General features: G+C 67.4%; 88 protein-coding genes and 2 tRNA genes (1 of these 90 only partly in view). 27 read left to right on the forward strand and 63 right to left on the reverse strand.

Annotation, left to right across the window (positions count from 1 at the left end; genetic code table 11):
* From SPF06_RS10700 to SPF06_RS10720, 5 genes are all read right to left on the reverse strand, one after another.
* Positions 1 to 1100 carry the start of a non-ribosomal peptide synthetase gene (locus SPF06_RS10700; RefSeq protein WP_323279045.1) on the reverse strand. Its footprint begins 2929 nt before the window's first position, so only the first 1100 of its 4029 coding nucleotides appear in the window; it begins with the start codon at positions 1098 to 1100; its stop codon lies off the left edge, out of view.
* Positions 1097 to 1405: an acyl carrier protein gene (locus SPF06_RS10705; protein WP_323279046.1), complete on the reverse strand. Its 309-nt coding sequence runs from the start codon at positions 1403 to 1405 to the stop codon at positions 1097 to 1099. Before SPF06_RS10705 ends, SPF06_RS10700 begins: the two co-directional genes overlap by 4 nt.
* Before the next feature lie 30 nt (positions 1406 to 1435).
* Positions 1436 to 3283 (reverse strand): acyl-CoA dehydrogenase family protein, encoded by a 1848-nt coding sequence (locus SPF06_RS10710; protein WP_323279047.1) that lies wholly within the window; start codon positions 3281 to 3283, stop codon positions 1436 to 1438.
* Between the two features lie 16 nt (positions 3284 to 3299).
* On the reverse strand, positions 3300 to 5018 hold the full coding sequence (locus SPF06_RS10715) for an AMP-binding protein (RefSeq protein WP_323279048.1): 1719 nt from the start codon (positions 5016 to 5018) through the stop codon (positions 3300 to 3302).
* 411 nt (positions 5019 to 5429) lie between these two features.
* Positions 5430 to 6209 carry a glycoside hydrolase family 16 protein gene (locus SPF06_RS10720; protein ID WP_323279049.1) on the reverse strand — a complete coding sequence of 260 codons (780 nt, stop codon included), beginning with the start codon at positions 6207 to 6209 and terminating at the stop codon, positions 5430 to 5432.
* Between the two features lie 228 nt (positions 6210 to 6437).
* Here SPF06_RS10720 and SPF06_RS10725 point away from each other — a divergent pair, with 228 nt between their 5' ends.
* The 4 genes from SPF06_RS10725 (at position 6438) to SPF06_RS10740 (ending at position 12468) form a co-directional block, all read left to right on the forward strand.
* The gene (locus tag SPF06_RS10725; RefSeq protein ID WP_323279050.1) at positions 6438 to 8930 is read left to right on the forward strand and encodes a glycogen/starch/alpha-glucan phosphorylase; all 2493 of its coding nucleotides are present in this window, start codon (positions 6438 to 6440) and stop codon (positions 8928 to 8930) included.
* A gap of 187 nt (positions 8931 to 9117) precedes the next feature.
* The gene (locus tag SPF06_RS10730) at positions 9118 to 10317 is read left to right on the forward strand and encodes a pyridoxal phosphate-dependent aminotransferase (protein WP_323279051.1); all 1200 of its coding nucleotides are present in this window, start codon (positions 9118 to 9120) and stop codon (positions 10315 to 10317) included.
* On the forward strand, positions 10314 to 11276 hold the full coding sequence (locus SPF06_RS10735; protein ID WP_323279052.1) for a 2-hydroxyacid dehydrogenase: 963 nt from the start codon (positions 10314 to 10316) through the stop codon (positions 11274 to 11276). Before SPF06_RS10730 ends, SPF06_RS10735 begins: the two co-directional genes overlap by 4 nt.
* 118 nt (positions 11277 to 11394) lie before the next feature.
* Entirely contained in the window at positions 11395 to 12468 is a 1074-nt protein-coding gene (locus SPF06_RS10740; RefSeq protein ID WP_487399475.1) for a DNA polymerase IV, read from the forward strand.
* 52 nt (positions 12469 to 12520) lie between these two features.
* Here SPF06_RS10740 and SPF06_RS10745 read toward each other — a convergent pair whose 3' ends face one another.
* From SPF06_RS10745 to SPF06_RS10770, 6 genes are all read right to left on the reverse strand, one after another.
* Positions 12521 to 13621, reverse strand: a complete 1101-nt coding sequence (locus SPF06_RS10745) for a D-TA family PLP-dependent enzyme (protein ID WP_323279053.1) — start codon at positions 13619 to 13621, stop codon at positions 12521 to 12523.
* A 351-nt stretch (positions 13622 to 13972) separates the two neighbouring features.
* Positions 13973 to 15112, reverse strand: a complete 1140-nt coding sequence (locus SPF06_RS10750; RefSeq protein WP_323279054.1) for an NAD(P)/FAD-dependent oxidoreductase — start codon at positions 15110 to 15112, stop codon at positions 13973 to 13975.
* Positions 15105 to 16196 (reverse strand): Gfo/Idh/MocA family protein, encoded by a 1092-nt coding sequence (locus tag SPF06_RS10755; protein ID WP_323279055.1) that lies wholly within the window; start codon positions 16194 to 16196, stop codon positions 15105 to 15107. The genes SPF06_RS10750 and SPF06_RS10755 overlap by 8 nt, the downstream gene beginning before the upstream one ends.
* Positions 16196 to 16939 carry an amino acid ABC transporter ATP-binding protein gene (locus SPF06_RS10760; protein WP_323279056.1) on the reverse strand — a complete coding sequence of 248 codons (744 nt, stop codon included), beginning with the start codon at positions 16937 to 16939 and terminating at the stop codon, positions 16196 to 16198. The genes SPF06_RS10755 and SPF06_RS10760 overlap by 1 nt, the downstream gene beginning before the upstream one ends.
* Entirely contained in the window at positions 16936 to 17712 is a 777-nt protein-coding gene (locus tag SPF06_RS10765) for an amino acid ABC transporter permease (RefSeq protein ID WP_323279057.1), read from the reverse strand. Before SPF06_RS10765 ends, SPF06_RS10760 begins: the two co-directional genes overlap by 4 nt.
* A 25-nt stretch (positions 17713 to 17737) precedes the next feature.
* A complete protein-coding gene (locus SPF06_RS10770; RefSeq protein WP_323279058.1) occupies positions 17738 to 18568 on the reverse strand; it encodes an ABC transporter substrate-binding protein in 831 nt (276 codons plus the stop codon).
* 130 nt (positions 18569 to 18698) lie between these two features.
* On the opposite strand from SPF06_RS10770, the gene SPF06_RS10775 reads away from it, so the two are divergent.
* Positions 18699 to 19784: a LacI family DNA-binding transcriptional regulator gene (locus SPF06_RS10775; protein ID WP_323279059.1), complete on the forward strand. Its 1086-nt coding sequence runs from the start codon at positions 18699 to 18701 to the stop codon at positions 19782 to 19784.
* On the opposite strand, the gene SPF06_RS10780 is transcribed toward SPF06_RS10775, so the two are convergent.
* From SPF06_RS10780 to SPF06_RS10825, 10 genes are all read right to left on the reverse strand, one after another.
* The gene (locus SPF06_RS10780) at positions 19765 to 20733 is read right to left on the reverse strand and encodes an aldose 1-epimerase family protein (protein ID WP_323279060.1); all 969 of its coding nucleotides are present in this window, start codon (positions 20731 to 20733) and stop codon (positions 19765 to 19767) included. The genes SPF06_RS10775 and SPF06_RS10780 overlap by 20 nt on opposite strands.
* A gap of 21 nt (positions 20734 to 20754) precedes the next feature.
* A complete protein-coding gene (gene araA, locus SPF06_RS10785) occupies positions 20755 to 22269 on the reverse strand; it encodes an L-arabinose isomerase (RefSeq protein ID WP_323279061.1) in 1515 nt (504 codons plus the stop codon).
* A gap of 20 nt (positions 22270 to 22289) precedes the next feature.
* Complete coding sequence (locus SPF06_RS10790) at positions 22290 to 23012, reverse strand: L-ribulose-5-phosphate 4-epimerase (RefSeq protein ID WP_323279062.1); 723 nt, start codon at positions 23010 to 23012, stop codon at positions 22290 to 22292.
* Positions 23009 to 24676 (reverse strand): xylulokinase, encoded by a 1668-nt coding sequence (locus SPF06_RS10795; RefSeq protein ID WP_323279063.1) that lies wholly within the window; start codon positions 24674 to 24676, stop codon positions 23009 to 23011. The genes SPF06_RS10790 and SPF06_RS10795 overlap by 4 nt, the downstream gene beginning before the upstream one ends.
* Positions 24677 to 24758: 82 nt before the next feature.
* Complete coding sequence (locus tag SPF06_RS10800) at positions 24759 to 25766, reverse strand: LacI family DNA-binding transcriptional regulator (RefSeq protein WP_323279064.1); 1008 nt, start codon at positions 25764 to 25766, stop codon at positions 24759 to 24761.
* Between the two features lie 110 nt (positions 25767 to 25876).
* On the reverse strand, positions 25877 to 26887 hold the full coding sequence (locus SPF06_RS10805; protein WP_323279065.1) for an adenosine deaminase: 1011 nt from the start codon (positions 26885 to 26887) through the stop codon (positions 25877 to 25879).
* An 80-nt stretch (positions 26888 to 26967) separates the two neighbouring features.
* A complete protein-coding gene (locus SPF06_RS10810; protein ID WP_323279066.1) occupies positions 26968 to 27249 on the reverse strand; it encodes a glutaredoxin family protein in 282 nt (93 codons plus the stop codon).
* Positions 27246 to 28016 carry an SDR family NAD(P)-dependent oxidoreductase gene (locus SPF06_RS10815; protein WP_323279154.1) on the reverse strand — a complete coding sequence of 257 codons (771 nt, stop codon included), beginning with the start codon at positions 28014 to 28016 and terminating at the stop codon, positions 27246 to 27248. The genes SPF06_RS10810 and SPF06_RS10815 overlap by 4 nt, the downstream gene beginning before the upstream one ends.
* 82 nt (positions 28017 to 28098) lie before the next feature.
* Complete coding sequence (locus SPF06_RS10820; protein ID WP_323279067.1) at positions 28099 to 29766, reverse strand: flavin-containing monooxygenase; 1668 nt, start codon at positions 29764 to 29766, stop codon at positions 28099 to 28101.
* Between the two features lie 13 nt (positions 29767 to 29779).
* The gene (locus SPF06_RS10825) at positions 29780 to 30751 is read right to left on the reverse strand and encodes an alpha/beta hydrolase (protein ID WP_323279068.1); all 972 of its coding nucleotides are present in this window, start codon (positions 30749 to 30751) and stop codon (positions 29780 to 29782) included.
* A 197-nt stretch (positions 30752 to 30948) separates the two neighbouring features.
* Here SPF06_RS10825 and SPF06_RS10830 point away from each other — a divergent pair, with 197 nt between their 5' ends.
* From SPF06_RS10830 to SPF06_RS10850, 5 genes are all read left to right on the forward strand, one after another.
* Positions 30949 to 31128: a hypothetical protein gene (locus tag SPF06_RS10830; RefSeq protein WP_323279069.1), complete on the forward strand. Its 180-nt coding sequence runs from the start codon at positions 30949 to 30951 to the stop codon at positions 31126 to 31128.
* Positions 31129 to 31160: 32 nt separating this feature from the next.
* Positions 31161 to 32297: a substrate-binding domain-containing protein gene (locus SPF06_RS10835; RefSeq protein ID WP_323279070.1), complete on the forward strand. Its 1137-nt coding sequence runs from the start codon at positions 31161 to 31163 to the stop codon at positions 32295 to 32297.
* An 84-nt stretch (positions 32298 to 32381) separates the two neighbouring features.
* Entirely contained in the window at positions 32382 to 33101 is a 720-nt protein-coding gene (locus SPF06_RS10840; protein WP_323279071.1) for an SDR family NAD(P)-dependent oxidoreductase, read from the forward strand.
* Positions 33102 to 33129: 28 nt separating this feature from the next.
* Positions 33130 to 35670 carry an ATP-binding cassette domain-containing protein gene (locus SPF06_RS10845; protein ID WP_323279072.1) on the forward strand — a complete coding sequence of 847 codons (2541 nt, stop codon included), beginning with the start codon at positions 33130 to 33132 and terminating at the stop codon, positions 35668 to 35670.
* Entirely contained in the window at positions 35667 to 36683 is a 1017-nt protein-coding gene (locus SPF06_RS10850) for an ABC transporter permease (RefSeq protein WP_323279073.1), read from the forward strand. Before SPF06_RS10845 ends, SPF06_RS10850 begins: the two co-directional genes overlap by 4 nt.
* Before the next feature lie 65 nt (positions 36684 to 36748).
* On the opposite strand, the gene SPF06_RS10855 is transcribed toward SPF06_RS10850, so the two are convergent.
* Positions 36749 to 38410, reverse strand: coding sequence for a sigma-54-dependent Fis family transcriptional regulator (locus SPF06_RS10855; protein WP_323279074.1), 1662 nt, complete (start codon positions 38408 to 38410; stop codon positions 36749 to 36751).
* Positions 38411 to 38613: 203 nt separating this feature from the next.
* On the opposite strand from SPF06_RS10855, the gene SPF06_RS10860 reads away from it, so the two are divergent.
* From SPF06_RS10860 to SPF06_RS10905, 10 genes are read left to right on the forward strand one after another with little or no spacing between them, the layout of a single operon-like run.
* Positions 38614 to 40056, forward strand: coding sequence for an NAD-dependent succinate-semialdehyde dehydrogenase (locus SPF06_RS10860; protein ID WP_323279075.1), 1443 nt, complete (start codon positions 38614 to 38616; stop codon positions 40054 to 40056).
* Positions 40056 to 41303, forward strand: a complete 1248-nt coding sequence (locus tag SPF06_RS10865; protein WP_323279076.1) for an iron-containing alcohol dehydrogenase — start codon at positions 40056 to 40058, stop codon at positions 41301 to 41303. The genes SPF06_RS10860 and SPF06_RS10865 overlap by 1 nt, the downstream gene beginning before the upstream one ends.
* A gap of 11 nt (positions 41304 to 41314) precedes the next feature.
* Complete coding sequence (locus SPF06_RS10870) at positions 41315 to 42289, forward strand: 3-hydroxyacyl-CoA dehydrogenase (protein WP_323279077.1); 975 nt, start codon at positions 41315 to 41317, stop codon at positions 42287 to 42289.
* A 34-nt stretch (positions 42290 to 42323) separates the two neighbouring features.
* Positions 42324 to 44609 carry a molybdopterin-dependent oxidoreductase gene (locus tag SPF06_RS10875; RefSeq protein ID WP_323279078.1) on the forward strand — a complete coding sequence of 762 codons (2286 nt, stop codon included), beginning with the start codon at positions 42324 to 42326 and terminating at the stop codon, positions 44607 to 44609.
* A gap of 50 nt (positions 44610 to 44659) precedes the next feature.
* Positions 44660 to 44863, forward strand: a complete 204-nt coding sequence (locus SPF06_RS10880) for a hypothetical protein (RefSeq protein WP_323279079.1) — start codon at positions 44660 to 44662, stop codon at positions 44861 to 44863.
* Positions 44864 to 44871: 8 nt separating this feature from the next.
* Positions 44872 to 45345 (forward strand): creatininase family protein, encoded by a 474-nt coding sequence (locus SPF06_RS10885; protein ID WP_323279155.1) that lies wholly within the window; start codon positions 44872 to 44874, stop codon positions 45343 to 45345.
* Complete coding sequence (locus SPF06_RS10890; RefSeq protein ID WP_323279080.1) at positions 45257 to 46393, forward strand: Gfo/Idh/MocA family protein; 1137 nt, start codon at positions 45257 to 45259, stop codon at positions 46391 to 46393. Before SPF06_RS10885 ends, SPF06_RS10890 begins: the two co-directional genes overlap by 89 nt.
* A complete protein-coding gene (locus SPF06_RS10895) occupies positions 46390 to 47625 on the forward strand; it encodes a dihydrodipicolinate synthase family protein (RefSeq protein WP_323279081.1) in 1236 nt (411 codons plus the stop codon). The genes SPF06_RS10890 and SPF06_RS10895 overlap by 4 nt, the downstream gene beginning before the upstream one ends.
* Entirely contained in the window at positions 47622 to 48461 is an 840-nt protein-coding gene (locus SPF06_RS10900; protein WP_323279082.1) for a sugar phosphate isomerase/epimerase family protein, read from the forward strand. Before SPF06_RS10895 ends, SPF06_RS10900 begins: the two co-directional genes overlap by 4 nt.
* Before the next feature lie 10 nt (positions 48462 to 48471).
* Positions 48472 to 49527, forward strand: a complete 1056-nt coding sequence (locus SPF06_RS10905; protein WP_323279083.1) for a hydroxyacid dehydrogenase — start codon at positions 48472 to 48474, stop codon at positions 49525 to 49527.
* Between the two features lie 556 nt (positions 49528 to 50083).
* Here the strand turns inward: SPF06_RS10905 and SPF06_RS10910 are convergent.
* Entirely contained in the window at positions 50084 to 51040 is a 957-nt protein-coding gene (locus SPF06_RS10910) for a family 43 glycosylhydrolase (protein ID WP_323279084.1), read from the reverse strand.
* A 139-nt stretch (positions 51041 to 51179) separates the two neighbouring features.
* On the reverse strand, positions 51180 to 52184 hold the full coding sequence (locus tag SPF06_RS10915; protein ID WP_323279085.1) for a LacI family DNA-binding transcriptional regulator: 1005 nt from the start codon (positions 52182 to 52184) through the stop codon (positions 51180 to 51182).
* A gap of 190 nt (positions 52185 to 52374) precedes the next feature.
* Here SPF06_RS10915 and SPF06_RS10920 point away from each other — a divergent pair, with 190 nt between their 5' ends.
* Entirely contained in the window at positions 52375 to 52647 is a 273-nt protein-coding gene (locus SPF06_RS10920) for a hypothetical protein (protein ID WP_323279086.1), read from the forward strand.
* A 21-nt stretch (positions 52648 to 52668) separates the two neighbouring features.
* Here SPF06_RS10920 and SPF06_RS10925 read toward each other — a convergent pair whose 3' ends face one another.
* The 17 genes from SPF06_RS10925 to SPF06_RS11005 all read right to left on the reverse strand — a co-directional run bounded on the left by SPF06_RS10925 (position 52669) and on the right by SPF06_RS11005 (position 78118).
* Complete coding sequence (locus SPF06_RS10925; RefSeq protein WP_323279087.1) at positions 52669 to 53574, reverse strand: hypothetical protein; 906 nt, start codon at positions 53572 to 53574, stop codon at positions 52669 to 52671.
* Positions 53547 to 55118, reverse strand: coding sequence for a glycoside hydrolase family 2 protein (locus SPF06_RS10930; protein WP_323279088.1), 1572 nt, complete (start codon positions 55116 to 55118; stop codon positions 53547 to 53549). The genes SPF06_RS10925 and SPF06_RS10930 overlap by 28 nt, the downstream gene beginning before the upstream one ends.
* Before the next feature lie 51 nt (positions 55119 to 55169).
* Positions 55170 to 57632 (reverse strand): glycosyl hydrolase family 95 catalytic domain-containing protein, encoded by a 2463-nt coding sequence (locus SPF06_RS10935; RefSeq protein WP_323279089.1) that lies wholly within the window; start codon positions 57630 to 57632, stop codon positions 55170 to 55172.
* Positions 57633 to 57654: 22 nt separating this feature from the next.
* Positions 57655 to 58590 (reverse strand): glycoside hydrolase family 43 protein, encoded by a 936-nt coding sequence (locus SPF06_RS10940; protein ID WP_323279090.1) that lies wholly within the window; start codon positions 58588 to 58590, stop codon positions 57655 to 57657.
* A 426-nt stretch (positions 58591 to 59016) separates the two neighbouring features.
* On the reverse strand, positions 59017 to 60021 hold the full coding sequence (locus SPF06_RS10945; RefSeq protein ID WP_323279091.1) for a hydroxyacid dehydrogenase: 1005 nt from the start codon (positions 60019 to 60021) through the stop codon (positions 59017 to 59019).
* Positions 60021 to 62147, reverse strand: a complete 2127-nt coding sequence (locus SPF06_RS10950; RefSeq protein WP_323279092.1) for a glycoside hydrolase family 36 protein — start codon at positions 62145 to 62147, stop codon at positions 60021 to 60023. Before SPF06_RS10950 ends, SPF06_RS10945 begins: the two co-directional genes overlap by 1 nt.
* Entirely contained in the window at positions 62144 to 63115 is a 972-nt protein-coding gene (locus SPF06_RS10955; RefSeq protein ID WP_323279093.1) for a carbohydrate ABC transporter permease, read from the reverse strand. Before SPF06_RS10955 ends, SPF06_RS10950 begins: the two co-directional genes overlap by 4 nt.
* Entirely contained in the window at positions 63112 to 64086 is a 975-nt protein-coding gene (locus tag SPF06_RS10960) for a carbohydrate ABC transporter permease (RefSeq protein ID WP_323279094.1), read from the reverse strand. The genes SPF06_RS10955 and SPF06_RS10960 overlap by 4 nt, the downstream gene beginning before the upstream one ends.
* Before the next feature lie 31 nt (positions 64087 to 64117).
* Positions 64118 to 65455, reverse strand: coding sequence for an ABC transporter substrate-binding protein (locus SPF06_RS10965; RefSeq protein WP_323279095.1), 1338 nt, complete (start codon positions 65453 to 65455; stop codon positions 64118 to 64120).
* Between the two features lie 249 nt (positions 65456 to 65704).
* Positions 65705 to 69109: a putative Ig domain-containing protein gene (locus SPF06_RS10970; RefSeq protein ID WP_323279096.1), complete on the reverse strand. Its 3405-nt coding sequence runs from the start codon at positions 69107 to 69109 to the stop codon at positions 65705 to 65707.
* Between the two features lie 835 nt (positions 69110 to 69944).
* Positions 69945 to 72236, reverse strand: a complete 2292-nt coding sequence (locus SPF06_RS10975; RefSeq protein ID WP_323279097.1) for a beta-L-arabinofuranosidase domain-containing protein — start codon at positions 72234 to 72236, stop codon at positions 69945 to 69947.
* A gap of 79 nt (positions 72237 to 72315) precedes the next feature.
* Positions 72316 to 73920, reverse strand: coding sequence for an alpha-N-arabinofuranosidase (locus SPF06_RS10980; RefSeq protein WP_323279098.1), 1605 nt, complete (start codon positions 73918 to 73920; stop codon positions 72316 to 72318).
* Positions 73921 to 73949: 29 nt separating this feature from the next.
* On the reverse strand, positions 73950 to 74957 hold the full coding sequence (locus tag SPF06_RS10985; RefSeq protein WP_323279099.1) for a LacI family DNA-binding transcriptional regulator: 1008 nt from the start codon (positions 74955 to 74957) through the stop codon (positions 73950 to 73952).
* 19 nt (positions 74958 to 74976) lie between these two features.
* On the reverse strand, positions 74977 to 75153 hold the full coding sequence (locus SPF06_RS10990; RefSeq protein ID WP_323279100.1) for a hypothetical protein: 177 nt from the start codon (positions 75151 to 75153) through the stop codon (positions 74977 to 74979).
* A 193-nt stretch (positions 75154 to 75346) separates the two neighbouring features.
* Positions 75347 to 77125, reverse strand: coding sequence for an ABC transporter ATP-binding protein (locus SPF06_RS10995; protein ID WP_323279101.1), 1779 nt, complete (start codon positions 77123 to 77125; stop codon positions 75347 to 75349).
* Positions 77126 to 77166: 41 nt separating this feature from the next.
* On the reverse strand, positions 77167 to 77571 hold the full coding sequence (locus SPF06_RS11000) for a glycoside hydrolase family protein (RefSeq protein ID WP_323279102.1): 405 nt from the start codon (positions 77569 to 77571) through the stop codon (positions 77167 to 77169).
* Positions 77572 to 77809: 238 nt separating this feature from the next.
* Entirely contained in the window at positions 77810 to 78118 is a 309-nt protein-coding gene (locus SPF06_RS11005) for a glycoside hydrolase family protein (protein WP_323279103.1), read from the reverse strand.
* 157 nt (positions 78119 to 78275) lie between these two features.
* Here SPF06_RS11005 and SPF06_RS11010 point away from each other — a divergent pair, with 157 nt between their 5' ends.
* A complete protein-coding gene (locus tag SPF06_RS11010; RefSeq protein WP_323279104.1) occupies positions 78276 to 78521 on the forward strand; it encodes a LacI family DNA-binding transcriptional regulator in 246 nt (81 codons plus the stop codon).
* A gap of 1333 nt (positions 78522 to 79854) precedes the next feature.
* On the opposite strand, the gene SPF06_RS11015 is transcribed toward SPF06_RS11010, so the two are convergent.
* Complete coding sequence (locus tag SPF06_RS11015; RefSeq protein WP_323279105.1) at positions 79855 to 81810, reverse strand: hypothetical protein; 1956 nt, start codon at positions 81808 to 81810, stop codon at positions 79855 to 79857.
* A 507-nt stretch (positions 81811 to 82317) separates the two neighbouring features.
* On the reverse strand, positions 82318 to 82602 hold the full coding sequence (locus SPF06_RS11020) for a hypothetical protein (RefSeq protein ID WP_323279106.1): 285 nt from the start codon (positions 82600 to 82602) through the stop codon (positions 82318 to 82320).
* Positions 82603 to 83366: 764 nt separating this feature from the next.
* On the opposite strand from SPF06_RS11020, the gene SPF06_RS11025 reads away from it, so the two are divergent.
* From SPF06_RS11025 to SPF06_RS11035, 3 genes are all read left to right on the forward strand, one after another.
* The gene (locus tag SPF06_RS11025; RefSeq protein ID WP_323279107.1) at positions 83367 to 85013 is read left to right on the forward strand and encodes a hypothetical protein; all 1647 of its coding nucleotides are present in this window, start codon (positions 83367 to 83369) and stop codon (positions 85011 to 85013) included.
* Positions 85010 to 85834, forward strand: coding sequence for a hypothetical protein (locus SPF06_RS11030; RefSeq protein WP_323279108.1), 825 nt, complete (start codon positions 85010 to 85012; stop codon positions 85832 to 85834). Before SPF06_RS11025 ends, SPF06_RS11030 begins: the two co-directional genes overlap by 4 nt.
* Before the next feature lie 67 nt (positions 85835 to 85901).
* Complete coding sequence (locus SPF06_RS11035) at positions 85902 to 90527, forward strand: hypothetical protein (protein WP_323279109.1); 4626 nt, start codon at positions 85902 to 85904, stop codon at positions 90525 to 90527.
* A gap of 337 nt (positions 90528 to 90864) precedes the next feature.
* Here SPF06_RS11035 and istB read toward each other — a convergent pair whose 3' ends face one another.
* Both istB and istA read right to left on the reverse strand, forming a co-directional pair.
* The gene (gene istB / locus SPF06_RS11040) at positions 90865 to 91674 is read right to left on the reverse strand and encodes an IS21-like element helper ATPase IstB (RefSeq protein ID WP_323279110.1); all 810 of its coding nucleotides are present in this window, start codon (positions 91672 to 91674) and stop codon (positions 90865 to 90867) included.
* Positions 91671 to 93245, reverse strand: a complete 1575-nt coding sequence (gene istA, locus SPF06_RS11045; RefSeq protein WP_323279156.1) for an IS21 family transposase — start codon at positions 93243 to 93245, stop codon at positions 91671 to 91673. Before istA ends, istB begins: the two co-directional genes overlap by 4 nt.
* Before the next feature lie 344 nt (positions 93246 to 93589).
* Here istA and SPF06_RS11050 point away from each other — a divergent pair, with 344 nt between their 5' ends.
* Positions 93590 to 94309: a Wadjet anti-phage system protein JetD domain-containing protein gene (locus tag SPF06_RS11050; RefSeq protein ID WP_323279111.1), complete on the forward strand. Its 720-nt coding sequence runs from the start codon at positions 93590 to 93592 to the stop codon at positions 94307 to 94309.
* A gap of 360 nt (positions 94310 to 94669) precedes the next feature.
* Here the strand turns inward: SPF06_RS11050 and SPF06_RS11055 are convergent.
* From SPF06_RS11055 to SPF06_RS11120, 14 genes are all read right to left on the reverse strand, one after another.
* Positions 94670 to 94742 (reverse strand) — tRNA-Ala (locus tag SPF06_RS11055).
* Between the two features lies 1 nt (position 94743).
* Positions 94744 to 94816 (reverse strand) — tRNA-Ala (locus SPF06_RS11060).
* Positions 94817 to 94955: 139 nt separating this feature from the next.
* Positions 94956 to 95624, reverse strand: coding sequence for a histidine phosphatase family protein (locus tag SPF06_RS11065; RefSeq protein WP_323279112.1), 669 nt, complete (start codon positions 95622 to 95624; stop codon positions 94956 to 94958).
* 8 nt (positions 95625 to 95632) lie between these two features.
* A complete protein-coding gene (rsfS, locus tag SPF06_RS11070) occupies positions 95633 to 96022 on the reverse strand; it encodes a ribosome silencing factor (RefSeq protein ID WP_323279113.1) in 390 nt (129 codons plus the stop codon).
* A gap of 34 nt (positions 96023 to 96056) precedes the next feature.
* Positions 96057 to 97313, reverse strand: coding sequence for a hypothetical protein (locus tag SPF06_RS11075; protein WP_323279114.1), 1257 nt, complete (start codon positions 97311 to 97313; stop codon positions 96057 to 96059).
* Positions 97314 to 97321: 8 nt separating this feature from the next.
* Positions 97322 to 98029: a nicotinate-nucleotide adenylyltransferase gene (gene nadD / locus SPF06_RS11080; RefSeq protein ID WP_323279115.1), complete on the reverse strand. Its 708-nt coding sequence runs from the start codon at positions 98027 to 98029 to the stop codon at positions 97322 to 97324.
* Between the two features lie 3 nt (positions 98030 to 98032).
* A complete protein-coding gene (locus SPF06_RS11085; RefSeq protein ID WP_323279116.1) occupies positions 98033 to 98284 on the reverse strand; it encodes a hypothetical protein in 252 nt (83 codons plus the stop codon).
* A 103-nt stretch (positions 98285 to 98387) separates the two neighbouring features.
* On the reverse strand, positions 98388 to 99722 hold the full coding sequence (locus SPF06_RS11090) for a glutamate-5-semialdehyde dehydrogenase (RefSeq protein WP_323279117.1): 1335 nt from the start codon (positions 99720 to 99722) through the stop codon (positions 98388 to 98390).
* A gap of 17 nt (positions 99723 to 99739) precedes the next feature.
* Positions 99740 to 100891, reverse strand: a complete 1152-nt coding sequence (proB, locus tag SPF06_RS11095; protein WP_323279118.1) for a glutamate 5-kinase — start codon at positions 100889 to 100891, stop codon at positions 99740 to 99742.
* Positions 100872 to 102479, reverse strand: a complete 1608-nt coding sequence (gene obgE, locus SPF06_RS11100; protein ID WP_323279119.1) for a GTPase ObgE — start codon at positions 102477 to 102479, stop codon at positions 100872 to 100874. The genes proB and obgE overlap by 20 nt, the downstream gene beginning before the upstream one ends.
* A 193-nt stretch (positions 102480 to 102672) precedes the next feature.
* Positions 102673 to 102927, reverse strand: a complete 255-nt coding sequence (gene rpmA / locus SPF06_RS11105) for a 50S ribosomal protein L27 (RefSeq protein WP_323279120.1) — start codon at positions 102925 to 102927, stop codon at positions 102673 to 102675.
* Positions 102928 to 102980: 53 nt separating this feature from the next.
* The gene (rplU, locus tag SPF06_RS11110) at positions 102981 to 103292 is read right to left on the reverse strand and encodes a 50S ribosomal protein L21 (RefSeq protein WP_323279157.1); all 312 of its coding nucleotides are present in this window, start codon (positions 103290 to 103292) and stop codon (positions 102981 to 102983) included.
* Between the two features lie 291 nt (positions 103293 to 103583).
* Positions 103584 to 105095, reverse strand: a complete 1512-nt coding sequence (thiD, locus tag SPF06_RS11115; RefSeq protein WP_323279121.1) for a bifunctional hydroxymethylpyrimidine kinase/phosphomethylpyrimidine kinase — start codon at positions 105093 to 105095, stop codon at positions 103584 to 103586.
* Positions 105096 to 105097: 2 nt separating this feature from the next.
* Positions 105098 to 108295: an Rne/Rng family ribonuclease gene (locus SPF06_RS11120; protein WP_323279122.1), complete on the reverse strand. Its 3198-nt coding sequence runs from the start codon at positions 108293 to 108295 to the stop codon at positions 105098 to 105100.
* A gap of 401 nt (positions 108296 to 108696) precedes the next feature.
* Between SPF06_RS11120 and SPF06_RS11125 the strand changes: the two genes are divergently transcribed.
* Positions 108697 to 109341, forward strand: a complete 645-nt coding sequence (locus tag SPF06_RS11125; protein ID WP_323279123.1) for a vitamin K epoxide reductase family protein — start codon at positions 108697 to 108699, stop codon at positions 109339 to 109341.
* Positions 109342 to 109450: 109 nt separating this feature from the next.
* Here the strand turns inward: SPF06_RS11125 and ndk are convergent, their stop codons facing one another.
* Genes ndk through ileS form a run of 4 tightly spaced genes read right to left on the reverse strand, consistent with a single transcriptional unit; the run spans position 109451 to position 115106 of the window.
* Positions 109451 to 109870 (reverse strand): nucleoside-diphosphate kinase, encoded by a 420-nt coding sequence (gene ndk / locus SPF06_RS11130; protein ID WP_323279124.1) that lies wholly within the window; start codon positions 109868 to 109870, stop codon positions 109451 to 109453.
* Between the two features lie 39 nt (positions 109871 to 109909).
* Positions 109910 to 110380, reverse strand: coding sequence for a DUF4233 domain-containing protein (locus tag SPF06_RS11135; RefSeq protein ID WP_323279125.1), 471 nt, complete (start codon positions 110378 to 110380; stop codon positions 109910 to 109912).
* Entirely contained in the window at positions 110380 to 111753 is a 1374-nt protein-coding gene (locus SPF06_RS11140; protein WP_323279126.1) for a bifunctional folylpolyglutamate synthase/dihydrofolate synthase, read from the reverse strand. The genes SPF06_RS11135 and SPF06_RS11140 overlap by 1 nt, the downstream gene beginning before the upstream one ends.
* Entirely contained in the window at positions 111750 to 115106 is a 3357-nt protein-coding gene (ileS, locus tag SPF06_RS11145; protein ID WP_323279127.1) for an isoleucine--tRNA ligase, read from the reverse strand. The genes SPF06_RS11140 and ileS overlap by 4 nt, the downstream gene beginning before the upstream one ends.
* Between the last annotated feature and the right edge of the window lie 237 nt (positions 115107 to 115343).

Below are 115343 nucleotides of genomic sequence, written 5' to 3' on the forward strand. Positions count from 1 at the left end.
GGCAGCCTGTCCCACGCGAGGCCCGCCTGGGCGAGGGGCGCGTGGCTCGGATCACGGGGCGGGGACAGCTCGCTCACAAGCCACGGGAGCGGGGCCCGCTGGTCCCGCAGGCCATCGACGACGCGGTCGCGCGTCGCGGCGAGGAGCTCACGGAACGTCTGGGCTTCGTCGACCTCGCCGGTGAGCACAAGAGTGTTGACGAAGCTGCCGAGCGCGTCGCGGAAGCGCCGGTCGGTCCGCCCCGAGCTGGGCGTTGCGACGTTGACCGCGGACTGGCCGCTGATCCGGCTGAGGAAGAGCTCGTACGCCGCGAGGACGGTCATGAACGGGGTCGCCCCCGCGCCCATCGCGAGCTCGCGGATCCGGGTACTCGTGGCGGCGTCGAACGCTACCGGCACGGACCCGCCGTCGTACGACTGCGCGGGCGGCCGGGACCGGTCCGAGGGCAGCTCGATGCAGGCAGGAGCCGGGGCGAGGCGCTGGGCCCACCGATCGCGGAGCGGCAAGCTCGCCTCGCGGTCCGAGAGCTCCGCGGCCTGGGCCGCCGCGAACTCGGCGAACATGGATCCGTCGAGGGCGCGTCGAGGCGCGCCCGGGGTGAGCCGCGCCTGCACTTCACCGAGGAGAAGCCCGAGCGACCAGAAGTCGAGCGCGAGGTGGTGTGCGACCACCGCGACGACGGCCGAGCCCTCGCGGGCGAACACCTGGACGCGCCAGAGCGGCGCGCGGGCAAGGTCGAAGGGAACGCGGGCTGCATCTCGGACGAGCGAGCGGAGCTGGGCGTCGTCGAGGGCGCGCGCGTCGACGACCCGGATGTCGGGCTCGATCTCGGGCACGATCCAGAGGGCGGGCCCGTCGCTTTCCTCTGTGACGCAGACCCGCAGGGCCTCGGTCTCCGCGACGAGGTCCGCGAGCACCGTGCGAGCGTGCTCGGCGAGCTCGGCGTCCCCGGCCACCTCGGCCGTGAAGGCGAGGTGGTACGCGCCGCACGAGGGTTCGGTCTTCTGGATGATCCACAGGCCGCGCTGCTGTTCCGAGAGCGGGACTCGGCGGGCGCCGTGGACGGGCGCGGCACCGGTCACGAGCGGCGCGGCGGTCATGCCGCGGCCTCTTCGGGCGCCTGCCCCTGCGCCTCGCGGAGCGCCTCGAGGGCCGGGACAAGCTGGTCGACCGTGGGCGCGTCCCACATGAGGGTGGGCGGGATGTCCCGGATGCCGAGTGTGTCCTCGATGACGACGGCGACGTACATCGCCGTGATCGAGTCGACGCCGTGGCTCGCGAAGGTGCGGTCGGTCGCGAGCTCGTGCGGCGCGATGCCGAGCTCGGTGCTGATCGTACGCACAAGCAGCTCGCGGATGTCGTCGGAAGCGTTGGTGCTGGAGGAGGGGTTGATGGGCGTGGACATGGTGGTCTCCTAGGCGGGGTGGGGATGCGGTCAGGCGGGCTGGGGCGAGGGGGCCTGATCGAGCGGAAGGATCGAGAAGTAGCGCGACGCGTCGAGCTGCTCGACGAGCCGGTCGAACAGGTTCTCGGACATCGCCGGGGTCAGCGAGCCGGGATCGGGCCGCTCGGCGGACGCACGGTGGAGCGCCGCCTCGAGCCAGGCGCCCGAGGCGAACCACGGGCCGAGGTGATCGCGGTTGTGGAGCCACACCCCGACCGTGACCACCTTCGCGTGGAGCCCGCACAGCGCCGTCGCGAGGCGGACCATCCGCGCGGAGGTGCGCTTCGTCGACGTCGTCGGCGCGGCGGGGCCGAACGCCCCGGCCACGCCCACGCGCAGGCCCTCGACCTCCGCGAAGAGATCATCGAGCTCGTGCCGGAGCCGCGCGACCCCTTCCCGGAGGCGCGCGAGCTGCTCGGCTCGGCAGTCGCGATCCGGGACGAGCGCAGCAAGCCCGGCCTCCAAAGCCGGCAGGCTCGCGAGGACGGCGTCCTCTCCGCGGCCGAAGACGACAACCCGCTCGGGGCGGAAATCCTCGAGGAGGACCCTGAAGTCGTACAGCGCTGACCACTCCTCGCCACGCCTCGCCTTCCGAGCGCGGGCCATGAGGGGAAGCTGCGCAGCAAGGGCGTCGAGGCAGACGGGCTCGCTGCCGTCGAAGAGGGAGACGACGGCGCTGTCCCGGAGCATCTTCTGGAAGATCGCCTCGGGGCCCTCGGCCCGCATGTAGTACCGCGCGCCGAGGACGCGGGCGAGATTCCTCGACGAGTCGTCGACAAGCCGGGTGGACTGCACCTTGGCCAGGCTCGACCAGGTGCTCGCCTCTGCCGGGAAGAGGTGAAGCCCCCGGGCCGCGACGAGTCCAATGCACTCGGCGATGAGGAGGCTCAGGTAGGCGTTCGCGAGCGTCTCCCGGACGTGCGGGATGTCCGTGGCGGGCCCGTCGTAGAGGCGCCGGTCCCTCAGGTAGCGGGTTACGACGCGGAGCATCGTGTCGGCCGCGCCGAGCGAGAGGCCGCCGCAGAACGTCCTCGTGATGAGCAGCCCCCGGAGCGCGAGCTCGAGCCCCTCGCCCTCGGCGCCGATGCGCGAATCTGCAGCGAGCGATGCGCTCTCGAAGCCGATGCCACTGATGTCGCACCCGCGCAGTCCGTAGACGGCGACGCGCGGCAGGTCGACGATCCGCTCCCGCGGCAGCTCGGCCTTGCGGACGAGGAAGAGGGACTGGGAACGGCCGTCGCGGCCGGGCGCTGTTCGGGCCAGGAGGATTGCGTGGGTCGAGGTGACTGCGCGGTTGATCGGCCATTTCGAGCCGTCGAGGACGTACCCGGTGGGGGTCGTCGTCGCTGTGAGGTCGTTCGCCGTGAGGTCGGCGCCGTGGTCGCGCTCGCTGTAGGCGAGGCACGGGATGACCTCGCCGCGCAGGGCCTCGTCCGCCAGCCGCCGCCGCTGTTCGGCGTCCCCGCCGAGCCACACGAGCACGGACCACAGCTGCGTGCTCTGGCTGATCGCGACCGTGAGGTCGCGGCGGGCGAGGACCCTGGCCTGCATGAGGAACTGCTCGCACCACCGGAGCCCTCCCCCGAGCTCGGCCGGCACGCAGTATCGGTGCCAGCCGAGCTCGCGCAGGAGGCCGAGAGCGCCGTGCGGGAGTTCCTCGCGCTCGTCCGTGGCGAGGGCCTGCGCGAACGAGAGGACGCGCGCGGGATCCTCGGGCGAGCCGAGCTCGCCCTCCATCCGGGCGACATCCGCGAATTGCGGCAGGCGCGCGGCTGAACTGTCGAGTGTTGCGCCGTCGAACGCGGCGCCGTCGAGCCTTGCCTCGTCGATCGTCGTCATCCGTCTGCCCCCGGCCTCAGTGCGCCGATGCCTGCGCTGCGACGGCCCGGCGGGCGGGAAGCCCGTGGCCCCTGGACGCGAGCAGCACCTCGCCCGCGAGCTCGCCGTTGCGGCACGCGCGGATGAGGGCCCGACGGCGCGGCTTGCCGCTCGAAGTCCGCGGGATGACGCCGCGGTTCACCCGGACGACCGTGAGCGCGAGCTCCGCGTCGGTCGCCGAGCGGACGACGGCGGTCGCCTCGCCGAGCCACGTGCCGCCGTCGGACTCGACGACGACGATGGCCTCGTTGCCATCGGGCGTCGCCGCGAGAGCGACGGCAACGTGCCCGGCCGCGATGCCCTCGACTTCCCACAGGAGCTGCTCGACGTCCTCGGCATGGACGACCCGGCCGCGGACCTTGAGGCTTTCCCCCCGCCGGCCGACGACGTAGACCTCGCCGTCGAGCATGAACCCCGCGTCGCCGGTCCGCAGACCGGCGTCCGTGAAACCGCTCGACGCGCCAGGCTCAAGGGCCGAATACCCCTGCGCAACGCCCGGCCCCGCGACCCGGAGTTCGCCGAAGTGCCCCTCGGGCACCGTCGTGCCCGACTCGTCGACGACGTCGACCGAGGCCCCGGGCATCGGCCGCCCGCAGGACGCGAGCCATCCGGACGTGTCCGGGACGCGCGTGCCGAGCACGGCCTCCTCGATGATGCGGACCGGCTCGCCCGGGACCAGCTCACCGTCGTGCCGGACCATCCGGCACGGACTGCCCGGCGTGATGCCCGAGACGGCGAGCGTCGCCTCGGCCATGCCGTAGCACGGTGTGAAGGCCGTCGGCCGGAAGCCGAAGGGCTCGAGAAGGCGCGTGAACGTCGCCGTCACCGAGGGATCGACGCGTTCGGCACCGCTCATCGCGACGCGCCAGCTGGAGAAGTCCATGCCGTCGAGCTGTTCGGGGCGGACCTTGCGGTTCACGAGGCTGTACCCGAAGTTCGGCGAGGCGGTCGTGGTCGCGCCGCGGCGGCCGAAGAGCTCGACCCAGCGCAGCGGCGATCGGAGGAAGTCGGTCGGGGTCATCATCCAGAGGTCGATCTGGGCCGTCACGGACCCCAGGAAGGTCCCGACCAAGCCCATGTCGTGGTACGTGGGGAGCCACGAGGCGGTCGAGTCGTCTGGCCCGACGCCGAGCCAGGAGAGGATGCTCGTGACGTTCGCCGCGAGGTTGGCCTGCGAGACGCGAACGCCCTTCGGCGTGCCGCTCGATCCGGACGTGAATTGGAGAAGCTGGAGGCTGTCGCTGTCCACGCGGGCGATCTCGCCCGGGGCGGCGCCTCCGGGGTCACCGGCCGCTGCGATCTCGGCTCCGCTGCCCGCGAGCCGCAGCCCCTCGCGGCCGAGGTCGAGGAGTTCGGCGTCTGAGAAGAGCGCGCGCGGCCGGGCGACCTTGGTGATCTGGGCGATGTGCTCGGCATACCGATCCGACGCAGAGGTGAGCGGCGAAGCGATCGGCGAAGCGACGGCTCCGGCGGCGAGCGTCCCCAGGAACCACGGCACGAAGCGCCTGGGCTCGCTGATGACGAGCGAGACCACGTCCCCTGGGCGGACGCCGTGCTCTCGCTGCACCGTGGCGATGCGCCGGGCTTCCTCGGCGAGCGATGCGTATGAGCGGTACGTCCACTCGTCGCCGCGTTCGGCAAAGCGGATGCCTCGGTTCGGCTGCGGATTGTCCATCCAGTCAATGACAGACTTCATGATTTCCCCGTTGATCGTGATTCTGACGACGCTCACGCGCCGTGAAGGCGAAGGAAAGGTCGGGACGGCGCGAAGTGGCCGGGAAGGGCGTGGCCGGGGTTGGCTCCCGGTTCCGCTCGTGAAGACGGCTCGCCTGCTCGCGAAGCGCCCGTGGGCCCTGATGTCGACCCCACGCGGAGCCGGACTGGGCCTCCTGACTGAGGTCTCCACGTCCGACGCAAGCCACCAGACCGTCCTACATATGTTTCGGTCGTGTCTCTTCTACGGGCGTTTGAGCCACAGGAGCTCATACCCAAGGACTAAATCGATAGTACATCGACTTGATTTATAGGACAAGAGGTGTCTGCTCAGGTGAGCGATCGTCGCAGCCGACTGCGGAACCGGAAGCTTCGCTCCACGTCCCGCTGCCAGCTAATGCCAGACGCGAACGTAGTCGACTCGAACGGCATTGGCATCTCCGAGGCCTTGAATTCCGTCCGTATAGCCGAGAGCCAGGATGAGGTATTCGGGAGACTCGTGGTCGGTCGTGGCTGTGGTCCAGACTTTGGCGCCATCCACGTAGATGTCGATGGAACCGACCTTGCGGTCAATGGCGTAGGTGTGCCAGCCATTCGACCAGCATCCTGAGAACGTCCCCGACCCGGCCTTCTTGTTCGGACCGTGATAGTTCGCCGACAAGAGATAGTCTGCGCCGCTGCCGCCCCAGCCAGCAGCTTCGGCGATGTCGATTTCACCGGTACTCGGCCAGGATTGGCCGTCCGTCAGCCATGCGGGCCAGTTGTAGATGGTGCATGCGCCGGCCGGGCCTGGGAACCAGATGCGCGCTTCCGCGTAGCCGGTCGTGAACTGGAACCCAGTGTGACCGACCACGCCATCGCGCGGGTTCGTGGACAACAGCGCGCCGTGGGTCGAATCCGAGAGCTTGAGGTCAACTTCGCCATTGCCGTAGGAGACGTTCGACGAACATGTGTGGACACTGTTCATGGTGGACGCGCCCACGCAGTCGCGCCTCCAGTACGGTGTCCAGACGGTCCGATTCAGGGACGTGCCGTTGAACTCGTCACGAAACGCGAGCATCCGGGCCGCGCCAGTCCAGCCCACGGGCTGAGGATCGGTGTTGACCGCGGCCGCCGCAGTGCAGCCAGTCAGCAGCAGGACTAGCGCGACGGCAACGGCGGTGATGCGGCGCATGCGGCACGTCTCTCTATCGGAAGACCGGCGAGCGTTGAGGCCCGTCCTGGATCAGAGACATACAGACCATTCTGAACGGATTCGGGAAAATGTGAACATCCTGCCGCACGGGCCGGGGCGGCGGTGTGTCTCACACTCGCCGCCCTCCGTCTGTGACGGGCGTGTAAATTTTCGGTCGACGGGGCAGATCTGTCGTCAGGCGTCGGCGGCATTCGCTACCGTGGCGTGATGGCCCCCGAACGCATCTCCCCCGCGAAACACCCCCTGGCGCTGGCCCCGGTGACCGCACCGCCGAGCACGGTCGACGGCTTCGTGCGCGAATTCCTGAACAACCTCAACTTCCGGCAGGGCGTGGCCCTCTCCTTCTCGAGTGGGAACGACAGGTATCTCGCGCTCGCAGAGACCGTGCGCGACTACCTCATGGCCCGGTGGCTCGAGGACCAGCGCCGCCAGCGCGAGCGCCAGGCGAAGGGCGTGTGCTACTTGTCGGCGGAGTACCTGCTCGGCAAGCAGCTCGACAACAATCTGCTCGCGAGCGGCCTCACTGAGATTGCCACGGAGGCCCTCGCGTCGTGCGGCATCGACATCGATGAGCTCCGCCGTCTCGAGCTCGAGCCCGGCCTCGGCAACGGAGGCCTGGGCCGCCTCGCCGCCTGCTTCATCGACTCGCTTGCCACCATGAGCGTCCCGTCCATCGGCTACGGCCTCCGGTACGAATACGGCATCTTCCGGCAGACGTTTGTCGACGGCCAGCAGGTCGAGCAGCCCGATCGGTGGCTCGCAATGGGCTCGCCGTGGGAGTTCCCCCACCCCGAGGCCGCGCAGACGATCTCCTTCGGCGGCCATACCGAGAAGTACGACGACGACGGCGTCGAGCGCACGCGCTGGATCCCCGCGTGGAACGTGCAGGCGGTGCCCTTTAACTACATGGTGCCCGGCTATCAGAACGGGCGCGTCAACACGCTGCGCCTGTGGAGCGCCGTCGCGACGAACGCGTTCGACCTTGGCGTCTTCAATGCGGGCGACTACGCGGAGGCGGTGCGGGCGCAGACGTTCGCGTCGAACATCTCGAAGGTGCTCTACCCCGAGGACTCCACTCCGCAGGGCAAGGAGCTGCGCCTGCAGCAGCAGTACTTCTTCGTCGCGGCGTCCATCCGCGACTTCCTCGACAACCAGCTGTCCGAGGGCTACGACCTCGCGAACCTGCCGAACCGCGTCATCTTCCAGCTGAACGACACGCATCCCGTGATCGCCGTGCCCGAGCTCATGCGCGTGCTCGTCGACGAGCGGCACCTCGAATGGGCTGACGCGTGGGCCATCACCCAGGGGTGTTTCGCCTACACGTGCCACACCTTGCTGCCCGAGGCACTCGAAGAGTGGTCCGTGGACCTCCTTGGGCGGCTCCTGCCGCGGCACCTGGAGATCATCTTCCGCATCAACGAGGAGTTCCTCGCCGCGGTCCGCGAGCAGTTCGGCGACGACGAGCTGCGCATCCGGAACATGTCGATCGTGGGCGAGTACCCCCACCGGTCGGTGCGGATGGCGTACCTCGCCACGGTCGCGGGCGCGAAGGTCAACGGCGTCGCCGAACTGCACTCGCAGCTGCTGCGGGACAAGGTGCTGCCCGACTTCGCCGAGTTCTTCCCCGGCAAGTTCACCAACGTCACCAACGGCGTGACGCCGCGACGCTTCCTGCGCCTCGCGAACCCCGGCCTGTCGTCCCTCATCACGGATGCGCTCGGCCCGCGGTGGGTCACCGATCTGGAGCGCCTCCGCGAGCTCGAGGCCTACGCGGCGGATCCTGAGTTCCGTGCCGCGTTCGCGGCCGTCAAGGCTCACAACAAGGTTCGGCTCGCGACTGAGCTCAAGGCCCGCGACGGGCTCGAAGTCGGTGACGGCCACCTCCTCGACGTCATGGTGAAACGCCTGCACGAGTACAAGCGGCAGATGCTCAAGGTCCTCCACATCGTCACGCTGTACGAAGGCATCGCGTCCGGACGCGTCGCGGCATCCGAGATCACGCCGCGCACGTTCGTCTTCGGAGCCAAGGCGGCGCCGGGGTACGCAATGGCCAAGCGCATCATCCACCTCATCAACGCGGTCGGATCAGTCGTCAACGACGACCCGCGCGTCGAAGGACGCCTCAAGGTGCTCTTCCCGCCCAACTATGACGTCACACTCGCCGAGTACGTCATCCCGGCCGCCGACCTGTCCGAACAGATCTCCCTGGCCGGCAAGGAAGCCTCGGGCACCGGCAACATGAAGTTCGCGCTCAACGGCGCGCTCACGATCGGCACCGACGACGGCGCGAACGTCGAGATCCGCGAACTCGTCGGCGACGACAACTTCTTCCTCTTTGGCATGACGGAGCCGGAAGTCGAGGCGCTGTGGGCCAAGGGCTACCGGCCGAGCGAGTACTACCAGACGGACGCCGACCTGCGGCGCGCGATGGACCTCATCGCGTCCGGCGCGTTCTCGGGCGGCGACCGCTCCACGTTCGAGCCGATCATCTCGAACCTGCTGTACGACGACCGCTTCATGGTGCTCGCCGACTACGCGTCCTACGTCGCGGCGCAGAAGACCGTGGATGCAGCTTACGCCGACCAGGACGCGTGGACCCGCTCCGCGATCCTCAACGTCGCGCGGTGCGGCTACTTCTCCTCCGACCGGTCCATGCGCGACTACATCGACCGCATCTGGCACACGCCGCCGACCCCGTAGTTGTCCCAGTAGCAAGAGGCCGTACCCCCAAGCCGGGGTGCGGCCTCTTGTCATCGGACGCTCACGTATGTCAGATCGATCCGCACCTCAGTCTTGATCCCACACAACGGATTCTAATATATTAGTCCTATACTAGAGTGGCATCCGCCTGAGGATCGAACGTCAACTCGATGAGGAGTGGAACCGTATGCAACAACTCGCGAACCGGCTTGAGCGTCTAGGCACCGAAACGGCCTTCAGCGTCGCCCAAGCCGCCGCCGCATGGAAGGCCCAGGGGAACCGCGTGTTCCCCTTCCACCTTGGCGACATCAACATCCCGACGGCCCCGCATATCGTCGAGGCCATGAATCGGGCCATCGCCGACGGCTACACGGGCTACTGCCCCGGTCCGGGGATCCCGCAGCTGCGTGAGGCCCTCGCCGAGGATCTCGGCTCGCGTCGCGGCATCAGCTTCTCTCCCGACAACGTCGTCGTGATGACGGGCGGCAAGCCGGTCATCACGAAGTTCCTCCAGGCGGTCATGAACCCGGGTCAGGAGGTGCTCTACCCGAACCCCGGCTTCCCGATCTACGAGTCGCAGATCGAGTACCTCGGCGGCACAGCCGTGCCGTATCGCTACCTCCCCACGAGCGAGGGCTTCGCGATCGACCTCGACCAGGTGCGCGCCTCGATCACGCCCAACACCGTCGCCATCATCTACAACGACCTTCAGAACCCCATCTCGGCCGAGTCGACGGCGGCCGAGCGTGAGGCCATCGCGCAGCTCGCCCAGGAGCACGATCTCTGGGTCCTCTCCGACGAGGCCTACTTCGAGACGCGCTACGAAGGGGTTTCCAGCTCCATCGCGTCGCTCCCGGGCATGGCGGAGCGTACCGTCATCCTCTACACCTTCAGCAAGAAGTTCGCGATGACCGGCTCACGCCTCGGCTGCGCCGTCGCCCCGCTCGAGATCGCCAAGGTGCTCAGCACGCTCAACACCAACGACGAGTCGTGCACGACGCACTACGTCCAGTGGGCTGGCATCGAAGCACTCCGCGGTCCGCAGGAGCCTGTGCAGCACATGCTCGACATTCTGCGCGGGCGCCGGGACGCCGCCTGCGAGCTCGTGAATTCCATCCCGGGCATGCACGTCGCCGTGCCGCAGTCGACGTTCTACCTCTTCCCCGACGTCACGGACGCCATGGAGCGCATGGGGTACACGGCGGTCGGCGACTTCGCCACGGAAGCCCTCTACAAGACGGGCGTCTCCTTCTGCACGCGTGAGCACTTCGGCCGGCGCCAGCCCGGCGAAGAGCGGCAATACATCCGGCTCGCCTACTCGGGCATCGACGTCGCCGACATCCGCGACGGCCTCGGCCGCCTGCGCGAATGGATCGAGACGGCATGAGCCGGGTCGTCGTCACGGGGCGCGTGCCCGACGCCGCAATCGAGAAGCTCCGCGCCGAGCACGAGGTGGATGCCTGGCCGGGTCCGGATTCGATTGGCCGCGAAGAACTCCTGCGCCGCGTAGCCGGCGCTGACGCCGTCGTGAGCCTGCTCACCGAACGCATCGACGCGGAGCTGCTCGACGCCGCCGGCCCGCAGCTCAAAGTCGTGGCGAATGTCGCCGTCGGCTATGACAACATCGACGTGCCAGCCTGCGCCCAACGGGGCGTCGTCGCCACCAACACCCCCGGGGTGCTCACCGAGGCGACGGCAGACATCGCGCTCAGCCTCATCCTCATGGCGACCCGCCGACTCGGCGAGGGGGAACGGCTCATCCGCTCCGGCCAGGCCTGGAAGTGGGGCATGTTCTTCCTGCTCGGCAGCAGCCTGCAGGGCAAGACCCTCGGCGTCGTCGGCATGGGCGGCATCGGCCAGGCAACCGCGCGCCGGGCCAAGGCCTTCGGCATGGAGATCGTCTACCAGTCACGCCGGGAGATCGACCCCCAGATCGCCGCCGAGCTGGGTGCCCAGCGGGTCGAGCTCGACGAACTGCTGGCCGTCTCCGACGTCGTCTCGCTGCACTGCCCCTACGGACCCGCCACGCACCATCTGATCGGCGCGGAGCAACTCGCGGCGATGAAGAGCTCGGCGTACCTCGTCAACACCGCCCGCGGGCCGATCGTCGACGAAGCAGCGCTCGCATCCGCCCTTCGCGAGGGTCGGATTGCTGGGGCCGGACTCGACGTCTACGAGCACGAGCCCCGCGTGCACCCCGAGCTGCTCGAACTCGAGAACGTGGTGCTGGTCCCGCACTTGGGCTCCGCCACCGTCGAGACGCGCACCGCGATGGCGATGCTCGCCGCAGACAACGCGCTGGCCGTGCTCAGCGGCGAGCGACCTCCCACCCCGATCGGTCAGTAAACGGTCGTTTGGGCAACGCGAGTACGAGCTCCGTCTCACCGGGCGGAGCTCGTACTCGTTCGTACTTCCTCACACGGCCGTCGACGCCGAACCCGATGAGGAGGGGCAGACTGGTGGCGTGAGCGGAATCCGGTGGGTGCTGCACGTCGATCTCGACCAGTTCATCGCGGCGGTCGAGGTGCTGCGGCGGCCTGAGCTTGCCGGCAGGCCGATCATTGTCGGCGGCCGGGGCGATCCGACGGAACGAGCTGTGGTGTCGACGGCGTCCTATGAAGCCAGGGCGTTCGGCGTGGGCTCCGGAATGCCGTTGCGCATCGCGGCCCGGAAGGTGCCCGACGCCGTCATCCTGCCCGTCGATCACGAGGCCTACCTCGCGGCGTCGGAAACCGTCATGACCACCCTGCGAGCGCAGCCCGGTGCCACCGTGCAGGTGCTGGGGTGGGACGAGGCCTTTGTGGGCGTGAAGACGGAGGACCCAGAAGCCTATGCCCGGCAGGTGCAGTCCGCTGTCCTGGAGCGGACACAGCTGCATTGCAGCGTGGGCATCGGCGACACCCTGGTCCGGGCCAAGGTCGCCACGGGCTTCGGCAAGCCGGCCGGCGTCTTCCGTCTCACCGCGGCGAACTGGCTCGACGTCATGGGCGGCCGGCCCACCAAGGATCTATGGGGCGTCGGAGCCAGGGTGTCGGCCCGGCTCGCCAAACTCGGCATCGATACCGTCGCCGAGCTCGCCGCAGCCGACCCGCAGGACCTAGTCCCCGAATTCGGCCCGAGGATGGGCCCGTGGTACGCGCAGCTCGGGCGCGGGGACGGCGCGAGCGTCGTCGACGACACCCCGTGGGTAGCCCGCGGGCACAGCCGGGAGACCACCTTCCAGCGCGACCTCACCGATCCGGCCCAAGTGGACGACGCCGTGAGGGAGCTGACCGCGCACGTTCTCGATGATGTCGCGGCCGAGGGGCGGCCCGTGATCGGGCTGACCCTCAAGGTCCGCTATGCGCCGTTCCTGACCAAGACTCACGCGAAGAAGATTCCCGAGACCTTCGACCGGGACGAAATCCTCGCGCGCGCCCTCGACCTCGCAGCCGACATCGAAGCAGGCCGTCCAATCCGCCTCCTGGGCCTGCGGGCTGAAATGACTATGCCCGACGACGCCCGAAAGGGGCATACACCCACGCGCGGCGGCTGGTGACGGCACGGGCCATCCGGTGACGGCGCAGGGCATCGACGCCGTCGAGCGGTGACTACTTGTTCTTGCCGCGGGCTGCGACACGCCAGCGGTCCACGACCTCTCCGTTGCTGAGCACGGCCACGTCGTCGACGAGGTTCATGGCAAGGCACACGTGGTTCGGGATGACCCGCACCCGCTCGCCGAGGGCCGGAAGGTCGCTCTCGTCGGGCCAGACGACAGTGGCATGGTGCTCGGAGAGGGCTGTGATGCGTGCTTCCGGATGGTCCATGAGCCGTCCGTAGCCCGTGGCCCAGGCAGGGCGGTCGCTGCCCATGGTCTTGCTGCCCGAGTCGAGAATGATCCTGCGCGGGGTGAACTGGTCTCCCTCGTGGCGGCTGACGACGGTTGCGGCGATCGTCAGGGCGATGTCCTCCATGGTGCATCTCTCGAGTTCGAGCTGCTGGGCGTCGCCGAAGACGTAGACGCCCGGCCGCACCTCGGTCGCGGACGCTGTTCCGGTGAGGAATGCCGTAGGAGTCGACCCGCCGCTCGCGCGGCTGACGTCGAAGCCCGATGCGGCCAGCAGCCTGGAGGCCTCGTCAAGGGCCTGTTGTTCCTGCTCCGCGGCTCTGATAGGCATCCCCGGCGCGTAGCTGTGACCGGGGAAGGTGAAGACTCCGGCAACGCGCAGTCCCGCGCGCTCGGCAGCCCGGGCGACCTCCAGGGCGCGGGTCGGGCTGACCCCGCTGCGGTGGTGACCGCTGTCGATCTCGATGAGTACCTCGATGTGGCCCGCGGCATCAGCGAGGCTCGCGCCAAGGGTGCTGGCTGCTTCACTGGAATCTGTGCCGACCGCGACGCGCGCCCTGCTGCTGAGGCGGCGCAGCCTGGCTGCCTGGCGCGGGCCGACCCAGAGCGGGTAGGCGATGAAGATGTCCTCGGCCCCGTGCTCGACGAAGACTTCGGCCTCGCCAATGGTTGCCACGGTCAGCCCGACAGCTCCCGCGGCCAGCTGGAGCGCCGCGATCTCGGGGACCTTGTGGGTCTTCACATGTGGACGGAGCTGCAGTCCCTTGGACCGGACGGCGGCGGCCATCCGCTCGACGTTCCGCTCGAGCACGTTCCGGTCGATCATGATCTCCGGGGTGTCGATGCCTTCTGGGACCGCAGTCATCGGCTTCCTCTCCTGTGGGCGCGTCGGGTTCGTGAACGCCATCATGCCCGTGGGCCACTCCGACCGCCAAAACCCGCGGAAGCACGCCCGCCTCGCCGTCAACTCGTTCGGTGGCCCCATCACCCAGCAGCTCGCAGGCCGCGGCCTCTCATCCGCCTCGGTCGCTATCGATAGTGCGCTTCCGGTGTGCTGCCCCTCCCCCTCTCGGCGTTGACGAGCGCGTTCCCCGTCCTCAGGAATCCGGCGAACCGCAAGGCTGCCGCGCCACCACGGTCTACCCGGAAGGCAGGGCGGGCTGGAGAACTCTGGCCCGCCCTGCCTTCATGAGCCCGCACCGCCGTTGAGAGCAGGTCAGGCCTCGAAGCGCTCCGGCCGGAACGTGGCCAGCATGGGATGCCGGCTCCCGGTGAGGACCTCGTCGGCGAGGAGCTCGCCGGCGATGAGGGCGAGCGTCGCGCCCGAGTGGGTGAACGCCACGAAGCACCCCGGGACCTTCGCCAGCTCCCCGAACACCGGCTCGCCGTCGCCCGGGATGGGCTTGAGCCCGAGTTTCCAGGACCCGGCCTTCAGCTCGGGCGTCCCGTCGATGAGACGGCCAGCCTTCTTGAGGAGTTCGTCGACGACGGGCTCGGGGATCGAGTACTCCCCCAACGCGTCCCGCACGATGTGCTCCTCGTACCAGTCGTGGTCGATGGCGATTGTGCCGCCGGGGTTGGGGCGAATCGCCGCGTGGGGCGTGTTGAGGACGGCCTTCACGGTGTGGTCGAGCGGCTCGGTCACCACGAGCATCGAGACCGGTGAGCCGTTGTCAATCTGTACTCCGAGCGGCGCCACGACGTCGGGCGTATGCGCACCACAGGCGACGACGACGGCGTCCGCACCGAGGGTGCCGACCGCGGGGGCCATCACTCCAACGGCGCGGCCATCCTCCACGACGACCTCGGCCCGGCCGGCGTTCGCCTCGAGGACGCCGCCGCGCCGCATGAACTCGGCCACGAGGTGCGCGATGAGATGCGGGAGGCTCACCCACCCCTCGCCCGGGTTGTAGATGGACGTCTCGGCGAGGGCGTCGGCGTTGAGGCCAGTTGTGAAGTCGGCAATGGACTCTGGCCCGACGAGGTGTGAGTCATAGGCGTGGGAAAGCTCGTACTCGTGCCGTCCCATGGTCGACGTGCCGTCGTCGCCCTTGTCCCAGTAGACCCCGCCGCCGAACTGAAGCCACTCGCGCGACGGGTCCTCGGCGAACAGCGTCCGGTAGCGGTCGATGCCCGCCATGCGCAGCGCGTGGTACTCGCGGCTGCGTGTCCCCGCCGAATTGAGCCAGGACAGCGAGCGGCCCGAGGCCCCCGAGGCCAGCTCGCCTTCCGTGACAAGGGTGACGTCCGCACCGGAGCGGAGGAGATGGACGGCGATGGAGACGCCGAGGACGCCGCCGCCGATGACGACGATGCGCCGCTGATCTGCACTATCGGACTTCTGGCTTTCAGACATTCGCGGGTTCTTTCTGTGATGACCGAAGGGGGGTGGTCGCGTGGAGGACGCGGATGATCCGCAGGGTTTCGAGGGCCTCGGCCGGTTCAACGGGAAGCGGCCCGTTGCGGTGCACGGCGTCGGCGAGCAGGCGGTAGAACGCGGGGTAATCGCCGGGCAGGAGGCCGACGTCGATGGCCGAGCTTCCGTCGGACAACCGTGCTGGCTCCCGCGACGGGACAGCCCCATAGCCGGGCTTGCGGGGATCGGCGCCAGTGGCAAGGGCAGCCTCCTGGCCGTCCAGCCCCCAGGACGTGAATCCGGCGCGACTCCCGAGGACGTGGAACCGCGGGCCACGAGCCGGCGCGAGGCCGTTCATCCAGAGTCGGCTCACGACGCCCGAAGCATGGCGCAGTTCCGCGAAGCTGTCCTCGTCTCCCCCTAGGCCGTCGCTGTGCCGCCGAAGGTCGGCCCGTGCGTCCTCGACCTGACCGAAGAGCTGAGTCGCTTGGTCGATGAGATGACTGCCGAGATCCGTGAGGAGGCCCCCGCCGTCGTCGGCCGCGGCAGCGTCGCGCCAGTTGCCGAAGCCTTCGGGGCGCCACCACTCGAAGCGGGACTCGAAGGTGCGCACCTCGCCGAGCCTTCCCGCGCGCACGAGGTCTGCGACGGTCAGGAAGTCCCCATCCCAGCGCCGGTTCTGGAAGACCGTGAGGACGACGCCGGCCGCGGCCGCGGCGTCGGTCATCGCCTGGGCATCCTCGAGCGACGGCGCGAAGGGCTTGTCGACGACGATGTGAAGTCCGCGCTCGACGGCGGCGATCGCCTGCTCGCGGTGGAGCGCGGGCGGAGTGCCGAGCACCATGAGGTCGAGCTCGAGGGTACCGTCGTCGACCAACTCAAGAAGAGCGGCGTAGTCCTTCACGATGAAGGCCCGGGGGAACCTCTTGCGGGCCGCCGCCACGCGCTCAGGGTTCCCAGTCACCACCGCCTCGACGGAGTACGACCGGTTGGCCCCGAGGAGGGGGCCATGGAAGACGCCACCCGAAACGCCGAATCCGACGATGGCTGTTCTGATTCGGGTCGCTGACTTGATCCGGGGCATCACAGGACCTCCGAGAGGAAGCGCTGCAAGCGCGCCGACTGGGGCCGGTCGAAGATGTCGTCGGGCGTTCCGGTCTCCACGACCTGCCCCTCGTCCATGAACACGACCTGGTTCGCGGCCCGCCGGGCAAAGCCCATCTCATGGGTGACGACGACCATCGTCATCCCTCGGCCACTCAGACTGGCCATGAGGTTGAGCACGCCGTTCACGAGCTCGGGGTCGAGCGCGGACGTGGCCTCGTCGAACAACATGACCTGGGGCTCCATGGCGAGCGCCCGGGCGATAGCCACGCGCTGCTGCTGGCCGCCGGACAGGTCGCGCGGCTTGTGGTCCGCCCGTTCGCGCAGCCCGACCTCGTCGAGGCGTTCCCGGGCAACCCGCAAGGCCTCCTTCTTGGAAAGGCCCTTGACCTTCCACGGAGAGAGCGCCACATTCTCGAGCGCGGTGTGATCCGGGAAGAGGTTGAAGTGCTGGAACACCATGCCGACCTTCCGGCGCAGCTGATCGGGGTGCTGCCCCAGAGTCGAGGCGCCGTCCAGGAGCACGTCCCCGGATTTCGGCTCGTGGAGGCGGTTGATTCCCCGGAGCAGGGTCGACTTGCCCGAGCCTGACGGGCCGATCACGCACGTCGTGGTCCCGGGTTCGACGCGGAGGCTGATCTTCCGAACCACGTCGATGTCACCATAGGCGAGGGTCAGATCCTTGAGTTCGAGCCCGGCGCCCGAATATTCGTGCTTTTTCATGGTCTTGCGCTTTCTACGATCTCGAGCTCGGCGATCTCGCGGAGACCGGAGACCGGCGGCGCCGGCTTGCGACGGCCAGTCCGGAACCGCTGATCGATGTAGTTCACGAGGTGGGTCAGCGGGACGGTCACGATGAGATAGAACAAGCCGGCGAGGACGAGCGGTGAGAGGTTTCCGCTGAGCACCGCCGCGTCCTGCCCCACGCGAAAGAGCTCGCGCTCGGAGACCAGCAGGCCGAGGAAGTACACGAGGCTTGAGTCCTTCACGATCGAGATGAACTGGTTGACGAGCGCGGGGAGAACTCGCCGCACTCCTTGGGGGACGACGACTAGGCGCATCGCCCGCCCGTAGCCCATCCCCAAAGCGCGGCACGCCTCGAGCTGGCCCTTGTCGACGGCGAGGATCCCGGCTCGGAAGATCTCACCGATGTACGCACTCGAGATGAGGCTGAGGGCGATGATGCCGAGCGGGTAGGGGCTCGGCCCGAAGACCTGCTGGCTGAACCGGGCGAACCCCTGGCCGATCAACAGGATGGTGAGGATGGCCGGGAGTCCGCGGAAGAGGTCGGTGTACACACGTGCCGGCCAGCGGAGCCACCCGGAGGGCGAGATGCCCATGAGGGCGACGACCATGCCGAGGACGCAGCCGATGACCGTAGCTGCGATCGAAATGACGAGGGTGTTGACGAGGCCGACCTGCAGGAGCTGGGGCAGGACGTCGGCCATGGCCTGGACGTCGAAGAACGTTTTTCCGAGATTGTCGAGCAGATCCATGACGGTGCCTTACTTGATCTTCGACTTACTGATCCGAGGCCGGCAGGTACTGCTTCGGCATGGGCGAGCCCGGGAACCACTTCTGGTACAGGCGCTTCCAGGTGCCGTCGTCCATGGCCGCCTTGAGGGCCTTGTTGAGCGCATCCTTGAGCGCGGGCTTGTTCTTTGCGATCGCGAACCCGGCGGGCGCGTCAAACGACGGGATGTCGGCAGCGTCCACGAGCCCGAACTTGGAGACGTAGTCCTTGGCGGCCTCGTAGTCGAGGAAGTGGGCGTCCACCGTGCCGGAGTTGAGGGCGGAGACGGCCGCGTTGTTGTCCGGGAAGCGGACCAGGTTCGAGTTGGGGAAGTTCTTCATGGCGTACGTTTCCTGGAGCGTGCCCTGCACGACGCCGAGGCGCTTGCCCTTGAGGCTGTCCGCGCTCGTGACCCCTGACGTCTTCGTCGTGAGGACCGTGAGGTAGCCGGCGAGGTAGCCGTCAGAGAAGTCGACCGTCTGCTTGCGCTTGTCGGTGATGCCGATGGCGGCGACTCCGACGTCGAACTGGCCGTTGGCGACGGCGGGAAGGATCGCCGAGAAGTCTTGGCCGGTGAAGACGACGTTGTCGATGCCGGCTCGGTGGGCGACGTCGGTGAAGAGCTCGACGTCGAAGCCCGTGAACTTCCCGGACGAGTCAGTGAACGTGTAGGGCTTGGAGTCGCCGACGCTCGCGACGCGGAACTGCCCGGGCGTGATGAGGCCATACGGGTTGTTGGCCGACGACGTCGAGGAGGCACTGCTCGAGCCGCCGCATGCGGACAACGAGAGGGCGAGGGCGGCTGCGGCTGCGAGAGCGGCTGCTTTGATGCTTTTCATGGTCGATCCGTTCTTCGGGTGAGACCGGTCTCAGCGCCTTAGGTTGAGACCGGTCTCAATTTGGGGGATGATGTGACTGTACTTACGTCACGGTGTGGCGTCAATCTCTTTTATCGGATCGGATGGGGATGTGACGAAGCGCGAGCAGTCAGCGAAAGAGGCCACCGTCGCCGATGTGGCGCGCGCCGCCGGGGTGTCGAAGGCACAGGCGGCACGGGCCCTGGGCGGCTATGGCGCGGTGAGCGAGCAGGTGCTCTCCCTCGTGATCGCTGCGGCCGAGGGGCTCGGCTATCGGCCGAACCAGCTCGCCAAGAGCATGACGACCGGCCGCTCCAACTCGATCGGTGTCGTCGTCGGCGATATCGAGAACGCCCACTTCGGGCTCGCGCTGCGCGGCATCTCTGACGAAGTCCGAGACGCCGGCTACACCGTCGTCCTCGTAAACACCGACGAAGACCTGGCCAACGAGGTGGCGGCCGTCCAGGAGTTGCTCCAGCAGCGGGTGGCCGGCCTCATCGTGGCCCCGTGCTCGAGCACGGACACCTCCCACCTCGAATCGGCGCAGGCCCACGGGCGCGCCGTCGTCCTCTTCGACCGCGGCGTTCGCGGCCTGGCCCTCGATACCGTGCGAGTCGACTTCGCCGACGCGGCCCTTGAGGTCGGGCGCCTCCTCCTCGACACGGGCCACCGTCGCATCGGCTATGTGTCGAGCCAGCGCGTGAAGGCCGCGTACCAGCGCGGGATGGACCTCGGCCTATCCCCGGTCGCGGACCGTGTGGACGGCATCGAAAGGGCGTTCACGGAGGCCGGCTCGGAGTGGGACCCTGCCCTCGTGAAGCTCAACGCGACCTCTGACGACGCCCTCGCCGCCGCGTGCGCCGAGTTGCTCGATCAGGCGGAGCCCGCGACCGCCGTCGTCTGCTCGGACAGCCTCATCGCGCTCAGGGTGCTCGGACAGATCAAGCGCCGAGGCTTGCGAATCCCGGAGGACATCTCTGTCGTGGCGTACGACGACTTCGCCTGGACCGAGCTCATTGAGCCTCCCCTGACTGTTGTGGCCCAGCCGGTCTACGACATGGGGCGCGAGGCTGCCAGGGCGCTGCTCCGCAGGCTCGGACATCGAGTTCCCGCGGAGCAGCTCCCGCTCCGGGCACACCTCATCGAGCGGGCATCGGTAAGCGCCCCAACCGTCTCGTCTACGCTTCCAGGGCGTTGATGCCCCATCGAGCGGTGTGCTGTTCTCCTGGCGCCAAGACGATGAGATCGGTCCCGCTGTTGAAGGCGTCGGGCGGGCAGGTCATGGGCTCCACGGCCAAGCCGATCCGGCTGGGGGCGGGGGCCGCCTTGTCGGCAGTGTGGATCTGCAGCCAGCGGCACGCAGCCTCCCACGTCATCACCACCCCCGTGCCGTGTGCCGGGTCTCTGACCGTGACGCGGGCAGTGCCGTCCGCGTCGAAGCCGAGCCCCGTGAACGCGTGGTCGATTTCGACTGGGCCAATCGGCCGGGCGGAGCGGAAGTCGAAGGCGTCGCCTCCGACATGCCGCTCCTGGATGGGCAGGAGCCTATCCGGAGTGACCTCCAGGAACCGGTTCGCGGGGACCTCGAGCTCCCAGTCGTCCAGTGGCGCCTTCCCCGCGACGAGGTATGGGTGCGGGCAGACTCCGTAGGGGGCTGCACGGTTCCCCGTATTCCGCGCGCGCACCTCCCATTGCAGGCCGCAGTCGGCATCGAGGATGTATGAAGCCTCGATGTGGAGGGCGAATGGGTACCCTGCGTCTGGTTCGAGTTCGAGCGAGAGGGTCACAGAGTTCCTCCCAGCGGCGGAGACCGACCATTGGCGGTCGAACACCAATCCGTGCAAAGCGCAGCCGCGTTCCGGTTCGTTGACTCCGAGACGGTGTTCCTCGCCGTCGAACCTGTAGAGCCCGTCGGCGATGCGGTTCGGCCATGGCGCGGCAATCACTCCTCGGTAGTCCGGGATCGGCTGCCCTGCCGGGGAGGGGACAACAAGGTCGCGGCCCTCGTGGGTCAGGCTCCTCAGTGCGGCTCCGTGTGTCGTGATGACCGCAGCGTAGCCTCCGGCCGATATCTCGTGCAGTCCTGCGGCCGAGACGCGGGCCAAAGCTGCCGCATCGGACGCGAGGGAGGTGGCGCTTGCATCCATAGCTGTAGTTTGCACCCTCTCTCACAGGCCCCGCGCGAGGCGGTGGTAGGCGGCGTTCCATTCGAGCTCGCGGGTGAAGCCGCGCACGGTCGTGTCCTGGTCGATGACGAGGAGCTCGGTTCCGGCCATGCGGGCATAGTCCTCGAAGGCCTCGATGCCGAGGGCGGTGCTCATGACGGTGTGGTGGGCGGCGCCGGCTTCGAGCCACGCGGTGGCGGAGGTGTGGAAGTCGGGGGCGGGCTTCCACACCGCGCGCCCGACGGGGAGTTTGGGCAGCGGCGCGGAGGGCTCGACGACGTCGACGGCGTTCGCGACGAGGCGGAACCGATCGCGCAGATCGGAGAGGGCGACGACGACGGCGGGGCCTGGGTCGGCGGTGAAGACGAGCCGGACGGGGTCGTCCTTGCCGCCGATGCCGAGCGGGTGGACCTCGAGGGTGGGCTGGGCGCTCGTGAGTGACGGGGACACCTCGAGCATGTGGGCTCCGAGGATCCGCTCGTCCCCGGGAGTGAGGTCGTAGGTGTAGTCCTCCATGAGGGACGCCCCGCCGGGGAGCCCGGCGCCCATGACGTTGGCCGCGCGGACGAGGATCGCGGTCTTCCAGTCGCCCTCGGCGCCGAAGCCGTAGCCCTCTCCCATGAGCCGCTGAACCGCGAGGCCGGGCAGCTGCCTGAGCGAGCCGAGGTCCTCGAAGCTCGTCGTGAACGCCCCAAACCCGCCTTCGTCGAGGAACGAGCGCAGGCCGAGCTCGATCGCGGCCCCGTCCCGGAGCGACTGGTGCCGGTCGGCGCCCTTGCGGAGCTCGGGCGCGACGTCGTAGAGGTCCTCGTATTCGGCGGTGAGCGCGTCGACGTCGGCCGGGTCGGCGCCGTCGACCGCTGCGGCGAGCTCGTTGACGCTCCAGGTGTTGACCTGGACCCCGAACCGCAGCTCGGCCTCGGTCTTGTCGCCCTCGGTGACGGCGACGTAGCGCATGTTGTCCCCGAAGCGGGCGAGCTTGAGGGAGCGGGTGGCGGCCCATCCCGCGGCGGCGCGGGCCCACGTGCCGATGCGCTCGGCGACCCGGGGGTCGGAGACATGCCCGACGACGGTCTTCCGCGGCACGCCGAGGCGGGACTGGATGTACCCGAACTCGCGGTCGCCGTGCGCGGCCTGGTTCAGGTTCATGAAGTCGAAGTCGATCTCTCCCCACGGGAGCTCCACGTTGGCCTGGGTGTGGAAGTGCAGGAGCGGCTTCTGCAAGGAGGACAGGCCGCCGATCCACATCTTCGCCGGGGAAAAGGTGTGCATCCACGCGATGAGGCCGATCACGCGGTCGTCGGCGTTGGCCTCGAGCGCGGTCCGGCGGATCGCGTCGGGGTCGGTGAGCACGGGCTTCCACACGAGCCGCACGGGCATGTCGGGGTGCGCGCCGAGGGTCTTCGCCACGAGCTGCGACTGGTCCGCGACCTGGGCGAGGATCTCGGGGCCGTACAGGTGCTGGCTTCCGGTGAGGAACCAGACCTCGTAGGCGTCGAGAGAGACTTCTCGAGTCATGGGTGATCTCCTGGTGGCCGTCAGCGGCCGTAGACGTTCTGGTAGCGGTGGTGGAGGGAGGCGATGTGCTCGGGCGCGATCGGGAGCGGCTCGCCGAGCTGCCGGGCGATGTGCACGGTGCGGGCGACCTCCTCGCACATCGCGGCGGCCTTGACGGCGTCCCGGGCGGTCGGGCCGACCGTGAACGGGCCGTGGCTCTGCATGAGCACAGCGGGAGACGCCGAGTTGCGCAGCGTCTCGACGATCCCGCGCCCGATCGAGTCGTCGCCGATGAGCGCGAACGGCCCGATGGGGATGTCCCCGCCGAACTCGTCGCCCATCATGGTCAGCACGCACGGGATCGGCTCGCCGCGCGCGGCCCACGCGGTCGCGTACGTCGAATGGGTGTGCACGACTCCCCCGACCTCGGGCATGTGACGGTACACGTAGGCGTGCGCTGCAGTGTCCGACGACGGCGAGAGGCCCGGGTTGCCCCACTCGCCGCCGGATTCCCCGGGCAGAGAATCCCCCGGGAGCGAATCCGTGGGAACGCCATGAAGGTCCGTCACGACCATGAGCTCGGGGGCGAGGTCCTGATACGAGACGCCGGAGGGCTTGATGACCATGAGATCGTGACCGGGGACGCGCGCCGAGACGTTACCGGCCGTCCACACCACGAGCCCATACCGGGTCAGCTCCGCGTGCAGGGCGCAGACCTCCTCGCGCAGCCGCGTGATCTCGGCCTCGAGTGGGCTGCCGGTCATGGCGTGGCTCCCTTCATTGGGGTGGCGTGTTTCAGTGCGACGGCGTGTTTCAGTGCGACGGCGTCGGCGGCGGCCCGCTCGACCGTCAGCCCCGCGCGATAGTGCTCGAGGTACGACGCGAAGCCCGCGACGTCGTCGTCGTTCGGTTCCGCGGTCTCGACGGCGAAGGCGCCGAACACCCGCTGGGACAGGTAGGCGCCGAGGCCCGCGCTCCCGGCGCCTGCCTCCGCCGCGCGGACGTAGGCGGCGAGGACCGCGATCCCCCACGCCCCGCCCTCCGAGGCGGTCTCGGCGACGGACACGGGCGCGTCCAGCGCGCCGGCGAGGAACCGCTGAGCGACCCCGGCGGTGCGGAACAAGCCCCCGTGCGCGTACATCCGGTCAAGGCCGACCCCCTCGTCCGCGAGCACCCGCATCCCGAGGGCGAGGGTGCCGAAGACGCCGTAAAGCTGTGCCCGGACGAAGTTGGCGAGGGTCAGTCGGCTGTCGGGCGTCCTCACCACGAGAGGCCGCCCGCGCTCGAGGCCCGTGATCGGCTCGCCGGCCAGGTAGTTGTAGGCAAGGAGCCCGCCGGCATCAGGCTCGCCTGCGAGCGCCTCGGAGAACAGCGCCGTGTAGACCGCGTCGGCGTCGAGGGGTGAGCCGGTGATGGCCGCGAAGCGGTGGAAGAGCCCGGCCCAGGCCGCGAGCTCGCTCGCGCCGTTGTTGCAGTGGACCATGGCCACCGGATCCCCCGCCGGGGTCGCGACGAGGTCCAGCTCATGGTGGACGCCGGCGAGCGGGCGCTCGAGCACGACCATCGCGAAGATGCTCGTGCCGGCGGAGACGTTTCCGGTGCGGGGCGCGACCGAGTTGGTCGCGACCATGCCGGTGCCCGCGTCCCCCTCGGGCGGGCACAGGGGGACGCCCGGCCTCAGAGCCCCCGTCGGGTCCAGGAGCAGCGCGCCCTCGGGGGTGAGCTCGCCAGCCGGCTGGCCCGCGACGAGCACCTCGGGCAGCAGCTCGGCGAGCTTGGGCACCCGTCCCCCGGCCAGCTCGTCGTAGCGGGCGGCCATCCCGGAGTCGTAGGACTTCGTTCCCGGGTCGATCGGGAACATGCCCGAGGCGTCCCCCACCCCGAGGACCTTCCGGCCCGTGAGGCGCCAGTGGACGTAGCCGGCCAGCGTCGTGCAGAAACGGACCTGGGCCACGTGGGGCTCGGCGTCGACCATCGCCTGGTACAGGTGCGCGATCGACCAGCGCAGCGGGATGTTCACCCCGAAGAGCCCGGTGAGCTCCGCCGCCGCCGGACCGGTCGTCGTGTTGCGCCACGTGCGGAACGGGACGAGCAGCTCGTCCTCGGCGTCGAACGCGAGATAGCCGTGCATCATGGCCGAAACCCCGATCGCGCCGAGGGCCTCCGGGCGCGCCCCGTGGCGGCGCTCGGCGTCCCGGATCAGGTCCGCGTAGGCGGCCTGCAGGCCGGACCAGACAGACCCCAGCGGGTAGGTCCACATCCCGTCGGCGAACTCGTTCTCCCACTCGTGGCTGCCGACCGCCAGCACGAGCGAGGGATCGTCGACATCGACGAGGCACGCCTTAATGCGCGTCGACCCCAACTCGATCCCCAGCGCGGTGCGGGCCTCCAGAATCGCGCTGCGAGCGGGCGCCGGCTCTGGCGTCATGTCGATGTTCCTCACGTAGCTCTGATGTGACCGGTCACATTGTTGCTCAACAGTATGCCTTGACCACCACAGGTGGCAAGGGTCAGGCAGACTCGCGCACGATGAGCGCCGGCGCGACCGGCTCGGCGAACGCAAGCTCGCGGCCCTCGACCATGGCCACGAGGCGGGCGACGGCGCGGCGGCCGAGCTCGGCGAAGTCCTGCCGCACGGTCGTCAGCGGCGGCGTGAAGAAGGCGGCCTCCGGGATGTCGTCGAAGCCGACGACGGCGAGGTCCCCCGGAACGCGACGACCCGCGCGTCGTCCGGCGTGCAGCACTCCCAGCGCCATCTGGTCATTCGAGGAAAAGACTGCCGTGATGGTCCGGTCTGCGAGGAACTCGGCAGCGATCCCGGCACCCGAGGCCGCCGTCCAGTCGCCCTCGCGCGAGACGATGGCCTCGGCTCCGGCGGCCTCGCACTCGAGGAGGAACCCATCACGCCGCGCCCGCGCCTCGGCCCAGTCCAGCGGCCCGCACACGTGCAGGATCCTTCGGTGGCCTTTGTCGAGAAGGTGCCGGACGGCAAGCCATGCTCCCTCGGCCTGGTCCACGAACAGGCCGGCCTCGTCCCCCGTGCCCGCGCCGTGCAGCTCGACGGTCGGCACCTCGAAGCGCACCGACGCCATCGCCTCCTGAACCCGCCGCTGGGGCGCGATGACCACGATCCCGTCGACGGACTGGTCCATCAGATGGCCCAGCGCGCGGAGGATCTCCTCCGGCACCGGGGCGGCGGCATGGGCCACCGTGACGAAATAGCCCACCTCTCGGGCGGCATTCTCCACCGCATCCATGCTAGACGCCGGCCCATACAGCGACGACGCCGAGGAGGCAAGCACCCCGAGCGTGCGCGAGCGCGCCGTCGTGAGCATCCTCGCCGCGCGGTTCGGGCGGAACTCAAGTTCCGCCATCGCCGCCAAGACCCGCTCGCGGGTCTCCGGCCGGATGCTTGGCGAGTCGTTCAGCACCCGCGAGACCGTCTGCCGCGAGACCCCGGCGACCGCCGCGACCTCCCGAACCCCGGGAGCACGCGGAGAGGACGCCGATTCAGCCATGGCCACCACTCTAATTCCCCCTGCCGACCGAGAAGGCCGACCAGTGGGGCCCGACCGGAAACGTCACGCAGCGGTGGCGGCTCGTCCTCCAATAGTCCAAGGGGTAGCGCTCAGCCCAGGTAGACCTCTTCCCAACGATCTAGCATGTCTTGAAGCTCGGTCTTCCTTGCTTCACTCGCGAAGGAGGCCGCAATCGAATTCCTGGCCATTGTCGCGAGTTCCCGCAGCGTGTAGTCGACGCCCGCAAGAGCGGAGTAGTTGTCGACGACATACCCGCCGAAATACGCAGGGTCATCGGAATTGATCGTGACGATGACGCCGGCATCGAACAATTGGCGTAAAGGATGCGCGCCTAAGTGCTCCACCGCTCGCAGTCGGACGTTGGACAATGGACAGACCGTGAGCGGGATGCGATCACGCACAAGCATGTCCATGACGGCTTGGGATTCGACGGCCCTGATGCCATGGTCGATACGCTCGACGTTGAGGCGCTCGCACGACTCGACGATGTACTCGGCTGGGCCCTCCTCTCCAGCATGGGCGACCCGGTGCAGGCCGAGCTCGCCCGCCCGCGCAAAGACGGCTTCAAACAGCGACGGCGGATAGCCGACTTCCGCGGAGTCCAGTCCGACACCCAGCAGGTCGCCGGTCCGGTGTGCGACGGACTCGAGAGTCGCGGCAGCCGAGGCGACCGGGAGATCGCGAACGAAACACAGGATGAGTCCGCCGGTAATCCCAAACCGGGTAAGGCCGGCTTCGAGTGCCGACAGCAGTCCATCCATGACGACGTCAACGGGAACGCCGTTTGCCGCATGCACTTGAGGATCGAAGAACATCTCGACATGGCGTATCCCGTCCCTGTGGGCTCGTTCAAGGTAGTTGAGCGCCAGATCGCGGAAGTCGGCCTCGGTCCGCAGGACTGTCATGCACGCGTAGTACAGATCAAGGAACGATTGGAGGTCAGCAAACTCGTACCGCTCGCGAAGCTCGTCAACATCGGCGAAGGGCAGTTCCAACCCGTTGCGAGCGGCAAGGCTGAACGCGAGTTCCGGCTCCAGGCTTCCCTCAATGTGAAGGTGCAGCTCGGCTTTTGGAAGTGCCCGCAGGGCATCAAGAGTCATGTCTGACCCTCTCACCTCTTTCTAGTCGATCGGTTATGGGCCCCAGCCAGAAGAACGAGCAAGAAAGCAGCTTTCGGGATCTACAGCCGATGTACCGACAGGCCTCTTCTGGCGAGTTCTTCGAGCAACTCCCGGTCCGAGGGTTCGACCTGGACTATACCGCCACCGGGGAAGACGATGACCGGGGTGGAGGTGCGACCGCTGATGGCTTGGGCCTGAGCGGCGGCGTCTGGCGAGTTCGAGAGGTCGATCCAGTCGTAGGCGACGCCAAGCCCTTCAAGGAGCGACCTCGAACGTCGGCAGTCCGCGCAGGTCTCAGTGCCATAAACAGTTATGGTGTCTGGCTTTGGTGCATGGGTCATCGTGCCATGAACCCCCCGTCGATTGGAAGATTCACTCCCGTGACCCAAGAAGACTCATCGGAGGCGAGGTAGAGCACGCCGTAGGCGACGTCCAGGGGCCGTCCCAGTCTTCTGATCGACTGGTTCGCGGTGTTCACCTTTTCGTACTCGTCCATTCCGCCCGGGAATTCGTTTGCGATTCCTTCGACCAGCGGAGTGAGCACGGTGCTCGGATGCACGGAGTTGACACGGATGTTGTGTCTTCCATAGATGGCGGCATCTTGCTTTGTCATCATCGCCACAGCGCCCTTGGCCACGTGGTAGGCGGTGAATTCGTCGTTCCCGGCGAGGCCGTAGATGGACGAGAAGTTGATGATCGATCCAGCTTGCTTGGACATCATGTAGGGCAGGGCATGCTTCGTGGAGAAGAAGACGCCTTTCACATCGACGTCGAAGAGCGCGTCCCATTCCCGTTCGGAGAGCTCGTGAGTTGGCTTGTCCGGGCCGATCACGCCGGCACAGTTGACGAGAATGTCGATCGTCCCGTACTCGGCCCCGATCTCAGCGTAGGTCTGGGCAACATCTGGCTCGCTTGAGACGTCCATCTGCCAGAATCGGACTCGGCCTCCCGACGCTTCGATGGCCGCAGTGGTCTTCTTTCCGCTTTCCACGCTGAGGTCCGTCACAGCGACCGTGGCGTCTTCGGCGGCGAAGAGCTCCGCCGTGGCACGGCCCATCCCCGAGCCCGCACCGGTGATCACGGCCACCTTCCCGCTCAGTCTTCCCATCTGGCTTCCTTTCTGTATCAGCCCCTGTTGCTGTGCGAGGTGCTCCGCCCGCCGGGCAGCGGTCCCGGCGGGCGGATGGATGTCAGACGGCGCTCGGCTCAGCGACTCTTTCGGAGGCCAGGAACGTGATGTAGCCGTTCTCTTCGGCGTCACGGCAGAACTGCTGGTACACGCCGCCTCCGCCCATGTAGACCTGGAACTCAGCGGGCTTGCCCGGGACGTTCTCACCCATGAACCATGCTTTGGCCTTCAGGCCCTCGGAATGCATGACGGTCGCTCGGCCGGCGCGGTCGACTTCGGCGGCCCACCAGTCTTCCGACTCCGGGGTGGCCTCGAGGCGTTCAATCCCACTGCTCTCGGCGAAGTCGATGGCTCGGGCGATCCATTGGGCACCGAGCTGGATGGGCACCGGGAGGTTCGAATAGGGAGTCGTGGGCCCGAGGGACATGAAGAAGTTGGGGAAGCCGTTGACGGAGATGCCGAGGTTGCTGCGGATGCCGGCGGCCCACTTGTCGCGCAGGACGAGCCCGTCGCGGCCTACGATGTCGATGAACGTGAGCGTCCCGGTCATCGCGTCGAAGCCGGTCGCGAAGATCAGCACATCGAGTTCGTACTCGGTTTCGCCCACCTTGACACCCCGCTGGGTGATTTCGGTGATGGGGTCGGCCTTCACGTCGACCAAATGCACGTTCTCGCGGTTGAACGCCGCATAGTAGCCGTGTCCTGTTGGGACGCGTTTGCCGTTGAAGGAGTAGTCCTTGGGGCAGAGGATCTCGGCGGCCACTGGATCGGTGACGATTTCGCGGATCTTCTTGCGGATGAATTCCGAGGCCAGCTCGCTCGATTCGTGGTTCGTGGCGAGGTCGTTGAAGCACTCGTTCGCGAAGTGGAATCCGCCCTCATTCCATTTGCTTTCGAAGATGCGCTCGCGCTCCTCTGGAGTGACCTCGAGGGCGCTCTTCTGCACGTAGACCATGTCCACGCCGAAGGGGTGGGCCGCCGCGCGGGCGAAGATCTCGTCGTAGTGTTCCCGGACGCTGGCCATCGCCGCATCGTCGACCTGCTCGTTGGTGGTCTCGACGACGAAGTTGGGCGTCCGCTGGAAGACGTAGAACTCTTCGCATTGCGGGGCGATGGTCGGCACGATCTGGATGCCAGAGGCCCCGAGGCCGATGAGTCCGACTCGCTTCCCGCTGAGGCTGACGCCATCACGAGGCCATTGCGCGGTGTGGTATTTCTCTCCCGCGAACGCCTCGATGCCGGGGATCGACGGCCAGATGGGCTGGGATAGGACGCCCATGCCGCTGATGAGGTACTTCGTGGTCAGCGCGGTCCCATCCTCGAACCGAACAGTCCAGATGTTGGTGTCCTCCTCGTAGCGCGCCTCTTCGACACGCGTGTTCAGACGGATGTCCTTGCGGAGGTCGAGGCGGTCCGCGACGAAGTTGAGGTAGGCCCGGACCTCTGCGCCGGCAGGATAGCGCTCGGTCCAGGTCCATTCGTCCCTGACCTCCTTCGAGAAGGAGAAGGAGTAGTACTGGAATTCGCTGTCCGTGCGAACGCCCGGGTAGTTGTTCGCCCACCACGTGCCCCCGATGCCGTCCAAGGCGTCCACGACGAGGCTACGCTGCCCGATCTCGCGGAGGTGATGCAGGAGCGCGAGGCCGGAGAATCCGGCCCCGATGACGACGCTGTCGTAGTCCGTCTGGACCAGCTTCGGGGATCGATCGGAGCTGCTGTTCGTGGTCACTTGATGCTGCCTTTCAGTTCTGGAAGGTGGAGGATGATGTGGTGTCGACGAGCTCGGGCGCGCCCTGCCTTCCTTCGGCAGTCCGACTGGCCCGGTACCACTCCGCGATGAGCTGGATCTCCTCATCGGCGCGTGGATGCCGGCCGGCGAGGAATGGGTAGACGTGCTGCATGCCGTGGCCGATGGAGAACGTGACGTCCACACCGGCGTCGAGCGCGCGGCGGTTCAGGCGCACGCTGTCGTCGAAGAGCGACTCGGTGTCGGCCGCGCAGATGTAGAGCCTCGGAAAGCCCGTGAAGTCGGCATAGAGAGGGTTCGCACGTGGGTTCGTCGGCTCGGTTGCGCCGTCGATGTACCGGTCGATGTTCGCCAGCAGGCCTTCGCGTGCGATGAGGAAGTCGGTGGCGTCGTTCGTCTCGATCGTGACGCCGTCATTGTGCATGTTGAGCCAGGGCGACATCGTGATGACCTGTCCTGGGAGCGGTAGACCAAGCGCGCCGAGCTCCATGGTCAGGCTGATCGCGAGGTTTCCGCCCGCACTGTCGCCCACGGGCGTGATGTCCTCGGGCCGATAGCCCTGTTCGAGGAGTGCACGGTAGATGCTGACGCCGTCCTCGATCTGCGCCGGGAACTTGTGCTCGGGCGCGAGCCGGAAGTCGGCCACGAAGCTCACCGTCCCGCAGGCCTTGGCGAGGTGGCCGGCCAGCTTGCGATGGCTGGCTGAGGACCCCAGAGCGAATCCGCCGCCGTGCATCAGGATCTGGACCTGCAATGGATCGCTCTCGAGCGGGGTCACGAGAATGCCTGGCACTCCGCCGATCGACGTATGCCGGTAACTGACATCCTCGGGCTCTGCCGTCGCCCTCTGCCAGTCATCGAAGATGATGCGCAGCAGGCGCAATGACATGTCTGGGTGCTTGGTGATCTCGTCAATCCATTGGGAATAGATCTCGCCGAGGAGATCGGTCGGTGTCGGCGATGACATTTTGGCTCCTTCATGTGGGATTTCTTGCGTTCACGCCCTCCGAATTCAAGCTTGCACATGCGCCAGGGCCTCATGAAGGGCTGTCTCAAAATGAGACACCGCCGTCTCAACGTGATGCAGAACACACTGCCCGCCTCTTGGAATCATGGAATCACCACCCGAAAAACTCGACTCACGGAAACGGAGGGGCTGCGGCGATGATGAGCAGACTCCGCCTGATTGCGGCAAACACCGAGCATCAGAGCTATCTGGAGGACGTCGCCCGCTACGGCATCGCTGTAGCCGACGACCGGGCGCGTGAGCGCCAGATTGCCCGCAATTCGGCGCGCGGCGCCTCGCGCAACGACACCGCAGTTTTCAGTTTCGACGCGGCGTGAATCCACCAACACTTCTCAAGAAAGGTCCCATAGTGAAGAAGACCGCAGTTGGCGTCCTCGTCCTCGCCGGCGCGCTCGCCATGACGGCGTGTTCCTCCAGTTTGACCGCCGGCGCCTCAGTTCAATCCGTGGCCGGCCAGCAGGTCGGAATTGTGGGGACGCAGAATCAGATTCAAGACGTCTCGAAGTTCTGCGGCACAAAGCCGATCAAGGTGGCTTTTGCCGACGGATTCGGAGGTAATTCTTGGCGGAAGATCACTCGAGCGCTATTCGAGGCCGAGGCCAAGAAGTGCTCCAACATCACAAGCATCAGCTATACGGATGCCCAGGGGAACACGCAGAAGGCAATCGCGGACATCAACTCGCTCGTCGCCCAAGGAGTGAACGTCATCGTCTCGTTCCCAGATGCCGGCCCCGCGCTTCTGCCCACCATCAAGAAGGCCACGGCCGCGGGCGTCAAGTTCGTCCCCATTGTGGCTTCCCCCGGCGGCCAGGCCGGGACCGACTACGTGGACTTCGTCTCTGAAGACGTCAACACGTACGGGAAGGGCCTCGCGGACTGGACTATCAAGCAGATGCATGGCAAAGGCAATCTCGTGATGCTCGGCGGCCAGGCCGGGAATCCGTACTCGCAGGCAGTGTATGAGGGCGTCAAGAAGGCGGTCGCCGCCAACCCGGACATCAAGCTTCTGAACGCACAGATGGGGGATGTCCCGGTCGACACCGGCTGGGAGCCGGGGAAGACGAAGCAGGTCGTTGCCGGCCTCATCACCAAGTTCGGAAGCATCGACGGCATCGTCGCAGACTACGGCGGGGGGTCTGTGGGCGGGGTCCAGGCCTTCGTCGAGGCAGGCAAGCCGATTCCGGTGTGGTCGGCCAATGATTCAAATCAGTTCGCCTGCCTGTGGTCGCAGTACCACCCATCTCAGCCGAGCTTCGAGGTGGCGACCGAGTCCTCGCGCAACTGGGTCGCCATCCCCGCCCTGCACAAGGGCCTCGCGGCTTTCAACGGCATCGTCGACACGGAACCCTCGACCTACAACCTGCAGATCATCGAAGACTCGACCGACACGTCCAGGATGCCCGTCTGCAACAAGGATCTGCCGAACGACGCGATCCTCTCGTCAGGCCTGAGCGTCGACCAGCTCAAGGCCCTGTTCGCCAAGTAGCGGAAGATTGGCAGCGTCGGTCGGTGAACCTCCCGACGCTGGCTGCTCCCACCCCCATTCCCCCTATTCCATACCGGAGCCACCATGAATCGCTTGCAGGGCAAAGTTGCCATCGTCACCGGCGCGGGCCGCGGCATCGGCCGCGCCATTGCTGAGACGTTCGCCCGCGAGGGCGCTACGGTCATCGCGACCAGCCAGTCACAACATGCCGACTTCCCCGACGGCATCGAATTCCACCGGCAGGATGTAGCGGACGAGGCTTCGTGGGGGTCACTCGTCTCAACCGTCCTCTCCGAGCACGACCGGATCGACGTCCTGGTCAACAACGCGGGGATCATCGCGTATGAACCGGTCGATGACCTCACGCTCGCCGCATGGGACCGGGTTGTCGCCGTGAACCAGACCGCCGTCTGGCTGGGCATGAGAGAGGTCGTGCCGACGATGATCGCTCAGAAAGGCGGCTCGATCGTCAACGTCTCCTCGATCTGGGGCAACACCGCCGTCTCGGGAGCCCATGCGTACCACGCCACGAAGGGCGCCGTGCGAACCATGACAAAGAATGCCGCGATCACGTACGCGTCCCAGAACATCCGCGTGAATTCACTTCACCCCGGCTTTATCGCGACGCCGCTCACGGACTCCCAGGCCCCCGAGGTCAACGCCTTCGTGGTCGGCATGACCCCCATGGGCCGACCTGGGCTTCCTGAGGAGATCGCGTGCGGCGCCCTGTTCCTGGCCAGCGACGAGTCGAGCTTCATGACGGGATCCGAGCTTGTCATCGACGGCGGCTACCTCGCCCAGTGAGACCAGACGAGAGAGAAAGGAGAAGGCTGTGACCGAAACCAAATATGTCGAGGCGGAGTCCCCTGACACACTCGCTGGAGACACCGCGGCTGCGGGCAGCGTTGCCCTGCGGCTTAGCGGAATCGTCAAGAGCTTCCCGGGCGTCCGCGCACTCAAGGACGTCTCGCTCGAGGTCAGATCCGGCGAAGTGCACGCACTCGTCGGAGAGAACGGCGCGGGAAAGTCCACCCTCATGGCCGTCGCGTCGGGTGCGCTGGCTCCAGACGAGGGATCCGTCGAGATCGCCGGGAGCCCCCTCGGTTCGGCCTCGCCGGAGAAGGCCCGAGAACTCGGGCTCGGTATCGTCCGCCAGGATCCGGCCCTGCTGCCGGATCTTTCGGTCGCGGAGAACATGGCCATCGGCGTCGGCTATCGGTCCGCAGGGGGCATCCGAAAGGCTCCCACATGGGCGCAGCAGCTCCTCGACCCCTGGCAGATGGGCATCAGCGCCCAGAGCCGGGTCTCGGACCTCTCGGTTGAACAGCGCTTTGTCGTCGAGATCGCCAAGGCGCTCGCACTGCGGCCCAAGGTCCTGATCCTCGACGAGCCCACCGAGCATTTGAGCGCGGAAGAAGTCCAGCGGCTGTTCCGGCGTGTCCGGGAACTCGTCGCAGGGGACGCCGCGGTCGTCTACATCTCGCACCGCATCCCCGAGGTGAAGGAGATCGCCGACCGGCTCACCGTGCTCCGCGATGGCGCGGTCCGCGGAACGTTCAACGCTGACGAGGTGACCGAGAAGGACATCGTCGAACTCGTCGTCGGACGCGCCTTGGACACGGTCTTCCCGCCCAAGGGGTCTGCTGTCGGATCAATTGGCGACGACGTGCGGCTGGAAGTTTCCGGCCTGTCCGGCTCGCACTTCCATGACGTGTCCTTCAGCGTTCGGCAGGGCGAGATCATCGGCGTGGCGGGCGTCCAAGGGAACGGGCAGGCGGAGCTCATCCGTGCCCTCGCCGGGGTCGACCGCGCCACGGGCGAAGTGAACGTCGGCGGAATCAGCATCCGCCTGGGAAGCAGCACGGCAGCCTCCGCCGCGGGCATCGTCTATGTACCCTCGGACCGGCACGGAGAAGGCCTCTTCATGCCCCTCGGCGTCGGCGAGAACATCTCGATGACGACCTTGACCAGAGCCGCCACGGCGGGCATCGTCAGGGACGGCCGGATCTCGCAGACCGCAAAGCGGCAGATCGCGCATCTCGGCATCAAGACCCCCTCCCACCGGACTCAGGTCTCCTCGCTCTCCGGGGGAAACCAGCAGAAGGTGGTCCTCGCTCGCACCATGCTCTCCGAGCCGGCTGTGCTCTTGGCTGAGGATCCAACCCAAGGAGTGGATGCAGGGGCGCGCGTTGACATCTACCGCATCATCAGGGAGATGGCGGACCGCGGCACGGCCGTCGTCATGCTGTCTTCGGACGGGGTTGAACTCGAAGGCCTCTGCGACCGGGTGCTCGTCATGTCGCGCGGCTCGGTCATCTCGCAGATCGACGGCGAAGACGTCACCGAGGAGGCGATCGCCCACGCTGCCCTGACCTCGACCTCGGTGCGCAAGCGCGAGGCTCCCTCGATGTCGCGGGCCAACCGCCTCCGCCGCTGGCTGCGCGGGGATCAGTCCCCCGCCGTCGTCCTCGGTTCCCTCATCCTCGCCATCGCGGCGCTCGTCGGCCTGACCAATGCGGTGTACCTCTCGCCCTTCAGCCTCAACAATCTCCTCGTCATCGCCGCGCCGTTGATCCTCATCGGAACCGCCCAGCAGGTTGTCGTACTAGGTGCGGGCTTCGATCTCTCGGTCGGTCCCCTCATGGGGTTCCTCGTGGTGTCCTCGTCGTTCTTCATCATCGACGGCGGCAACGTCCTCGTGGGGCTCGTCGTCATGATCGCGGGCTCCCTGGTGGCCGGCTTGGCCAACGGAATCCTCGTCACGAGGCTCAACCTGAATCCCGTCATCGTGACGCTTGCCACCGCACTCGCCTTTCAAGGAGCGTTCCTGATCCTTCGCGACACCCCGGGGGGCGGTGTACCCGCGGACTTCACGGCCCTCGTCTACTCCAACATAGGCTTCGTCCCCGTGGCGGCTGTTCTCGCGATCCTCGTCGCCCTGGGTCTCGAATGGGCCCTGCGGCGGAGCCGATGGGGGCTCGAGCTCCGCGCTGTCGGGTCGCGCTCCGACGCTGCCGAACGGCTCGGCATCAAGGTCGGGCGCGTGCGGCTCGCGTCCTACGCCCTCACATCGCTCCTGGTTGTGCCGGCCTCAGTGCTGCTGCTCGCCCAGATCGGCATCGGAGACGGCCGACCGGCGTTGCCCTTCACTCTCTCATCGGTGCTTGTGGTCGTCCTCGCGGGCGCCAGCATCTTCGGCGGCCGAGGCTCCTTCATCAGCATCGTGGCCGCGGCGCTCCTGGTGGCTCAGGTGCTGGGGCTCCCCGCGTTCCTGGGTCTCTCAGGCGCCTGGGGTTACTGGCTCCCAGGGCTCATCACCATCGGAGCCACCGTCTTCTACGCCCAGCTACGCAGGATCAGGAAGAACTCATGACCACGACACGTGATCTCATCAGGGTGGATCTCGGCATGAAGCGAGTCCTCTCAGGAGGCTCGGCGGCCATCTGGCTCGCGACCGCCGCGCTGTTCCTCGCCAGCCCGCTCGTAGCTCCAGGCAGCCTCGATCCGGCCCCCGTGCTCGGCATGCTTCCCTTTGCCGCGGTCCTCGCCATCGTCGCGATCGGACAGACCCTCGTGATACAGCAGCGCGGGCTCGACCTCTCGGTGCCCGGCATGCTGGCCTTCGGCGGCGTGCTGGTCTCGGGCCTCCCGCAGAACTTCGGCTGGCCCGTTGGAGCCTCAGTAGTCGCGTCGATCGCTCTGCCGGCCGCGGCTGGGCTGGTCAACGGGATCCTCGTGACCCGTTTCAAGGTCATGCCCCTTGTCGTGACAATCGGCATGAACGCCGCGCTCCTGGGCACCGTCTTCGCGCTCTCGAACGGCACGCCCGCGGGGGCCGCGCCGGAACTCACGGGATTCGCCACGTCAAAGACGCTCGGCGTGCCAAACGCCCTGCTGGTCGCGATCGCCATCGTCGCTGTGGCCGGGTTCGTCTCCCACCGGTCGGTGGTTGGGCGCAGGCTCACGTCCGTCGGAATCAGCGAGGCGGCAGCTTCAGTGATCGGGCTGCGTGTCAGCCTCTACCAGGCCGCGGCGTACGCGTTCGCCGGCGCGCTCTACGGCGTGGCCGCGGTCCTCTACACGGGTTACGTGGCCACACCGCCGCTCTTCTTCGGGGACAACTATCTGTTGCCCGCCGTCGCCGCCGTGGTGCTCGGCGGGACAGCGCTCAGCGGCGGACGCGCTGCGGTCGTCTCCTCGGCTGTAGCCGCTCTGTTCCTCACCCAGCTCGGCCAGCTCCTGCGCGCCTTGGGCGCCCCTGAGCCGCTCCAACTGGTCATCCAAGCCGCCGTGCTGCTCGCTGTGGTCATCCTGCGCGAGCTTGTGCCCGCCGTCGTGCGGGCCGTGAAGCGGCGCACGTCCGCGCTCATCCCGTCGACGATCTAGCCTTGGGAACTCGAGACGTCATGGTCGGACCGCTGAATCCCCTGGAAGCCGGGCGGCTGCGCACCTCATTCGGAGTCGAGTCGGTATGCCTTGATCTTCCGGTAGACGGTGGCGCGGGAGACGCCCAGGATGTCGGCAGCGAGAACCCGGTTTCCGTTCGCCTCGGCCAAGGCCTTGCGGATGGCCTCCAGCTCGACCCGCTCGATGAGGCTCAGGTTCTTCTGGCTCTGCATCGTCATCGGCAGGTCTGTGGCGGAGAGCAGGCCCGTCTTCCCCGCGGAGGAGAGCTGGCTGATGAGCTGGCGAAGCTCTTTGACATTGCCGGGCCATTCATGCCGGCGCAGCGCCGCCAGGGCGTCAGGGGCAAGCTTCAGCCGCGCCGAGGGCGCGACGGCGAGGGCCAGGGCATCCCACAGCTCCTCGAGGTCTCCCAGGCGGTCACGCAGCGGAGGCACCCACAGGGCAATGGACCCGAACTTGAGCCGGAGGAACTCCGAGTCCGCGAGGGACTCGGCGCTCAGCGTCATGATGACGGTGGCCGCCCCGGGGTTTGCCTCGAGCAGGGCCCTGGCGCCGTCAACCGCGGGCGCGTCCAGAGTGTCGATGCCGCGGACGACGACGTTGCGCGCGCCGCTGCTGAGAGCGTCGGACAGCGTTCCCAGCCAGTGGCGGGTCCCAAGGATGTGGGATTCGGCGGCATCGACCAAGGCAGTTGCCGGAGAGACCACGCCGGACTTGGATGGGGCTCCGAGCGCCAGCGACGTCTTGCCGGCACCCGGCTCGCCGACGAGGATGACCGGTTCTCGGCGGTCGCGAAGGTGCTCGACCTTGTTCACGAGCTCGAGCCACTCGGGCGACCTGCCCACAAGCCGCTGCGCGGGCCGTGGAATGGCCAGGTGCTGCGAGCGCGGCGGCGCCTCGGACACCGTGACGATGCTGTTGCCCGCCCCGATGTTCTGGATCTCGATATCGGCGCGGCCGGACGAGAGCTCCAGTGCGTAGCGCCCGTCCGGACGGGTCTCAGCCGTGAGCTGGTGCAGCAGGGTCTTGTCCGTCTCGCTGATCTGCCGAGCGCTCGCGCTCTGGAGCATGATGCCCTGCGGGCCGAAGGCGACCACCGGATCTCCCTGACGGCGCGTGATGTTCATGAACGCGCTCAGTGTGGCGCGGGAGGCCGGGTGTTCGAGCGCGAGCAGCTGCTGCTCAAGTTGAGTCGTCACGGAGCGCACGAGCGGCATGAGCAGGTCGCTTCGGGGGGTCAGATCGGAGGAGAGCGTGATGACGGCCATGAGCTTCCCGGTGATCGGATGCAGCACGGGCGAGCCGGTGCAGATCACGTCGCGGTAGAACTCGGCAAAGTGCTCCTCGCCCCGGACTTGGGTCGCCTTGCCCGTCGCGACGACGGTTCCTACACCGTTGGTGCCGACGACGTTCTCCGCGAGAACCGCGCCGCGCACGGTTCCGACGCGATCGAAGAGCACCATGGCTTTGCGGTCCTCGTACCAACGCTGGAGTATCTGGCCCCGGGAATCTGCCAGGAGAAGTCCCAGGCCCGTGCCCTCGAGGTCGTGAGCGAAGCGATTCAGAGGCGCGGCGAACATCTCCAGGAGGTGCTCGTCCAAGACGCTCTCTGGGACGTGCGGCACCTCCACAACGTTCTGGGGCTCGCCCAATGCGGCCTGCGACCTTTCCCACGACCTCACGAGGGCGGATGGGTCCGAACTCACGTAGCAACTCCTTCGTCGCCATTCCTGCCTCAACGCCAGGCCCCATCCAGGTTGCTGCGGCAAGCAATCCATCTACAAAACGAGCGTGCACTCAGGCAAACAAAATCACAAGCCAGCTGATTCACACATCACGAAGTTAGGGCAAAGCCATGACCACAACACGGACCCTCGAAGCTCTTACAACTGCCATTCGGGGCCATAGAGTGCCCACCGGACTCTACATCGACGGCGAGTGGGGCCCCGGAAGGGACACGTTCGCCGTCGACAATCCATCCACCGGAAGCATTCTCGCGGAAATCGCCGAAGGCGGGCCGAACGAGGCCAAGGCTGCCCTGGACGCCGCGGTGGAAGCGGCCGCATCGTGGCGGGCCTGGGCCCCACGGAAACGAGCAGACCTGTTCCACCGAGCCCACGACATCCTGATCGAACGGGCGGACTCGTTCGCAGAGATCATGGTGGCCGAGAGCGGAAAACCGCGCCGCGAGGCGGAGTCCGAATTTGCGCTCTCGGCCGGGTTCTTCCTCTGGTACACCGAACAGATCGCCCATCTGCACGGCACCTATCAGGACGGCTCGCCCGGAGGTTACCGGGTCATCGAAACACACCAGCCCGTGGGCCCTAGCCTCTTGATCACGCCGTGGAACTTCCCGCTGCTCATGTCGGCCCGGAAAGCGGGCGCCGCGCTCGCCGCCGGCTGCACGGTGGTGATGAAGTCAGCGCGCGAGACTCCTCTCACTGCAGCCCTGTTCGTGCAGGCCCTCCACGACGCGGGGTTCCCGGCCGGCGTCGTCAATCTCATCCACACGACGACGTCCGCGGACGTCTCTGCGGCGCTCATGGAGGACGACCGCCTGCGCAAGGTGAGCTTCACGGGCTCCACCCAGGTGGGCCAGACCCTGCTGGGGCAGGCGTCCAAGCACATCGTGAATTCCTCCATGGAGCTTGGCGGTGATGGCCCCTTCATCGTCCTCGATGACGCCGACATCGACCTCGCCGTGGACCAGGCCGTGGCCTGCAAGTTCAGAAACGCCGGCCAAGCCTGCGTGGCCGCGAACCGCATCATTCTGCATTCTGCGATCGCCGAGGAGTTCACCGCGAAATTCGTGGCAAGGTCCCGAGAGCTGAGGGTCGGCGACGGCTTTGACCCAGAGGTCGCAGTGGGCCCGATGATCTCAGAGCGCCAGCGCCAGCGCGCTCTGGGGCTAGTGCAGTCGTTCCGGAGCATCGGGGCCGAACTCCTCGCAGGAGGTTCCGCGCCCGACCACGACGGATATTTCTTCGAGCCGACCGTGCTGCGCTTCCCCTTGACCAGGCACGAATTCCAACACGAGGAGCTCTTCGCCCCGATCGCGGCGCTCTACACGGTCAATTCCGTGGAAGAGGCCCTCGAATTCGCCAACGACACCCCCTACGGCCTCTCGGCCTACCTCTTCACCAACGACCTATCGCGCGCCGTCGCCATCGCCGAGCATCTCGACTTCGGCATGGTCGGCGTCAACCGCGGGATCATGGCCGACCCAGCGGCGCCCTTCGGCGGCATCAAAGCCTCAGGCCTCGGACGCGAGGGAGGCCACGACGGGATCTACGAATTCCTCGAGCGCAAATACGTTGCGCTCACCATCGACACGACCAAGGGGATGCACTGATGGAATCATCGATCGACAACGTCATCGGCCTCGGGCTGCTGCGCCAGCCGAAGGAGGTCTACTTCGGCCCGGGCCAGCGCTTCCAGATCCCGCGCATCGTCGAATCCCTTGGGGAACATGCGTTGGTCTGCACTGATTCGCGTATGGCCGACACGGACGACTTCGCTGAAATTGCTCGGACAATCGAGTCCCGCGGCGTCCGCGTATCGGTCTTCGCGGAGACCGAGCCGGACCTTCCCCGAAGCAACGTGATGGCCCTCCAAAAGCGGTATGCCGAAGCCGACGTGGATGTCGTGATCGGCGTCGGCGGTGGGAGCTGTTTGGACATGGCCAAAGTAGCCGCGCTGGTTCTCGCCCACGGCGGCGACATCCGCGACTACTACGGCGAGCACCTCGTGCCAGGCCCCGGACTGCCCCTGCTCACCGTTCCGACGACGGGCGGAACCGGGGCCGAGGTCACCTGCATCGCGGTGGTCTTCGACGCAGATCGAGGGATGAAGGTTGGTGTTGCGAGCCCTCATCTCGAGGCATATGCGGCATTCGTCGACCCCGAACTCACGCTCACCTGCCCGCCGGGTCTCACGGCGGCGACGGGGGCCGACGCCCTCTCGCACCTCATCGAGGCGTTCACCGACCGCTCCAAGAACCCGGACGCGGAGGACATCCAGCGCCACCTGTATGTGGGCAAGAACCGTCTCACCGACATGTACTGCCGAACGGGTCTCGAACTGCTGAACACCTCGCTCGAACGCGTCGCGGCGGACCCGTCGGATCTGAGCGCCCGGGCCGACACGATGCTAGCCGCATTCTGTGCCGGTATGGCCATCAACACCGCCGGGACGGCCGGAGCCCACGCGATCCAGTCCCCGATCGGCAACCTCACCCATACCCCGCACGGCTTCGGCGTGGGGGCCCTTCTCCCCTACATCATGCGATTCAACCTCCCGGCACGGGTCTCGGTCTTCGCCGAGATAGGCCGCATCTTCGGGGTCGCGGACCCAACGTCATCAGAGACCGAACAAGCGCGCGCTGCCATCGTCCGCGTCGAGGAGATCCTGGCCGCCCTCGGAGTCCCGCTCAACCTCGATGCCCTCGGATTGGATCCGCAGGATTTCCAGTTCGTAGCCGAGCAGGCAATGCTCGCCACCCGGCTCACCGCCAACAACCCTAGGCCTCTCACGGCGGAGGCCATCATTGCCATCCTCAAGCACGGGCACGGCGACGACCGGTCCTGGTGGGACGCGTGAAAGGCAATCCGATGGCGGAAAGGACTGTCGCGGTCGTTGGGGCGGGATCGATCGGTGTCGCGTTCTGCGTGCTCTTCGCCAAGGCAGGGTTCCGAGTGCGGCTCTGGGATGCGTACCCCGAGGCTCTCCCACGAGCCGAAAAGGATATCGTCGACCGGCTCGAGCTGCTGAGAAGGCATGGCCTGCTGGAAGAACCGGTATCCGTCGTGGCGGAACGAGTCAGCAGTCACAGGGTTCTCCTCGGAGCCCTGCGCGGGGCGCAGCTCGTGCAGGAATGCGCCCCTGAGACTCTGGCCATCAAGGAAGAGCTCTTCGACGAGATCGGGGCCTACAGCGAACCCGGAGCTGTCCTGGCGAGCTCGTCCTCGGCCATCCCCGCGAGCCGATTCGCCGAGTCGAATCCCTCTCGGGAGAGGATTCTCATCGCGCACCCGGGAAACCCGCCGTATCTCATCCCCGTCATCGAGGTGGTCCCGTCCGAATTCACAGCGAAAGAGCCTATCGCCCGGGCCATTCGAATATATCGGGAGACAGGTCTCAGGCCCGTGCTTGTCGAGAAGGAAGTCGAAGGGTTTGTTTTCAACCGTCTCCAAGGCGCCCTCCTTCGGGAGGCGTATTGCCTGCTGCGCGATGGTGTCGCCACCGTCGAGGGCATCGATGAAGTCGTAAGGAACGGTCTTGGCAGGCGCTGGTCTTTCATGGGCCCTTTCGAAACCGTCGACCTCAATACGAGGGGCGGAATAGCCTCGCACGCGGAGAAGATGGGCCCGGCCTACGCACGCATGGGGGCGGAGAGAGGGCAACATGACGTGTGGGCGTCCGATCTGGTCGCCCAGGCCGATGCCCAGCGGCGCGAATGCCTGCCGCTGTCGAAATGGGCAGAACGAGTCCAGTGGAGGGACGAACAGCTCATGCGTCTGTCTAGACTGTTCGATCTCCCCCAGGAATCGGCCGGGACGCCCACTTTGGAGGAGAATGCGAGCTGACCGAAGCGAGACTTCCCAGCGATCGGAGAAGAACTTGCCAACACATCTCACCCATTGGGGAGCCGTCGAAGTCGAGACCGACGGCAAGGCGCTGACATCCCTTCGCCCTTGGTCCGGAGATCCTGATCCGCGCGACATCATCCGCAATCTGGAATCGGCGCAGCATCACCCCGCCAGGGTTCTCCGGCCAGCTGTCCGCAGAGGCTGGCTGGAAAGCGGGGCAAGCAGTCGCGCATCCCGGGGCGACGAGCCTTTCGTCGAGGTCTCGTGGGATCACGCCATCGACGTGGTATCCAAGGAACTCAACCGCGTCTACTCCGAGCATGGGCCTTCCGCCATCTACGGCGGGTCCTACGGGTGGGCCAGTGCTGGCCGCTTCCACCATGCCCAGAGCCAGATCCACAGGTTCCTGAACAAGCTGGGCGGGTACGTGGCCGGCCTCGGGGACTACAGCTATGGCGCTTCCGGGGTGCTGCTCCCCCATATCATCGCCAGCGCCGGAGAGATCATGGGTGGGGCGACCTCGTGGGACGTCGTGAGCGAGGAGACCGAGCTGTTCGTGGCGTTCGGCGGCCTGTCGGAGAAGAACAGCGGCATCGCCCCCGGGGGGATCGGACGGCATGTGGCGCGGTCAGCCATCGAACAGGCAGTCGCCAGGGGTTGCCGCTTCGTTGACATTTCTCCCATCGCCGATGACACCTATGCCGAGGCGAAAGCCGAATGGATCGCCCCACGACCAGGCAGCGACGCTGCCCTGATGCTCTCGCTCGCCTTCGTTCTGGATTCCGAAGGGCTCGCCGATCAGGACTTCCTCGCCCGGTATTGCGTTGGGATGGACCGTTTCCTCCCGTACCTCAAGGGCGATACGGATGGCGTGCCGAAGGATCCGACTTGGGCTGAGCGCTTGACATCTATTCCGGCCAGTCGGATCAGTCGGTTGGCCCGCGAGATGGCGTCCTCGCGAACCATGATTAACCTCAGCTGGTCGATGCAGCGCCAGCAGCACGGCGAGCAGCCGATCTGGCTCGGAGTCGTTCTCGCAGCGATGCTCGGCCAGATTGGCCTGCCCGGTGGGGGGTTCCAGCATGGCTACGGCTCCGCTGCCGACATCGGGCTGCCACTTCGAGTGGCGAGTCCTCCTTCCCTCCCTCAGGGGCCGGAAAGAGTAGCCGCAGCGATCCCGGTGGCTCGGATCTCAGACATGCTGCTCAGCCCCGGCACCGAGATCGACTTCGACGGGCGAAAGATCGTCATGCCGAAGATCGAGCTCATCTACTGGGCAGGTGGTAATCCCTTCCATCACCACCAGCATCTTGCACGACTCCGCAATGCCTTCAAGAAGCCCGCCACCGTGATCGTGCATGAACAGTTCTGGACCAGCACCGCTCGCCACGCGGATATCGTGCTCCCTGCGACAATGTCTTTCGAACGCGACGACTTCGGAGCCGGGCGCAACGATCCGACGTTCTTCCCCATGCACGCGCTCACTGAGCCTGCGGGCGAGGCCCGAGACGACTACGTGATCTTCGCCGCCATCGCCGAACAGCTGGGGGTGGGGGAAGCCTTCACTGGGGGTCGGGACGCCATGGGCTGGCTCAGGCACCTCTACGACGGCTGGCAGGCCAAGCTCAACGACGACGGCGTCACAGTCGTCGATTTCGACACCTTCTGGGCGAGCGAAAGCATCCAGATCCCCGTCATCAACCAGGATCAGATCCTCTTCTCCGAATTCCGGCGCACCCCCGACGCCCATCCGCTGCGCACCGCCAGCGGAAAGATCGAGATCTTCTCCCAGACGATCGCCTCTTTCGGCTATGACGACTGCCCAGGTCACCCCACCTGGATTGAACCCGACGAATGGCTTGGCAACACCACAACGTTCCCCCTGCAGTTGATCGCAAACCAGCCCAAGACCCGCCTGCACAGCCAGCTCGACATCGGCAAGACTAGTCAGGCGTCAAAAGTCGGAGGACGGGAACCGCTCCGGATGCATCCCCACGACGCTGCGGTCCGCGGCCTGAAAGATGGCGACATCGTCCGGGTGTGGAACAGACGCGGCAGCTGCCTCGCGGGCCTGGTGCTATCGACCGCCCTCCGGCAGGGCGTCGTCCAGCTGTCCTCCGGAGCTTGGTACGACCCAGACCCAGACGATCCCTCATTCTGCCGTCACGGCAACCCCAATGTGCTGACGGCGGACAAGCCCTCATCGAGCCTCTCCCAAGCCACGACCGCCACGCACACACTGGTGGAAGTTGAGAAATGGCATGGCCCAACCCCGGGGCTAGCCGTTAATAGGCCTCCGTCATTTGTCTCAGTCTGACGTGTGACCGGTCTTGTCGAACGAAAAGGGCGCGAGCGGCTGACGGAACCTTGCCGATCTTCCAGGGTCCGATCGCGACGGCGATGGGCGGCGTCGACCCCTCGTGGCTCGCCGGAACGGCGACCTCCGCCGCCGTCTACTCTGCACTCGGATACACACGCTTCCGGTCCCGGACGGAACACGACGTCCCACTCATGGTGGCCGCCTCGGCTCCGTCGGTTCCCACCGCGTCGCCAGCACAGAGCGCGTCATGAGCGTGTTCATGGAAGACCTCGACGCGTTCACGCACCGCGAGCGCCTCGCCTCCGGCAATCGACTCGTCACCGTCCCCGTCGGCTCAGTCGAGCAGCACGGTCCGCACCTCCCGCTCACCGCCGACGTCCTGCTCGCCCGGGCCATGAGCGGTCGGCTTGCGGAGGCGGTGGGCGGCCTCGTCGCCGCGCCGATCGTCTACGGCTACAAGTCCCAGCAGCGCTCCGGCGGCCCGAAGGGCCACATAGGGAATGCGCTTGCCAACTTAGAGAGGCGTGTCGCACACTGGACGGAATGCGCTTTCCGAGCCGTGAAGCGCCACACTCGCTCCGGCTCGCCGGAGTCTACGCAAGGAGGCGGCAGTGGCCACCGAAACGAGAACCCTCAGAATCGCCATGAACGGCATCACCGGCCGTATGGGGTACCGCCAGCATCTGCTGCGCTCCATCCTGCCGATCCGAGATGCCGGTGGGCTCCTCCTTGACGACGGCAGCCGCGTGCAGATCGAGCCGATCCTCGTGGGCCGCAACGAGGCCAAGCTCCGCGAGCTGGCCGAGCTGCACAAGGTCTGCGAATGGTCCACGGACCTCGACGCGCTCATCGCGGACCCGACCGTGGACATCGTGTTCGACGCGTCCATGACGAGCCTCCGGGTGGAGACGCTGCGGAAGGCCATGAGGGCCGGCAAGCACATCTTCACGGAGAAGCCGACCGCCGAGACCCTCGAGGAGGCCGTCGAGCTCGCCCGGATCGGGCGTGAGACCGGGGTGACCGCGGGCGTGGTCCACGACAAGCTCTACCTTCCCGGCCTCGTGAAGCTCCGCCGCCTCGTCGACGAGGGCTTCTTCGGCCGCATCCTCTCGATCCGCGGCGAGTTCGGCTACTGGGTGTTCGAGGGCGACATCCAGCCGGCCCAGCGCCCGTCGTGGAACTACCGCAAGGAAGACGGCGGCGGCATGACCACGGATATGTTCTGCCACTGGAACTACGTGCTTGAGGGCATCATCGGCAAGGTCAAGAGCGTCAACGCGCTCACCGCGACGCACATCCCGGCGCGCTGGGACGAGTCTGGGCAGGAGTACAAGGCCACCGCCGACGACGCTGCGTATGGCATCTTCGAGCTCGAGACCGCGGGCGGGGACCCCGTGGTCGGCCAGATCAACTCCTCGTGGGCCGTGCGGGTCTACCGCGACGAGCTCGTCGAGTTCCAGGTCGACGGCACCCACGGTTCGGCCGTGGCTGGCCTGACCAAGTGCGTGGCCCAGCACCGCTCGCACACGCCCAAGCCGGTCTGGAACCCCGACCTTCCCGTGACCGAGTCCTTCCGCGACCAGTGGCAGGACGTCCCGGCGAACCGCGAGCTCGACAACGGCTTCAAGCTCCAGTGGGAGGAGTTCCTGCGCGACGTCCTCGCCGGGCGCGAGCACCGCTACGGGCTGCTCTCAGCCGCGCGCGGTGTCCAGCTCGCCGAGCTCGGCCTCCAGTCAAACGCCAAGCGCCGCACCCTCGAGATCCCGGAGATCGTTCTGTGACCACGACCGTCACCTCCACCCTGAGCGTCACCCTTCCGACAGCCGACGGCGGCACGCGGCGCTACGAGCTGGCCCCGGCGCGCGAATGGCCGCGTCCCGCGGCCCCGTTCCAATCGCGCAAGGCCTACGCTGCGGCCCACGTCATTCCCGCCGTCAGCGCGGACAACACCCCGGGTGCCGCCGCGACGCTCGACTGGGACCGCACGCTCGCGTTCCGGCATGAGCTGTGGTCCTACGGCCTGGGCATCGCGGACGCGATGGACACCGCCCAGCGCGGCATGGGCCTGGACTGGGCCGCAACCCGCGAGCTCATCCGCCGCGTCGGCGCCGAGGCTAGGTCGGTCGCCGCCTCGGGACGGGGTGCCACGGCGGGACTCTCGGTGCGGGACCTCGTCGCGTGCGGCGCGGGGACCGATCAGCTCGAGCTCGCCGACGTGCCCACCGGGCCGGAGGGTGTCCGCCGTGTGTTCGACGCGTACCGCGTGCAGCTCGCCACGGTTGAGGACGCCGGCCCGAAGGCCATCCTCATGGCCTCCCGCGCGCTCGCGAAGGCCGCCTCCGGCCCGGATGACTATCTCCGTGTGTACTCCGCTCTCCTCGGCGAGGCGCGTGAGCCGGTCATCCTGCACTGGCTCGGCGCGATGTTCGACCCAGCCCTCAAGGGCTACTGGGGGAGCGAGGACATCGCCACGGCGACTGGCACCTTCCTCGACCTCATCCGCGGCCACGCGGACAAGATCGACGGCGTGAAGGTCTCGCTCCTCGACGCCGAGCACGAGAAGGCGCTCCGAGCAGCCCTCCCAGACGGGATCCGCCTCTACACGGGCGACGACTTCAACTACCCGGAACTCATCGCGGGCGACGGCGAGCGCCACTCCGACGCGCTCCTGGGCATCTTCGCGGCGATCTATCCCGCGGCGTCCGCGGCGCTCCAGGCATTCGACGCCGGAAAGCCGGCAGAGGCGCGCGCCGCACTCGACGCGACGCGCGAGCTCGGGCTGCACATCTTCAGCGCGCCGACCTTCTACTACAAGACCGGCATTGCGTTCCTCGCGTGGCTCGACGGGCACCAGCCGGGGTTCCAGATGGTGGGCGGCCTGCAGTCGGGGAGGTCCATGCTCCATCTCGCGCGCATCTTCGAGCTCGCCGACCGGGCGGGGCTGCTCCTCGACCCGGCGGTCGCGGCGGCACGCATGGCGGGGTTCCTGAGCGTGAATGGAGTGGCCCAGTGAGCGACTTCTCGCGACTGTCGCTCAACAGCGCGACGACCAAGCGCTGGACCCTCCGCGAGGCCGTGGACGGCTGCGTCCGCGCGGGGATCCCCGCGATCGGTCCCTGGCGGGACCGTGTGCACGAAGCCGGGCTCGAGGAGGCGGCCCGCATGATCAGGGCCGCGGGCCTCGCGGTCTCGTCGCTGTGCCGAGGCGGCTTCCTCACGGCCGCCGACGCGGACGGCCAGGCGGCGGCGCTCGCGGACAACCGCAAGGCGATCCTCGAGGCGGAGGCGCTCGGGACGCGAGACCTCTACCTCGTGGTGGGTGGCCTGCCTGCGGGCGATCGGGACGTCGTCGCGGCCCGTGCGCGCATCTCCGATCGGCTCGCGGAGCTCGTGCCGTTCGCCCACGAGCACGGCGTTCGCCTTCTGCTCGAGCCGCTTCATCCGATGTATGCGGCAGATCGTGCGCTCGTGTCGACGCTGGGCCAGGCCCTCGACCTCGCGGCGCCGTTCGACGCCGCAGACGTGGCCGTCGCCGTCGACACGTTCCACGTCTGGTGGGATCCGGCACTGCGGGAGCAGATCGCGCGCGCCGGGTGGGAGGGGCGCCTCGCGTCGTACCAGGTGTGCGACTTCAACCTGCCGATCGCCGTGGATGCCCTCCTGTCTCGCGGCATGATGGGCGACGGCGTGATCGACTTCCCGACAATCACGTCCTGGGTCCGCGATGCGGGCTACGCGGGGCCGATCGAGGTCGAGATCTTCAACCAGGAGATCTGGGACGCGGACGGCGACAAGACCTTGGCCACGATGAAGGAGCGGTTCACCGAGCTGGTACTCCCACACGCATGAGATTCGTCCTGTGGAACGCCAAAAGGAAGAGCGCGTTGGGACCGTCAGCCGCATGCCCGCCCGCCGCCCGCGCGTGGCTCTGGCGATGCAGGACAAGGAGCTGCGCGACGCACTCTTCTCCGAGCGGCTCCGCCGCAGGCTCGAGGCGGTCGCGGACTGCGACTACGACCTGGTCATCCAAGACTTCGACGCCGTGCCCCAGAGCGTCCTCGAAAGCACCGAGGTACTCCTGACCGGCTGGTCCTGCCCCCGCATCGACGAGGCCGCACTTGAGCGCATGCCCGCGCTCGGGCTCATCGCCCACGCGGCCGGCAGTGTGAAGGGCCATGTTGACGACGCCTGCTGGGGACGCGGCATCGTGGTCACCAACGCCGTTCTCGCGAACGCGGTCCCGGTGGCTGAGTTCAGCCTCGCCCAGATCCTGCTCGCGGGCAAATCGACGCTCGGCGCCGTCGTCCTCTACCGGGAGCGGCAGGAGAAGATCGACAGGGAGCTGGAGTTCCCGGACGCCGGGAACTACGACAAGACCGTCGGGATTGTCGGCGCCTCCACGATCGGCCGACTCGTCCTCGACCGTCTGAGGAGCTTCGACCTCGAGGTTGTCCTCTTCGACCCCACCATCGGCCCCGGGGAGGCACAACGCCTCGGCGCACGCAAGGTCGGCCTTGCCGAGCTGATGCAGGCCAGCGACGTCGTCTCCCTCCACGCCCCCGTCCTGCCCTCGACCATCGGCATGGTCGGCCGCAACGAACTCGCGGCCATGCGAACCGGCTCGACCCTGATCAACACGGCCAGGGGAGCGCTCGTGGACCATACCGCCCTGCGCGAGGAACTCATTTCAGGGCGCCTGAACGCGTTCCTCGACGTCACCGAGCCCGAACCGCTCCCCCAAGGCGATCCCCTCTACGGGCTCCCGAACGTCCTGCTCACCCCGCACATCGCCGGGTCCATGGGCACCGAGCTGCACAGGATGACCGACTTCGCCCTGACGGAGATCGAGCGCTTCGCCGCCGGCCTCGAACCCCGCTACCAGGTCCGCAGGGAAGACCTCGCCACCAAGGCATAACCCAAAGGAGACACCATGACAGAGACCGCAACAACCGCATCCTCGTCCCGCGGCATTCGCATGACACGTTCACGGTCGCGCTCAGCCCGCGCGTTCCTTTCGGCATCAGCAAGGAAGTCCACGCCTTCTAGGACCGTGACGGCCGATTCGCAAAGGAGCCGAGCTCCTCTTCCAAGTCCACACCGAACGGCGATCGATCTGCGGACGGAACTGGAGCGCTCCCTCGTCGCAGAAGCCGCCGGAAGCTCACCGACGACGACTTCTCCGCGATGGTCGGCCGTCTGAGAGTCATGGATCCGGCCACTCAGCTCGATGAACTGCAGCGCGCCGATCTTGCCTTCCACCAGATCTACCGCGAGCATGCAGGCACGAACTGAAGTCCAGCATCGCTCGGCTGCTGGTCGAGGAGATGCCCCTTCCCGAGCGGATCACGCCTGAACCGCGCGACACCTACGACCTCGCGAATAAGCGGTACTGGGAGATCTATCAGGCACTCCGCGAAGGCCGGAGGGACGCCATCGGCCGGTACGTCAACAGATCCGGACTTAGCGCGGCCTCACGAGACGCCGTGAGCCTCGCGGCCGTCCGTCGCAGCCGATAGGCAGGCGAAGGCGTCCCGTGGGCGCCACTCATCGCGCCAGTCGAGGACTGCTTCGCCATCGGCGAGCGTGATCGGGAGCCACACGGCCGGCGATGCGTCCAGAGCCTCCCGCTGCCACCGATCGCCGACGTACAGGTGCCCCGCGCCGACCGGGACGACGACGCTCACCTGCGAGTCGAAGGTTGCGCTGCCGACCGGCGCGAACGGCCGCCACGGCGCCCAGGGCCCCTTCAGCGACGACGCCGTGGTGAACATGTTGTCGTTCGTGCTCCAGCCGGTGAGATCCGACCCGAACAGGTAGTAGAGCCCGCCCGAGCGCACGAGCGTCGGGGACTCGTACCCGATGGCCGGGTTGTTCTCCTGGCGGAGTGTCGCCACCACCTCTTCCACTCCGAGGTAGTCGGGTCGGAGCCTGTAGATGTGCAACCCGTTGTCGCGATCCTCGGACAGGAGGTAACCGACGCCATCCTCCTGATACACGCCGATGTCACGACTGATGTTGCCCAGCGGTCGTTCACTGTGGAGGTAGCGGAACGGGCCGGCGGGGCCGTCGGCGATGGCGTACCCGACCCTTGCGAACGAGTAGTCTGCCGAGTCGACGTGGAGGAGCATCACCCAGGCCCCGTCGGGGCGCTGCAGCACCTTCGGCCGCTCGATGACGCGGTCACCCCCGATGTCGCCGCCCTCTGCCGTGAGAGCGTTCCCCTCGAAGCGCCATGAGACCAGGTCGCCGGACGAATAGCAGGCGACGGCGGTGAACGTTCCTCCGGCCGCTTTGTCTTCACCCCACGCGTACCAGAGCTCTCCCACGCGGGCGAGCCCTATGCCATGCAGCTGCGCGATCCGACCGCGATCGTCGACGAAGGCTGTTCCCGGCCGGATGGCATCGAGATTCTCAGCTGGTCCATCCATCGGTTCCTACACTTCCCATTGCGTTCGGGTTGCACCTGCATCGCAACCCTCAGTGGATATCGTTTTCCAGATCATACGGCATTGGAGACCGGCCAGAGCCGAATGACGGGGCGGCCGACCGCAACGGCAGCGTGCCGTCTCAGTCGACGATCGGCTCTCCGTGGAAGATGGGCGTCGCACGCAAAGCGATGCGCGCGCTGGGATCGGGCTTATCCTCGTCCAGAGCCAGCGACAGTGCCGCCTCGCCGAATTCCTCGAGCGGAACCTCCACGGTGCTGAATCGCGGAAGGACATCTCCGAGCATCGGAACATGGTCGAAACCCGTGACCTCGAGATCACGCGGCGATTCCACGCCGAGTTCCCGCAGCCGTGCGATGGCGCCCACTGCCATTGCATCGCTCATGGCGGCGATCACGTCGAGATCCCGGATCCGATCGCCCAGCTGATCGATCGCGGCGTACCCCCCGTCGCGGGAGAAGGCCTGGTGGATCACATCCGACTCCGGGACCGTGATGTCATGCTCGGCGAGGCCCTCGAGGAATCCCTCGACGCGGTCCCGTGAGGTGATCTCGTTGGACGGTGCCGCCAGGATGGCGAATCGTCTCTTGCCGGATCGAGCCAAGGCGCCGGCCAGGACCCGGCTCGCCTCGTGATTGTCCACGGTGACGGCAGGGAAATCGAGGCCGCTGTCGCCGACGATCACCACGCGCGTTCCGTGCTCGTCGAGCGTCTCGAGCTGGGCCTCCAGCGCACGCTCCCGACGGGCGTCAGTCGTTCTCGCGGTCGCGATGACGACCGCCCGGTGCCGCTCGCCCCGAAGTGCTGTGAGAAGCTCCAGCTCGCGCAGCGGATCGTCCAGGGTGGTGCGCACGGCGACGGAGACACCCCGCTTCTCCGCGGCGTGCATGACGCCGGAGATCATCGTCGCGGAACCGAAGTCTTCGATGTCGCTCACGAGCAGGGCGACGGTGCGCGCGCGACCGCCTTTGGTCACCTGCGCCGCCGGGTTCACGGAGTATCCGAGGGCACGCGCGGCGTCCAGCACACGGCGTCGGAGTTCAGGGGAGCCGCTCTCCTTGCCGCGGACACCTCCGTTGAGCGCACGGGACGCGGTCGGGACGGATACGCCGGCGAGTCTGGCCACGTCCGCCAGCGTCGGCGGCTTGTCAACAGGCAACTTCGATTTCCTCCCGAGGGTGTTCCCGTGCAAACGATAACCCAACTATCCGCCGTGGCTCATGAGGATCTGGAGCCGTCCGGCCGGCCTGCGCGGCATGCCACCGCCAGCGACGCCTTCCGAGTCCGATCGACGCGGTCGCAGCCGGCGAGCCCCGATGGGCCGTGATCCGGATGTCCTGAGCGTCCGGCATGTCCAGTACAACGTCCACCTCCTTCTCGACCGTGAGGATCGCCTCCTGCAGCGCGCCGCCTTCCCGCTGCATGTCCACGACCACGCCCTCTCGCGCGCGCAGCAGTCGATACAGGGCGAGCTCCGCGAGTTCCGCATCGCCGAGCCTGGCAGCAAGACGTCCGCCAGCGTGGGCGGCCTATCCACAGGCAACTTCGACGTCCTTCCCGAGTACTCCCCTGCAAACGTTATCCCATGACGCGATCGATGCACCGGAATGCTAGCCGGGGAGCACGTCGAACGCGTTGATCGCCTCGACGCCGATGGGCCGGTTGGGGAACCGCAGCCGCACTGCTCTGGCGAGCGTGCCCGGGAACTCGAACACATGTCGCAGCGGCTGCGCTGATCCGCCCTCCGCTCGATGCACCACCTGGAACCCGTTCGATACGGTGTCGGCCTCTACGATCCACGGTTCGGTGGGCTCGTCCGCGAAGACGACCTCGACCTGGCGCAGCGGATACGCGAACTCCATGCTCGCAACGATCCACTCCCCCGCGTCATTCACCCCGGATCGCCAGCACTCGCCACTGCCCGGTGTGGTTGCGTGACTGCCCGGGTGGCCGGGAGCGGCACTGCTGACTGCGACGGGACGGAATGCAGTCAGTGACGTGCGTCCAACGCCGGTCGGGGGCGATGTCAGGTAAGGGGCCGGCGGGGCGTATCGCCATGCCCCCGCATGCACGGCTTGAAGCTCGCCCACCGCCTCGATGGAGATCTCCACCGGGGGCAGGCCCACGCACTCGACGAGAATCCTGTTGACACCGGGCCGGTACGACCTGAACTCGATGGCCCCCTCCCCGTCGAGCATCGATTCCGTCTCGGCAGACAGCGTGATCGACGGCCCGCTCGGGAACAGCCCTTGCCCGTCGACGACGGTGAAGGTGACGGCCCGTTCGTCCGTCACGCGCTGCCCGTCGGCGTTGATGAGGACGACTCGGAGTCGCGCGTCCCCTGTGCCGTCGGTGGGGATCCGGTCGACGTCGGCGGTGACCTCCAGACGCGCCGCAGTCCCGGGCACCGCGAACTGGGGAGGCGCAATGCCGAGCAACTGCTGCCGATACCAGTGGTAAGGATGGCGAAGGTTGCGGAAGTAGTCCATCAGACCGTGCCGACCGTGATCGGGCACGATGGTCTTGTAGTGGAAACCCGACCACAGGATCTTCCCCGAGCGCCAGGCATGCTCGGCCCCACACCGTACTGCCACTGCACGTCGAACGAGCCCGAACCACGACCGGCGACGCCGTGGTACTCAGCGACAAGACTGGGCACGCTGGGCTCATGAAACAGCTCGGCCCCATCGCCGTTGTAGCCGGCGACGTCTCCCAGGACGTCGAAGCCCTTGCGCTGCGCACCGCCGACGCTGGCGGGGCGAGTCGGATCCCACTCATGCACGAGCGACACCAGCTCGGTCGTCAGGGCCTTCGCCTTGTCGATGACCGCGTCCTCTGAGAAGAATGCTTCGTTTCCGACGCTCCAGGTGATGATGCTCGGATGGTTGCGCTGTGTGCGGATCATCTCCCGCAGGGCGGTGCGAAGGCTCTCTTCGAAATCCGCGTCGTCGGCTTCGTTCACCGGATACGCCGAGGCGAACCAGTACCCTTCCACGTTCTCGCCGCCGATGCCCCAGAAGTGCAGCTCCGACCAGAACAGCACGCCCTGCCGGTCGCATTCCTCCGCGAAGGCGAGATGATGAGGATAGTGGGAGCCGCGGATGATGTTGAACCCTGCGTTCTTCACCAACTCGACATCGCGGCGGATGGAAGCGCGTGTGCCAGCATCACCCCACCCGCCTCTGTTCTGATGCACGTTCACTCCGTGCAAGTCGACGTGACGCCCGTTGAGGAAGAAGCCGCGGTCGATCGTGAACTCGATCGACCGTACTCCGAATCTCGTTGACACTTCGTCCCGGACGACGCCGTCCACGGACACCGTGACGACCAACTCATACAGGTGTGGCGTATCGAGATCCCAGAGGACCGGGCTGCCGAGGCTCCCCTTCAACAGCACCTTGGCCGACCCGCCGGGGCGCACGGCCGCAACGGCGTGAGACAGATGCGCGACGGTGTGGCCTGCGTCGCGCACCTCGGCGCGGACGGTCACCAGTGTGTGCTGGTCCTCGTCGTTAGCGATGTCCACTGCCGCGGCGAGCTGGGCCGACTCCGGCGTGATGATCGGCGTGGACACACCGATGCCATGCCAGTCGGTGCGTACACGGTCCGCGACAAGGACACTCACATCGCGATAGATGCCGCCGGCGAAGCTGTAGTCGCCGCCGCGGGGCGCTATGCGGGGGTTCCATCGGTTGTCGACCCGCACGAAGAGCTCGTTGCCCCCCGCCCGAACTGCGTCGGAGATGTCGACGATGAAGGGCGTGTAGCCGCCTTCGTGCCGGCCGACGTGCACGCCGTTCAGGTAGACGTCAGCGACCTGGAACACACCGAGGAACTCCAGAGCGACCCATGCCCCCGTCCAGGATTCCGGAGCGTCGATCGTGCGGCGGTAGCAGCCGAATCCGACGTAGAACCGTTCCTCGCGGAAGTCAGGGAGGCTGAAGGAATGCGGGAGTCCGACGTCGTACCAATCCGCAGCGGGCGGCATGCGTTCCGCGCCGGGGTTCTCTCCGAAGGCGAACTGCCAACCGGCGTTGAGGAGGTGTTGTTCGCGTCTCATGGATGAGTATCTACTTCTGTTGATGGACGGACGTTTGGGCGGCGAAGGGTGTCAGCCTTCACCGCTCTCCCGAGGGTTCCGCGGGACTGACCCCGCGTCGTGACAGACATGGCCACGGACGAGCCGGTAGTGCCCACCCGCGCTCGCCGTCAGTTCGATGCGGTGGCGTCCTTTCGGGCTCGCGACGCTCACGAATGGCACCGACATGTGATCTGCGTCAAGCAGCTCGACGTGAACCGTCTCAGGCAATTCAACGACGACCGGTCCGGGTACGGAGGCCTTCAGCTCCGCGGCCTGCAGTTCGCCGTTCGCCCAGGTGATGTCGACCGTGATGCCGCCTCGTGCTCGCAGACCGCGAACGGAGCCACTTGCCCAGCTCGGCGGGAGTGTCGGCAGGAGGGACACGGCACCGTCGTGGCTCTGCATGAGGAGCTCGGCGATACCCGCGATCGCCCCGAAGTTGCCATCGATCTGGAAGATGTTCCCGCCGGGCCAGTCCTGATGTGGGTGCAGATCCAACAGTGATACCGAGCTCAGGTCCCCGAGGAGACGCGACAGCGACAGCTCCGCGAGTTCCGTCTCGCCGAGCCGGGCTGCCAAGCACAGCACCCAGGCCTGACTCCAGCCCGTGTACCCGCCGCCGTGCTCGAGTCGCGACTTCAACGCTGCCCGCACTGCTTCGAACGCAGCAGGCGTCTTGGTCACGGTGAGGCGCGAACCCGGGTAGGCCCCGTACAGGTGCGAGAGATGTCTATGGTCCAGCTCGGTCGCGGAGTAGCCTGGCAGCCACTCCTCGATGCGGCCCTCGGCGTCGGTTCCCGGCAGATGAAGAGTCTCCTTCGCGGCACGGACTTGGTTCACCAGATCGCCTGCGATGGCGAGGCGTCCGGCGATCTGCAGATATCTCGAGAGCACGTCATGCGCGAGTTCCTGATCGATGGTGGCACCGGCCGTCACACTGGCTACAACGCCTCGGTGCACGAAAGGGTGCTCCGGAGAGGTGGATGGACTCACGAGCAGCTGTCGATCCTCGCCCTCGACCAGCTGATCGAGGACGAACTCCGCCGCGGCTCGCACAGCCGGCTCTGCGAGGCATCGGGCAAACTCGTCCGACCACCGATAGTCGAGTCTGTCGCCGAGGAGCGCGCACAACCAGGACAGGCCCATGCTCCAGTTCGACCACTGGGGTTCGCCTTTGACAGGAGCGCTGAATCGCCAGATATCGGTGTTGTGGTGCGCAGCCGCACCGCGCGCGCCGTAGCGGCCACGGGCGGTGACCCGTCCGGCATCCGCCAGCTCCGAAACGAGCGCATGCAGCGGCTGTGCGACCTCACCGAGGTCGAGAACCTCGGCGCCCCAGTAGTTCATCTGAACATTGATGTTCGTGGTGTAGTTGGAGCTCCAGCCCGGGAGCACATCGATGTTCCAGATCCCCTGGAGATTCGCGGCTTGCGTTCCGGGACGGGACGAGGAGATCAGCAGGTAGCGCCCGAGATCGAAGTATCTCTGCGCCGCAACAGCCGACGCTGATCCCGAGGGCGTGAGATCCAGCTTCACGCGGTCGAACAGGCGGGCATAGTCAGCGCGATGCCGAGCGATCAACTCGGAGCGCGGTGCCGCCAGCGCCTCCTCGACGAGCGCACGAGCCTCGGCGGTGAGGGCGTCCAGATCGATGCTGACCGGCTCACGGTAGCCGCGGAATCCGCTCGCCACCGCCGCGATAAGCCGGGCGCCTCCGGCTGCGCCGGGAACGATCGCGGCCACGACCGCCCACCCCATCCCGGCGGATGCCACGGCATCTGGCCCGACGGGCTCTTCACCGTAACGGACCGTCTCGGTCGTGACGTAGTTCGGCGGCACATGAGCGGGAGCACGGCCCGCCGCGACGACCCACTCGACACCGGCCGTCATGAACCTCTCCTCGCGCAGCACGGGATGCGGACTCGTGAACACCGCGGACGCCGCGCCGACGTCCGCCGTCGTCTCGGCGACGAGCACCTTGTCCGGCGCACTGACGAACGCCGTCAGGTGTCGGCCGCCGTTCTCGACGCGCGCCTCGGCGGACGCGAGATCGAGGAGCCTCTGATAGCGACCGTTCTCGGACGGATCCCCCCAGGTCCAGGAGAGCCTGCCCACTGGCTCATAAGACTGAGTCCAGCGGGACGATTGGAGGCGTCGCGCCAGCCGATCCGCGAGCACGTGATCCTCGTCGGAGATCGCGCGACGAAGCTCGTCGACGACCGCGGGGTCCGCCACGTCTCCCTCGTCCCGGAGGGGGCCCCCTGACCACACCGTGTCGAGGTTGAGATCGAAGGTCTCGATGCAACGCCCCCCGTAGACAGTGGCCCCAAAGGAGCCGTTGCCGAGGAGGAAGGCGTCAGTGAAACACGCCGCGGGCTCGGTGACGACGATCGTCGCAGCGTCATCGACGCTCGCCGAGTCCGAGATCGCGCCGGCACGATCGGGACGATGCCAGGCATTGCGCTCGCTCGACGAGGATTCGTCCTGAGTCATTTTTGTTCCTTGTTGCGACGGATCACATGTCCCAGGCCATACGGAGCCCGTCATACCGCTCTGCGGTAAGAGGCAGCACGACCCCGTGACAAGGATGCTCAGGCAGACGGAAACTCTTCGCCGGAGTCCACCAGCCGGCCTCCAGATCCGTCGTCTCGAAGGGGACGTAGCGACGCTCCGGCGTGAATTCATCGATCCAGAGGAACCACTTCTCCTCAGTGTTCGATTTGTAGACCAGCGGGCCCTCGCCCTGGCTGATGGCGTCGAGACCGATGCCCTCGGCAAGAGGAGTCCACTCAGCGGTGGTCAGGGTATCGGCGTACTCAGAGAAGATGGATTTACCCTGGGGCGCCTTCCCTCCACGGGCTCGTTCGTCCTTGAGAAAGCGGTAATAGCGGCTGCCGTGCTCGATCACGGTGGCATCGATCGTCGACCATCCTCGATCGATCCACACACGCGGCTCCGAGAACTCACGGAAGTCCCGAGTCGCCGCATACATGATCCGGTTATAGCTCTGCCCCTCGTGCCGTTCGTCGTCGTATAGCGTCGAAGACCAGTGGACGAGAAAGGCGTTCTTCTCAGGATCCCAGACAGACTCGGGCGCCCAGGCGTTCCCGGCCTCGATCGGAGCGACCTCCACCAGCCGGCCTTCCCCCCAATGCACCAGATCCATCGACTCCCAGACCACGATCGAGCGACTCCCCCAGCGCAGATGGCGGTCCCAGTCCAGGCTGTCGTACAGTCGCAGATCCGTCGCGACCAGGTAGTACCGACCGTCGACGGGCGACTGGACGACGTGGGGGTCGCGTACTCCGCCCTGACCGACGGCAGAGCGGACCACTGGTCGGCCGCCGTTGAGGTCGTGGAAGTGAAGTGGGTCGTTCCCTTCGCTCAACGCGAAGTGGATCTGCTCTCCCTCCTCCGATTCACGCTTGAAATGGACGTAGAGATATCCCACGTACTCTCTCCTAGACGTCATCGCATCGTCTCTTTCTGCCAAGGTGGCTGCTATCAGCGCGAGCCGGCTATCTGATCAGCACGACGCCGCCGCCGCGGATGCGCTGTCCAAGCCGCGACCGGCGGAGCGGCCCGCGACCCGAATCGAACTGCAAGCCGTTCCCGTTACCTATCAGCCGCCGCCTCAAAGTTGTACCCGGCTATTTGTTACCGCACATGAGTGCGATCGGCTGCACGTCGACGATCGCCGACGGCGCCACCAGCGATTGGTCCTCGCACCGGTCGACCAGTCAACGACACGAACCGGGCGGTCGTCCTGGTACTCGAACCGAAGACGCAGGCCAGCGGGTTCCCATGTGATCCCTGGTGTTTGGCGTGCGGGCACGGTCATGGTTGATATCGGAGTCACTTCGGTGTTCCGCTCCGTCTAGGTTGATGGGTCAGGAAAGGGGAACGGGTGGGCGAACGGGACGCCCGCAACGTATCGCTCAACTTCGGCCAGCGCCGCGTGGCCGAGCCTCCGCAGTTCGACACCGGTGGATCCGGCGAGGTGGGGGGTGAGGAAGACGTTCGGCAGGGAGTACAACGGGTGCCCCTCCGGCAGCACCTCCGGTTCGGTGACGTCGAGGATCGCCCGGATCCGGTTCGCGGCGAGCTCCTCGACCAGGGCGTCCTGGTCGACCAGGATCCCTCTGGCCGTGTTCACGAGAATCGCCCCGTCCGGCAGGGCGGCGAGCACCCGACGCGTGATCATCCCCTCCGTCTGGGGGGTCACCGGCGCATGCAGAGACAGCACGGTGCTGCGCCGGGCAAGGTCCTCGAGGTCGCGGACGATTTCGACCCTCAGGCTCGACGCGGCCGCTTCCGTGAGGTACGGGTCGTAGACGAGAACCTCGACGTCTCGGTCGCGGAGCTGCTCGATGACCAACATCCCGATGGTCGATGCCCCGACCAAGCCCACCGTGGTGCCATACAGGCCGGTGTGTGGCAGCTCGGCCTCGCGGTCGATATGCCGTTGCTCGCGGCAGTACTGTCGCGAGACCCAGAGGGCGTCCTTGGCGGCCAGGGTGATCATTGCCACGGTGAACTCCGCGACCGGGATACCGTTGGCCGCGCGGGCGGACGACACTTCGATTCCGCGTTCGCGCGCGCTCTGATCGAGGAACCCGATGCCCCCACCCCAGTGCACCACGGCGCGCAGAGCGGGCAGACGGTCGAGCTGCGGCGCGCCGAGGAACGGCGCGCCCCACCCGCTGAGCAGCAGCTCCACGTCTGCGAGGCTCCCGAGTTCGGGTTCACGCCCCTCCTCCCAGGCGAGGATGCGTTGCGGGTCGAGCTCGACCAGTTCGCGCAACCGGCGGATCTCGCTCTCGCCGAAGATGAACGGCACCATCTCGGGCGCCATGGCGAAGACGGCCTTTACGCCCGGCATCAGATCTCCCCCGCCACGGTGATCACCCGGGCCGTCAGTCCGGGCAGTGTGCGCACGGCGAGTCCGTCGGGCCGCGAGTCCATTGACCACGCCGGTGCGTGGCTCGGATAGCTGATCGACACGGTCCCGCGCACTCCCGGGATCAACAGCTCTGCCGGATCCGCGCCGCGATCCCAGATGTAAAGCGTCGTTGCGTCCGTGTGGCGGAGCCCCAGGCACACGACCGGATCGTTCCACGCCGGCAGACCGAGCGGCCAGAACGGGATCGCCGATCGCAGCAGGTGCCGATCTCGTCGATGCACGGCGACGGCCTCATGCACCAGCGCACGCTGCGCAGGGGAAAGCTCATCGAGGAAGCCGGAGAGATAGAGCCGGCCGCTGAGCCCGGTGACAAGGGTGAACGCCGTCTCCTCCGGCGTCATGTCCGCGGCCGGATAGGCCCAGTTGCCGCACTGCTCCGGAACGACGTGCGCGGGTGCCGATGCCGCGATCGGCGGGTACAGGCGGAAGTCCTGCTGGTCGCTCGTCGACTGAAGGTGGGTTACGGACAGGAGCGAGTAGTCGGCCCGCATCGCCCCGGAGCTGCAGTTCTCGATGAGCACCTGCGGATGCCGCTCACCGATCCCCGCCAGCCAGTCACGGAGTGCGCGCGTATGCGCGAGCAGCCCGTCGCCGGCCCCGGCCGCCCGCCACTCCGTGCCCGCACCTGGATTGATGTTGTAATCGAACTTGAAGTACGACACGCCAAGATCGGCGACGAGACGATCGATGACGCGATCGAGATGGCTGCGCACCGCGGGATGGCGCAGATCGAGGTGGTAGCGGTCATGCTCTCGGACACGCTGTCCGAATCGCTGGAAGAACCCTTCCTCGGGAAGCTCACCGGCCAGCGGGCTCCGAGCACCGACGATCTCGGGTTCAAGCCAGATGCCGGATCGCATGCCAAGACGGTGGATCTCGTCAATGACGGCGCGCAAGCCGCCCGTGAAGCGGCCAGGCGCTTCGGTCCATTCGCCGATGGTGTCCCACCAGTCGCCGATCTCAGGATCAGCGAACCATCCGGCGTCGATGCAGAACACCTCCGCGCCCGCCGCCGCAGCTTCCCGGATAAGCGGCAGGAGCGCTTCCGTCGTGGGCTGACCCATGAGCGTGTTCATGAAGTCGTTGTAGATGACGGGCAGATCGTCGCCCCGCGGGTCTTCGTCCCGCAACCAGCGACGGTACGCCGTCAGCTGCCCGAGCGCGTCGTCGCGACCGTACTCTGAGACGGCGATGGCGACCGGAACGGCCTCGAACGTCGCACCGGGAGCGAGCCTATGGGCGAAATGATGTTCGAGGTCCGCCGGCCCCAGGAGCGACAGGACGGCGCCTTCGCGCGTGCCGGAGAAGTCCATGTGCCACCCGGCACTCGTCTCGACCTGCCAGGCGACCGCCTCTCCCGAGCGGCCATCGAGGAGATACCCTGCCGGAAGATGCTCACCGCTGGACCATCCACCGTGACTGGTGATGCTGTGATGCCCACGCGCGTCCTGGTCATGCAAAGCCAGGTCGAGGTACGGGAGAACGCCAGCGAGCGGACGTTCGCGCCAGCGGTTCTCCCCGAGCCATTCGCTCGCAGCCGTTCCCAAGAGGATGCCGTCGAGACGCTCGGTCCGTGCGATACCGAAGGACGTGGCGATCGCGGTGACGGTCAGAGGCTGGTCGGAGGTGTTGCACAGCAGCGTTTCGACGCGCATCGCGTTGATCCCGACGGGACGGCTCAGGGTGGTCTTCACGGAGAGGCCGGAGATCTCGTCATGCTGATCGACGATCAGACGTCGTACGCCCGGATCGTCTGCTGCGGCGATGCTCTTCACCCGTAGCCGGGCTCCAACGGCGGAGCGCACGTAGGCCTGGCTCGTCCGCGCACGTTGCTCGCGCGCCGTGAACACCTCGACAAGCGGCACGCCGTGTCGCCCGAGAAGGCCGACGCCGTCAAGGGAGACCAAGGAGAGCGGTTGCTCTGCCGACCAGTGCACTTCAGCGAGAAGCGGAGCCGGCTGCCCGGCTTCATCGCCTCCCCTATTAGCCGTGCTTACATCCCCGGCGTCATCGGCCAGTGCCACCCGTTCATCAAACACGGTCATTTCAGGCTTCCCATCGTCACACCTGCACGCCAATACCGCTGCATGGCGACCAAGAGGAGCACCATCGGAATTGTCGCCACGAGCGAACCTGTGATCACGAGCGTCGTGACGTCCACCTCGGAGTCGGTTCCCCGACCGAGCCAGGAGTAGAGCCCCAGCATGACCGGCCACAGATTGCGATCGCGGAGCATGATCAATGGTCCATAGAACGAGTTCCAGGCGGCGACGAAGTGCAGCAGGAAGATGGTGGCACCGGCAGTAGTAAGCAGCCGCAGTCCAATGCTGAAGAAAGTGCGGTACTCGCCAGCACCATCAATTCGGGCCGCTTCCAAGAGCTCCTGGGGCACTGCACCTTCCGCATACACCTTGGCCAGGTAGACGGAAAAGGGGCCGAAAAATGCGGGGATGATCATCGACCAGATGGTGTCGAACAGCCCCAGCTGCACGAACAGCAAGTAGGACGGGACCGTGAGAAGTGCACCTGGAATGAGGAAGGATCCGATAACGAACGCCATCGAGGTTCCCTTGCCCCTGTACTGGTACATTGCCAGACCGTAGCCGGCGGCCAGCGCGATGATCGTCTGACCGATTGACCCAGCAGTTGCGTAGAGGACCGAATTCCACAGCCAAAGACCGAAAGAACCGTTCTCATACTTGAAGAGTTCAACGATGTTGTCGATCAGGCGGAAGTCCGCGAACCACAGACCGTTGGTGGTGTACAGCTGCTCTCGGGACTTGGTGGCGGAGACGATCAGCCACCACGCCGGACCGATGGAGTAGATCGTGAACAGGATGAGGCCGGTAAGGACGAACCACTTCGACGCGCCGCGGGCGGCGACGCCGCCGGACTCCTCGCCGCGCGCGATGCCGCGCCGCCTGCGACGTGCTGCGCGGAGATCCGTCGGCGCCGGCATGATGATCTCTCGAGTCGTGCCCGCGGTTTCGATATCTGTGCGTGTGAGGCTCATGACCCGACCTTGTTCGTGAAGCGGTAGATGACAGCGGAGGCGATCCCGACCACTCCGGCAAGGATGATCGACAGCGCTGCGGCATAGTTGAGGTTTCCAACCTCGAACGCCTGGTTGTAGATCACCATGGCGGGGGTGAAGTCCTTCGTGATCGTCTCAGGCGACACCGAACGGAACAGCACCGGCTCGGCGAAAATCTGCAAGGTGCCAATGATCGCGAGAAGACCCGTCAGCACGAGCGACGTGCGGACGAATGGCACTTTGATCGACAGTGCGATGCGCAGCTCAGAAGCGCCGTCAACGCGTGCGGCGTCGAAGAGCTCGCGTGGAACGGACTGCAGCGAACCGTAGAGAATCAGCATGTTGAAGCCGATGCTGCCCCAGATGTGTAGGTTCCCGATGGATACCCAGATCATCGACCCCGCGAAGAAGTTGACGTCGAGATGAAGCAGGCGAAAGAGCGGTTGGAACGGGCCCACAACCGGGCTGTACAGATAGATCCAGATCATCGTCGCAACGATGCCCGGGATCATGTACGGCACAAGCAGCGAAAGCCGGAAACGACCCGCAAGTCGGCGAGTGACGGCGTCAACCAGGAGTGCGAGGGTGAGGCTGACAATCTGGGTTAGCGGGACCACGACCACGGCGTAGCTCCCAGCCCGGAGCATCGACTCCCAGAACACCCCGTCGGCCAGGCCGCGGGCGAAGTTGTCGAGACCCGAGAAAGTGACCTTTGCTCCGCCGAATCCGAGGCCGGATGACTTGGTCGTGAACAGGCTCTGCCCGAGCGCCATCACCACCGGAACCAGCGTGAACAGAGCGAAGCCCGCGAAGAAGGGCCAGGTGAAGGACGCTCCCTTGAGTCGCTGCACGGTGCGCCAGGAACGGCGTGGAGACGCGGATCTCTCACGTCTGACCCGTTTCGACGCCGGGTCGAGTTCGTGCTTGCGCACGTCTGTGACGGATGACATCCGCGTCTCCTTCCTTGATGTGACGAACGGACTACTTCGCGATCGTGTAGTCGATGCCCTTGCTCTTCAGATCGTTCGCGATGTACGCCTCGACATTCGCCAGTGCATCCTTGAACGTGATCTGCTTGGCAACGGCCTTGCCCCACTGATCCTGCAACTGCGGGAACCACGCATCGTAGTCAGGTCCGAGCTCGAACCCTCCGATCACATTGGCCTGCGCATCGGCGATGACCCTTCCGACCTCCTTGGGCGACTGGCCGAAGAGCTTGGTGGGGACCACCGCCTCCGTATACTGCGAGACGTCCTTCAGCGCCGCCGGAATCCCGACTGTTCCTGTGTCCTTATTGCGGGACGCCTCGATACCCTTCGGGTCAGTCAAAGCGAACGTCGAGAATTTCACCGCCGCCTCCGGGTGCTCGCACCCGACCGGAACGATCGAGGCCGACCCCCGACCGGGGACCCGTTCGCCCGTCGCGCCCTCGAACTGCGGGTTAGGAACGGCTTCCCAATCTCCGAGCGAATTCTTGAAGTTGGTCTGCAGTCCAGGGAGAGACCACCACTGCGTCGGCAGCGTCGCCAGCTTGCCACTGTCGAAGTACGAGTACAGCGCCGGGCGGTCCTTGTAAGTCTGCGTCGAGTTCAGGCCGTTGTCGACAATCTGCTGGAAGACGTCAGCTGCCTTCAAGGTCTCCTTGCCATGCAGGTTCACGGTCCATTTGTCGCCGTCGATCTTGAACCACTCGGCGTCAGCCTGCTGCGCGAGATTGACCAGCACGCTGGGGTCCTCACCTGCGAGATTGATCACCTTGACCCCGGAAGGCGCAAGCGACTTCCCCGTCTTGATGAGCTCTTCCCAGGTCTTCGGCGCCTCGACACCGCCGGCCTTCAGTGTCTTCGCGTTGACCATCATGAACTGCGCGCTCGGGGCCCCGGGGATGCCATAGTACTTGTCCCCGAGCTTTGCCCCAGCCAACGCCCCGGCGCCAAACTTGTCTTCGATGGGCTTGATATACGAAGTGATGTCCTGAGCCCATCCGTTCACGAGCGAGGTCGCCAACGGCGCGAAGCCCTGCGCGAGGCACGGGACGTCCTTCTTGGACTCCATCACATTGCGGAAATTGGTCTGCATGGCAGTATTGCTCGCCTGCTGCACGTAATTGACCTTGACCTGGTCCTGACTCTTGTTGAAGGCGTCAGCGACCTGCTTCGTGATCGGATCCCACCCCCAGACGTCTATTGTGACTGGACCGCTTGAATTCGCCCCGGTTGCTGCAGGGGCCGAGCCGGCGCCAGCGGAGCAAGCACTCAAGAGCGCAGCAGCCGCAAGGCTGGCGGCGAGGGCAAGAGCCCGTCGATTTCGAGATCGCATGAATCACTCCTTCGTGATCCACACCCACCATGGTGTGCGGATCGATACCACGTAAGTCCCACTCGACACCCCGAATGGATAACGTCATCCAATCATGCTGTGACTGTCGTCACCCTGTCAACGTCGAATGTGGACCGTGACAGAGGTTCAGAAGACGGTCAAGACACGACGAGAGGGGGACCAGGCATGAGCACGATCCCCCTCTCGTCGCGGGCTACCGCGACCGTTCAGCGTTAGGACGCAGCTTTCTTATCGGAGCGTTCCGTAGAGCTGGAGCTCCGCCATGTCGCCACGCCAGTTACTCGCATTCGTCACCTTGAAATAGCGGTAGGAGGTGCCGTCCGTGACAGAACGCTCAGTCCACACGCCATCCTTGGTGCCCGAGAGCGGCTCGCTCAGGTTCGTCCAGCTTGTGCCATCGTTTGACCCTTGCACGAAGGTGCCGTTCGCCCGGACCGTCTGACCGGTTCGCGGAAGGAAGAACAGATCATTGAGCTGGACCGACTTTCCGGCACCGAAATCGAGAGTGTAGTAGGCCGAGGCCGACTGGAGATCCGTGAAGGTCGTCGCATCGTTGTCGAACATCAGGTACCCCACCTGGTCTGCAGGTAGCGGGTTGCTAGCGGCCAGTTGAGGAGACGACGCGATGACCTTCGCGAGATGTGCCACATCGATGCGCTGGTCCCGGTTACCTCCGACAAACAGGTTATTTCCGTCGGTGGTGCCGTACAGGGTGGGACCGGCCTTATCGCCGTAGGTGTAGTCGACGCTGAGCGAAACAGGGCCGGCTGCGACGCCGTCAAGAACGACAGGGGCCATCCAGTTGATACCGTCGCTCGACGTGGCAGCCTTCTGGATGCCCATGACGTTGACTGTGACGGACTGAACCGCCTTCCTCGTGGTGACGGCGACGTTGACGGTATCGCCAATCGACACCTTTCCGGCGACGGCATCGGTGGACGTAATCACGGCCGAGGCGATCTGGTTCCCGATCTCGTGGCGTTCGCCGTAGATGTGGAACTCGGTCATCTCGAACAGCCCGCGGACGATGCCGTACAGCACGTCGGGCAGCGCCTTGACCATTTGGACCTTGAAGTACCGGAACTGCGTGTCCACGAACTCCGGTGCCACATCAAGGGTGTTGTAGTCCTGAGTGAACGCAGTGACTCCCGGTGTGATCCGGGTCCAGTTGACGCCATCGTTCGAGCCGTACATCGTTGAGTTGGCAAGCCGGTCGGCGAAGATGTTGCTCTGGAACCCGAACTTGGTGGCCGAGACACGGAAGTCGGGGCCGAAATCGAAGATGTGCGACAGATTGACAGCCTGGGAGTATCCGGTGCCGGTCTGCTCATCACCGTCCAGCAGGAGGGGTGTGCGTTCCTTCGCCGTGGAGGAGAACAGGACATTCCGGTAGTCGAGGCTTCCGTCAAGAGCTGACTTCGGCGAGATGAGCCGCAGACCGTCGGCCGCGGCGACCATAGCGGCCAAAGCGGCCTCGTATTCAGCGTCGGCGCAGTCCTTCCGTAGGTTCTTGGCAGCATCTCGTGCTGCGACGAACGCGGCGTCGGTTGCAGATTCATAGCCGAGGTCCGGCTTGTAGTCCTTCCCCGCCACCGCCAGAGCCGCGGCGCGAGTGCTGGCGGTGTCGAGCACGATCGTGCGGGCGACGACGCTCGTGCCGTCATCAGCTGCGAGGGTGATCGTCCCCGAGTTCTCGCCATTCCACCTGAGGTGGCCCGTGGCGGCGTCGAGCTTCGCGCCATCCGGCAGTCCGGTCGCACTGTACGTGACGGCACCCGGGCCGGTGGCCGCGAGGTTGATGTCGAGGTCAGCACCCTTCCACCCGACGATCCGCTTGGCAGCGTTCGCCGGGAAGGTCGGGCCGTGCAGGTCTGCCTGAGCGTTGATGTCGATGTGATCGAGGTCGACAGTAGCGCCCTCGGTCTCGATGTACAGGATGTCGCCCATGGATCGTGTCGCTGTGACATAGCGCCATTCACCGTGGGTGTCAGGCACCGTGATATCGGTGTCGCGCCGCACGGTGTTGTTGTGGCTCACGGAGCCGAGATGAATGACGGCCGAGCCGTGCGTGCGCACGCGGAAGCCCTGCTGCGGGTTGTTGTTCGCACCGCTGAGGTAGGCGATCTTCGACCCGCCGGCCATGGTCACAAAGCCGTCGCCCGTAGTGACGTCGCCGGCGAGGTGCGTGTAATGCTGCTCGACCTCGAGGATGTTGGGGTTGGCGTTCGGCTTCGCCGCCGCTTCGCCCGCCGCCGCAGCGGGTGCGAACATCCACGAGTCGCCGCCGCCGTCGTGACCGTCCCAGCCGATCTGCTGGGGGGTCAGACGCTTGGCGTAAGCCTCAGCAAAGAAGGGAGCCATCTTCGCGACGTCCACTCCGCGCGTGTACTTGTAGTAGTAGTACATCTCCCAGAAGCTCGCCGTCGCGTACCGGCCACGGTAGCCATCGGCAATGTGGTTATAGGTGTCGCGGATCGTGCCGTCCGGAGAGATTGCGTACCCGACCGGGGTCCACTCAGGATCGCGGCCGGACATGAACTGCCAGAAGTAATCGGCAGCCTTGATGATCCGGTCATCGAGGAACTCGTACGGTCCCACAGCATTGGCTGCGGTCGATACCGTTCCTTGAACAGGATCCACCTTGGTGCCCTGGGACAGCATCATGCGGGCCAGAGCCGCAAAGTTCGTGAGATCGCCGCCGCCATGGGCTTGATCACGGCCCATTTCTACTTGCTGAACATGCGGGTTAGGGATCGGTTCGCCGGTCTTGTCGTTCTTATCGACCCACCGGGCCAGACGCGAGATGGACCCGTTGAAGCCCTGGTCCTTGGCCGTCGAGTTCACCGTGAACCATTCGACCTTCTCCCGGTACAGCGCCGCATCGTCCATGAAGATCGATCCAGCCATCGACCCCAGCAGCGGGTAGTTGTGCTGATTCATAAAGTGGTCCGGCGAGGACATGAAGGTGGCGATTGCCGGCCGGATCAGATTGTTGCTGAAGGCCTTGGCGTCGGCGTCGGTCAGCACGAGCGCCGGGTCGCTGCCGCAGCTCGTGTACCGCAGCAGTTCGGCCGCGGTGGCCATGCGGAACAGCGGAACGCCGTTGTGGATGTGCGAATCGGTGTAATACGTGAACTGGGTCGGGTCCATCTGCTCCCAGTTGCGGATGATCGCCAGAGCGTTGGCCCGGTAGACCTGCTTTCCCGTGAGGACGTGCATGACGGCCTGCGTGTAGGCCTTCAGCCCGTCGGACTCGAACAGGAACCGGGTGCCCGAATTGAACGCGGTCGTACGTGGCTTGGTCGGATCGGCGCCGGCATTGGACGGCTTGACGTTCTCCGCGGCGGCGGCCGAGCTCTTCAGTGCTTCGAAACCTGAAACCCACGGCTCCGCTCCGGCCGCAAGCTGGGTGCGCACGTTCTGGATGACGGGCTCAGTGAGGCCAATCCCGGGGTGCGCAAAGCCCTCCGCGCTCGTGGTCGGGTGGAACTGCACATCGCAGGTTCCCGAGACGGTCTCGGCGTGCGCCATTGGCTGCGGCAGCGGGCTGAGCGCAATGCCGAGCGCCGCTCCGAGGGCGAGCGCCCTCTTGAGCAAATGGGAACGTCGGGAGGCGACGTGCGATTGGCTCATGATCCCTACCTTCTCCGTTGAGGGTGATGTGTGGGACGCGTCGCCAGAGGCAAACGTTATCCGCGCGGCCGACGATACCGAACTTACGGGTTCAGGGCAACGCTCAGTTCAAGCGAGAGGACCAGCGTGTCAGTTTGGGACAAGATCGAAGTCCTGTGGACTGCCGTTGTTCCAGGGCGGGTTCAGTCTGCGAACATGGTGGCGTGCTCGCGCAGATGGTCGAGGCGTGTGAGCGAGAGAGCGCGTCCCGGGGACAGGCTGAGGAAGATCTCGCGGCCGCATCGCCTGATCGAAGACGCCAACGCCTCGATATCGGTCCTCTAGGGCCAGGGCATGTCGTCGGCCTTGATGAAGTCAACGCCCCATTCTGCGTAGAGCGCGAGCAGGGAGTCGTAGTAGGCCTGGTTGGCAGGCACGCATGATCGAGGCCGAGCATGTCGGGGTTCCACTCGCCCACGTTCCCGGCGTCCGCGACGTCACGCGCGTACGACAACGTCCCCAGGACCGGGGATTCCGAGTCGCCGCCCTTCGGGGAATCCCCCGCATCACGTGGATCCCGAATTTCAGCCCCAAGGCATGGATCCGTTCCGCGAGAGGCCCGATTCCCTTCCCGCCCACGGCACTTGGAAACCTGGCGGGAGCTCGCAGCAAGCGCCCGAACGGGTCCATCTCGAGCGGCGCGTCCTCGTTGCAGCCGTGCGTCCGGGCCCTGGGGTCCGCCTAGTCGATGCCCACGACGACCGTGTCCCCACCCCTACATCCCATCGGCGGGCGTCCAGGCATGATCAGAGACGCCACGTCACTCCTTCATCGGTTGTGGCTTGTTATCCAGCGGTCATGGCGCGGGGACAGGTGTGTCGGCGGCATCCGTCAGGAGCAGGATGCGGCGCAGTCGAGGCATGGGGCGGCCGTCCACGGCAGCCAGAGTGATCCGGGTCTCCGCCTCGCCGTCCGCGGTCAACGGCACCTCCCAGGTGGTCGCGCCGTCCAGGGCGACGACGGCGTCCCGGCCCAGGAGGAAGGCGGGCTCGCCGTCGTCGTCGGGAAGCCATTCGAGGCGCAGGCTCTTGGCGACCGCCTCCCAGTCGCGCAGCACGAGCGACAGGGAGCCTGCTGGGCGAAGCCACTTCAACCCATCCTCAGTGGTGCCGCGCTCCGCACCCGGCGCGACGACCTCGTGGTCGCTTTCGGGCTGCTGCTCCCCGAACGCGACGCCATCCACGACGCGGGCTTCGAGCCCCGTGCAGGCCCGATCGAGATCCTCGAGCCTGCTCCGGACCTCCGCGGCCGCGTGGTGCCCGCGGGAGATCGGCCACGAGATCCTGTACCGGGAGTCGTGGATCCGGTGCAGGGGCTTGAGTTCAAGGCGTGTCCCGTCGGCGGCGCGGATCGCCACCGAGCCCCCCTCGAGGGCTTGGGCCTCAAGCCGTGAAGTATCGATCACGGGCATCTCGGCCAATGGGCGCAGCGGCCCGGACGCGATGTGCGCCGTTCTGGCGCTCGTCGCGCGGTACCCGAGCGTGCGGTCCGGGATCACCTGGGCGAGCACCGTTGGCCCGTGCTGGAGCCACGCCCACCGGGAGCCGTCCGGGGCTGGGACGGCCTGGACCGTCCTGCCCAGGGAAAGGCTCATCACCTCCGTTCCTGTCCAGGTGCGCCGCACGCGCCACCAGCCTGCGCCGTCGTCGTCGACTGCCGTGCCGTCGGTGAGACACGCCTCTGCCCCGGCCGCCCACGGCGGGATCCGCACTGCGAGCGTGAAGGTGGCGGGTTCGGCGGCCTCCACGCGGAGCTGGGCGCCGCCTCCTCCTGGCCAACCGGAGTCGATCCGCACAACGACGCCGAATTCCTCCCAGCGCAGTTCGCTCGCCAGGAGCCAGGCGACCCGCAGTTCGTCGCCTGTCGTGGCGTAGACATGCGCACCGTGGCGGGCGTGCGCCTCGAAGCCCGAGCCCATGCAGCACCAGAAGCCGTCCTGCTCGGGCGAATACACGCGGTAGTGGCCCGGACGGTGCGAGGTGAAGTACACGAGCCCGCCGTGCCCGGGATGCTGGGTGGAGAGGACGTGGCTGCACTGCGCGACTTCGAGGAAGTCCAAGTACTTGGGGTCCTCGGTGAGCAGGTAGAGCTCCGCTGCGAGCTTGACCATGTTGTAGGTGTTGCAGCTCTCGGGCCCCTCGCGGGCAAGGAACAGCGGGCCGAAGTCGTCGCGGGAATGGAAGTGCTCCTTGACGCCATGGCCCCCGATCGCCGTGCTGTGCCGGTAAGCCACCTCGTCGAAGAAGGCCCGCGCGGCCGTGCCGATGCGCAGGATGTCCTCGTCGCGGGCGTCCAGCGCACGCGCGGTCCGCTCGATCGTGGCGTAGCCCACCACGACAGGGATCTGGGTGTTGGCATGCAGGCCAGCCAGCCGGTCCGCGTCGTCGTCGCCCAAGCGCTCAAGGCGACCGAGCAGCTCCGAGTGTGCGAAGCGCACTGCCAGCCGCAGGTAGCGCTCATCGTGCCGGAGTAGCGCCAGGCGCGCGAAGGACTCGGTGAGGCCGCCGAATTCGGTGACCAAGATGCGTTCAAGGGCCTCTTGGTCCAGCTGCGCGCAGGTGTGCAGCCACCACTCCCCGAATCCGTCGAGCAGCTGGTCCGCGAGCCGGCCCGGAAGGTGCTCCGCGACGTCGATGAGGCCCGCGACTGTCTTGTGCAGGTTGTAGAGGGGCACCCATCGGCCGTTGAGCTCGAAAGGCGATGCGTCGATGGTGCCGCCCATGAGCTCTTCCCAGAGCTCGACGCCGGAACTCACCCCGCCGAGGTAGCCGGTGCCCCCGGCGATCTGTGCCTCGTGCAGGCCGATGAGCAGGCGTTCGAGCATGCGGACGGCGCGCGGGTCGCCGGTGCTGGGGATCGCCAGGGCGAGAGCCGATAGGACGTGCCCCGCAGTGTGTCCCCCAAGCCCGGACGCTTCCCAGCCTCCATAGGCTTCGGCGACGGCGGCGAGGCCAGCTTCGCTCCTGAAGGGCGCCAGGAGCCGATCGGGGTCCAGCCGCAGCAGCGCTTCGAGGTTCACTCGCTGCGCATGGTCGAAGTCTCCCGGCAGCAGGCGGACTGCGGCCGGGGTCTGGAAGGCGAGAGTCATCAGGGTTCCTGCTCCTTGGTAGAACAATAGGGGTCGCTGGGCGTCCCGCCGAGCGCGAGGGACACCCAGCGACACCGATTCAGCAGTTGAGGCAGGGCTTGCTCTCGCTCGCGACGACGGCGGCACCGGCGGCTGCCGAGGCTGCCGGGGCGGCATCGAGCACCTGGCCGCGCACCGTGGCGAAGGAATGGGGTGGCAGCACAAGCACGAACTGACCGTCTTCGAGCTCGCGGACCTTGAGCGGTCGGGGCGCGACGGCGTCGGGGTGCTTCGGGGCGTTGAATGACGCCGCGCTGTCGCCAGCGAGCACGAGAGACTCCCCGATCTCGAAGCCGCTGCCACGGAAGTCGAGCACGAGCTCGCGTTCCTCCTCGAGCTCCAGGTTGGCGAGGGAGACGAGCACCTCGCCGTCCTTCGTGCTCGCCGACGCCGTGAGGGTCGGCAGCGCGGCGTCCTCATGGCGGTGCGCCGCGTCGGTCGCGAAGTGTGTGTGAAGGGCGAGCGCGTCCTGATGGTCGGCGTTCATGGCGAAGACGTGGAACGTCGGCGTCTTCACGAGGGCGCCGGACTCCGGATCCGTGAGCAGCATGGCCTGGAGGACGTTGACGGCCTGGGCGATGTTCGCCATGGCGAGCCGGTCGGCGTGCCGGTGGAACGAGTCGAAGTGGATGGCGGCGACGAGGGCGTCTCGGACCGTGTTCTGCTGGTACAGGAATCCAGGGTTGGTGCCGGGCTCGACGTCCCACCATGTGCCCCACTCGTCGAGGATGAGGCCGACCGACTTGTGCGGGTCGTAGACGTCCATCATGGTCGAATGCGCTGTCAGCAGGGTCTCGATGTGCTGGGCGGCCTTGATGGTCTTCCAGTATTCGTCGTCGCTGAACTCGGTCGCGGAGCCCTTCGCCGACCACGTGCCGGACATCGTGTAGTAGTGCAGCGAGATGCCCTGGTAGGGCCAGCCCTTGCTGTCGGGTCCGCCCGGGCGGACGAGCCCCTCCATGAGCGCCTTCGTCCACGCCACGTCGTCGGCATTGGCCCCGGCCGCGATCCGGTAGACGTCGTTGCCGTTGTGGTTACGGACGTACGTGCTGTATTGCCTCGCCAGGTCGGCGTAAGCCTCGGCACGCAGGTGCCCACCACATCCCCAGGGCTCGTTGCCGATGCCGAAGAACGGGACCTTCCACGGCTCGTCCTGCCCGTTGGCGCGCCGCAGCGCCGCCATCGGCGAATCGTCGTCGCGTGTGAGGTACTCGATCCACTCGCTCATCTCGCGCACGGTGCCCGAGCCGACGTTGCCGTTGACGTAGGCCTCGGCGCCGAGGAGCTCGCAGAGGTCCATGAACTCATGGGTGCCGAAGGAGTTGTCCTCGACGACATCGCCCCAGTGCGAGTTGACCATGCGTGGGCGCTGATCACGCGGGCCGATGCCGTCCCGCCAGTGGTACTCGTCGGCGAAGCACCCGCCGGGCCAGCGCAGGTTGGGGATGTTCAGCTCCCGCAGGGCGGCCACGACGTCGTTGCGGATGCCGCGGGTGTTCGGGATGTCGCTGTCCTCTCCGACCCAGAACCCGCCGTAGATGCATCGGCCGAGGTGCTCGGCGAAGTGGCCGTAGAGATGCCGGCTGATCGTGGGGCCCGCGATGTCGAGGTTGACGATGAGTCGATGGCAAGGCGTTGAAGCCATAGTGGCGTTCTCCAAGAGTCGTTGGGTGGTTATGCGGTTGATTCCCGGGCGACGAGCCGGAAGGGGGCCACGAGCTCGCGGCCGGGGCGGGGGGAATGGTCCTTGATGCGCTCCGAGAGGAGCGTGAGGGCGGTGGTGACCATCCAGTCGTGGTCAGGGGCGATGGTGGACAGGGAGGGGACTGAGAATTGGGCGTGCTGCACATCGTCGAAACCGATGACGCGCACGTCCTGCGGCACCCGGAGCCCCGCGTTGGCAAGGCCTCGCATGACGCCGAAGGCAACCGCATCGGTGACTGCCACGACGCCGTCGAACTCGACGCCGTCGCGCACCATCTGCGCGATGCCCGCGGCCGCATCCGCCATGGTCGGTTGGTCGACCGGGACCAGCAGCTCGGGGTCCTCGCGCAATCCGGCGTCCGCGAGGCCTCGGCGGTACCCGAGCAAGCGGTCGATGACCACGTTGTGCTGATCGTCTTCGGGGACGGCGTTGCTGGCCCAGGCAATGCGCCGACAGCCCTGCTCCACGAGGTGCACGGTGGCCGCTCTGGTGCCTTCGACGTTCGGCATAGCAACGTGGTCCACCGCCTCGCCATAGAGCCTCTCGCCCAGGAGGACCAAGGGGATCGACCGGTTGAGCAGGGCTGCTTCCTCGGGGCCGATCTCAATGGCGGAGAGAATCAGCCCGTCGCAGTCCAACGTGTGGGACATCGCCACGGCGTCGATTTCGCCCTCGATGTGGGCTCCCGTCTGTTGCACGGCCACCCGGTACCCCAGCTCGGCCGCTTTGGCGATCACCCTGCTGCCCAGCTCGGCGAAGTACATGTGGTCGAGCGAAGGAACAGCGAGCCCGATCACTCCGGTCGTCCCGGTCCGCAGGGTTCTGGCCGAGCGGTTCATCGTGTAGCCGGTCTCCCGGACTGCGTCGAGCACGCGCCGACGCAGGTCCTGGCTGACCGAACGGCGGCCGTTGATGACGTTCGAGACGGTCATCGTCGAGACGCCCGCCAGCCGTGCAACATCGGACATGGTCACCATCGAGGGTCTCCTGTTCGCGCTACTTGATACCGGCTGCGCTGAAATTCTGCGTGTAGCGCCGCTGGACGAAGAAGAACACGGGAACCACAGATATCACGGACAGGATCGATCCAGCCGCGATGAGGTTGTTCAGAGGGAATCCCCTTTCGTTGACGTAGCCGAGGAAGGCGAGCGGCCAGAGTGCTATTGCTCTCATTCACAAGCAGAGTGGGGCTCTGGCCGAACCAGGCCCTGATGGCGTTGATGGCCCCACCTTCCTTCCTACGTGTCTGGGGAGATAATTCTCGATGGTGTATCGATAAATTGGAGGGATGTTCCGGAACGCTTCGAAGGGTTCAGAGAGACGTTTGTATCGTTACACAGGCGGGTGTGAACGTCAACAGATTCGCCTATGTTTCCCCGGGGGCTTTCTGACGTACGCCGCCCTGCTGAAGGTTCCAGGCTCTTGCGTAGCGCCCGCCCAGGGCGAGCAGCTCGCTGTGGGTCCCTTCCTCCGCCACGCGTCCGCGCTCCATCACCACAATCCGGTCGGCGCCCCTCACGGTCGAGAGGCGATGCGCCACGACGAGAGTCGTGCGGCTTCGCCTGAGTCCTTCGAGGGCTGCCTGGATGTGGCTCTCAGACTCGGAATCCAGGGCACTCGTGGCCTCGTCGAGGATGAGGATCCGTGGATCCCGGATCAGGGCCCGTGCGAGCGAGAGCCGCTGCCTCTGCCCGCCGGAGAGCTTGGCTCCGCGCTCGCCCAGCATGGTGTCCCACCCCTCTGGCAGAGCTTCGACGAAGTCGAGCGCGTTGGCGTCGGCAAGCGCCTGCCGCACGCGGTCGTGGCCCATTGAGCCGAGCCCGTAGGTGACATTCTCGAAGACGGTCCCCGCGAAGAGCACCGATTCCTGCGGAACCACCGAGATCTGGCGCCGAACGGTGCGCAGGTCGTACTCGGCCAGATCCCGTCCGTCGAGGATGACGCGGCCGCTCCGCGGTCTGACGAACCCGAGGATCGTGTTCATGAGCGTCGACTTGCCCGAGCCTGACGGGCCGACGAAGGCCACGGTCTGGCCGGGTTCTACGGCAAGGCTGACGTCGACGAGTGCGGCCTTCTCGGCTCCCGGATAGGACGCCGAGATCCGTCTCAGCTCGATCCGGCCCGAGATCGGGCCGGCCGCGAGCTTTCCGTCGTTCCGCTCGAGGTCTGGATCCTGCATAATCTCCGCGGCGGACCGGATCGACTCCGCACCGCGGGTGACGAGCGGGACCAAGCTCAGGACCGTCGTCACGGCCCCCGTGAGCGCGGAGAAGTAGGTGCTCAACAGCACCACCTGCCCGGGGGTCATGGGGGCCAGGCCGAGCAGCGCAAGGGCCGCCGCGACGAGCAGACAGCCCACCGAGAGGATCTGCATGGTGACCCAGCTCGCCGCGCCGAAGCGGCCGTTGAGCATATCGAGGCTCACGCCTCGTTCACGGACCCTATCGGCGGCCTCCCTGACACGGCCCACCGCCACCTCCTCCAGGCCATGCGCTCGCGTGACGGGGATCAGAGCCGCCATCTCCCCCACACGCGCCGAGAAGGCCTCCAGGTCTCGGCGGAATTCCTCGTTCCGGCGCCGTACGCCTCGACGCATAAGCCACCACACGGCGACCCCGCACGGCACCGAGAGGGCGAAGACCGGAAGGAACTGAGGAACGCTGACCGCCGTGGTGACGATGGCACCGGCGAAGACGAAGAAGGCCGACAGCGCTGGGCTTCCTGCCTGGGAGAGCATGAGCTCGATGTTCTCGACATCCCTGACGATCTTGCTCTGGGTGACCGACGCGCTCGAACGGGCGTGGTAGTCCATCGAAAGCACCTGAAGGCGCCGCGCGAGCAAGTTCCGCAGGCGCGCCCCCACGGAGCGCACGCTGCCCATGAACAGCCTCGTGAAGAGCAGGTGCATGGGGTAGTTCTGCAGGAGCAGCGCCACGGCAGCCAGGGACAGCCAGCCGAGGGACGACGGCGCCCCGCGCTTGACCACGATGTCCACCGCCGCACTGGTCACGAGGGGGAGCAGCCACAGGGGGCAGTCCTTCACGGCGAACACCAGAACGGAGAGCAGGAGCCTGGCGCGATGGGGCTTCAGGAGCGCTGCGAGAGAGCCGAGCGGATGCCCGGGGTCCAGAGGGATTTCCTCCACCTGTTGTTCCTTGCATGGGAGTTGGGAAGAGGCGCCATGCCTCAGTAAAAGGCCCCGGTGGCCGGGTCGATGGCCCACGCGTCACGCCATTCGAGCTCCGCCGCACCGTCGCGGAGGTGCAATTGGAGCCAGACCGGCGCGGAGTGGAACAGATCGTCCTGGAACCAGCGGTCGCCGACGTAGACGAACGAGATCTGCTCCGAGCCATGGACCGGAACGACGACGGAGGTCTGCGAGTCGAACGTCGCCGATCCCGCGGGAGCGAAATCCCGCCACTCGCTCCACGGGCTGGCGAGAGAGGCCGCCGTCGCGTACCGGTTGTCGTTCGTGGACCAGCCCGTGAGTTCGGAACCGAACAGGTAGTACAGGCCCTCGTGCTTGACCACCGTTGGGGACTCATAGCCATGCAGACCGGCGAGATGGTCGCCCGGGGGCGCCAGCGTCATCGAGACGATCTCCACGATCTCGAGGCAGTCATCGGAGAGACGGTAGATGTGCAGCCCATGCTCGCGGTCCTCGCGAGGACGTAGCCGGCGTCGTCGTCCCGGAAGACCCCAATATCACGGCTCAGGTTGCCGAGGGGCCGCTCACTGCGGAGGTATGTGTACGGGCCCTCCGGGCGATCGGCCACAGCCCAGCCCAGGCGCGCGTACGAGTAGTCCGCCGACTCGACATGGAGGAACATCACATACCGTCCATCCGGCGCCTGGAGCACCTTGGGCGCTCGATGATCCGGTCCGGCCCCAGCTCGGGAATGCCCTCATCCAACGTGAGCGCGTCCCCCAGCGACGTCCAGGTCGCCAGATCCGTCGAGGCATGGCAGGCGACGCCGGTGAACAGAGGACCGCGGGACTTGTTCTCGCCCCACGCGTAGAAGCGGTCCCCGAACTGCTGGATGCCGACGCCATGGAGCTGTGCGACGCCTCCGCCGTCGTCGCGGAAGAGCTTGCCGGGGGCGATGAAGCCAGAGGGGGAGAATTCGGGTACTGGCATCTGGGACTCCTGGGAGCAGTCGAAGGAGAGGACTTCTTCTTGGGGAACTTCGAGGGACTCTGAGGGGCAGCGAGAAGGCGGCCGTCGAGAAGTGTATCGATAAACACCGTCTCTGGACAGCCCCCTGTGCCCGGACGCGGGATCTAGAGTGTGATGCATGACGGGTCCCGCATCGGGAGTGCGCGCGCCGGGTGTCCGTGAAGTCGCCGCCGCGGCCGGAGTGTCGCGCCAGACCGTGTCGCCGGTGCTGAACAACTCGCCGAGCTTCAGGCCGGAGACGCAGGAGCGCGTCCTCGCCGCGATGGAGGAGCTGCGGTTTAGTCCGAATCGCGCCGCGCGGGCCCTCACGATGTCGAGATCGCACATCATAGGAATGCTCGCGTCATCGGCGTCGTCGCTGTAAGGGCCGGCCTCGAGCAGAACAGATCTCGTTCATGCCAGCAGAGCCTGTCGCCAGTGTGCTGACCAACGCTCACAATCGGACCGCGGTCGAGCAAAGGGGCGGAAACGAACTTGCCCCGCCATCAGGCGGGGCAAGTTTCGATCTTCTCAAGTTACGTGGACATCCTGGGAACCTATTCCAAACAACGATCCCTTGAAAACACTGGGATCGAAGCCCTATCGCAGGCCCGAAAAAGGCAGAGGACGGGGCCAAAAGGACGCCCCAGCGGCCGACACCTTAGAGAATGAGAAACACCCAATCGATGCCCTTGCCGACAGAGGCGCGGTCATTGAGTGAGAACTCCTTTGGGACCGCCACTCCGCGTTGAGATGAGATGGCTAGCACCCGAGCATCTGCTGGAGGAATGAGGCTTGGTTCAGCCAGTCGGCCCCAGTGAGCTGTGGGATCTTGCTCCCGGACCACTTGTTGACCAAGGATCCGAAATCGGTCAGCCCGTCGCAGGCCTTCCTTGTATCGATGAGGTCTGGGCCAAGGCTGCGTTGACGTCGCTCATGTCAGACAGCAGCTGGGCAACGACAGACTTGTCCAGGCCCGAGTTCTGCACTGCGCCCGTCAGGCTCGCGGCGAGAGCGACGGGGACCGCCGCGTCCACGACTCAAATAGGCCCGGAGTTCACTGCGGCTGAAAAAGTCAGGTCCGGGCACGGGCAGGTGCCGTAGTTGACGAAGCCATTGATGTCGAGCCGGATGACGCTCGTGCAGTCTTCGAAGACTCGATCCCGGAAGACGACGACTATGTGGATATCTTCCACGGCTTCGAATACCGGATGAGCCTCCTCCACGAGACCACGAACGCGACCAGCTCGAGCGCCGACAGGGCGATGGATGGTGAATATGCTGGAGAGCGCTCCTGGTCCTGGGCTGACCTAAACGCGCCTCTCGCGGAGATCGCGTCCCGCGAGACCGGACAGCGGGTTCCCTTGCTGGCCGTGGATCCGTCTCCCTGGAAGAGAGGACGCCTACGACCAAACGCTGATCGATCGTCGGGCTGTGCTGGAGAACTTCAAATAACAACATGAGCTGAAAGGGCACGGCACTACGGATACACGCGCGCTTGCCCTGGCGAGGTTGAAGACCACACGCGCCTCACGCACGGCGACATACCATGGCTTCCCAGACGTGAGTCGCAGGAGACTGCGCCAGAGCGAGTCGATGTCGGCGAGTCCGATGAAGTTTACGAGCGTTCTACGCAGCGCCGCGATCACGGCGATCACCCCGCCCGTGTTCGGCCTGAATGTGCATCGCTTCGGGCACGGGGTCGGGAGTGACCGCCCTCAGGTTCTCCTCTTCGCTGCATCAAGGAGCCAGAACTCGTCGTTGATCTTGATAGTCAACGCGATTATCAGCCGCATCGCCCGGAAGTACGTCTCCTGGTGCTCGGCTTCGCCGACGCCCTTCGGCTGGAGCCCGTGCTGGTACTTGTTGCGGAGTTTGGGGCCGTTGCTGAAGTCGACCGAGTTGAGGTTGTAGTTGAAGTAGGCCGCCTCTGCGTCGGTGAGGAGCGATGACCGCCGGACTAGCCACCCGGCGGACACCATCTTGTCGACGTGCGCCTGGGAACCCCCGTTCAGATGGTGATAAGCAACGGCCTCGTTCTCACTCAGCGACTTCAGGACACGAAACAGGTCCGGGTCTTTGAGGCGGACCTGGTCGCCTTTGTTCTCAGCTATCCCGATTTCGATGAGTTTGTCCATCAGGGGCTGCTGATACTCGTGGAGCGCCTCGTAGGGCACCTTGTTCCGTTGCAGCAGGTCCATCGCGTTCTCGCCCCGAAGATCCTCGTTGATGTAGGTCAGGCGCGACTGATTGGAGAAAAGGATGTGCAGGATGGTCCGGATTTCGGTGTGGCTTGTAGCGTAGGCGTACTTGCCTTCTAACGCGCTTGGGATGGTCCGGTAGCGGACCAACTCGGCGCCCGCTGCGGCGACCTCATGGTCGATTTCATCGTCCTCGACCAGCAATCCGAACTGTGTGGCGATCGACTCCATCTCGGCGAAGAGGTTTCGGCAGCGTTCCAGATAGTTCGCCATCGGGCTGGACGGACTGAACACAAACCCGGTGATGCCGTACTCCGCAGGCAGATGCTCCTCGAAGTACCAACGGAGCACCTCTTCAAGGTCGATGTCCTTCGACGCGAGGTAGCGCTGATACATCACTGTCTGAATGAGCGTCGACCGGTCCTTGACGTCGAACACATGCCCGGTCCGGTAGTCCTTGGCGCCGTTCATGCCCATCATGTCCGCAAGCCCGCGGCGCTCGCTGTCGAACGAAGGCAGCGTGAGGAGTCCGGACTGGGGCGCGAACTCGAACAGGAACTGGAAGTTGTTCAGCACCGACGGAAAGTCCAGAGTGTCCTCCAGCCATGCCTTGCTGAAAGTGAACTCGATGACCAGGTCGTTCAACTCAGCCTTCACTGGCTCGACCTGGGTCTCGGAAACCGAAACGGTGCAGCCGGTCTTGAAGCCAGAGGTCGTCTTGAAGAGGTCTGTGACGAGGGTGTCATAGCGACGCCTCGCCTTCACGACCAACCTGGCATCGATCCCGGTCTTGTCGTCGATCGGGGCGGTGGCGATCAGTTTCAGGTAGTTCAGGTTCGGATCTGCGCTGTCGATGTAGGCAGCCATCAGGCTCCGTGAGTCGGCAGGGGTGAAGCTCGCGGGAAGATAGGTTTGCTTCTTCGCGTCGCCGTCAAGGTGGTGCCTAACCACGAGTTCCGCCCGACTGGGGGCTGCCAAGAGTCGGTCTCGCAGATCCGCGTCACACGCCTCGACGAGCCGCTTGCTCGTGAGCATGTCGCCCAAATGGACGCGAACGGTATCGAGCGCGGTCAACAGGGCGTTCGGCGAACAACGACCGAAGACTCCGAGACCGGCGAGGAGATCGAGGAGGTGCTCGTGGTACGGCCAGTCGACTTCCGTCAGCCTCTCGGACACGTTGTCATCCCGTAGGGCGTTGAACCACTCTGCAACGGTCCGCCTGATTGCCCTGGCTGATGCGACGAGCGTCGCGCGGTCGTCGTCGCTGATGTCGCGAGGGGTGAAGCCTGCCTCGACGAAGAGCCGAGCGTTGTGTAGTTCGACGATGCCGTTGGCATCGTCCGGCGGGCAGGAGGGGTCGAACCCGCGGACTACCTCCGCCGCTCGTTCCACCTGCCAGTACGTCGCGAAGTCGCCGGCGCCGTAGAAGCGGAGCCGAGGTGTGAACTGGTCGGGTGCGGTTTCAGCGTCCATGTAGATCCCTTGCGAGCGTTCAGCGTCGGTCAATGGAGGGGTAGGTCTCGGCGTGCCTTGACTAGGCGGACCGAACCAATGGGTCGCCCTTGCCAGGTCGGGTCGCGCGCCAAGTTGGCGCCGCTCTCGGAAGGAGGACGCACTAACCCCAATTTCACCTTAGGTCACTCGCCCATTCCGCGAAGAACGTCCTGGCCTCGGGGATCTCGTCAGCGGTGAGTAGGATCCGACGTCCTGGTGGACGGCGACCTGGGCGGTCAGACGGTGTACGAACTCGCCACTGAATTCGGCATCGAGCGGCGCCCGGTGAACGCGCATTTGCATCGCCGCGGCGTCCCGATGCGACGCCGTGGCCTGTCCCCTGCAGAGGAACAAGTCGTTCACGCTTCGGGATCGTGGCTGGTCGTTGGCTCGAAACGGGCCAGATTCGATGTGGATCCCGTACCGTGGGAACGCCCTCATGGCCTCGCCCCAGGCTCAGACACGAGTGACCAAGCCAAGAGTCCCTTATCTTGTCCTTGCTTTCGCCGACACGGGAGCGCCGCCCGAGAGCCTCACGAACGCGGATTCGAGCCAGGAGCACGAGCAGCTGAGCCAGCCTGCACCACCCTCGGCGATCAGACTTATGCAGATGCTCGCGGCGAGCAGGTACGGGACGGCGAGCAGCATCGCGGGCACGTCCCACTTCAAGCCGCGGCGAGTACGGATCGCCTCAAGCGCGATGTTGGTGGGCATGTAGTGGCGCAGGTAGTAACGGGTGCGGACGCTTGCGGCCAAGAGCGGTCGGAGCATGGCGCTGTCCTCTCATCGCACGGATGTTCAACGAGACGGCCTGCCCGTGAGGGCGCCATTGTGTGCAGAGGAAGCTGCATACCCCAAACGTCTGGGCGCATCGCGTGAGATATACGTGGTGCTCGCAGCCCCGATCCGCAGATCGGGTATCGCTCGCCCAGGCCGCGGACGCTGGCCCGAGCAACGAAAGGACCGCGTCAGAGCCCGCAGACTCCTTGGGCGGCGCGCTTTCCGGCCCCGGACCAAATCACAAGGTCCGACCAAGGTGCTAACAAGGGCGGATGTTTTCCCACGTCAAACAGCGATGGGACCGTCTCATCGACCGTCCCGTCGCCTGTCTTTTCGGTGGACATCCTGGGATCGTATTCCAAACGGCGGGGCCTTGAGATACCTGGGCTCTGAGACTGGATACAGAATCCCGACGACGCTGAAGCCCCGTCCGAAACTCACAGACCTTGCGTGATTAGAAACAGCCAACAAACCATGGAGGCAGGTTGGAGGAATCGCCTCTCCAATCACTCGGCGTGGATGCTACCTCATAGCAGCAATCGGACCAAGAAGATTGAGACCTTTCCGTCTACGGCAGACTGGAAGAGCCATCAGAATCTTCAGCTGAGCCTCGATCTCGCACGCTCCAATGACCCTCAGAGCGCCCATCACCGCACAAGCCATGCAGGAGCATCACCGCCGAGGAGGGCGTAAGGACAGGGCTGACGTTCATGATTCGACCCAAAATGTCCGCCCTCGTCGTTAGCCTGACGTACATGAGGCACGAACTCGAACCAAGCCATCCGCCCGTGGATGCCGCCGATGAGTTGATCTCCGACGGCGCGGCGACCTCAACAGGGTTTGCCCAGCGGGTGAAAGCGTTGGCGACTACAGCGCCGCTGCACGACCTTGATGCCCGGAAGGCTCAAGTGCAGTCAGCGGACTACACCGTGTATCAGATGGCCGAACTCGCGCTGCACGCCATCGACCTGGTAACCATCGCGATGGACTTTGATACCGGTGCCCGCCCCGAGGCCGTGCTCAGAGACCTGGCCGCCCGGGTCGCCGCCCAAGCCCCAGAGCGCGCACCCACCGAACATGAGCGTGTCGCGAGCTGGGTGCTGGAGAATCTCCTCAACGTCGGCTCCACCGACCGCGGGTTCCGCACCGTCTATGGCCTGACCGGGCCGGACGGGTACGACCGGCGCACCTTCGACTTCAAGCTGCTTGAGGAGACTCGCGGCCCCGACGGCGACCTCTACCTGCGCGCGTCAAACGAAGCCGTAAACGTCCTCGTCGGCGCACTCGAGGTTGACCTCGAGGCCGCACACATCGCCGCTGACGTCCGTCTGGATATCCTCATAAAGCGCGGCCGGCTCAGCGAAGCCCAAGCTGCGGCCCAGAACGCCCGCTACCGTACTATCCAGTACGGCGAGATGCTCCGGCAGCGTCTGGAGGCGACCAGCCGCGATGTCCGCAACGTCGACTGGTCCTTGGCCATGCCGGCGTTCATCGACGAAGCCCTCGCCCACATCGAAGGCCGGTACCGGGCCGAGAACGCCATTCTGGTCAACCTCACGGAGGTTCGCGACGTCGCCGACACTGCCGCCCGCAAGGCCCAAGCAGCTCGTCTCGTCGACGTCGTACGTGACTGCCTCCGCCGCCACGACCAGCTCCAGACCGGCCTCCAGACCGCCGGCCGCCGGTTCCGGGCCGAACAGGACCGCCAGACCTTCGCCCCAGGACCGACCCGGGCCGCCCTCGACCTACATGCCCAGCTGCTCCAACCAGCGCTGACCCGTCCCGTCGCCGAAGCCGATGTGGCCTTGCTGCGCTTCTTCAGCGCCGCCGCCGGCCTCGTCGTCCCGTACGCACTGCGCCTGGTCGACCTGTTCGAAGCACTCATCACGCCGCCGGCCGAACGCGACACCCTTGGCGACCTCATCGAAGACCCCGCAATCGATCTGGACGAGGAACCGCCCTTGTTCCCTGACTCCAGCTACGAACACCTTGAGTCCCTCCTGGACCTCGACCCCGCCGCACCACAGCGCCTGTCCGGGCTGCTGGCCGACGCACGCGTACGGCAGGCCGAGGACCCCGAGGCCGAGGACCTGCCACTGCTGGTCGTCGTCCGCGTCTTGGCCCTAGCCGCCCAGGAGATCGGTGTCGCACGCCGCCGCCACGACCCCACCGTGCTGATGGCCCTCGACGACGGGACCGCGCTCGACGATCCGGAGTTCGCCGGCGGCGACCTCCTTGTCGCCCGCGCCGAGGTCCTCCAGACCGGCTCCGCCCACCCTCCACCTGCCTCCGGCGAGGGCCACGGCGCCAGCAACGGGACCGAGACCAGCGATGCCGGGCTCACGAACGGCAAACCGGACGGCAACACGAACAGCAATAGGAACCAGGAGGGCGTGGCATGAGCCCGGCCAGCCAGATCACCCCCAGCTCCGTCGGAGCCGTCGCCGACGCCTCCCGCTTGGTGGCGTTCGCGCTGCGCCCCAAGCAGCGCCCAGCCCGCGACGAGACCTACGCCGAACTTGTCCGACGGTTCCGTGAAGACGACGGGTTCGCCGAACTCGTCAAAGCCATCTGCCTGGGGCTTGACCTCGTCATCCTCGATTCCGACGACCGGCACGGTCTCGTCGTCGCCAGCAGCGAGGACAGCGTCTTCGCAGTCCGGATGACCGACTACGCCCGGCGCACCGGCGGCGAAGGCAAGGCCGCGGAACGAGTCCTGCACGCGCTCGCGCACCTCGGCACCGCCACTCTTGCCTACCCACGCCCGGCGGACCTTTCCAATCCCGCCTATGTCGGCCGCGTCACAGTCAACGGCGTCGAGGCGTTCGTCCGCGAAGCCTGCCGCCGCCTCGGTGAGGCCGCCGCCGAGGCCGGGGACGACGTCGACCCGTCCGTCGACACCCCCGACCTGGAGGCCGCTTGGCGGGTCTACCAGCGCCGCGCCGCGACCCCCGGCTCGGTCGACGGACGTCGCGTGGCGTCCTCGACCATCGGCATGGTCGGCAAGGCCCTCACCTTCTTGGCCGACCAAGGCATGCTTGTCAAGCGCAGCGACGAGGACGGCGGCACATACGCCACCACCAGCCGGTACCGCGTCCAGGTCGCTGAAGCCGGCAGCCGGATGTTCGCGGAGCTACTCTCCCTCGGCATCACCGACATCACCGATGGCATCGGAACGCTGACCCACGTCGAGTGGACAGACGAGGCGGTGAACCGCCTGTGACCACGACACCTGCGGTGGCAGGCATCGCAACGATCCGCAATACCCCCTTCTGGAGCTGAACGCCAACATGTACGAGTTGAACCGAGCCCGCCTCGTCGGCATCGGCCCCCGCGGTGCCCGCTACTCCGACGTCACCGTTGACCTGTCCGGGCTCGGGGAGCAAGTCCCTGCACGGAACCTGTTTGACGCGCCCACTCGGCGGCCTTCGCCGTTCTCGCTGCTGCTGCTAGAGAACGGCGGTGGCAAGTCGGTCCTGCTCAAGCTGCTGTTCAGCGTGGTACTACCCGGACGCCGCAACACCGTCGGCGGCGCTTCGCTGGACAACTTCGTCCTCGACGGCGATACCGGCCACGTCGCGCTGGAGTGGATGCACGTGGCCACTGGAGAACGGCTCGTGACTGCGAAGGTGTGCCAGCGGCGCACTCACAGCGGCGACAAGTACCCGGTCGCCGAGGCCTGGTACTCTTTCCGACCCAGCGACGCCCTCGACCTCGACACGCTCCCGGTGACCTTCGATGGGCGCCGGCGCCGGCTCGACGGCTTCCGCGAGGCCGTGGCCGAGGCTGACCGGCTCGAGGCCACCACCGAGCTGTCCTGGCTCGGCGATGACCAGGGCCGGTGGCGCGGACACCTGCGCGAGCGCGGTATCGAACCGGACCTGTTCGACATCCAGCGCCGGATGAACGTCGATGAGGGCGAGGCCGCCAAGGCGTTCAAGTACTCTTCCTCCAAGGAGTTCGTCGACTGGCTACTGACCACCGTCACCGACTCGAAGGATGCCACCTCGGTTGCCGAGACATTCAGCCAGTGGGCGGTGAACCTCGCCGACCGCGAACAGATGCTGCTCGAGCGCGATTTCCTCGAGGGCGTCATCGCCGCCCTTGACCCGCTCGCGGTCGCGTATATTGCCCATCAGGAGGCGGCACGCAATGCGGCGGCCGCACGGCGTGGCGCCGAGACCCTCGCCGTTGAACTCGACCTGCGCCTGCGGTTGGAGCGGGAGAAGGTGACCCAGCTGTCCGCGGAATACGAGGCAGCACAGGCCATCGTCGGCACCCGTTCCACCGAGCGCGATGCCGCCCGTGCGCTCCTCAACGAGGTCCGCCGCCAGACGCTCCAGCTCGAGCTCGAGGAGGCTGAGGCGCAGGCGGCTTACGGCAAGGAGCGACTGGACGTTGCCGATCTGGAGCTGCACGGATGGCAGACTGTCGCCGCCGTCGAGGAACGCGACCAAGCCATCGCGACCGCAGACGGCCTGGCCGCGCAGGTCGCGGCCGCTGACGAGGACGCCGCACCCGCGCTGGCACGACGTGATGAGGCCGCTGGCCAGCTGCTGGCGAAGTACTTGGCCGAGGCCGACGCCAGCGACCGCGAGGCTGCCAACTATGACGCCCAAGCTACCGCCGCAAAGCAAGCAGCGGCCGAGGCCGACACTGCCCGCAGCCACGCGCTCGAGGCAGCCGCTGCCGCTGGCGAGCGATACCGTGCCGCGGCCGAGACGGTCGGCGCAGCGAGTGACCGACTCACCGCCGAAGCGTCTAACGGGCTGGTGCCGATGCGGACGACGCCAGGGCAGGTGCCATACCTCGTAGAGACCGCCCGAGCGGTTCATGCCGGCACCGTGACCCGCCTCGCCGAGAGCAAGGGCGAAGCCGCCGCCGCGGCGACGATGGTGAAACAAGCCGCCGTAGCGGTCAGGGAAGCCGAGAAGGAGCTCCGCACCGCAACCACAGCCGCCGACACCGCCTCCCGTGACCTGCGCACCGTCGAGGACGAGGCTGCGCGACTGGGCTGTCTCAGGGTACTCGTCGAGGCCGCCGGAGCAGAGTCGGATCCCACCGAAGGCAACGGACCGGAATCCGTTGCCGCGTTGAGCGTCTTTGAGCTTGAGGAGGCATGCGACCGGCTCCTTGCCCAGCTCGCCCGTGACATCGACGACCACACCGAGCACCTCGATGAGTTGCGGACAGCCCAGCGCGACGATGCACGGGTCGTCGAGGCTCTCGGCAACGGCGGGCTGCTCCCTCCGCGCAAAGAGGTCGAACGGGCACTGGAAGTCCTCGACGCGGCGGGCGTCGTCGCTCACGCCGGCTGGCGCTACCTGCACGAGGCGGTTCCGGCCGCACAACGCACTGAGCTGATCGCCGCACACCCCGCTCTTGCTGACGGTGTCGTGGTCATCGACCGCGCCCAGATGCCCACAGCCCGTCAGGCTCTGAGCCAGGCGCGGCTGCTTCCGGCGGCGGCGGTCGCGGTCGGGTCCGGCGCCGAGCTGCTCAGTATTGACGCCGGCGTCTCAGAGGTCGACGCAACCGCCGTCCGGCACAGGGACGAGCGCTCGGACGCGTTCGTGGTGGAGCCGACCCCCGCACTGTTCGACGAGGAGTCCGCCGCCCAGCGGCGCGAGGAGCTGCGTGAGCAGATGACCCGCCGTGGCGAACAGCTGCAGGTTGGCGTCGAGCAGTTGGCCGAGGTGAGCGCCGCACGCAACGATCTCGACCGGTGGCGGAAGGCGAACCCGCCGGGACACCTGGTCAAGCTCCGCGAGACCGCAGCAGGCGCCGTCAGCCGCGCAAGCGCCGTGCGGGAGCGTCTCGACGCTGCCGAGGGGCATCTGGAGACGAGCACGGTGGAACGCGAGCGAGCGGATTCCGAGGTCGAGCAGGTAGCAGGCGAGGAGCGGCTCGCCTCGGAACGCGCCGCGAAGCTGGAGGGTCTCGCCGACTTCGTCGAGTCCGCCACCCAGGCGCAGCAGCTCCTGCCTGAGTACGAGGCAGAGGTCCACCGGCACAACGCAGCCGCAAGCGACGCACTCGACAGCCGCGAACGCGCCCTGCAGACACACGAGGAGCACACCCGGCTGGCTGAGCAGGCACGCGGACAGGCTCGACGCCACCGTGCCGCCTGTGACGAAGTCACCTCGACGAGTGGGCAGCCCGCGGAGACGGTTCCCGAGACGTCCCTGGCCGACCTGCGGGCAGCAGCAGCCGCAGCACAGCAGATCTACCTGGCCGCCGTCGTCGACGCCGACTTGCGCCGCCGCGCCGACGAGGCCGCCGAGAAGGTCCAGTCGCTGCGCTCTGCGCTTGCCATACGCGACCCCAGCCACGTCACCGAAGCTGAACGGCTGCGCGCGACTCCAGCGGGCGCCGATCGAGCGTCGTGGAGTGTCGGCGCCGACAACGCACGTCGGGCCGTCTCGAAGCTGCAGGCCGAAGCCGAGCGTCTCGGCAAACGCGTCGGGCAGCTCGAGCATGCGGTTAAGAGTGCTTCCCCGACAGAGCCTGGTAGGCGATCGTGGACCAGCCTTGGCGAACGGTGGCAGCCCATCAGCCCCGGACACGGCCGTGACCTCCAAGTCGAAGCGCAGCAGGAGTCCCGGCAGGCGCAGCAGCGCCTTGACGAGGCGTCCGGCATCGTCAGTGAGCTCGAGCGGCAGCGGCGGGCAGCTGACGATGCCGCCCGCGGCATCAATGAGGCGCTGCTGCCGCTGTCCGCCCTCCTCGGAGGAGTTCCCGAGGGAGTCCTAGGAGGCGTTGCAATATCTCCGTACGCGGCCGACGAGATCGCGGCCCAGCAGGCTGCATCCGTCGCGGTCGACACACTGCGTGAGACCAAGGACCGGCTCGAGAGCTGCCTCAGCCACCTCGCGGACACGGCCCAGGATCTGGTAACGCACGCCAACCTCGCACGGTATGAGTCCCTGGTCACTCAGGCGCGGCGCAGCATCTTGGAGTCGAACCGGGAAATGCTCGCGGCGCGTGCCGCCGATTGGTCCGCCTCCCTCCAGACCCGACTAGCGACCCTGACCAGCGACCTCGAGAACGCTAACCGGCACCGAAAGACCATCGTCGACAGGCTTAGCGCACTGGTCGACCAGGCAGTCAAGACCCTACGACAAGCCACGAAGCTGTCCCGGCTGCCTGACGACCTTAGCGAGTGGGGGGGACGCCCGTTCCTCCGCATACGCTTCCACGAGCCCGACCAGACGACCATCAGCGTCCGCGTTGGAGAGGTCATTGACCGAGTCGCCGGTGAATACGCCTCCCGTGCTATCGGCACCCGATCCCGCAATGCCCGGCGCGACGGTATGGCGCTGTTGCTCGACGCCGTCCATGCCGCGGTACCGAAGGGGTTCACCGTCGACGTACTCAAGCCCGACTCGGTGCTGCGCGATGAACGGGTCAGCATCGAGGAGATGAACGACGTGTTCTCCGGCGGACAGGAGCTAACCGCGGCGATCGTCTTGTACTGCACGCTGGCCGCTCTCGCCGCGAACGAACGAGGCCAGATGCGGTCCAAGCACTCCGGCGTTCTCTTCCTCGACAACCCTATCGGGCGCGCGAACGCGTCCTACCTGATCGACCTGCAACAGTCCGTCGCTCGGTCTCTGGGTGTCCAACTGATCTACACGACCGGCATCTCCGATGACCGCGTGCTCGCTGCGTTCCCACTGTGGGTGCGGTTGCGCAACGACGCCGACCTGCGGGCCGGGCTCAAGCACATCCGGGTCGCCGAGGTCGTGCGACGCCAGCTGCCCGCCCCGTTCTCCGAGGCCGAACTCGCCGCCAACACGGACCAGAGCGGTGGTCAGTCCGCGCCAGGCACGGTCACCGCGACCCGTATCCACCGCCGCCCGTCCGCTCCGGGCGGCGACGTACGCGACTCCGGTCAGTCGGTGGCGGCGCAGTGACTGCCGCCGGCAGCCGCCAGGCAAGCCAGCCGGGAAACGGGGCCGCAGAGCCCCTCAGCCCGCGCGCCGTGCGGCTGGCGACTCTGCTTGAGGGCGTCTCTGGTAGGACGGTGACCCTGACGGATCTGTGGCCATTGTGGGCGGCCGCCGACCCCGCCTCTGCAGGACGTCCGGACCGACGAGCTGGGCTCGCGCAAGCCATCGAGCAGCTCGCGGCAGCCGGGCTCGTGGCTCCTGTCAAGGGACATCTTGATCTCCCTTTGGGCGGACAGGTCTGATCCCTGCTGGCGGACAGTTCATCTCCCTGTCCGCGGACGTCTGATCTCCCTGTAGGTGGTCAGGTCAAGGGGACCACCCCGCGTCCGGCTGTGGCCTCGCTCAGGCGGAGTGAGGTGCCCTCGGTGGTGATGACGTGGGCGTGGTGCAGGAGCCTGTCGACCGCTGCGGTGGCGAGGGTCTTGGGCATGATGGTGTCGAACCCGGCGGGGTGGATGTTGCTGGTGATGGCCAGGCTCCGGCGTTCGTAGGCGGCGTCGACGAGCCGGTAGAACGCCTCCGCGGCCTGCTGCCCGGACGGGAGCATGCCGATGTCGTCGACCACGATGAGCTCGGCACGGGTGATCCTGGCGATGGTCTTGCCGATCGACCCGTCCACGGCTGAGCGGGTGACCGCGGCGGTGAGGGACTCGAGTGTGTACCACGCCACGCGCATGCCGGCGTCGATGACTTGGTGGGCGAGGGCTTCGACGAAGTGGGTCTTGCCGGTGCCGGACGGGCCGGTGATCGCGAGGTTCTCGGCGCGGCCGATCCACTCCAGGGTTCCCAGCGCCGTCTGGGTCGGGACCGGGATGGAGGAATCTGCTTCGCGCCACGACGCGAACGTCTTCCCGGCTGGCAGCCCTGCCTGTTTGCGGCGCATGAGCCGGGTGGCCTCGTCACGGCCGCGGACTTCCTCGGCCAGCAGCACCCGCAGGACCTCGGCCGGGTCCCAGCGCTGTGCTCGTGCGGTGGCGAGGACCTCCGGTGCGGCGCCACGCAGATACGGCAGCCGCATGCGCTTGAGCAGGGCGGTCACCTCATCGGGCAGCGGCGGCGGGGTCGGGCCGGTGCCCACCCGGGTGTCCACGCTGCGCACGGCGGTGGTCATCGGCTCGTCTCCTTGCTCATCGTCGGGGTGATGGTGGTGAAGCCGGCCCAGCTGCTGGTGCCGGGCTGCGCCGAGTAGGCCTCGTCGGCCACAGCGGCCTCGACATCGCCGCATCCGTTGGTGGGGTCGGTGGCGTAGTAGTCGACGATCGCGGGCAGATCCGCCTCGGCGAACCGGCCGGCTGCAGCGGCCACGCCCAGGGCGTGGTCGACGCGGCTGGGTCCGACCAGGGCGGCCAGGTCCACGGCGTCGGCCATCTTCGCCCGGATGCGGACGGTTCCGACGGCCGAGGCCTCGGTAAGCCAGGTGAGCGCGCCTTCGCCGATGGCCAGGAACGCCTCTTCCTCGGCCGTGCGTGCCCGGGGCTGCGGCAGCCGCGGCGCCCCCGACGGGTCCTGCGGATGACCCGGGTAGTGCGCCAGGTCGATCCGCGGGTTCCCCGGCGTGGACGTGCGGTGCCGGGCGACCTCGACCAGGCCACGCCGGTCACCAGCCCACGCGGGCCGGATCGGGAGCCTGTCCAGGTCGGCCACGATGACGAGCTCGCTGCCGGCGACGCGGACCCACACCTCGGCGTCGACCAGCCCCTGCGGGGTGCTGTAGCGCACCGACCCGAATCGGATCGTCTGGTCCGTCGCGACGACCCGCGTCGTCCCCAGCGCCATCGTGTGCGGCACCGACGGCAGCGTGTGCAGTCTGGCGCGCTCCTCGAGCAGCGCCTGCGCCGGGATCCGGCCCGTCTCGCGGTGCCGACGGCCGTTGACCTTGGCCATGAAGTCCACGCACGCCGACTCCAGCTCCGCGAACGAGGCGTAGACGGGCAGCAGGTTCGCCTCGGTGGGCACCAGATCGGCTTTGGCGATCCTGACGCTGGACTCCGACCCACCCTTCGACTCGGGGTCGTAAGGGACGCAGGTGTGGACCTGGGTGCCGTAGTGGCGGCCCATCGTCACGATGTCCGGGTGCCGCACCGGCACCCCGGCGACATGGTCGATCGTGACCGTCTTCGGGTTGTCGGTCAGCAGATACGACGGCACCCCGCCGATCGTGCGCAGCGTCTGGTCGACACACGCCACCAGCCCCGGCAGGGTCAGATCCCACACCGGGATCACCACCCGGAACCGCGACCACGCCAGCCACGCCACGAACAGCCAAGTCGTGCGCAGCAGTCCGTCGGGGCCGGGAACCTTCGGGCCCTGGCCCCAGTCGAACTGCAGCCACAGGCCCGGCTCGGTGATCCACGGCCGATACGTTCGCCGGTGACCAGCACGCCACGCCCGCTTCACCTCGGCCACAGCCCTGCGGGTGGACCGCTCGTTGCCGCCGAAGCCGAGCCCGAGGAGCCGGGCGTGGACCACGTCGGCGCGGACCTGGCCGCGGGACTTATCCACCCACTCCTCGATCTTCGGCAAGAACGGGTCCGTGATCCGCTCCCGACGCGACGGCCCCGTCACCGGCGCCCCCGCGTCCCGCGCCGCGACATAGCGGCGCACCGTCTTCGGATCCACACCCGCCAACCGCGCCGCCGAGTGCGCACTGCCCGTGGTGTCGTACGCTTCCAGAATCTCCATGATCTCCCTGTCAGACTTCTTCACGCGCCCCTCCGATTCCGGTTCGCTCGTGCGTGGTCGAAGACCACGAGTCGAACCCCGGAGGGGCGTCTGCGACGGGACCGACACACGCCGGCACGGCCCCACGACCTCGGCTGGGGACAGGGAGATCAGCTGTCCGTCAGCAGGGAAGCCCGTGTCCGCCTACAGGGATCTTGGCGTGTCCGCTAGCAGCTCCATCGAAGAAACAGGACATCCACGCCCGGCCACACCTGCCGGCCAGGCTCACGCTGGCGTCGCCGGCGCCCTCGGAGTCTGCGGCCGCGCTCGCCCGCACCGTCGCTTGGCGCCCTGAACTTGCATGGGTGCTGCGGACCCGCCTAACCTTGGGGCAGGTCGAGCAGCTCCGCCTGATCAACAACTGGTTGCGAGACCGCGGCCGCGATGCCGACGTCGTCCCGCTGCGCGAGCGGTCACTGGAGGTTCTCGGACACGAGAAGGCGCTCGACGGCCTCCTAGCGACGAATGTGTTCGCGCCGGACCGGCTCAGCCTCACTTTGCTCCGTACGTTCCGGACCCACCCACCCCTACCCGTCGTCCGAATCGGAGACGGGCCCGTGCTGCTGGTGGTCGAAAATGACGACACTTTCCACAGCGTCTGTACTGTCCTGGCCACAGATCCGGGGGCCGTCGGCCACGTCGCCTGGGGCGCCGGAGGCGCGTTCGAGGCCTCCGTGCGGTCCGCCGGTGACCTACCCGGCGTGGAGCGGGTGCGGTACTTTGGCGACCTAGATGCCTCCGGACTGCGGATTCCGCGCAACGCCGCCGAGACCGCGGCACGAGAGAGGCTGCCGCCCGTTACCCCGGCGCTCGACCTATACCGCGCCCTGCTGGTCAGTGGCATACGTCAGGGTGGGCAATCACCTCTGGCCCCTGAGCAGACTGATGCCCTTATCGGGTGGCTTGAGGACGCAACGTTAATGCTCGACGTCGCTGGCCTGCTGCGCTGTGGCGTTCGGGTGCCGCAGGAGGCGCTCACACTCACCTCGCTGGCCAGTGACCGCTACTGGCTCGATGCGCTGTGACGGGACCAAAACTTCCGGGTCAGACAGGTGATAAGAGAGTCTCTCGACGTCCGTCGCCTGTCTCTTCTGTGGAGTTAAGGGTGTGTGTGATACCAAGCCCTAGGCAATACATGACTCGCGGGGATGGGCGACAGCTGATCGACAGGTGTCTCGGGATATAGACGACGCTTCCCGGCCTGTCTCGCGTCATCGGCGACACCCGGGCCGAGCATGGGCTAAGTCGAAGAACAAGGCCATCTCCCTCGCGGTCGTCGAGGGCGGGACGTCCAAAGCAAAAGGCTGTCTCTAGAGCAGGAAGTTTCCCCGTGTCAAGCAGCGATGGGACCGTCTCATCGACCGTCCCATCGCCTGTCTCTTCGGTGGAGGTAAGGGGATTCGAACCCCTGACCTTCTGCATGCCATGCAGACGCGCTACCAACTGCGCCATACCCCCGTGGAGCTGAGGGGACTCGAACCCCTGACCCCCTGCATGCCATGCAGGTGCGCTACCAGCTGCGCCACAGCCCCAGAATCGCTCGCGAGAGCGGAGCAAAGAACCTCCACCCGCCGAAGCAACTCGTCCATCTTAGACCGCGCGGCCTACGCCGCACAAATCGACCAGCCCCCCTGAGCGCCCTCAGAACCAGCCCAGGAAGAGCGCCCAGAATCAGCCCTCGACCACCGCAACCGGCACGAGCAGGGTGCCCGCATTGTGCTCCCCAAGCCGCCACCGAACGCGCCCATCCGAACCGGCAACAGGCCGAGACGACCGCTCCTCGAGAACGGACCAGTTGCAGTTCGACAGCCCGGACAAAGCGCCCCACAGCTCGTATGGAAGCCCCAATAGCTCGGCGAGGGCAACGCGGATGGCGCCACCGTGGCTCACGACAACGAGCGTGCCAGTCTCCCCCATCGCCGCGAGAGCCTGCGAAATAGCAGAACGCGTCCGCGACGCGACGTCGAGCCGGGTCTCGGCGCCGCCCGCGGGCACCTCGACGTCGCCGTCCTCCCAGCGCGAGAGCTCCTCGCCGTCGGTGCCGCGGATCTCGTCGAACGTCAGGCCCTGCCAGCGCCCCGCATTGGTCTCGCGCAGCCCCGGATCGAGGGCCACGGGCAGCCCCGTCTCGGAGGCGAGGGCCTCTGCCGTCGAACGCGTCCGCTCGAGGTCGGACGAGACGATAGCGGTCGGCCCCATCGCGGCGAGCAGGCGCGCCGCATGCTTCGCCTGCCGCACGCCGTCCTCATTGAGGGGGATGTCGGTCTGGCCTTGGAAGCGGCCCGCCGCGTTCCAGTCGGTGCGCCCGTGCCGCCAGAAGACGATCCGTCGGTGCCCCACCCCGCGGCTCAGCCGACCGCCGACGCCGCGGCGCCGGGCTCGTCGAGCCCGAGGTCCACCACGGGGCAGTCCTTCCAGAGCCGCTCGAGGGCGTAGAAGGCACGGTCCTCGTCGTGCATGACGTGGATGACCATGTCACCGTAGTCGAGCAGGACCCACCGGCCCTCGGAGCGCCCCTCACGGCGCACGGGGCGGCGATCGAGCTTGATGAGCTCATCCTCGATGTTGTCGACGATCGAGTTGACCTGGCGTTCAGTCGGCGCCGACGCGATGACGAAGAGGTCGGTGATCGCGAGCCGCTCGCTCACGTCCACGGCCACGATATTCTCCGCCAGCTTGTCCGCGGCGGCCTTGGCGGCCACCTTGGCGGACTCGACGACGGTTTCTGCTGCGCTCACACATGCTCCTAGATGACTTGTTGTGCGCCGCGGGCTATCTGCCGAGCAGCACGATGAGGACGGCCACGATGAGGGCCACGATGCCGAGGGCGCCGATCGAAAGGAAGAGAACGCGCTCCCGATCCGCGCGGGAGGTCTGCGGCCCGAGCGGATCGAGGCCGTGGGCCGACGCCGCCGCAACCGGGGCGGCCTCCGACGCGGCTGCGCGACCTCGGCCGCGCTGCGCGGGCGTCCGGTCGGTCACGACAGGAACGTGCGTCGTGGTCGGCGGCTTCATGACCGGGTGCGGGAGCCCGGGAACCTTCATGAACTCGAGCGGGGTCACCATCGCGAGGTTGTTCGCCGACGTCGGCGCGGGACCCGCCTTGCGGGTCGCCTCGGCGTCGCGCTTCGTCTCCTCGGCGAGCCGCTGGCGCGCCTGCGCCCGCCGGCTGAGGATCGCCTCGCGCTCCGCGACGGCGACCTGCTGCTTGAGCGCCTCGGGGTCGACGGCGTCGCCCTCGCCGCGCTCACCCGTGGCCGGCTGATGCTTCCCCTGCCCCTTGAGAGCCTCCCGCGCAGCGGCGATCTGCTCGTGGCTCAGGCGGCTGAACGAGCCCGTCTCGGGCCCCAGCACGGGCGACCCGTCCGGAGCCTGGCGCACCGGTGCCCGCCGAATCGGAACGGGCCTCCCGAGCGCCTGCGCGCCATTGCTGGGAGCGGACGACGGCGTGGCCTCGGCGAGGCGCGGCGACGGCGCTTCCTGAAGGGGCGCCGGCGGGACGACGGGAAGCGCCTGAGCCGGAATGTCGCCGGACGCCGGGGGGCGCTGCGGCACGGGAGGCACCCCGCCCTGGGGGGCCGAGCTCTGCTCCGGCGCCTCCCCTTCGGTTTCAGACTCGGGCGTCTGCTGGCGCAGGGACCGCCGGCTCGGGAACTGAGCTGCCTGCTCCTTCTCCGCGAGCTCCCGCATCACGCGATGCGCCTCGCGGTCGCGTGCCCTAACCTGCGAGCTGCGCTCGGCACGTACTGCATCAGGCGGGACGTCGAGGGCGCGGCGCGCGCGGATGCGGCCCGTCTCGGTGTTCTCCGCAGCCTGGACTCCGGGCGCTGCCGCCTCGCCATCACGCACACCGAGACCCTCGCCGGAGACGCCCTGACCGGCCTCGCCCTGCGCGGCGGCCTCTGCTCGCGCCTCGTCCTCGGCCCGCGCTTGGGCAGGGGTCAGCCGGGCGGGGCGCTCCTCGCCGCGGGTCGCCTGCGCGAGGCGCCGCTCGCGGCGGCTCGTCATGGGCTTCTCTTCTTTGTTCATGGATCTGTTCACCCGGCCACTGAGGTGCTGCCGGTGTCGCCGAGCCCCCGGTGCAGCCCCTCGGCGGGGGCCAGATGGACGACGTCGGCCGCGCCGAGCGCGTCCTCGCCGTCTCGGTACAGCCCGTACTTCGCGATGTACTGCACCACGCCGTCCGGCACGAGATACCACACCGGCTCGTGCGCCGCGACGCGCGCGCGGCAGTCCGTGGACGAGATCGCCATCGCTGGAACCTCGAGCAGACTCACCTCGGCGCGGCTGAGATCGGGAAGCTCATGGCCCGGCCGGGTCACGCCGACGAAATGGGCGAGCGCCCACAGCTCGTCCACGTCCTTCCACGAGACGATCTGCGCCATGGCGTCGGCGCCCGTGATGAAGTACAGGTCGGCCTCGGGCCGCTCGGCCCTGAGGTCGCGGAGGGTGTCGATCGTGTAGGTCGGGCCGGGCCGCTCGATGTCGACCCGGCTCACCGTGAACCGCGGGTTCGACGCCGTCGCGATGACGGTCATGAGGTAGCGGTGCTCCGCGAGGCTCACGCGTCGGCTGGACTTCTGCCACGGCTCGCCGGTCGGGACGAAGACGACCTCGTCGAGCCCGAACTTCGAGGCGACTTCGCTCGCCGCGACGAGGTGCCCGTGGTGGATCGGGTCGAACGTCCCACCCATCACACCGAGGCGGACGCGCCGCCCTCCGGGCACCTGCACTGGTTCGGCCAAGGGTCAGTGGCTCGAAGCGCCCTGATGGCGGTCGTGCTTGTTCGGGTGCTGTCGGTGCGGGTCCGCGTGCTCCTCCGTCGCGGAGTGACGGCGGCCCAGATTCGTGTACGAGAGCGTGACGAACATGAGGATGACGAAGATCGCGAAGAGCACGCCGCCGACGACGAACGGCGGCGCGATCGTGGGCGCCGGCGCCTCGTGTTCCGCGGCCTCGGCGCTGACCGTGAGCGCGGTCGACATGAGTACTGCCAGCATGGTTACCCCTTAAAAACCTCTCGGATCCTTGCGATCACTGGGCGAACTTTTCTTCCGCTCATCCTACCCCGGCCCAAAGGCCGGTCGAGGCTCGCCGCGCGATCTAGCCGCGCACCTGGCCCTCGCCCTGGACGATCCACTTCGTCGTCGTGAGCTCGGTCAGCCCCATGGGCCCGCGGGCGTGCAGCTTCTGCGTCGAGATGCCCACCTCTGCCCCGAGCCCGAGCTCGCCACCGTCCGTGAAGCGGGTCGACGCGTTGACGATCACAGCCGCCGAATCGATCTCGGCGATGAAGCGCTCCGCGTTGCGGAGGTCGTTCGTGATGATCGCCTCGGTGTGCCCCGTGCTCCACCGGCGGATGTGCTCGAGCGCCTCGTCGAGGGAATCGACGGTAGCCACGGCGAGATCGAGGTCCATGTACTCGGTGGCCCAGTCGTAGTCGGTGGCCGCGACCCCGCCAACGCCCTCGGGAAGAGCCGCCATCGACCGTCCGTCGACGTGGAGCCGCACGCCGCGCTCGGCCAGGGCGCGGGCGACGGCGGGGAGCACCGTGCTCTTCGAGTGGACGAGGAGCGTCTCGACCGTGTTGCACACGCTCGGCCGCTGCGTCTTGGCATTGAGCAAGATCTCGACCGCCATGTCCTCGTCTGCCGACTCGTCGACGAAGATATGGACGTTGCCCTCGCCGGTCTCGATGACGGGCACGGTCGAGTTGAGCACGACGTTCTGGATGAGCTCGCGCCCGCCGCGCGGAATAAGCACGTCGACTCGGCCCCGGGCCTTCATGAGCACTTCCGCGCCCGCACGGCCATACTCGTCGATGGTCTGGACGGCGTCCGCGGGCAGCCCGACGTCCACGAGCGTGTCGCGGAGGATCGCGACAAGCTCGCGGTTCGTGTGCGCGGCGGCGCTGCCGCCACGGAGGATCACCGCGTTGCCGCTCTTGAGCGCAAGGCCCGCGATGTCGACGGTCACGTTGGGGCGCGCCTCGTAGATGGCCGCGACGACGCCCATCGGCACGTTGACCTGGCGCATGCGCAGGCCGTTGGGCAGCGTCTGGCCGCGGACGACGGTCCCGACGGGATCGGGGAGCCCCGCGAGATTCTCGAGCGCGGCCACGAGGCCGTCGATGCGAGCGGGCGTGAGGGCGAGGCGGTCGAGGAGGGCCTTCGAGGTCCCGTTCTGCCGCCCCGACTCGAGGTCCTTCTCGTTCGCGGCGAGAATGCGGGCCTCGTGCTCCTTGAGCGCGGCGCCGATGGCGAGCAGGGCGCGGTCCTTCCACGCCCGGTTGGCGCGGGCGACGGCGCGGGAGGCCGCGCGGGCCCGGTCGCCGACCGCGAGCACGGCGGCCTCGACGTCGGCCGGCTGAGCGGCCGGGAGTTCGGCCTCCTGCGCGGCGGCGTGGGCAGTCTCGTGGTGGGCGACGGTGTCAGTCATGCAGTCAAGTCTACGAGCTAGAGCAGCACCAGGTCGTCAGTGTGAACGACCACACGCTCATACTCCGGTCCGAGCTCGCGCCCGAGGTCCATCGTCGAACGTCCGAGCATTGCGGGAAGCTCGTCCGCCGAGAAGTTGACGATCCCGCGAGCCACGACGTGCCCCGCCTGATCCGCGATCTCAACCGGGTCGCCGGCCTCGAAATCGCCGTTCACAGCAGTGATCCCCGCCGGGAGCAGCGAACGGTGACGCTGGGCGACCGCCCGCACGGCGCCGTCGTCGACCGTCAGGGTCCCCCTCGTCGCGGCGAGGTGTGCAAGCCACAGGAGCCGCACGGGCTTCCGGCGCCCGCTCACGCTGAACCACGTGCCCACGTCCTCACCCGCGAGCGCGCGCGCGGCGGCGGCGGTCGACGTCACGAGTGCGGGGATCCCCGAGCTCGCGGCGATCGTCGCGGCCTCGATCTTCGTGGCCATGCCGCCCGTTCCGACGCCGGCCACGCCAGCCGTCCCGATGCGGACACCGTCGAGATCCTGCGAGCCGCCGATGTGCGGAATGCGCTCGCCGCCCTCGGACGGCGGGCCCGTGTACACGGAATCGACGTCGGAGAGGAGCACGAGCGCGTCGGCATGCACGAGGTGCGCCACGAGGGCGGCGAGCCGATCGTTGTCCCCGAAGCGGATCTCGTGGGTTGCGACGGTGTCGTTCTCGTTCACGACCGGGACGACGCCGAGGTTGAGGAGCTTCTCGAGCGCGCGATGGGCGTTCTTGTACTGCGTGCGGCGCACGAGGTCGTCCGCCGTGAGGAGCACCTGGCTCACGGTGACGCCGTGGGCGCCGAAGGCCTGCGTATACCGCGCCATGAGGAGCCCCTGGCCCACGCTTGCCGCCGCCTGCTGGGTCGCGAGGTCCCGCGGACGCTTCGCGAGCCCGAGGGGCGCGAGTCCCGCCGCGATCGCGCCCGAGGAGACGAGGACGATCTCGGTCCCGGCGTTGGCACGTTCGGCGAGCGTGTCGACGAGCGCCGCGAGCGACTGCTCGGAGATGCCGCCGCGGATGGTCGTGAGCGAGGACGAGCCGACCTTGACGACGATTCGTTGCGCCTCCGGGAGCCACTCGCGCCCGCGCTCCCCCAGCTCGAGCGCCACGTCAGCCTTCAGCGTCGTCATCGCCGTACTCGTCCCCGCTTGCCCTCTCCTCGGAATCGAGATCCGGCGCCCATTCCTTGCGGCGGCTGGACTCGGTCCAGATGCCCGCCCGGCGTTCGGCCTCGAGCTCGTCGCGCGCCGCGGCGCGCGCCGCCTTCCGGTCCTCGTACTCGTCGCGCTTCTGCGCGCGCGTGGGGCGGCTCCAATCCGCGAACCGGATGTCGGTTCCGCGCGGCCCGGCGAGAAGCTCGGCGCCGGCCATCATGGTCGGCTCCCAGTCGAAGACGACGGCGTCGTCCTCGCCGATCACCACCGTGTCCCCAGCCTTGGCCCCGACCTTGAAGAGCTCGTCCTCCACCCCTAGGCGGTTGAGCCGATCGCTCAGGTAGCCGACGGCCTCCTCGTTGGTGAAGTCGGTCTGCTTGACCCAGCGCTCAGGCTTCTCGCCCAGGACGCGGAAGAGCGGCTCGAGGTTGCGCTCCTCGCGGCGGATCGTGAACTCGGTCTTGTTGACGGCACGAGGGCGGAGGACGGCGGGAGCGACCTTGGGCGGGGCGGCAATGAGTCCCTCGCGGGCCTTCTGCACGATCTCCGCCATCGCGAAGCCAAGGCTGCGGAGGCCCTCATGGCTCGTGGCCGAGACCTCGAACACGCGGTAACCACGGTCCTCGAGCTCGGACCGGACCATCTCGGCCATGGCCTTGCCGTCCGGGAGGTCGACCTTGTTGAGCGCGACGAGGCGCGGGCGCTCGTTGAGCGGCACGATCTCGCCGTCGGGGCCCGCGAAGCTCATGTCGACGCTGTACTTCGCGAGCTCGCCCTCGATGATGTCGAGGTCGTCCACAGGGTTGCGGTCGGACTCGAGCGTCCCGCAGTCAAGGACGTGCACGATCGCGGCGCAGCGCTCGATGTGCCGGAGGAAGTCGTGCCCGAGGCCGCGGCCCTCGCTGGCGCCTTCGATGAGGCCGGGCACGTCCGCGATCGTGAATCGCACGTCTCCGGCCTGGACGACGCCGAGGTTGGGGACGAGGGTCGTGAACGGGTAGTCGGCGATCTTCGGCCGGGCGGCGGACATGGCCGCGATGAGACTCGACTTCCCCGCCGACGGGAAGCCGACAAGGGCGACGTCGGCAATGGACTTGAGCTCGAGGACGATGTCCCGCTCGTCGCCCTCGATGCCGAGGAGCGCGAAGCCGGGCGCCTTGCGCTTGGCCGTCGCGAGCGCCGCGTTGCCGAGGCCGCCCTGGCCCCCGGCTGCGGCGACGAACTCGGCGCCTTCGCCTACGAGGTCCGCGAGCAGAGCGCCGTCGCGGCCCTTCACGACGGTGCCGTCCGGGACCGGAAGCACGAGCGTCTCCCCCTTGTGGCCCGCACGCCAGTCGCCCATTCCCGGCCCGCCGTTCTCCGCGTGCCGATGCGGCGAATGGTGGTAGTCGAGGAGCGTCGTCGTCTGGGAGGAGACCCGGAGGATGACGTCGCCCCCGTTGCCGCCGTTGCCGCCGTCGGGCCCGCCGAGAGGCTTGAACTTCTCCCGCTTCACCGACACGCAGCCGTGGCCTCCGTGGCCTCCGGACACATGCAGCACCACGCGGTCGACAAAGCTCGCCACGCCATTCTCCTTACGCCGGGGTCATCCCCGATTGTAGTTCGCGGTCCCGGCGGCGCCGGGCTGTGGGCCCGCACGGCGGGACCCCTGGGGACGGGCCGCCGCAGGCGTGCCCTGTTCGGGAAAAAAAGTGGAGCGGGCCACTGGCCCGCTCCACCGAAAAAGCAATTGGTCCGGACTCGCCGGGCCGCTCAGACTACTGGGCGGCGACGATGTCCACGACGCGGCGACCGCGACGTGTGCCGAACTGCACGGCACCGGCCTCAAGGGCGAACAGCGTATCGTCCTTGCCGCGGCCAACGCCGTTGCCCGGGTGGAAATGCGTGCCGCGCTGGCGGACGAGGATCTCGCCGGCGGAGACGACCTGGCCGCCGAAGCGCTTGACGCCGAGGCGCTGCGCGTTCGAGTCGCGGCCGTTGCGGGTGGAGCTTGCGCCCTTCTTATGTGCCATGAGCTGTGCCTACCTTGGAATCTGTTGGGTTGCTGAAGTGCGGTAAACCGAGATCAGGCGGAGATGGCCGTGATCTTGACCTTGGTCAGGTCCTGGCGGTGGCCCTGGCGCTTCTTGTAGCCCGTCTTGTTCTTGTACTTCTGGATGATGATCTTCGGGCCACGGAGGTCCTCGAGGACCTCGGCGGTCACCTTGACCTTGGCCAGCTCGGCGGAGTTGGACGTGACCTTGTCGCCGTCAACCAGCAGGAGGGCAGGCAGCTCGATGGTGCTGCCGGCTTCACCGGCGACGCGGTTGAGCGTCACGAAATCTCCGACAGAAACCTTTTCCTGGCGGCCGCCGGCGCGGACAATCGCGTACACCACTGGGGAACTCACTTCTCTCGACGTTATTACTGAAAGCTCTTGCGCGTGGCGCTCCGCACTGCTGCTCGTGCAGCTGCCGGAAACGCTCGACTGTGCCTCTTGCCGTGAGCCCGCGAGGGGGTTCCCTGGGAGCAAAACCCAGTGGTAGGCGTAAGCACCGAGGATCTAGACTACGCCAATCCTCCACCCGGCCGCAAATGAGCGGCCCGCCGCGGGAAAGATCCCCGTGAAAGACCCTCCGTGCCGGGAAGCACGCTGGACCAGTCTAGCCCACGCGGAGCAGGCCCACGGTCACGCGTACTTCGACGGCGCGTCGAAGAAGTCCCGCTCGTAGACGGTCGACTGCCGGAACGCCTCCGCCATCGCCGTCCGCTCCGCGGCGGACGCCGAGCGCCCGGCACGGTCGGTGTAGCTGATCGCGCGCCGCGTCGACTCGGCGAAGGCCTCGTCCGCGTAGGTCTCGATCCACGCCCCGTACGGATGTGCGCCGGCGTCAGCGTTGGCCGCACTGCGCGCGACGTGGCGGCGATGCAGCTCCTCCCCCACGGCCGCGTAGATCCAGTAGCACGGGAGCACCGCGGCCGCGAGCACCGCGTAGCTGCCCATCGACGATGCCGCGAGCAGATGGTCGAGGTACGCCTTCGTCACGGGACCCAGGGCGAACCCCTCGCCCGGTGGGAGCGGATGGGCCGAGAGCCACGTGCGGTGGAGCTCGGCCTCGACGATGAGGCAGACCTGGGCCGAGTTGGCCCAGAAGGCCTGCTCCTCCTCGGTCGGCGCGAGTGCGCTCGCGCGGGCAAGGGCCCGCGAGAAGCCGTTGAGGTACTGGGCGTCCTGCGCAAGGTAGTACGCGAAGTGGCTCTCGGGCAGCAGCCCCGCGTCGAGCTGCGCGATGAAGGCCAGCGCGTCGATCTCCGCCCGGACCTTCGCCGTCGCCTCCCACAGGCCGGCGGTGAACTCTCCTTCGGCGAGCGGGACGGTTCCCTCGGCGTGGTGGAAGTGATGCACCGGCCCGTGCCCGGTTCCGACCTCAAGCTGGTCCGAGGCAGCGAGGGCGCCACGGAGCCACTCCTTGACGACGCGGAGCGACGCCTCCCAGTCCCCCGTGCGGGCCTGCATCGTTGCCATCGCGGAGGAGAGCGAGCAGCCAGTCCCGTGGGTATTGCGAGTCTCCACGCGCTCGCCCGGAATCTCGACGATCCGCAGCGCGCCGCCGTCGTCGTCCCTCAGCACGAGCGCGTCGGGGCACTCCGCACCCGCGAGGTGGCCCCCCTTGACCAGGACCGATGCCCCCGTCCGCTCGGCGAGCCGGACGCCCTGGGCAAGCGCGTCCTCCCAGGTCGCCGCGGTCGGCTCGTCGAGCAGCACGCCGAGCTCGGGAAGGTTGGGCGTCACGAGGTCCGCGTGGGCGAGGAGGCCCCGCAGCGCCTCGGCCGCGTCGTCGGCGAGGAGGCGGTCCCCGCTCGTCGCGACCATGACGGGGTCGAGGACGACGACGCCGGGCCGGGACTGGGCGAGCCACTCGCCGACCGTCGCGATCACCTCGCCGTCGGCGAGCATGCCGATCTTGACGGCATCGACCACGATGTCCGAGGACACGGCCTCGAGCTGACCCTTGAGGAACGACGCTGGGGGCGTGTGCACACCCGTCACGCCCTGGGTGTTCTGGGCCGTGAGGGCCGTGATGGCCGCCATCCCGTAGCCGCCCATCGCCGCGATGCTCTTGAGGTCGGCCTGGATGCCGGCCCCGCCCGAGGGGTCGGAGCCGGCAATGCTCAGGACTCGCGGAATGCGCCGCGCCATGCTCACAGCTCCGAGGCGGGGACGCCGACGCCCAGGATGAGCGGCTCGTCGCCCGCGGGCTTGGCCGGTGCTGCGGGGACGTCTTGGGTGGACGCCGTGCGCGTCCGGCCGCCCACCGCGCCCTCGGAATCGTCGACGCGCGTCACTTCGGCAGAGCCCTGGCCGCTCTTCGCGCCGCGGCTGCGACGGCGCTTCCCGGGGCGATCCTCGCCCGAGTGGCGCTCGCCTGTGAGCTCGTCGAACGCATGGCTCAGCGCGTCGAGGCTCAGCGCGGGCCCGGAACGGGGCGCCGCCGCGACGCGCTCGCCCATGGGAAGCTCGATGCGCTCGCCGCCGATCGTGAGCACGGCCGCGTTCTCATGGTGCGGCTCCGGGACGTGCGCCGCTTCGGGGACGACGGGAGCCTGCTCGACGTGGCCGACCTCGTGCTCTGCCGCGTGGGCCTTCTCGTCGTCGTGCAGGTGCGCCGCGTGCGCGGCGGCCGCGACCGCTGCAAAAGCCGCACGCGTCGCCTGGGCGCGGGCCTGCCTCTCAGGGTCCTCCGGCTCGGGCACGGGGTGCTCGTGCACCACGGGAGCGGCCGGCTCGGCCTGGCCCCGCCCCCGACGGCGGCGCCGCTCGCCGCGGCTGGCGGTCTGCTGTCCGTCGCCCCGCAGCGGCTGGTGCTCCGACGTCGAACCCTGCGGGCGGCCCTTCTCGACCGGCTCTTCGTGCGTGATGACGCCGCGCCCGCCGCACACTTCGCAGCTCTCGCTGAAGACCTCAAGGAGCCCCGTGCCCATGCGCTTGCGGGTCATCTGGACGAGGCCGAGGGACGTGACTTCGGCGACCTGGTGCTTCGTCCGATCCCGGCCGAGGCACTCGACGAGGCGGCGCAGCACGAGATCACGGTTGGACTCGAGCACCATGTCGATGAAGTCGATCACGATGATGCCGCCGATGTCCCGCAGGCGCAGCTGCCGGACGATCTCCTCCGCGGCCTCGAGGTTGTTCTTCGTGACGGTCTCTTCGAGGTTGCCGCCCGATCCCGTGAACTTGCCCGTGTTGACGTCGATCACGGTCATGGCCTCGGTCCGGTCGATCACGAGTGAACCGCCGGACGGGAGGAAGACCTTGCGGTCGAGCGCCTTGTGGATCTGCTCGTCCACACGCCACTCGGCGAACACGTCGGCCTCGCCCTGGTACTTCTCGAGCCGCCCGAGGAGATCCGGGGCCACGTAGGTCACGTAAGCCTCGATCGTGTCCCACGCGTCGTCGCCGCTCACGATGAGCTTCGAGAAGTCCTCGTTGAAGACGTCGCGGACCACCTTGATCGTGAGGTCCGGCTCGGCGTAGAGGAGCTCGGGAGCGAGGACCTTCGTGGACGTAGCCTGGTTCTGGATCGCCTCCCACTGCGCGCGCAGGCGGTTGATGTCGTGCGTGAGCTCTTCCTCGCTCGCGCCCTCGGCCGCGGTGCGGACGATCACGCCCGCGTCCGCCGGGAGGCGGTCCTTGAGGATGCGCTTGAGGCGGTTCCGCTCGACGTCGGGAAGCTTGCGGGAGATGCCCGTCATGGACCCGCCCGGGACATACACGAGGTAGCGGCCCGGGAGCGAGATCTGGCTCGTGAGCCGCGCGCCCTTGTGGCCCACGGGATCCTTCGTGACCTGGACGAGCACCGAGTCGCCGGACTTGAGCGCGTTCTCGATCCGGCGCGGGGCGCCGTCGAGTCCGGCCGCGTCCCAGTTGACCTCGCCCGCGTAGAGCACGGCATTGCGCCCGCGGCCGATGTCCACGAACGCCGCCTCCATCGACGGCAGGACGTTCTGCACCTTCCCGAGATACACGTTGCCGATGAGCGAATCCTGCTGCGTCTTCGACACGAAGTGCTCGGCGAGCACGCCATCCTCGAGGACCGCGATCTGGATGCGGTCCTCCCTCTGGCGCACGACCATCTGCCGGTCCACCGACTCGCGGCGGGCCAGGAACTCGGCCTCCGTGATGACGTGACGCCGGCGGCCCGACTCGCGGGACTCGCGGCGCCGCTGCTTCTTGGCCTCGAGGCGCGTGGACCCCTTGACGCTCTGCACCCGGTTGCTCGCGCCCTCGGACGGGGTGCGCGGAGCACGGACCCGCGTGACGGTTCCCGGCGGGTCGTCGTCGAAGCCTCCCTCGAGTTCGAGATCGACCTCGCCGCGGCGACGCCGACGGCGGCGGCGCGACGTGACCTCTTCGGGCTCCTCCTCGGCGGCTTCGCCCTCCTCCGAAGTATCCTCAACGCCGTCCTCGGCCCGCACGCGGCCGCGGCGCCCGCGGCTGCGGCGACGACGCCGCGCTCCGGCGGCCTCGTCGTCGTCCTCGTCCTCGGCCTCCTCAGGTGCCTCGACAGGGGCCGGGCGCGCAATGACGCTCAGGTCCGGGGCCTGGAAGATCATCGACGTCGGCGAGAGGGGCTCGCTGAAGAGCGCCGCGAACGGGCTCATCGCGACCTCGGCCGCGGCCTCGTTTCCGGGCTCTCCCGGGGTGGCCGTGACTTCCGCGGCAGTCGACGGCGCGGCCTCCGCCGGCTTTTCGACGGCGGGGGCGGCCCCTTCAGCGGTCGACGGCGCGGCCTCCGCAGCGGGCACCTCCACCGTGTTCTCGGCGGAGGCTTCGGGGGCGACGCGCGGGGCGGCCGCACGACGACGCGCGCGGACCGAGCTCTTGGCGCGCGAGGCTGGCGCCGCGGCGGCCGCCTCGTCTTCCTCGATCGGGAGGGTCGGTGCAGCCGCCGCCGACTTCGAATCGGCCTGGGCTGCCGCGGCGCGGGCGGACGTCCGCCGCCCACGCGTCGCCCTCTTGACTGCGGGCTCCTCGACGGGAGCCTCGGAGCCCGCGGCAGCCGCCGTCGTGCTCGCCGCGTAAGCGACCGGCGCCTCGTCGGGCGCTGCACCCGAGGGCGCCGCTTCCTCGGCCGCCGGCTGGACGGCCGTCTCGGCCGCCGGCTCACCGGATTCCGCCTTCTTGCGGCTCCGGCTGGCCCGCTTCTTCTTCGGTGCCTCGTCCTGCGGCACCTCCGCCGGGGCTTCGCCGTCTGCGGCGTCGGCCGTCACGGCCTCAACCGCCACGACGTCTGCGGCATCCGCCTTGGCCTTGGCGCGCCGGGGCGCCCTGCGGGCTTTGGGCGCTGCCTCGTCGTCTCGACGTTCAGGGCTTTCCTGGGCCTGCTGATCAATGTCCATTTTTGAGTACTCCACAAGCCGCCCTCAGCGCCGCCACATCCGGCACCGGGACGGCACCACGTGCCGGCACCCGCAGGCGCCGACGAAGTCGACCCTGTTCCCGAACGGCTGCGGCTCCGCCGACCGTTCGAGCCGATGCTGCGTAGACCCGCGGCCTGTCCGGCCGTCAAGGTGCCGCGGCACAGCGGGCGGCTTCGAGCGGATCGCTCCTCGCGCCCGGCGTTGAGCCGGCGGTCTTCATCGCACTGCATCGGACCAGCCGCCGCATGTGGATCGGCGCCCGGCCATCTGCATTGTCTCACACGGAGCCCAGCCAGCTCGGACTCACACGACGTCCGGCCAGCTCGTGTTCAGGCGGGCCGCCTAGAATCGGGGCAGGATCGAGGAAGGACTCCGAGAACATGACGAAGGCCACCGCCTCCGCACAGATTGACCCCGGCGCGCCGGCAGAAGCGGGCCCGACCATGACGCGCACGTCTCCGTACGCGTGGCTCCTGCTCATCACGAGCATCGGCGGCTGGCTCGCCTCGGGCGCGCTCGTCCTCGAGAAGCTCGCGAAGCTCGCAGACCCGCACCACACGACGATCTGCGACGTCAACCCGTGGATCTCCTGCGGCGAGGTCATGAGCACGTGGCAGAGCTCGGCGTTCGGCTTCCCGAACATGTTCATCGGGATCGTGGCCTTCGCGATCACGACGACAACCGCAATGGCGCTCCTCTCGGGCGCCCGGTTCGGCCGCTGGTACTGGGCTGGCCTTCAGATCGGCGTCACGCTGGGCTTCGCGTTCATCGTGTGGCTCTGGAGCCAGGCGCTCTACTCGATCGGCATTCTGTGCCCGCTCTGCATGATCGTGTGGGCGATGATGATCCCGATGTTCGTGTGGACGACCACCCGCAATGTCCACCACGGCGTCATCCCGGCGCCCGCGGCCCTCGCCCGGGCGCTCGGCGATTGGGGCTGGGTAATCGTCGCCGTCCTCTACATCGGCGTCATCGCCTCGATCTTCTTCCGCTTCCTTCCCCTGTTCGTGCCCTCGACCATGTGAGCCGCCGTGGGCACTCCCAGCGGCCCACGGCGAACGACGACGGCCCCGGCCTTCCTCAGGGAAGGCCGGGGCCGCTTGTACCCGCGACTGCGTCGCGGTCGAGGGCGCGTCAGTTGGCGAACCAAATGCCGATCTCGCGCTCCGCGGAGTCGACGGAGTCGGAACCGTGGACGAGGTTCTGCTGGACCTTGAGGCCCCAGTCCCGGCCGAAGTCGCCGCGGATTGTGCCGGGGGCCGCCGTCGTCGGATCGGTCGCGCCGGCCAGCGCGCGGAAGCCCTCGATGACGCGCTCGCCCTCGAAGACGGCCGCGACCACGGGGCCGCTCAGCATGAACTCGAGCAGCGGCTCGTAGAACGGCTTGCCTGCGTGCTCGGCGTAGTGGGCCTCAAGCTGCTCGCGCTTCGCGGTGAGCAGGTTGAGCTGGGCCAGCCGGTAGCCCTTGGCCTCGACGCGCGCGAGGATCGCGCCGGCGAGGCCACGGGAGACGCCGTCCGGCTTGACGAGGACGAGGGTGCGCTCTGCGCTCACAGTGGCTCCTAGGAGTCGGGGCTGAGGTTCGCGACCAGTCTACTGAGTCGCGGCCTCTCCCCCAGGTTCGTGACCGCCCTCGTCAGGGTGCGCTCGCTCCCATTCCGTCTGTGCGCGGTCGCGCTGCACGTTCTCGCGGTCGAGGCGGGCGCCCGTGCGGATCGCGTACCACCACGCGAGCGCCATGAGGACGCCGACCACGAACATCATCGGCTCGACGAACCCGAGCGCGATGAGGACGAGCTGGAGGACCCAGCCGAGCCCCATGCCCCACGGCCTGCGCACGACGGCGCATGCGAGGACGAGGACGACGACGAGCCCTAGCCCCAGGCCGAGCACAAGGCCCGAGCCGAGGTCGCGGCCCTTGAGCCCGAACACGGCGAGCGTCGCGAAGAACGCGACGAACGCCTCCGTGAGCAGGACGATCGACGCGAACTGGACGCGGACCGACCGCCGCTTGCGGGGCATGCCCGGCCGCCATTCGCGCTGGGCTCTCGTGAGGCGGGCCATCAGAGGGCACCAGTTCCCAAGAGGATGCGTGCTTCGCCCACCACGGTGATCGAGCCAGTGATGAGCACGCCGCCTCCGAAGTCGCCCACGTCGTCGGCGCGCTCGACCGCGTAGGCGATGGCGTCGTCGAGCTTTTCCTCGGTGTGGACGGCCTCTTCGGCGAACCCGAGGTCGAGCGCGAGCTCGGCGAGCTCGTCCGCGGGGATGGCCCGCGGCGACGCCGACTGGGTGAAACAGAATTCGACCTGAACGTCCGCGAAGGCCTCGTCGAGCGTCCGGAGGATCTCCTCGGCGTCCTTCTCCCGGAGGACGCCGAGGACGACGACGAGCCGCGTGAAGTCGAAGGCTTCCGTGAGTGCCTCTGCGGTCACGCGGATGCCGCCCGGGTTGTGCGCGGCGTCGACAATGATCGTCGGCGACGTGCGCACCACTTCGAGCCGGCCGGGTGACGTGACGCCCGCGAACGCCTCGCGGAGGATCTCGGCGTCGAGCTCGCGCTCGCCCCCGCCGAAGAACGCCTCGAGGGCCGCCACGGCGACGGCTGCGTTCTCCGCCTGATGCGCCCCGTGGAGGGGCACCGTGAGGTCCTCGTAGCGCCCCGCGAGGCCCTGGACGGTCACGAGCTGGCCTCCGACGGCGAGAGTGCGGCTCTCGACGCCGAACTCGACGCCCTCGAAGCGGAATTCGACGCCGACCTCGCGTGCCTTCTCGAGAAGCACCTGCGCCGCGTCCATGGGCTGGGCAGCGCTCACGAGGAACCCGCCCGGCTTGATGATCCCGGCCTTCTCCCGCGCGATGTCCGCCGTCGTCTCGCCGAGCAGGTCCGTGTGGTCGAGCGAGATGGGGGTCACAACCGAGACCACGCCGTCGCCAACATTGGTCGCGTCCGTGACCCCGCCGAGGCCCACCTCGATGACCGCGACGTCGACGGGCTCGTCCGCGAAGATCGCGAAGCCGAGGATCGTGACGCATTCGAAGTACGTGAGGCGCGGCTGGCCGGCGGCCACCAGCTCCGCGTCGACGATGCCGAGGTACGGCGCGATCTCGTTCCAGATCCGCACGAAGGTCGTGTCCGCGACCGGCTCGCCGTCGATGCTGATGCGTTCGGTCACGCGGCTCAGGTGCGGGCTCGTGTAGCGGCCCGTCCGGAGCCCGTAGGCGCGCAGTCCGGCCTCGATCATCCGGGCGGTCGACGTCTTGCCGTTCGTGCCCGTGATGTGCACGATCGGGAACGCCTTGTTCGGCTCGCCGAGCACGTCCATGGCCCGGAACAGCGGAGCCAGGCGCGGCTCCATCTTGTTCTCGGGGGCGCGGCCGAGCAGCTCGGCGTAAACCTCCTCGACTGTGGTGGGAGCACTGGTCTGATCGGTCACAGGAGTCCATCCTCGAATCGGCCTGCCGAGAGGGGAGCCACCACGGCGGTCGGCTCGACGTCGGCCTCGAGCAGTTCGAGCTCGAGGCTCAGCGTCTCGCCCTCGATGAGCTCGCGGTGCACGAGGGCCGCCGCGATGAGGGCCGGCCGCGCGGTCACGCTCGTCTTGATCCGGTCGCTCACGTTGAGGTCGGCCTCCTTGCGGGCCTGCTGGATCACCCGGACGAGGTCGCGGGCAAGGCCCTCGGCCTCGAGATCGGGGGTGACCTCGGTGTCCAGCACCACGAAGCCGCCGCCGGGCAGCATCGCGACGGCGCTCGAGCCGCCCGCCTTGGCCGAGTCCACGACCGTCTCGAGCGCATACTCGTGTGGTTCGAGGGCGATCCCCCCAGCGGTCACGAGCCCTTCGCCGTCCACGGACCAGTCTCCCGACTTCGACCCCTTGATGGCCTGCTGGACGTTCTTGCCGAGGCGGGGGCCTGCGGCGCGTGCGTTGACGACGAGCTTCTGCTCGATGCCGAACTCCTCGGGCGAGGCATGCTCGGTGTCGAGCAGGCGCACGGACTTGAGGTTGAGTTCGTCCGCTATGACGCCTTCCGAGCCCGCAAGCGCGGCGGCCGCGGGCACGACGACGGTCATCGCCTTGAGCGGGAGGCGCACGCGGAGCTTCGCGGCCTTGCGCAGCGACGAACCGGCCGAGCAGACGGCCTGGGTGCGGTCCATCTGCTCGACGAGCGCGGGCTCGTCCGGGAAGAGCGCGGCGTCCGGCCAGTCCGTGAGGTGCACGGAGCGGCCGCCCGTGAGGCCACGCCACATCTCCTCCGCGATGAGGGGCAGGAGCGGCGCGGCCGCGCGGCACACGGCCTCGAGGGCGGTGTACAGCGCGTCGAACGCGTCCGCGTCCTCGTCGAAGAAGCGCTGACGGCTCCGGCGCACGTACCAGTTCGTGAGCATGTCGAGGTACTCGCGCAGGAGGTCGCACGCGTTCGAGATGTCGTAGGCGTCGAGGTGCCCCCGCATGCCCTCCACGAGACGGCCCGTCTCCGCGAGCAAGTACCGGTCGAGCGGATCGGTGTACCCGTCGTAGCGCAGCGTCGCGTCGTAGCCGCCCTCCCCGGCGCCGTCGCCGGCGCCCTGCGCCGGGTTGTGCGCTGCATTCGCGTACAGCGTGAAGAAGCTGTACACGTTCCACAACGGGAGGATCACCTGGCGCACTCCATCGCGGATGCCCTGCTCGGTGACGATGAGGTTGCCGCCGCGCAGGATCGGGCTCGCCATGAGGAACCAGCGCATCGCGTCCGAACCGTCGCGGTCGAGCACCTCGGAGACGTCGGGGTAGTTCCGCAGGCTCTTGGACATCTTCTGCCCGTCCGAGCCGAGCACGATGCCGTGGCTGATGACGTTGCGGAACGCGGGCCGATCGAAGAGCGCCGTGGCGAGGATATGGAGCGTGTAGAACCAGCCGCGCGTCTGGCCGATGTACTCGACGATGAAGTCGCCCGGGTTGTGCGTCTCGAACCAGCCCTGGTTCTCCATGGGGTAGTGCACCTGGGCATAGGGCATCGACCCGGAGTCGAACCACACGTCCAGCACATCCGGGACGCGGCGCATCGTGGACTGGCCCGTCGGGTCATCGGGGTTGGGGCGCGTGAGCTCGTCGATGAACGGACGGTGGAGGTCTGGCTGGCCGTCGTGGTTGAGCGGGAGGCGGCCGAAGTCGCGCTCGAGCTCGGCGAGGGAGCCGTAGACGTCCATGCGCGGGTAGTCGGGGTTGTCCGAGACCCACACGGGGATGGGCGAACCCCAGTAGCGGTTGCGGCTGATCGACCAGTCACGCGCGTTCTCAAGCCACTTGCCGAACTGGCCGTGCTTGACGTTGCCCGGGATCCAGGTGATCTGCTCGTTGAGCTCGATCATCCGGTCCTTGATCTTCGTGACCTCGACGAACCAGCTCGAGACCGCGCGGTAGATGAGCGGATTGCGGCAGCGCCAGCAGTGCGGGTAGCTGTGCACATAGCTCGCCTGCTTGACGAGCCGGCCCTGCTCGCGCAGCACGCGCGTGATCGGCTTGTTGGCCTCGAAGACCTGGAGACCCACGATATCCGCGAGCTCGCCCGACGCGAACAGCGGGAGGAACTTCGCGCCGTCGTCCACGGAGAGGATCACGGGGATGCCCGCGGCCTCGCACACCTTCTGGTCGTCCTCGCCATAGGCGGGCGCCTGGTGCACGATGCCGGTGCCGTCCGTCGTCGTCACGTAGTCCGCGACGAGGATCTGCCAGGCCTTCTCGGTACCCCACTTCTCCGCGTCCGCGAAGTAGCGCCACAGGGGCTCGTACCTGATCCCGTCGAGCTCGGCGCCCAGGAACGTGCGCTCGACGGCGGCAGCCGCGGCCTGGGCCGCGGAAACCTCGCCGTCGTCGTACCCGAGGTCCTTCGCGTAGCTCGCGAGGAGGTCCTCGGCGAGGAGGAAGCGCGCGTCGTCCGGGATGTCAGAAGCCTTCACGCCGAGCGGGCCCACAGGCACGACGGCGTAGCGCACCTCGGGCCCGACGGCGAGGGCCTCGTTGGTCGGCAGCGTCCACGGCGTCGTCGTCCACGCGATCGCGAGGACGCCCGCGAGCGCCTTCGACGCCGCTGATTCTCCGGCCAACAGAGGAAACGTCACGGTGACGGTCTGGTCCTGCCGGTCCTTGTAGACGTCGTCGTCCATGCGCAGCTCGTGGTTGGAGAGCGGCGTCTCGTCCTTCCAGCAGTACGGCAGCACGCGGTAGCCGCTGTACGTGAGGCCTTTCTCGTGGAGGGTCTTGAAGGCCCAGATCACGGACTCCATGTACTCGACGTTGAGCGTCTTGTAGTCGTTCTCGAAGTCCACCCAGCGGGCCTGGCGCTTCACGTACGCCTCCCACTCGTGGGTGTACTTGAGCACCGAGGCGCGGCACGCGTCGTTGAACTTGTCGATGCCCATGCGATCGATATGGGCCTTGTCGCTCATGCCGAGCTGCTTCATGGCCTCAAGTTCGGCCGGGAGGCCGTGGGTGTCCCAGCCGAAGCGCCGCTCGACGCGCTTGCCGCGCTGGGTCTGGTAGCGCGCCACGAGGTCCTTCGCGTAGCCCGTGAGGAGGTGGCCGTAATGCGGGAGGCCGTTCGCGAAGGGCGGGCCGTCGTAGAACACGAACTCGCCCGAGCCGTCGTGGCCTGCGTCGCGCTGGTCGATGGAGGCCTGGAAGGTGCCGTCCTCGTCCCAGTACTTGAGGATGCGCTCCTCGAGTTCAGGGAAGCGCACGGAGCCGGTTGCCGGCGCGCCGGCCTGCTCTGGGTTCGGCGCCGTCGTCGCCTTGGGGTACACGCTCACGGAAGGTCCTTGGCTGTTGGGCTATCGGACGCGAGGACGGCGAACGCCCGGATCTGCCGGGCGGCACCGCGGTACCACCTCGCTTGCCCGTCCATCGTGCTGTGCGCACGGTGGCCGAGCCTCTCGTGAGGGCTATGACGGGCCTGCCCGTCCGGTTCTACTGGGCCGCTCCCCCGCTCGGGAGGCGCGCGCTGTTCTTCCGGAAGCTCGCCGGTGATGGCCGGGTCGACGCTTTGC

It is taken from the genome of Sinomonas terricola, from assembly GCF_034931225.1.
GTDB classification, from domain to species: domain Bacteria; phylum Actinomycetota; class Actinomycetes; order Actinomycetales; family Micrococcaceae; genus Sinomonas; species Sinomonas terricola.

Bases quoted from the DNA above. Each gene is read 5' to 3' on its own strand.
- SPF06_RS10705 (WP_323279046.1), bottom strand. From the start codon at position 1,405: ATGTCCACGCCCATCAACCCCTCCTCCAGCACCAACGCTTCCGACGAC.
- SPF06_RS10710 (WP_323279047.1), bottom strand. From the start codon at position 3,283: ATGACGACGATCGACGAGGCAAGGCTCGACGGCGCCGCGTTCGACGGC.
- SPF06_RS10715 (WP_323279048.1), bottom strand. From the start codon at position 5,018: ATGAAGTCTGTCATTGACTGGATGGACAATCCGCAGCCGAACCGAGGC.
- SPF06_RS10720 (WP_323279049.1), bottom strand. From the start codon at position 6,209: ATGCGCCGCATCACCGCCGTTGCCGTCGCGCTAGTCCTGCTGCTGACT.
- SPF06_RS10725 (WP_323279050.1), top strand. From the start codon at position 6,438: ATGGCCCCCGAACGCATCTCCCCCGCGAAACACCCCCTGGCGCTGGCC.
- SPF06_RS10730 (WP_323279051.1), top strand. From the start codon at position 9,118: ATGCAACAACTCGCGAACCGGCTTGAGCGTCTAGGCACCGAAACGGCC.
- SPF06_RS10735 (WP_323279052.1), top strand. From the start codon at position 10,314: ATGAGCCGGGTCGTCGTCACGGGGCGCGTGCCCGACGCCGCAATCGAG.
- SPF06_RS10745 (WP_323279053.1), bottom strand. From the start codon at position 13,621: ATGACTGCGGTCCCAGAAGGCATCGACACCCCGGAGATCATGATCGAC.
- SPF06_RS10750 (WP_323279054.1), bottom strand. From the start codon at position 15,112: ATGTCTGAAAGCCAGAAGTCCGATAGTGCAGATCAGCGGCGCATCGTC.
- SPF06_RS10755 (WP_323279055.1), bottom strand. From the start codon at position 16,196: ATGCCCCGGATCAAGTCAGCGACCCGAATCAGAACAGCCATCGTCGGA.
- SPF06_RS10760 (WP_323279056.1), bottom strand. From the start codon at position 16,939: ATGAAAAAGCACGAATATTCGGGCGCCGGGCTCGAACTCAAGGATCTG.
- SPF06_RS10765 (WP_323279057.1), bottom strand. From the start codon at position 17,712: ATGGATCTGCTCGACAATCTCGGAAAAACGTTCTTCGACGTCCAGGCC.
- SPF06_RS10770 (WP_323279058.1), bottom strand. From the start codon at position 18,568: ATGAAAAGCATCAAAGCAGCCGCTCTCGCAGCCGCAGCCGCCCTCGCC.
- SPF06_RS10780 (WP_323279060.1), bottom strand. From the start codon at position 20,733: ATGGATGCAAGCGCCACCTCCCTCGCGTCCGATGCGGCAGCTTTGGCC.
- araA (WP_323279061.1), bottom strand. From the start codon at position 22,269: ATGACTCGAGAAGTCTCTCTCGACGCCTACGAGGTCTGGTTCCTCACC.
- SPF06_RS10790 (WP_323279062.1), bottom strand. From the start codon at position 23,012: ATGACCGGCAGCCCACTCGAGGCCGAGATCACGCGGCTGCGCGAGGAG.
- SPF06_RS10795 (WP_323279063.1), bottom strand. From the start codon at position 24,676: ATGACGCCAGAGCCGGCGCCCGCTCGCAGCGCGATTCTGGAGGCCCGC.
- SPF06_RS10800 (WP_323279064.1), bottom strand. From the start codon at position 25,766: ATGGCTGAATCGGCGTCCTCTCCGCGTGCTCCCGGGGTTCGGGAGGTC.
- SPF06_RS10805 (WP_323279065.1), bottom strand. From the start codon at position 26,887: ATGACTCTTGATGCCCTGCGGGCACTTCCAAAAGCCGAGCTGCACCTT.
- SPF06_RS10810 (WP_323279066.1), bottom strand. From the start codon at position 27,249: ATGACCCATGCACCAAAGCCAGACACCATAACTGTTTATGGCACTGAG.
- SPF06_RS10815 (WP_323279154.1), bottom strand. From the start codon at position 28,016: ATGGGAAGACTGAGCGGGAAGGTGGCCGTGATCACCGGTGCGGGCTCG.
- SPF06_RS10825 (WP_323279068.1), bottom strand. From the start codon at position 30,751: ATGTCATCGCCGACACCGACCGATCTCCTCGGCGAGATCTATTCCCAA.
- SPF06_RS10830 (WP_323279069.1), top strand. From the start codon at position 30,949: ATGATGAGCAGACTCCGCCTGATTGCGGCAAACACCGAGCATCAGAGC.
- SPF06_RS10840 (WP_323279071.1), top strand. From the start codon at position 32,382: ATGAATCGCTTGCAGGGCAAAGTTGCCATCGTCACCGGCGCGGGCCGC.
- SPF06_RS10850 (WP_323279073.1), top strand. From the start codon at position 35,667: ATGACCACGACACGTGATCTCATCAGGGTGGATCTCGGCATGAAGCGA.
- SPF06_RS10865 (WP_323279076.1), top strand. From the start codon at position 40,056: ATGGAATCATCGATCGACAACGTCATCGGCCTCGGGCTGCTGCGCCAG.
- SPF06_RS10870 (WP_323279077.1), top strand. From the start codon at position 41,315: ATGGCGGAAAGGACTGTCGCGGTCGTTGGGGCGGGATCGATCGGTGTC.
- SPF06_RS10885 (WP_323279155.1), top strand. From the start codon at position 44,872: ATGGAAGACCTCGACGCGTTCACGCACCGCGAGCGCCTCGCCTCCGGC.
- SPF06_RS10890 (WP_323279080.1), top strand. From the start codon at position 45,257: ATGAACGGCATCACCGGCCGTATGGGGTACCGCCAGCATCTGCTGCGC.
- SPF06_RS10910 (WP_323279084.1), bottom strand. From the start codon at position 51,040: ATGGATGGACCAGCTGAGAATCTCGATGCCATCCGGCCGGGAACAGCC.
- SPF06_RS10920 (WP_323279086.1), top strand. From the start codon at position 52,375: ATGGGCCGTGATCCGGATGTCCTGAGCGTCCGGCATGTCCAGTACAAC.
- SPF06_RS10930 (WP_323279088.1), bottom strand. From the start codon at position 55,118: ATGAGACGCGAACAACACCTCCTCAACGCCGGTTGGCAGTTCGCCTTC.
- SPF06_RS10935 (WP_323279089.1), bottom strand. From the start codon at position 57,632: ATGACTCAGGACGAATCCTCGTCGAGCGAGCGCAATGCCTGGCATCGT.
- SPF06_RS10945 (WP_323279091.1), bottom strand. From the start codon at position 60,021: ATGCCGGGCGTAAAGGCCGTCTTCGCCATGGCGCCCGAGATGGTGCCG.
- SPF06_RS10950 (WP_323279092.1), bottom strand. From the start codon at position 62,147: ATGACCGTGTTTGATGAACGGGTGGCACTGGCCGATGACGCCGGGGAT.
- SPF06_RS10955 (WP_323279093.1), bottom strand. From the start codon at position 63,115: ATGAGCCTCACACGCACAGATATCGAAACCGCGGGCACGACTCGAGAG.
- SPF06_RS10960 (WP_323279094.1), bottom strand. From the start codon at position 64,086: ATGTCATCCGTCACAGACGTGCGCAAGCACGAACTCGACCCGGCGTCG.
- SPF06_RS10965 (WP_323279095.1), bottom strand. From the start codon at position 65,455: ATGCGATCTCGAAATCGACGGGCTCTTGCCCTCGCCGCCAGCCTTGCG.
- SPF06_RS10970 (WP_323279096.1), bottom strand. From the start codon at position 69,109: ATGAGCCAATCGCACGTCGCCTCCCGACGTTCCCATTTGCTCAAGAGG.
- SPF06_RS10975 (WP_323279097.1), bottom strand. From the start codon at position 72,236: ATGACTCTCGCCTTCCAGACCCCGGCCGCAGTCCGCCTGCTGCCGGGA.
- SPF06_RS10980 (WP_323279098.1), bottom strand. From the start codon at position 73,920: ATGGCTTCAACGCCTTGCCATCGACTCATCGTCAACCTCGACATCGCG.
- SPF06_RS10985 (WP_323279099.1), bottom strand. From the start codon at position 74,957: ATGGTGACCATGTCCGATGTTGCACGGCTGGCGGGCGTCTCGACGATG.
- SPF06_RS10990 (WP_323279100.1), bottom strand. From the start codon at position 75,153: ATGAGAGCAATAGCACTCTGGCCGCTCGCCTTCCTCGGCTACGTCAAC.
- SPF06_RS11000 (WP_323279102.1), bottom strand. From the start codon at position 77,571: ATGACGCTGGCGCCCCCGGGCGACCATCTCGCCGGTCTGCATGGCTAT.
- SPF06_RS11005 (WP_323279103.1), bottom strand. From the start codon at position 78,118: ATGCCAGTACCCGAATTCTCCCCCTCTGGCTTCATCGCCCCCGGCAAG.
- SPF06_RS11010 (WP_323279104.1), top strand. From the start codon at position 78,276: ATGACGGGTCCCGCATCGGGAGTGCGCGCGCCGGGTGTCCGTGAAGTC.
- SPF06_RS11015 (WP_323279105.1), bottom strand. From the start codon at position 81,810: ATGGACGCTGAAACCGCACCCGACCAGTTCACACCTCGGCTCCGCTTC.
- SPF06_RS11020 (WP_323279106.1), bottom strand. From the start codon at position 82,602: ATGCTCCGACCGCTCTTGGCCGCAAGCGTCCGCACCCGTTACTACCTG.
- SPF06_RS11025 (WP_323279107.1), top strand. From the start codon at position 83,367: ATGAGGCACGAACTCGAACCAAGCCATCCGCCCGTGGATGCCGCCGAT.
- SPF06_RS11030 (WP_323279108.1), top strand. From the start codon at position 85,010: ATGAGCCCGGCCAGCCAGATCACCCCCAGCTCCGTCGGAGCCGTCGCC.
- SPF06_RS11035 (WP_323279109.1), top strand. From the start codon at position 85,902: ATGTACGAGTTGAACCGAGCCCGCCTCGTCGGCATCGGCCCCCGCGGT.
- istB (WP_323279110.1), bottom strand. From the start codon at position 91,674: ATGACCACCGCCGTGCGCAGCGTGGACACCCGGGTGGGCACCGGCCCG.
- istA (WP_323279156.1), bottom strand. From the start codon at position 93,245: ATGGAGATTCTGGAAGCGTACGACACCACGGGCAGTGCGCACTCGGCG.
- SPF06_RS11075 (WP_323279114.1), bottom strand. From the start codon at position 97,313: ATGAACAAAGAAGAGAAGCCCATGACGAGCCGCCGCGAGCGGCGCCTC.
- SPF06_RS11085 (WP_323279116.1), bottom strand. From the start codon at position 98,284: ATGCTGGCAGTACTCATGTCGACCGCGCTCACGGTCAGCGCCGAGGCC.
- SPF06_RS11090 (WP_323279117.1), bottom strand. From the start codon at position 99,722: ATGACTGACACCGTCGCCCACCACGAGACTGCCCACGCCGCCGCGCAG.
- proB (WP_323279118.1), bottom strand. From the start codon at position 100,891: ATGACGACGCTGAAGGCTGACGTGGCGCTCGAGCTGGGGGAGCGCGGG.
- rpmA (WP_323279120.1), bottom strand. From the start codon at position 102,927: ATGGCACATAAGAAGGGCGCAAGCTCCACCCGCAACGGCCGCGACTCG.
- thiD (WP_323279121.1), bottom strand. From the start codon at position 105,095: ATGGCGCGGCGCATTCCGCGAGTCCTGAGCATTGCCGGCTCCGACCCC.
- SPF06_RS11120 (WP_323279122.1), bottom strand. From the start codon at position 108,295: ATGGACATTGATCAGCAGGCCCAGGAAAGCCCTGAACGTCGAGACGAC.
- SPF06_RS11125 (WP_323279123.1), top strand. From the start codon at position 108,697: ATGACGAAGGCCACCGCCTCCGCACAGATTGACCCCGGCGCGCCGGCA.
- SPF06_RS11135 (WP_323279125.1), bottom strand. From the start codon at position 110,380: ATGGCCCGCCTCACGAGAGCCCAGCGCGAATGGCGGCCGGGCATGCCC.